At 59.0% G+C, this 114,865-nt stretch carries 110 protein-coding genes (2 of these 110 only partly in view); 80 read left to right on the forward strand and 30 right to left on the reverse strand.

The features are described 5' to 3' along the window. From BQ4436_RS09470 to BQ4436_RS09495, 6 genes are all read right to left on the reverse strand, one after another. Positions 1-785: the 5' portion of a GTP pyrophosphokinase gene (locus tag BQ4436_RS09470; protein ID WP_070362242.1), read on the reverse strand. Its footprint begins 253 nt before the window's first position; the window shows 785 of its 1,038 coding nt (coding positions 1-785); the start codon lies at positions 783-785; its stop codon lies beyond the left edge, outside the window. A 25-nt stretch (positions 786-810) separates the two neighbouring features. Then, positions 811-3,318, reverse strand: a complete 2,508-nt coding sequence (treY, locus tag BQ4436_RS09475) for a malto-oligosyltrehalose synthase (protein WP_070977135.1) — start codon at positions 3,316-3,318, stop codon at positions 811-813. Between the two features lie 47 nt (positions 3,319-3,365). Then, the gene (locus BQ4436_RS09480; protein ID WP_070976599.1) at positions 3,366-3,818 is read right to left on the reverse strand and encodes a hypothetical protein; all 453 of its coding nucleotides are present in this window, start codon (positions 3,816-3,818) and stop codon (positions 3,366-3,368) included. A gap of 188 nt (positions 3,819-4,006) precedes the next feature. Continuing rightward, complete coding sequence (locus BQ4436_RS09485; protein WP_070976602.1) at positions 4,007-5,410, reverse strand: exonuclease domain-containing protein; 1,404 nt, start codon at positions 5,408-5,410, stop codon at positions 4,007-4,009. A 93-nt stretch (positions 5,411-5,503) separates the two neighbouring features. Further along, positions 5,504-7,687: a glycogen debranching protein GlgX gene (gene glgX, locus BQ4436_RS09490; protein ID WP_070976605.1), complete on the reverse strand. Its 2,184-nt coding sequence runs from the start codon at positions 7,685-7,687 to the stop codon at positions 5,504-5,506. A gap of 64 nt (positions 7,688-7,751) precedes the next feature. Next, entirely contained in the window at positions 7,752-8,321 is a 570-nt protein-coding gene (locus BQ4436_RS09495; RefSeq protein ID WP_218117855.1) for a TetR family transcriptional regulator, read from the reverse strand. 194 nt (positions 8,322-8,515) lie between these two features. On the opposite strand from BQ4436_RS09495, the gene BQ4436_RS09500 reads away from it, so the two are divergent. The 16 genes from BQ4436_RS09500 to pyk all read left to right on the forward strand — a co-directional run bounded on the left by BQ4436_RS09500 (position 8,516) and on the right by pyk (position 21,889). Next, the gene (locus tag BQ4436_RS09500) at positions 8,516-9,205 is read left to right on the forward strand and encodes a hypothetical protein (RefSeq protein ID WP_070362246.1); all 690 of its coding nucleotides are present in this window, start codon (positions 8,516-8,518) and stop codon (positions 9,203-9,205) included. After that, the gene (locus BQ4436_RS09505; RefSeq protein WP_070976611.1) at positions 9,196-9,729 is read left to right on the forward strand and encodes a hypothetical protein; all 534 of its coding nucleotides are present in this window, start codon (positions 9,196-9,198) and stop codon (positions 9,727-9,729) included. Before BQ4436_RS09500 ends, BQ4436_RS09505 begins: the two co-directional genes overlap by 10 nt. Positions 9,730-9,861: 132 nt before the next feature. Next, positions 9,862-11,175, forward strand: a complete 1,314-nt coding sequence (gene hisD, locus BQ4436_RS09510; protein WP_070976614.1) for a histidinol dehydrogenase — start codon at positions 9,862-9,864, stop codon at positions 11,173-11,175. Between the two features lie 2 nt (positions 11,176-11,177). After that, positions 11,178-12,308, forward strand: coding sequence for a histidinol-phosphate transaminase (locus BQ4436_RS09515; protein WP_070362249.1), 1,131 nt, complete (start codon positions 11,178-11,180; stop codon positions 12,306-12,308). Beyond that, complete coding sequence (hisB, locus tag BQ4436_RS09520) at positions 12,298-12,900, forward strand: imidazoleglycerol-phosphate dehydratase HisB (RefSeq protein WP_070478835.1); 603 nt, start codon at positions 12,298-12,300, stop codon at positions 12,898-12,900. Before BQ4436_RS09515 ends, hisB begins: the two co-directional genes overlap by 11 nt. Further along, positions 12,901-13,077 carry a hypothetical protein gene (locus BQ4436_RS12290; RefSeq protein WP_168156151.1) on the forward strand — a complete coding sequence of 59 codons (177 nt, stop codon included), beginning with the start codon at positions 12,901-12,903 and terminating at the stop codon, positions 13,075-13,077. Between the two features lie 76 nt (positions 13,078-13,153). Beyond that, positions 13,154-14,380, forward strand: a complete 1,227-nt coding sequence (locus BQ4436_RS09525) for an MFS transporter (protein ID WP_083290931.1) — start codon at positions 13,154-13,156, stop codon at positions 14,378-14,380. Between the two features lie 11 nt (positions 14,381-14,391). Beyond that, a complete protein-coding gene (gene hisH, locus BQ4436_RS09530; RefSeq protein ID WP_143000865.1) occupies positions 14,392-15,045 on the forward strand; it encodes an imidazole glycerol phosphate synthase subunit HisH in 654 nt (217 codons plus the stop codon). A gap of 44 nt (positions 15,046-15,089) precedes the next feature. Further along, positions 15,090-15,839, forward strand: a complete 750-nt coding sequence (gene priA / locus BQ4436_RS09535; RefSeq protein ID WP_070363477.1) for a bifunctional 1-(5-phosphoribosyl)-5-((5-phosphoribosylamino)methylideneamino)imidazole-4-carboxamide isomerase/phosphoribosylanthranilate isomerase PriA — start codon at positions 15,090-15,092, stop codon at positions 15,837-15,839. A 5-nt stretch (positions 15,840-15,844) separates the two neighbouring features. Then, on the forward strand, positions 15,845-16,669 hold the full coding sequence (locus BQ4436_RS09540) for an inositol monophosphatase family protein (protein WP_070976617.1): 825 nt from the start codon (positions 15,845-15,847) through the stop codon (positions 16,667-16,669). Between the two features lie 70 nt (positions 16,670-16,739). Further along, the gene (gene hisF / locus BQ4436_RS09545; RefSeq protein ID WP_070976618.1) at positions 16,740-17,513 is read left to right on the forward strand and encodes an imidazole glycerol phosphate synthase subunit HisF; all 774 of its coding nucleotides are present in this window, start codon (positions 16,740-16,742) and stop codon (positions 17,511-17,513) included. Continuing rightward, a complete protein-coding gene (gene hisI, locus BQ4436_RS09550; protein ID WP_070362254.1) occupies positions 17,513-17,881 on the forward strand; it encodes a phosphoribosyl-AMP cyclohydrolase in 369 nt (122 codons plus the stop codon). The genes hisF and hisI overlap by 1 nt, the downstream gene beginning before the upstream one ends. Further along, positions 17,882-18,526, forward strand: coding sequence for a TIGR02234 family membrane protein (locus BQ4436_RS09555; protein ID WP_070362255.1), 645 nt, complete (start codon positions 17,882-17,884; stop codon positions 18,524-18,526). It begins immediately after the preceding gene. A 103-nt stretch (positions 18,527-18,629) separates the two neighbouring features. Continuing rightward, positions 18,630-19,424, forward strand: coding sequence for a hypothetical protein (locus BQ4436_RS09560; RefSeq protein WP_070362256.1), 795 nt, complete (start codon positions 18,630-18,632; stop codon positions 19,422-19,424). An 18-nt stretch (positions 19,425-19,442) separates the two neighbouring features. Next, on the forward strand, positions 19,443-20,333 hold the full coding sequence (gene lgt / locus BQ4436_RS09565; RefSeq protein ID WP_070976621.1) for a prolipoprotein diacylglyceryl transferase: 891 nt from the start codon (positions 19,443-19,445) through the stop codon (positions 20,331-20,333). Between the two features lie 110 nt (positions 20,334-20,443). Further along, positions 20,444-21,889 carry a pyruvate kinase gene (gene pyk, locus BQ4436_RS09570; protein WP_070478976.1) on the forward strand — a complete coding sequence of 482 codons (1,446 nt, stop codon included), beginning with the start codon at positions 20,444-20,446 and terminating at the stop codon, positions 21,887-21,889. A gap of 139 nt (positions 21,890-22,028) precedes the next feature. On the opposite strand, the gene BQ4436_RS09575 is transcribed toward pyk, so the two are convergent. From BQ4436_RS09575 to BQ4436_RS09585, 3 genes are all read right to left on the reverse strand, one after another. Next, the gene (locus BQ4436_RS09575) at positions 22,029-24,425 is read right to left on the reverse strand and encodes a glycogen/starch/alpha-glucan phosphorylase (protein WP_070976623.1); all 2,397 of its coding nucleotides are present in this window, start codon (positions 24,423-24,425) and stop codon (positions 22,029-22,031) included. A 65-nt stretch (positions 24,426-24,490) separates the two neighbouring features. Then, on the reverse strand, positions 24,491-25,747 hold the full coding sequence (locus tag BQ4436_RS09580; RefSeq protein WP_070976626.1) for an amidohydrolase: 1,257 nt from the start codon (positions 25,745-25,747) through the stop codon (positions 24,491-24,493). 97 nt (positions 25,748-25,844) lie between these two features. Next, entirely contained in the window at positions 25,845-27,167 is a 1,323-nt protein-coding gene (locus BQ4436_RS09585; RefSeq protein WP_176754849.1) for a DUF4921 family protein, read from the reverse strand. A gap of 39 nt (positions 27,168-27,206) precedes the next feature. Between BQ4436_RS09585 and BQ4436_RS09590 the strand changes: the two genes are divergently transcribed. Then, positions 27,207-27,605 (forward strand): hypothetical protein, encoded by a 399-nt coding sequence (locus BQ4436_RS09590; protein WP_070362260.1) that lies wholly within the window; start codon positions 27,207-27,209, stop codon positions 27,603-27,605. On the opposite strand, the gene BQ4436_RS09595 is transcribed toward BQ4436_RS09590, so the two are convergent. Beyond that, positions 27,575-28,699 (reverse strand): glycerate kinase family protein, encoded by a 1,125-nt coding sequence (locus BQ4436_RS09595; protein WP_176754850.1) that lies wholly within the window; start codon positions 28,697-28,699, stop codon positions 27,575-27,577. The genes BQ4436_RS09590 and BQ4436_RS09595 overlap by 31 nt on opposite strands. 74 nt (positions 28,700-28,773) lie before the next feature. Between BQ4436_RS09595 and BQ4436_RS09600 the strand changes: the two genes are divergently transcribed. The 7 genes from BQ4436_RS09600 (at position 28,774) to smc (ending at position 37,054) form a co-directional block, all read left to right on the forward strand. Continuing rightward, positions 28,774-29,505: a DivIVA domain-containing protein gene (locus BQ4436_RS09600; protein ID WP_070363481.1), complete on the forward strand. Its 732-nt coding sequence runs from the start codon at positions 28,774-28,776 to the stop codon at positions 29,503-29,505. A gap of 63 nt (positions 29,506-29,568) precedes the next feature. After that, positions 29,569-30,105 carry a YceD family protein gene (locus BQ4436_RS09605; RefSeq protein ID WP_070976628.1) on the forward strand — a complete coding sequence of 179 codons (537 nt, stop codon included), beginning with the start codon at positions 29,569-29,571 and terminating at the stop codon, positions 30,103-30,105. Beyond that, positions 30,102-30,887 (forward strand): ribonuclease III, encoded by a 786-nt coding sequence (gene rnc, locus BQ4436_RS09610; protein ID WP_070976630.1) that lies wholly within the window; start codon positions 30,102-30,104, stop codon positions 30,885-30,887. The genes BQ4436_RS09605 and rnc overlap by 4 nt, the downstream gene beginning before the upstream one ends. A gap of 3 nt (positions 30,888-30,890) precedes the next feature. After that, a complete protein-coding gene (gene mutM, locus BQ4436_RS09615) occupies positions 30,891-31,727 on the forward strand; it encodes a bifunctional DNA-formamidopyrimidine glycosylase/DNA-(apurinic or apyrimidinic site) lyase (RefSeq protein WP_070976632.1) in 837 nt (278 codons plus the stop codon). Positions 31,728-31,755: 28 nt separating this feature from the next. Then, positions 31,756-33,291, forward strand: coding sequence for an alanine/glycine:cation symporter family protein (locus BQ4436_RS09620; protein WP_070362264.1), 1,536 nt, complete (start codon positions 31,756-31,758; stop codon positions 33,289-33,291). Positions 33,292-33,294: 3 nt separating this feature from the next. Beyond that, on the forward strand, positions 33,295-33,579 hold the full coding sequence (locus BQ4436_RS09625) for an acylphosphatase (protein WP_070976635.1): 285 nt from the start codon (positions 33,295-33,297) through the stop codon (positions 33,577-33,579). A 10-nt stretch (positions 33,580-33,589) separates the two neighbouring features. Next, the gene (smc, locus tag BQ4436_RS09630) at positions 33,590-37,054 is read left to right on the forward strand and encodes a chromosome segregation protein SMC (protein ID WP_070976636.1); all 3,465 of its coding nucleotides are present in this window, start codon (positions 33,590-33,592) and stop codon (positions 37,052-37,054) included. Positions 37,055-37,069: 15 nt separating this feature from the next. On the opposite strand, the gene BQ4436_RS09635 is transcribed toward smc, so the two are convergent. Further along, positions 37,070-37,594, reverse strand: coding sequence for an META domain-containing protein (locus tag BQ4436_RS09635; protein ID WP_070362267.1), 525 nt, complete (start codon positions 37,592-37,594; stop codon positions 37,070-37,072). A gap of 78 nt (positions 37,595-37,672) precedes the next feature. Here BQ4436_RS09635 and ftsY point away from each other — a divergent pair, with 78 nt between their 5' ends. Next, a complete protein-coding gene (gene ftsY, locus BQ4436_RS09640) occupies positions 37,673-39,256 on the forward strand; it encodes a signal recognition particle-docking protein FtsY (protein ID WP_070977140.1) in 1,584 nt (527 codons plus the stop codon). A gap of 95 nt (positions 39,257-39,351) precedes the next feature. Continuing rightward, positions 39,352-40,953 carry a signal recognition particle protein gene (gene ffh, locus BQ4436_RS09645; protein ID WP_070478854.1) on the forward strand — a complete coding sequence of 534 codons (1,602 nt, stop codon included), beginning with the start codon at positions 39,352-39,354 and terminating at the stop codon, positions 40,951-40,953. A 64-nt stretch (positions 40,954-41,017) separates the two neighbouring features. Here the strand turns inward: ffh and BQ4436_RS09650 are convergent, their stop codons facing one another. Then, positions 41,018-43,183: an acyltransferase family protein gene (locus BQ4436_RS09650; protein WP_070976638.1), complete on the reverse strand. Its 2,166-nt coding sequence runs from the start codon at positions 43,181-43,183 to the stop codon at positions 41,018-41,020. Positions 43,184-43,541: 358 nt separating this feature from the next. On the opposite strand from BQ4436_RS09650, the gene rpsP reads away from it, so the two are divergent. The 12 genes from rpsP (at position 43,542) to BQ4436_RS09710 (ending at position 54,553) form a co-directional block, all read left to right on the forward strand. Then, positions 43,542-44,036 carry a 30S ribosomal protein S16 gene (rpsP, locus tag BQ4436_RS09655; RefSeq protein ID WP_070362270.1) on the forward strand — a complete coding sequence of 165 codons (495 nt, stop codon included), beginning with the start codon at positions 43,542-43,544 and terminating at the stop codon, positions 44,034-44,036. Positions 44,037-44,126: 90 nt separating this feature from the next. Continuing rightward, entirely contained in the window at positions 44,127-44,639 is a 513-nt protein-coding gene (rimM, locus tag BQ4436_RS09660) for a ribosome maturation factor RimM (RefSeq protein WP_320072716.1), read from the forward strand. Continuing rightward, entirely contained in the window at positions 44,632-45,819 is a 1,188-nt protein-coding gene (gene trmD / locus BQ4436_RS09665; RefSeq protein ID WP_070976642.1) for a tRNA (guanosine(37)-N1)-methyltransferase TrmD, read from the forward strand. Before rimM ends, trmD begins: the two co-directional genes overlap by 8 nt. A 17-nt stretch (positions 45,820-45,836) precedes the next feature. Further along, a complete protein-coding gene (locus BQ4436_RS09670) occupies positions 45,837-48,137 on the forward strand; it encodes a Tex family protein (protein ID WP_070976646.1) in 2,301 nt (766 codons plus the stop codon). 114 nt (positions 48,138-48,251) lie between these two features. After that, positions 48,252-48,599 carry a 50S ribosomal protein L19 gene (gene rplS, locus BQ4436_RS09675; protein ID WP_070362274.1) on the forward strand — a complete coding sequence of 116 codons (348 nt, stop codon included), beginning with the start codon at positions 48,252-48,254 and terminating at the stop codon, positions 48,597-48,599. Positions 48,600-48,718: 119 nt separating this feature from the next. Next, the gene (lepB, locus tag BQ4436_RS09680; protein ID WP_083290932.1) at positions 48,719-49,408 is read left to right on the forward strand and encodes a signal peptidase I; all 690 of its coding nucleotides are present in this window, start codon (positions 48,719-48,721) and stop codon (positions 49,406-49,408) included. Between the two features lie 25 nt (positions 49,409-49,433). Beyond that, positions 49,434-50,078 (forward strand): ribonuclease HII, encoded by a 645-nt coding sequence (locus tag BQ4436_RS09685; protein WP_070363483.1) that lies wholly within the window; start codon positions 49,434-49,436, stop codon positions 50,076-50,078. Further along, complete coding sequence (locus BQ4436_RS09690; protein WP_070362276.1) at positions 50,075-50,383, forward strand: DUF2469 domain-containing protein; 309 nt, start codon at positions 50,075-50,077, stop codon at positions 50,381-50,383. Before BQ4436_RS09685 ends, BQ4436_RS09690 begins: the two co-directional genes overlap by 4 nt. 144 nt (positions 50,384-50,527) lie before the next feature. Further along, positions 50,528-50,902 carry a YraN family protein gene (locus BQ4436_RS09695; protein WP_083329535.1) on the forward strand — a complete coding sequence of 125 codons (375 nt, stop codon included), beginning with the start codon at positions 50,528-50,530 and terminating at the stop codon, positions 50,900-50,902. Then, a complete protein-coding gene (locus BQ4436_RS09700) occupies positions 50,889-52,445 on the forward strand; it encodes a YifB family Mg chelatase-like AAA ATPase (protein WP_070976652.1) in 1,557 nt (518 codons plus the stop codon). Before BQ4436_RS09695 ends, BQ4436_RS09700 begins: the two co-directional genes overlap by 14 nt. Next, positions 52,442-53,626 (forward strand): DNA-processing protein DprA, encoded by a 1,185-nt coding sequence (locus BQ4436_RS09705; protein ID WP_070976655.1) that lies wholly within the window; start codon positions 52,442-52,444, stop codon positions 53,624-53,626. Before BQ4436_RS09700 ends, BQ4436_RS09705 begins: the two co-directional genes overlap by 4 nt. A 21-nt stretch (positions 53,627-53,647) precedes the next feature. Beyond that, positions 53,648-54,553: a tyrosine recombinase XerC gene (locus tag BQ4436_RS09710; protein ID WP_070976658.1), complete on the forward strand. Its 906-nt coding sequence runs from the start codon at positions 53,648-53,650 to the stop codon at positions 54,551-54,553. Positions 54,554-54,557: 4 nt separating this feature from the next. On the opposite strand, the gene BQ4436_RS09715 is transcribed toward BQ4436_RS09710, so the two are convergent. Beyond that, positions 54,558-55,049, reverse strand: coding sequence for a M23 family metallopeptidase (locus BQ4436_RS09715; RefSeq protein WP_070977143.1), 492 nt, complete (start codon positions 55,047-55,049; stop codon positions 54,558-54,560). A gap of 308 nt (positions 55,050-55,357) precedes the next feature. On the opposite strand from BQ4436_RS09715, the gene rpsB reads away from it, so the two are divergent. From rpsB to pyrH, 3 genes are all read left to right on the forward strand, one after another. Then, positions 55,358-56,272 carry a 30S ribosomal protein S2 gene (rpsB, locus tag BQ4436_RS09720; RefSeq protein ID WP_070362281.1) on the forward strand — a complete coding sequence of 305 codons (915 nt, stop codon included), beginning with the start codon at positions 55,358-55,360 and terminating at the stop codon, positions 56,270-56,272. 167 nt (positions 56,273-56,439) lie between these two features. Further along, positions 56,440-57,258 (forward strand): translation elongation factor Ts, encoded by an 819-nt coding sequence (gene tsf, locus BQ4436_RS09725; protein ID WP_070976661.1) that lies wholly within the window; start codon positions 56,440-56,442, stop codon positions 57,256-57,258. Positions 57,259-57,458: 200 nt separating this feature from the next. After that, on the forward strand, positions 57,459-58,142 hold the full coding sequence (gene pyrH, locus BQ4436_RS09730) for a UMP kinase (protein ID WP_070362283.1): 684 nt from the start codon (positions 57,459-57,461) through the stop codon (positions 58,140-58,142). A 3-nt stretch (positions 58,143-58,145) separates the two neighbouring features. Here pyrH and BQ4436_RS09735 read toward each other — a convergent pair whose 3' ends face one another. Beyond that, complete coding sequence (locus BQ4436_RS09735; RefSeq protein WP_255366185.1) at positions 58,146-59,237, reverse strand: amidase family protein; 1,092 nt, start codon at positions 59,235-59,237, stop codon at positions 58,146-58,148. A gap of 138 nt (positions 59,238-59,375) precedes the next feature. Between BQ4436_RS09735 and frr the strand changes: the two genes are divergently transcribed. Genes frr through rlmN form a run of 3 tightly spaced genes read left to right on the forward strand, consistent with a single transcriptional unit; the run spans position 59,376 to position 61,993 of the window. Then, on the forward strand, positions 59,376-59,933 hold the full coding sequence (frr, locus tag BQ4436_RS09740) for a ribosome recycling factor (protein WP_070362284.1): 558 nt from the start codon (positions 59,376-59,378) through the stop codon (positions 59,931-59,933). A gap of 12 nt (positions 59,934-59,945) precedes the next feature. Continuing rightward, positions 59,946-60,875: a phosphatidate cytidylyltransferase gene (locus tag BQ4436_RS09745; protein ID WP_083329536.1), complete on the forward strand. Its 930-nt coding sequence runs from the start codon at positions 59,946-59,948 to the stop codon at positions 60,873-60,875. A 20-nt stretch (positions 60,876-60,895) separates the two neighbouring features. Beyond that, entirely contained in the window at positions 60,896-61,993 is a 1,098-nt protein-coding gene (gene rlmN, locus BQ4436_RS09750; protein ID WP_070976663.1) for a dual-specificity RNA methyltransferase RlmN, read from the forward strand. A 93-nt stretch (positions 61,994-62,086) separates the two neighbouring features. On the opposite strand, the gene BQ4436_RS09755 is transcribed toward rlmN, so the two are convergent. After that, positions 62,087-62,527, reverse strand: coding sequence for a DUF2631 domain-containing protein (locus tag BQ4436_RS09755; RefSeq protein WP_070976666.1), 441 nt, complete (start codon positions 62,525-62,527; stop codon positions 62,087-62,089). Between the two features lie 327 nt (positions 62,528-62,854). Between BQ4436_RS09755 and dxr the strand changes: the two genes are divergently transcribed. The 5 genes from dxr (at position 62,855) to map (ending at position 69,269) form a co-directional block, all read left to right on the forward strand. After that, complete coding sequence (dxr, locus tag BQ4436_RS09760) at positions 62,855-64,018, forward strand: 1-deoxy-D-xylulose-5-phosphate reductoisomerase (RefSeq protein ID WP_070976667.1); 1,164 nt, start codon at positions 62,855-62,857, stop codon at positions 64,016-64,018. 10 nt (positions 64,019-64,028) lie between these two features. Beyond that, the gene (locus tag BQ4436_RS09765; protein ID WP_070976669.1) at positions 64,029-65,264 is read left to right on the forward strand and encodes a M50 family metallopeptidase; all 1,236 of its coding nucleotides are present in this window, start codon (positions 64,029-64,031) and stop codon (positions 65,262-65,264) included. Between the two features lie 20 nt (positions 65,265-65,284). Beyond that, positions 65,285-66,448, forward strand: coding sequence for a flavodoxin-dependent (E)-4-hydroxy-3-methylbut-2-enyl-diphosphate synthase (gene ispG, locus BQ4436_RS09770; protein ID WP_070362289.1), 1,164 nt, complete (start codon positions 65,285-65,287; stop codon positions 66,446-66,448). A 62-nt stretch (positions 66,449-66,510) separates the two neighbouring features. After that, positions 66,511-68,334, forward strand: a complete 1,824-nt coding sequence (locus BQ4436_RS09775; RefSeq protein ID WP_070976671.1) for a penicillin-binding transpeptidase domain-containing protein — start codon at positions 66,511-66,513, stop codon at positions 68,332-68,334. Positions 68,335-68,369: 35 nt separating this feature from the next. Next, positions 68,370-69,269: a type I methionyl aminopeptidase gene (gene map / locus BQ4436_RS09780; RefSeq protein ID WP_070977149.1), complete on the forward strand. Its 900-nt coding sequence runs from the start codon at positions 68,370-68,372 to the stop codon at positions 69,267-69,269. A 131-nt stretch (positions 69,270-69,400) separates the two neighbouring features. On the opposite strand, the gene BQ4436_RS09785 is transcribed toward map, so the two are convergent. From BQ4436_RS09785 to BQ4436_RS09800, 4 genes are all read right to left on the reverse strand, one after another. Then, the gene (locus tag BQ4436_RS09785; RefSeq protein WP_070976674.1) at positions 69,401-69,847 is read right to left on the reverse strand and encodes a hypothetical protein; all 447 of its coding nucleotides are present in this window, start codon (positions 69,845-69,847) and stop codon (positions 69,401-69,403) included. A 53-nt stretch (positions 69,848-69,900) separates the two neighbouring features. Then, positions 69,901-70,308: a hypothetical protein gene (locus BQ4436_RS09790; RefSeq protein ID WP_070976677.1), complete on the reverse strand. Its 408-nt coding sequence runs from the start codon at positions 70,306-70,308 to the stop codon at positions 69,901-69,903. Between the two features lie 343 nt (positions 70,309-70,651). Next, positions 70,652-72,064 carry a mycothione reductase gene (mtr, locus tag BQ4436_RS09795; protein ID WP_070976680.1) on the reverse strand — a complete coding sequence of 471 codons (1,413 nt, stop codon included), beginning with the start codon at positions 72,062-72,064 and terminating at the stop codon, positions 70,652-70,654. 3 nt (positions 72,065-72,067) lie between these two features. Beyond that, positions 72,068-73,072, reverse strand: a complete 1,005-nt coding sequence (locus BQ4436_RS09800) for an alpha/beta hydrolase (protein WP_070976684.1) — start codon at positions 73,070-73,072, stop codon at positions 72,068-72,070. A 258-nt stretch (positions 73,073-73,330) separates the two neighbouring features. On the opposite strand from BQ4436_RS09800, the gene mqo reads away from it, so the two are divergent. Further along, a complete protein-coding gene (mqo, locus tag BQ4436_RS09805) occupies positions 73,331-74,827 on the forward strand; it encodes a malate dehydrogenase (quinone) (protein ID WP_070976687.1) in 1,497 nt (498 codons plus the stop codon). A 58-nt stretch (positions 74,828-74,885) separates the two neighbouring features. Here the strand turns inward: mqo and BQ4436_RS09810 are convergent, their stop codons facing one another. Next, on the reverse strand, positions 74,886-76,094 hold the full coding sequence (locus BQ4436_RS09810; RefSeq protein WP_070976690.1) for a protein adenylyltransferase SelO family protein: 1,209 nt from the start codon (positions 76,092-76,094) through the stop codon (positions 74,886-74,888). An 87-nt stretch (positions 76,095-76,181) separates the two neighbouring features. Here BQ4436_RS09810 and BQ4436_RS09815 point away from each other — a divergent pair, with 87 nt between their 5' ends. Next, complete coding sequence (locus BQ4436_RS09815) at positions 76,182-77,150, forward strand: class I SAM-dependent methyltransferase (RefSeq protein ID WP_070977152.1); 969 nt, start codon at positions 76,182-76,184, stop codon at positions 77,148-77,150. Here BQ4436_RS09815 and BQ4436_RS09820 read toward each other — a convergent pair. The 3 genes from BQ4436_RS09820 to BQ4436_RS09830 are packed head-to-tail and all read right to left on the reverse strand — an operon-like array spanning position 77,125 to position 79,265. Then, entirely contained in the window at positions 77,125-77,820 is a 696-nt protein-coding gene (locus BQ4436_RS09820) for a thermonuclease family protein (RefSeq protein WP_070976693.1), read from the reverse strand. The two genes, BQ4436_RS09815 and BQ4436_RS09820, sit on opposite strands and share 26 nt — an antisense overlap. Continuing rightward, positions 77,817-78,542: a DUF1648 domain-containing protein gene (locus tag BQ4436_RS09825; protein WP_070976697.1), complete on the reverse strand. Its 726-nt coding sequence runs from the start codon at positions 78,540-78,542 to the stop codon at positions 77,817-77,819. The genes BQ4436_RS09820 and BQ4436_RS09825 overlap by 4 nt, the downstream gene beginning before the upstream one ends. Continuing rightward, positions 78,543-79,265, reverse strand: a complete 723-nt coding sequence (locus BQ4436_RS09830) for a YaaA family protein (RefSeq protein WP_070976698.1) — start codon at positions 79,263-79,265, stop codon at positions 78,543-78,545. 30 nt (positions 79,266-79,295) lie between these two features. Between BQ4436_RS09830 and BQ4436_RS09835 the strand changes: the two genes are divergently transcribed. Then, the gene (locus BQ4436_RS09835; RefSeq protein WP_070976700.1) at positions 79,296-81,077 is read left to right on the forward strand and encodes a proline--tRNA ligase; all 1,782 of its coding nucleotides are present in this window, start codon (positions 79,296-79,298) and stop codon (positions 81,075-81,077) included. A 20-nt stretch (positions 81,078-81,097) separates the two neighbouring features. Here the strand turns inward: BQ4436_RS09835 and BQ4436_RS09840 are convergent, their stop codons facing one another. Continuing rightward, the gene (locus BQ4436_RS09840) at positions 81,098-81,913 is read right to left on the reverse strand and encodes a DUF4439 domain-containing protein (RefSeq protein WP_176754851.1); all 816 of its coding nucleotides are present in this window, start codon (positions 81,911-81,913) and stop codon (positions 81,098-81,100) included. Between the two features lie 42 nt (positions 81,914-81,955). On the opposite strand from BQ4436_RS09840, the gene rimP reads away from it, so the two are divergent. From rimP to BQ4436_RS09880, 9 genes are all read left to right on the forward strand, one after another. Next, positions 81,956-82,507 carry a ribosome maturation factor RimP gene (gene rimP / locus BQ4436_RS09845; protein WP_070362302.1) on the forward strand — a complete coding sequence of 184 codons (552 nt, stop codon included), beginning with the start codon at positions 81,956-81,958 and terminating at the stop codon, positions 82,505-82,507. 19 nt (positions 82,508-82,526) lie between these two features. After that, a complete protein-coding gene (gene nusA, locus BQ4436_RS09850; protein ID WP_070478894.1) occupies positions 82,527-83,531 on the forward strand; it encodes a transcription termination factor NusA in 1,005 nt (334 codons plus the stop codon). A 155-nt stretch (positions 83,532-83,686) separates the two neighbouring features. Continuing rightward, positions 83,687-84,001 carry a YlxR family protein gene (locus BQ4436_RS11750; RefSeq protein WP_071572529.1) on the forward strand — a complete coding sequence of 105 codons (315 nt, stop codon included), beginning with the start codon at positions 83,687-83,689 and terminating at the stop codon, positions 83,999-84,001. A gap of 106 nt (positions 84,002-84,107) precedes the next feature. Further along, positions 84,108-86,867: a translation initiation factor IF-2 gene (infB, locus tag BQ4436_RS09855; protein ID WP_070976706.1), complete on the forward strand. Its 2,760-nt coding sequence runs from the start codon at positions 84,108-84,110 to the stop codon at positions 86,865-86,867. A gap of 136 nt (positions 86,868-87,003) precedes the next feature. After that, the gene (gene rbfA / locus BQ4436_RS09860; RefSeq protein ID WP_070362305.1) at positions 87,004-87,438 is read left to right on the forward strand and encodes a 30S ribosome-binding factor RbfA; all 435 of its coding nucleotides are present in this window, start codon (positions 87,004-87,006) and stop codon (positions 87,436-87,438) included. Between the two features lie 5 nt (positions 87,439-87,443). After that, positions 87,444-88,430: a DHH family phosphoesterase gene (locus BQ4436_RS09865; protein WP_070976709.1), complete on the forward strand. Its 987-nt coding sequence runs from the start codon at positions 87,444-87,446 to the stop codon at positions 88,428-88,430. 12 nt (positions 88,431-88,442) lie between these two features. Continuing rightward, positions 88,443-89,756, forward strand: coding sequence for an MATE family efflux transporter (locus BQ4436_RS09870; protein ID WP_070976712.1), 1,314 nt, complete (start codon positions 88,443-88,445; stop codon positions 89,754-89,756). A gap of 7 nt (positions 89,757-89,763) precedes the next feature. Further along, positions 89,764-90,567 (forward strand): metallophosphoesterase family protein, encoded by an 804-nt coding sequence (locus tag BQ4436_RS09875; RefSeq protein ID WP_070976715.1) that lies wholly within the window; start codon positions 89,764-89,766, stop codon positions 90,565-90,567. Next, positions 90,567-91,220, forward strand: coding sequence for a 4'-phosphopantetheinyl transferase family protein (locus BQ4436_RS09880; RefSeq protein WP_070976718.1), 654 nt, complete (start codon positions 90,567-90,569; stop codon positions 91,218-91,220). Before BQ4436_RS09875 ends, BQ4436_RS09880 begins: the two co-directional genes overlap by 1 nt. A gap of 31 nt (positions 91,221-91,251) precedes the next feature. On the opposite strand, the gene truB is transcribed toward BQ4436_RS09880, so the two are convergent. Next, a complete protein-coding gene (gene truB / locus BQ4436_RS09885) occupies positions 91,252-92,145 on the reverse strand; it encodes a tRNA pseudouridine(55) synthase TruB (RefSeq protein ID WP_070976721.1) in 894 nt (297 codons plus the stop codon). 30 nt (positions 92,146-92,175) lie between these two features. Here truB and BQ4436_RS09890 point away from each other — a divergent pair, with 30 nt between their 5' ends. The 4 genes from BQ4436_RS09890 (at position 92,176) to BQ4436_RS09905 (ending at position 96,985) form a co-directional block, all read left to right on the forward strand. Then, positions 92,176-93,168: a bifunctional riboflavin kinase/FAD synthetase gene (locus BQ4436_RS09890; protein WP_070976723.1), complete on the forward strand. Its 993-nt coding sequence runs from the start codon at positions 92,176-92,178 to the stop codon at positions 93,166-93,168. Positions 93,169-93,206: 38 nt separating this feature from the next. Beyond that, complete coding sequence (locus BQ4436_RS09895; RefSeq protein WP_218117856.1) at positions 93,207-94,160, forward strand: nucleoside hydrolase; 954 nt, start codon at positions 93,207-93,209, stop codon at positions 94,158-94,160. Positions 94,161-94,259: 99 nt separating this feature from the next. Then, positions 94,260-94,529 carry a 30S ribosomal protein S15 gene (rpsO, locus tag BQ4436_RS09900; protein ID WP_070362312.1) on the forward strand — a complete coding sequence of 90 codons (270 nt, stop codon included), beginning with the start codon at positions 94,260-94,262 and terminating at the stop codon, positions 94,527-94,529. A 137-nt stretch (positions 94,530-94,666) separates the two neighbouring features. Further along, entirely contained in the window at positions 94,667-96,985 is a 2,319-nt protein-coding gene (locus BQ4436_RS09905) for a polyribonucleotide nucleotidyltransferase (RefSeq protein ID WP_070362313.1), read from the forward strand. Between the two features lie 60 nt (positions 96,986-97,045). Here the strand turns inward: BQ4436_RS09905 and BQ4436_RS09910 are convergent, their stop codons facing one another. After that, positions 97,046-97,660, reverse strand: coding sequence for an AMIN-like domain-containing (lipo)protein (locus BQ4436_RS09910; RefSeq protein ID WP_070976726.1), 615 nt, complete (start codon positions 97,658-97,660; stop codon positions 97,046-97,048). A 97-nt stretch (positions 97,661-97,757) separates the two neighbouring features. On the opposite strand from BQ4436_RS09910, the gene dapB reads away from it, so the two are divergent. The 7 genes from dapB to BQ4436_RS09945 all read left to right on the forward strand — a co-directional run bounded on the left by dapB (position 97,758) and on the right by BQ4436_RS09945 (position 107,356). Beyond that, a complete protein-coding gene (dapB, locus tag BQ4436_RS09915) occupies positions 97,758-98,504 on the forward strand; it encodes a 4-hydroxy-tetrahydrodipicolinate reductase (RefSeq protein WP_070977160.1) in 747 nt (248 codons plus the stop codon). A 3-nt stretch (positions 98,505-98,507) separates the two neighbouring features. Then, positions 98,508-99,260, forward strand: a complete 753-nt coding sequence (gene thyX, locus BQ4436_RS09920; protein WP_070976730.1) for an FAD-dependent thymidylate synthase — start codon at positions 98,508-98,510, stop codon at positions 99,258-99,260. A 45-nt stretch (positions 99,261-99,305) separates the two neighbouring features. Then, positions 99,306-100,214: a 4-hydroxy-tetrahydrodipicolinate synthase gene (gene dapA, locus BQ4436_RS09925; protein WP_070362316.1), complete on the forward strand. Its 909-nt coding sequence runs from the start codon at positions 99,306-99,308 to the stop codon at positions 100,212-100,214. 2 nt (positions 100,215-100,216) lie between these two features. Further along, positions 100,217-102,229 carry a ribonuclease J gene (locus BQ4436_RS09930; protein WP_070976733.1) on the forward strand — a complete coding sequence of 671 codons (2,013 nt, stop codon included), beginning with the start codon at positions 100,217-100,219 and terminating at the stop codon, positions 102,227-102,229. 53 nt (positions 102,230-102,282) lie between these two features. Next, on the forward strand, positions 102,283-102,909 hold the full coding sequence (locus tag BQ4436_RS09935; RefSeq protein WP_083290919.1) for a TIGR03085 family metal-binding protein: 627 nt from the start codon (positions 102,283-102,285) through the stop codon (positions 102,907-102,909). An 86-nt stretch (positions 102,910-102,995) separates the two neighbouring features. Continuing rightward, a complete protein-coding gene (locus BQ4436_RS09940) occupies positions 102,996-106,007 on the forward strand; it encodes a DNA translocase FtsK (RefSeq protein ID WP_070478915.1) in 3,012 nt (1,003 codons plus the stop codon). Between the two features lie 179 nt (positions 106,008-106,186). Continuing rightward, complete coding sequence (locus tag BQ4436_RS09945) at positions 106,187-107,356, forward strand: TerC family protein (protein ID WP_070977164.1); 1,170 nt, start codon at positions 106,187-106,189, stop codon at positions 107,354-107,356. A gap of 12 nt (positions 107,357-107,368) precedes the next feature. On the opposite strand, the gene BQ4436_RS09950 is transcribed toward BQ4436_RS09945, so the two are convergent. Further along, on the reverse strand, positions 107,369-107,656 hold the full coding sequence (locus BQ4436_RS09950) for a YciI family protein (RefSeq protein WP_070478919.1): 288 nt from the start codon (positions 107,654-107,656) through the stop codon (positions 107,369-107,371). A 45-nt stretch (positions 107,657-107,701) separates the two neighbouring features. Here BQ4436_RS09950 and pgsA point away from each other — a divergent pair, with 45 nt between their 5' ends. From pgsA to BQ4436_RS09970, 4 genes are all read left to right on the forward strand, one after another. Beyond that, positions 107,702-108,238 carry a CDP-diacylglycerol--glycerol-3-phosphate 3-phosphatidyltransferase gene (pgsA, locus tag BQ4436_RS09955; RefSeq protein ID WP_255366188.1) on the forward strand — a complete coding sequence of 179 codons (537 nt, stop codon included), beginning with the start codon at positions 107,702-107,704 and terminating at the stop codon, positions 108,236-108,238. Further along, a complete protein-coding gene (locus tag BQ4436_RS09960; RefSeq protein ID WP_070976737.1) occupies positions 108,238-108,804 on the forward strand; it encodes a CinA family protein in 567 nt (188 codons plus the stop codon). Before pgsA ends, BQ4436_RS09960 begins: the two co-directional genes overlap by 1 nt. Then, on the forward strand, positions 108,804-109,178 hold the full coding sequence (locus BQ4436_RS09965; RefSeq protein WP_083290921.1) for a helix-turn-helix domain-containing protein: 375 nt from the start codon (positions 108,804-108,806) through the stop codon (positions 109,176-109,178). Before BQ4436_RS09960 ends, BQ4436_RS09965 begins: the two co-directional genes overlap by 1 nt. A 90-nt stretch (positions 109,179-109,268) precedes the next feature. Beyond that, positions 109,269-110,096: a PspA/IM30 family protein gene (locus BQ4436_RS09970; RefSeq protein ID WP_070977168.1), complete on the forward strand. Its 828-nt coding sequence runs from the start codon at positions 109,269-109,271 to the stop codon at positions 110,094-110,096. Between the two features lie 76 nt (positions 110,097-110,172). On the opposite strand, the gene BQ4436_RS09975 is transcribed toward BQ4436_RS09970, so the two are convergent. From BQ4436_RS09975 to BQ4436_RS09985, 3 genes are read right to left on the reverse strand one after another with little or no spacing between them, the layout of a single operon-like run. After that, positions 110,173-110,790, reverse strand: a complete 618-nt coding sequence (locus BQ4436_RS09975; protein WP_369822076.1) for an energy-coupling factor transporter transmembrane component T family protein — start codon at positions 110,788-110,790, stop codon at positions 110,173-110,175. Further along, on the reverse strand, positions 110,780-111,475 hold the full coding sequence (locus BQ4436_RS09980) for an energy-coupling factor ABC transporter ATP-binding protein (protein WP_070478922.1): 696 nt from the start codon (positions 111,473-111,475) through the stop codon (positions 110,780-110,782). Before BQ4436_RS09980 ends, BQ4436_RS09975 begins: the two co-directional genes overlap by 11 nt. A 14-nt stretch (positions 111,476-111,489) precedes the next feature. Then, on the reverse strand, positions 111,490-112,062 hold the full coding sequence (locus tag BQ4436_RS09985) for a biotin transporter BioY (RefSeq protein WP_070362325.1): 573 nt from the start codon (positions 112,060-112,062) through the stop codon (positions 111,490-111,492). Between the two features lie 75 nt (positions 112,063-112,137). Between BQ4436_RS09985 and BQ4436_RS11755 the strand changes: the two genes are divergently transcribed. The 4 genes from BQ4436_RS11755 to miaB form a co-directional block, all read left to right on the forward strand. Beyond that, positions 112,138-112,353, forward strand: coding sequence for a DUF3046 domain-containing protein (locus tag BQ4436_RS11755; RefSeq protein ID WP_083329538.1), 216 nt, complete (start codon positions 112,138-112,140; stop codon positions 112,351-112,353). Between the two features lie 210 nt (positions 112,354-112,563). Further along, positions 112,564-113,673 (forward strand): recombinase RecA, encoded by a 1,110-nt coding sequence (gene recA, locus BQ4436_RS09990; RefSeq protein WP_070976740.1) that lies wholly within the window; start codon positions 112,564-112,566, stop codon positions 113,671-113,673. Between the two features lie 3 nt (positions 113,674-113,676). Continuing rightward, positions 113,677-114,279, forward strand: coding sequence for a recombination regulator RecX (recX, locus tag BQ4436_RS11760; RefSeq protein ID WP_071572548.1), 603 nt, complete (start codon positions 113,677-113,679; stop codon positions 114,277-114,279). A 99-nt stretch (positions 114,280-114,378) separates the two neighbouring features. Then, on the forward strand, positions 114,379-114,865 hold the beginning of the coding sequence (gene miaB, locus BQ4436_RS09995; RefSeq protein WP_070362327.1) for a tRNA (N6-isopentenyl adenosine(37)-C2)-methylthiotransferase MiaB. It continues 1,040 nt past the right edge of the window; the window shows 487 of its 1,527 coding nt (coding positions 1-487); its start codon is at positions 114,379-114,381; the stop codon falls past the right edge of the window.

The raw sequence follows: 114,865 nt of genomic DNA on the forward strand, positions 1-114,865 counted from the left end.
GTCTCGATGCCGTCGGCGCTGAGTAGCTCGTGCAAGAATCTGTAATCGTCAACGCGGGACAGGGGAAACGACGCCCCAAGGATCACGGTGAGCACGCCGGGGAGCGTCTCTGGTGCCAATGCCGCTGCGGTATCGGGAGCGCTCGGGCTCTGTTTTTGCGGGTTGGACAGCTCTGCGATTTGGTCGAACTGCTGATCCGCAAGTTCGATAAGCCCGGCTGCGAGCGTGAACGCGCGATCAATTTGTGGGTCCAGCTCGCCGTGAGAGCGCTTATATCGCACATCGTGCTCGAACTCCGCCCACGCGTGCTGTAGCACCGTCCGTACTTGCACCTCGAAGACTTGCCCGCGGTAGTGTTCGAGCTCCTCGTTATGCTCACCTACCTGGAGCACCAGGTGGTGCGAGCCGTATCCGAACGTGCCCGACACCCTCGTCTCCTGAGCCTTGTCCACGCTACGAAGCACGTCGAACTGATCCGCAAGCAAGCGAAGCACTGCTGGTATTTCGGTGGAATGCATCACGGTGATACGGGCCCCGATGAGGTCACGGATGTCGTTCCACGGGTCCGGGTACACAATCTTTCCACCACGACGCTTCTTAGCTTTCTCTTTCAGCGAAGGCCAGCTTTTGATACGCACATCGACGCGGTCAAAGTTGATACCGGCGTCGATCATAAGCTCGTGGAGCGCATGACGAAACTCCTCGGCAACCCCTTCGTGTTGCCGTAGCCACGCGAAGTAGGTGTTGCCGAGTTGCGCGATTGTGTCATTGTGCTTCGTGTTCATCGGCACAACAGTGTACCCACCGTTGCTATTCGACGGCCTCTCGACGCTCCAACAGCGCAGTAGGAAGGTACTCGAGCAGGACTCCGACCGGGACTGTGCCGTGAAACTCTCTACCGGTGAACCGCTCGAACCAGGAGCCCTGCGGCAGCGTCAGTGTGGTGTCCTCCCAGCCACCCCGGCGCGCAAGTTCAAGGGGCTTTCGGGTTGCAACCGCAATCACACCAATCTCGGCCGTATCCCGGTGCTCACGAGCGAATCCGACAAAGTGCTGCTGGGATGGGCCGACCGCAAACACCGCGCGGTGCTTCCCCTCGGTAAACAAGGTCGGCGTGGTCTTTCGTGCCGTAAGGCATTCACGGATAACCAGCTGCTTGGCGGCGTCAACAGACTCGGATAGGCCGGGCCAGGACCGGCCCGGCGAACCGTCTTGCTCGCAGCCCAAGAAGTCACCCAGATTGAACTGCGGTTGCTGCCGTGCATCGAGATACCGGTGCAGCGTTTGCGTGCGTGCGGTGTAGTCGATGAAGCTTCGGTTGTCCGGGTCTACGAGTGTGGGTTCGAAAAACTCCATGCCCTGGTAGGTATCAGGAATGCCAGCGCCGGCAAGCTGGAGAACTTTACGCCCCAGCGTTACTGCGACCGCCCCCTCATGGATGGTTGACACGAAGTCCGTGATCAGTGACGTTGCAGGCCCCGCCAGCACTGCGTTTACCCAATCGAGCACCTGCTGCTCATACGCCTCATCAGCGTCGAACCAGCTCGTATGCAGCGCTGCCTCACGCACTGCTTTGATCGCGTAATCATGCAGCCGCTGCGAAAGCGACTCCGTAACAATCCCATCCGCAGGCCAAACCCCCACGATATTCTGCAGTAAGAAATGCGCCGTGGCGTGGTCTGGCGGAGGCAACAGCGCTGTCGTCGTGTTCACTAACTCCGCAAACGCGTTTGGTACTTCGGCGATCTCCAGCATCCGCGCGCGCGTATCCTCGGAACGCTTCGTGTCGTGGGTGCTTAACGTCGTCATCGTCTGCGGCCACAGCTCAGCACGCTCTTGCTGTAGCAGGTGAAACTCCGCCGCGCCCACTCCGAAGCGGCCAGGAGCGCCGCCTACTTCCTGCAGCGCCACCAACCGGTTCGCCCTATAGAACAACGTGTCTTCGACCCCCTTCGCCATGACCGCACCACACACCTGCGCAAAGCGGGTGCTTGCCTCACCTTCAGCGAGCAGGGCAGCCGCGATGAGGTCGAGGGCGTCGCGCCGGGAAGGGAAGCGTTGTGCCATATCGGCCACCACGGTGGCCGTGATCCTCGACAGTGATCGGTAATCGGCGCGGTAGACGGGGATGGCTGCGACTAATGCAATGACGGTGTCAACGAGGATTTCGTCAGAGACGGCGGAGCCGGCCGTCGAAAAGTTATCGCGCCGAATAGCGCGCGTGAGACGGCGAACCTCCGCCTGAAGCTCGTGCGTTGCCACCTCACGCTTGAGCTGTAGCGCCGCGGCATCAAGCGCCGCCTGATCCCACGTGGAGCCCGATTGGCGCAGTGCGAGCATACTGAGTGTATCCTCGGCCGTCTGGTTGACGAAGATGCCGTCGAGCTCGCGAAGCGCGTCGTAGCCAGTTGTGCCGTTGACGCGCAGGCGTGGGTCGAGCGGCTCGTCGGCCTCCAAGATCTTCTCGACGACCAGCCAGCGATCGGGACCAACAACATCACGAAGCCGTGACAAGTACCCGAAAGGATCCGTGAGTCCATCCGGGTGGTCGACGCGGACGCCGTCAATCAGATCCTCAGCCACAAGCTGGCGGATGATCGCATGCGTGTGTTCAAAGACCGCGGGGTCCTCTTGTCGGATGCCCGCAAGCCCGTTGACAGAGAAGAATCGGCGATAAGAAATGATGCCGTCGCGCCAAAACATCAGCTTGTAGGACTGACGCTCGTAGACCTCCTTCGGATCGTCGTCGAGGGAAGAGCAGGTGCCTGGCTTGAGTGGGAATACGTTGTCGTAGTAGGCCAGCACGATGCCGCTTTCGGGGTTGTCCTGATCTAAATAGCGCAGCGTGAGAGCATCTTCGTCGTGTTCCTTCCCGAAGATCGGCAGGCCGAGCTTCCCGCCCGCCCCGTTGTCAGCGTGCCAATCGATATCGAAGTAGCGCTCGTACTCAGAGTCGCGACCATGCTTGAGAACGTCCCACCACCAGCTATTGAGCTGCGGGGAAGCGACACCCAGGTGGTTCGGCACGATATCGATGATCACGCCAAGGTTGAGTTTTCTGGCTGCCTCCACGAAGCGCCGGAAGCCTGCTAGTCCACCCAGTTCCGGGTTGACCACAGTCGGGTCAGTGACGTCATAGTTGTGATTCGATGTCGGCAGTGCCTGCAAGATAGGAGAGAGGTACACATGGGAAATACCGAGTGACTCCAAATAGGGCAGACACTGCGCTGCCTGGTCGAAGCCGAACGCGCGACCCGACGGATCGGCTTGTGGGCCACGCAGCTGGAGACGGTAGGTTGATGTAATTGGGGCTTGCAATACGTCCTCCTTGAAGTTACCAGCCACCCTAGTAGCTCAAGACGCACTTAGCTGCGGACGCGAGAATCACAAGAGAGAGGGAAGCCAACCGAATAGCGCATGACGTGCTCCGGATTGGCGAACGCCAGAGCTTCCTCCAAGGTGGCGTCGAAGACGAAGAGTTCTTGCTGATCGCGGGAATAGAACAGCAATTCGTTGTGCGGCATGAGTACGCGATCAACGTGAGCATAGAGCGTCGAGAAGAGTTGCGGGTGAGCGAGCCAAGACGCCGCATACCCAGCAGAGCTTTGCACCTGAACTCCCTTCGGTGCTCCGAACCCTAGCGATTTTTCCGCTGGCAGGTAGTCCAAGATCACTCGGCCCTCGAGAAGATCGGTGCTCAGCATGCGCGCAGCTGAGTTCCATGCCTGGTGGACCGTCAAGCCCATCGCGCCAATGGACTGGTGCGTCAGGCCCTCCACCGAATCTGAGTCAAAGACGCACACCAACCCGGGTGCCAAACTGATGTAAGCGGTCGAAGCCCCGAAACCTGGCGTGAGCCACGCACGCGAAGAACTCGACGTGACTTCACAACGTCGGGCCAGACGGGGGAAAATGGGTACAAGCATTGAAGGGGCGCACGGAGCGGGCATATGAGTAGTCATATGTACTTAGACCGTTCAAACCCGCCGATGGTTCCCAAAAAGTTTTAAAACGGTGGTTGCTCGTTCAATCCTAGGGCATCCAGTAATTGATCGGCCTTCCAGATTGCTATGTCTTGGCCCTGCTCAATAAGCTGCCGAGCCCGCTTTTCCTTCGAGGTCATTGACCCCCATTCGCCAACAACGAGGATGGTGGTCTTCTTCGTCACGTTCTTGCCCACCTGGCCGCCCTGAGCAGCAATGCCTTGCCACAGCGCACCCTTATCAAATGGAGAAAACTCACCGGTCAGCGTGACGTGCTGCCCAAACAATGGCGAGGAAGCATCAGCATCGAGCGCCGGTTCTGGCACCGTGTCCGGGGTTGCCACCGCTTGCCACGGAGCTGGCTTGCGACCCTTGCTCTGCTTCTGTGTGCTCTTTCTAGAGGGGCCCGCTTGGTTGCTTCCAGCAGGTGCAGGAACTGCAGCGGCAGCTGCCTGCATGCCTCCCTTGGCGATGCTTTCTGCTTGCAGTGCACGGCCCGCGCCGGATCGGTCCCTGAGCACTGGAGTCACCCGATGGGAATCGATCGAGCCCAAAGTGAAGCCTGCGTCATGGACAAACCCAACAAGTGAACCCTGGTAGTGCGCCCGACGGGCCAGGCCAACCATGATGCCCGCACAGGCTGCAGCATCCGCGCAGGCGTCGTGGTGCTGCTCCAGCGGCACGCCGAAGTGAGATGCCAAGGTGGGCAACTTGTGGTTCTCAACATCAAGGTCGCACGAGCGTGCCTGCGCCAACGAGCATGCGAAGAGCACCTGTGGCGCATCCATCCCGACTGCACCAGCAGCTTGAAACAGCGCAGTGCTATCAAAATGCGCATTGTGAGCCACAAGGGGGAGGGAACCAGCGAACTCGACAAGTTGCGCAATACAGTCAGCCACACTTGGTGCGTCTGCCACGTCCTCCCGACGAATCCTATGAATAGCGACGTTGTGGGGGTCAAACTCGGCCCACTGCTCCGGAGGCATACACAACCAAGAAACGCGGTCAGTTTCTACACCATCAATGACTTTCACTGCACCGATCTGACAGATAGAACCCCACCTCTGGTTGGCAGTTTCCACATCAAACGCAACGAAATCAAAGCCAGGCAAACCGCTTGAACCGCTTCGCTGCGCGTCCTGCGTCGGGGCGTCGCCACGCTGCGCAGCAGAAATAGCATCCTCGAGCTCGCGCATCGCAGCGCCCGCGCCAGGCGCAAAAACAACGTTTACAACGATGTCGCTACACGTGATACTGACGGTGCCCGTGCTCCAGTCATCGCCTTCGGTCAAGTCAACCTTTGTGATTGCCTCTATCGGAATGCGCGTGGGCTCGCTGGAGCCAGCCAGCGCCGCCTCCAAGGGGGTTGGGGTGACGACCAGCTCCGTATTCGAAACACTCAACGTCGCACGGCTAGCAGTAATCACAGCGTATGGCTCCAATCAAAAATCCGGTAGGCGGGTAGCACACATACTACTCACCCACCGGACATGAAACTGACGGCGGTCAAGCCCCTGGAGTTAGGCGTCCTCGCGAACCGGGGCACCTACCTGTTTCAGCACAACTGTGGACCGCGCCGGGACGACTGTGGTCTCCGAGGCGCCGATTGTCAGCGTGCTCGCCGGGTAGCCAAGTTGCTCAGTTGTATCGATGAGCACCTCCCAGCTTGATCCGAACTCCTGTGGCAGAAGCGTGAATTCGATGTCTTCGTAGTGGGCGTTGAACATCAGAATGAACGAATCATCTCGCACACGCTGACCGCGAGCATCCGGCTCCGCGATAGCGTCGCCGTTGAAGTACACCATCAAGGCCTTGCCGAAGGCGAAGTCCCAGTCGGACTGCGTCATGAGTTCGCCGGAAGGAACTAGCCAAGCAATCTCGCGGTCGACCACATCCGCGCCAAGCGCACCACCTTCCAAGAACCGACGCCTGCGGAAGACCGGGTGAGCCTTGCGGATCGCGATCAGGCGCTTTGTGAATTCGTGCAGCTGCTCGCTGTCGTCGAGCTGTGTCCAGTCCATCCACGCGATTTCATTGTCCTGGCAGTACACATTGTTGTTACCGCCCTGGGTGCGGGCAAGCTCGTCGCCGTGGGAGATCATCGGTGTGCCCTGGGAGAGCAGGAGCGTCGTCAAGAAGTTGCGACGCTGCTGCGCACGCAACTGATTCACCTCGGCATCATCCGTCGGGCCCTCGACGCCACAGTTCCAGGAGCGGTTGTGGCTTTCGCCGTCGCGGTTGTCCTCACCGTTGGCCTCGTTGTGCTTGTGGTTGTAGGAAACCAAGTCATTCAACGTGAAACCGTCGTGGGCCGTAATGAAGTTAATCGAGGCAGTAGGGCGACGTCCGTTGTGTTGGTACAAGTCAGAGGAGCCGGTCAGACGGGATGCGAACTCACCAAGCGTAGCGGGTTCACCGCGCCAGAAGTCGCGCATCGTGTCGCGGTACTTACCATTCCATTCGCTCCACAGCGCAGGGAAGTTGCCAACTTGGTAGCCTCCCTCACCGACATCCCATGGCTCGGCGATCAACTTGACCTGCGAGACTACCGGGTCCTGTTGGACCAGGTCGAAGAATGTTGCCAGACGATCGACGTCAGAGAACTCGCGTGCAAGGGTCGAAGCTAGATCGAAACGGAAACCATCGACGTGCATCTCAGTGACCCAGTAACGCAAAGAGTCCATGATGAGCTGCAGTGAGTGAGGGTCGCGCACATTGAATGAGTTTCCGGTGCCTGTGTAGTCCATGTAGTGGAACTTGTCGTTGTTCACCAGGCGGTAGTAGGCCTCATTGTCGATGCCGCGGAAAGCAATGGTGGGGCCGAGGTGGTTGCCTTCAGCAGTGTGGTTGTACACGACGTCAAGGATGACCTCCATGCCTGCCTCGTGGTACGCCCGCACCATGCCCTTGAACTCGGCGACGGCGTCGCTCGGCTGCGCAGTAGCTGCGTAGTTGTTCTCGGGTGCGAAGAATCCAAAGGTGTTGTAGCCCCAGTAGTTACGCAGCCCGAGATCACGCAGTCGGTCGTCCTGTAGGAACTGGTGGACCGGCAGGAGCTCGACAGACGTCACACCCAGATCCTTGAGATAATTGACCACTGCTGGGTGTGCCATGCCTGCGTAGGTGCCGCGGAGGTTTTCGGGTACGTCAGGGTGCGTCTGGGTCATGCCTTTGACATGGCATTCGTAGATGACTGTTTCCTCATCTGGGATGCGTGGTGCACGGTCATCGCCCCAGTCAAAGAACGGGTTGATGACGACAGAAAGCATCGTATGGCCCAGCGAGTCTTCTTCGTTGCGGCCCGTTCCGCGGACCTCTGCATTGATGTCATAGGAAAACAGCGAAGAATGCTGTGAGAACTCGCCGTCGAAAGCGCGCGCGTAGGGGTCGACGAGCAACTTGTTCGCGTCGCAGCGCTTGCCGTTCGCTGGATCCCACGGACCATGGACGCGGTAGCCGTAGCGCTGTCCAGGTGTAATTCCTGGAAGGTAGGCGTGCCACACGTGGTTGTCTACCTCTTCAAGTTCGATGCGAGTTTCGGCGCCTTCGTCGTCGATAAGGCAAAGTTCAACCTTCTCCGCAACTCCTGAAAAGAGCGTGAAGTTTGTTCCGGCACCGTCATAGGTAGAACCTAGCGGGTATGGGGAACCAGGCCACACGACGATATCGTTCGCGGGCTTTGGGGAAGTAGAGCTTTGAATCATAAGGAATCACCATAGTGCACCCCCCGGGGGTTCCCGCATTGCGAAACCCTCACCAGCCTGGCAATCAGCAGCCCGCTTGCAGCCCCCGAATGATGAGATCGACGGAAAATGCGAACGAGTCGTCCCTCTCAATGGTCTGTGATTGTGGCAACGTTTCGCTTGCATTCGTAGCCGCTACCAGCTGGGATTCAGTTTGCTGGACGAGGGCACTGCCAAGGATTAGGTGTAGGAGAGCATCGGCGGTTGCGCTGAGCTGAGGTGTCGACGCCCCTTCGACTTCCATAGCCAATGATGTGATGAAAAAGCGCTGGAGTTGGGAGTGTATCGGAGACTCTGGATTGCCTACCGCTGTGACCGTCACCTCAGCGCCATCTCGAATGCTGAGCAGGCAGTTACGGAGCATTCTGGCTGCTTCACTCGTGGATGCGGCTGGTGAGGAGGGGGTTGTGAGCGGCGCAACGATGTGCTCTGCCAGGCGAGCCACAAGGTCCTGTTTGCTTGCCACATGCCAATACAGCGCTGACGGTGCGACGTCGAGCTCCTTGGCGATCCTGCGCATTGACACATCGGCTAAGCCATATGACCTGAGTAAATCCATCGCAGTGATCGTGATCTGATCCACGGACAGGTGCATGTGTGCCCATGTTACCTGTCTCATGGTGGAGAGGGGGTGGACGTTTACAACGAGTTCACAGAGAGTGTTCAGATACTTTGTACCGGAGCGTAATTGGGCCAGCAGAAACGAGTGGTTAAAATTGGCATCAACGATTTTTAACGTAACAGGCCGGGTACAACCGTTGTGCTGGTCGCTGTAAGGAGAGATACGTCGTGAGGATTTCCACCACTGGTTCCAAGGTTGCTGCAGCTGCAGTAGTTGCGTTGGCGATGTCATTGACTGCGTGTGGCTCTGATGACGAGACCGCGGGCGGCGGACTGTCCACCGCTGCCAGCGCTCCGAATTCGGCGGCTTCCGAGAAAGATAAGGCCGAGAATTCGGCGAAGGAAGAGCCGAAGAAGGACGAAAAGGGCGAGAAGAAGTCCGACGACAAAAAGCAGACGGAGGCACAAGGGGAGCCCGGTGCGATCCCAACGATTGCGAATCCGTTTGAGGACGGAGAGTTCGCTGTTCCAACCTTCGAGCCAATCGAGGGCGGTAAAGAAGGCACTGAAGAGCAGCGCAAGGAAATGGAGGAAGTGGTTCGCAAGGTGACGAACCCGGAGTCCTTCGAAAAGTGGACGCGCGTCATCTTGGATAACTCCTGTAAGAAGATCACCGAACCCGCACTGGAAGAGATGGAGCGCCAAGGCGTTTCTCTCGAGGTGATTGAGCAGGCTGCCCGTATGCAGGAAGAGGCCGGTCAGGCGATTGAGATCCCGAAGACCGAAATTTCCCTGAGCGACGTCCGCGTTGATGGCAACCATGCTTCGGCGACAGTGAAGTCGAATAACTCCGAGGGCGAAAAGACCCAGACCCAGCTCTTCACGCACGAAGACGGTCGCTGGAAGCTGTGCAACTAGCACAGCAGCTCGACTCCAGGCCGCGCGCCACGATCCACGCTGGCGCCGGCCTCCTTTTCGCTGGGCTTGTCAGCGGTGTAATCGGTGGGGCAGCGTGGGCGTGGTTGCGTCCCCCGATAGTGACCGTTGTGTCGGATGGATCGTTCATGATCGATGAAACGGAAACGATCCAGAATGCGCAGTTTGCTGGACTCGGCTGGCTAACGGTGGTGTTGTTGGTAGTCGGGTTGGTTGTCGGTGCTGCGGGTCGAGCGCGTCGAGGCGGGGGCCAGCTCGCATGGTTTGTCTGGCAGCTCATCGTTGCCGCGCTCGCCGGATACGTTGTATTGGCGGTTGGCGGAATGGTCTCGGGTTGGCTCACAGCTTTGCCTGAGCATGCAGACGGCTTCCAGGACGGTCAACGCTTAAGCGTGTTTCCGATAGTTGCCCCGGGAGTGGCGTTGTGCCTTGCGCCATTCGCCACAGGGCTCGTCGCGTGGTCGAGGATGGTGATCCGCGCAGTCGACACCCCCGAAATAGTGTGAACTACCTTATTCCCTTGGTGAAAGCTCTGGGGTGACGCCTTTTTTGGCCTGAACAGCTTTTTCGCGCCTGTCGGAGAATACAATGGCTGCGGTACGTATTGTGCTCATTTGTTGAATCTGGGAGACACGAAAATGCTGAGAGTTACCGACCTCCGGGGGACAACCCCAACGACCGCCGAACTTCGCAGGGCACTGCCACGTGGTGGCGTTGATGTCCATGCCGTGCTTCCCGCAGTTACGCCGATCGTTGAAGAGGTTCGCGTAGGCGGTGCCGAAAAGGCACTCGAATACGGAGAGAAGTTCGACGGGATCCGTCCAGCATCCGTGCGGGTGCCGTCGGAGGTGATCAAAGAGGCCGTCGACAAGCTTGATCCTGCGCTGCGCTCCGCGCTTGAAGTCGCGATCGAGCGGATTCGCAAGGTACACGCTGAACAGAAGCCGCAGCCACACACTACGACGCTTGCGAATGGCGCAACTGTCACCGAGACATTTATTCCTGTTTCGCGCGTGGGACTTTATGTTCCAGGTGGAAAGGCGGTGTACCCCTCGAGCGTGCTCATGAACGTGATTCCTGCGCAGGAGGCGGGGACGGACAGCATGGTGGTCTGCACTCCTCCTCAGGAGGAGTTCGGCGGCTGGCCGCACCCAACGACGCTCGCCGCGTGCGCGCTGCTCGGCGTCGATGAAGTGTGGGCAGTCGGTGGAGCCCAGGCGATTGCATTGCTGGCGTACGGCGATGATGCCCACGGCCTGGAACCAGTTGATATGGTGACCGGACCGGGGAACATCTACGTTGCTGCCGCGAAGCGTGTAGTCAACGGCACGGTGGGCATTGACGCGGAGGCCGGCCCGAGCGAGATCGCGGTTATCGCCGATGACAGCGCGAATGCGGAATACGTGGCGCTCGATCTGATTTCGCAGGCAGAGCACGACGAGCAAGCAGCTAGTGTGCTTATCACCGACTCAGAGGCCCTGGCTCAGGAAGTCGGCCAACTCGTTGAGCAGCGCTCGAAGCAAACGCTCAACGCTGAGCGTGCCTCTACTGCGCTGGGCGGTAAGCAGTCCGGCATCATCCTGGTCGACGATATTGAGAAGGCTGTCGCAGTCGCAGACGTTTACGCAGCAGAGCACCTGGAGGTGCACACGCGCGATGCTCGCGCGGTTGCGGAGCGAGTTCGAAACGCGGGCGCAATTTTCGTCGGGCCATACTCACCGGTCCCACTCGGTGACTATGCGGCTGGCTCGAACCACGTTTTGCCGACATCCGGGACGGCGCGGTTCAACCCCGGCCTGTCCACCTTGACGTTCCTGAAGCCTGTCAATCTCATCGAGTACGACAAGGCCGCGTTGGCGGAGATTGCTGAGGACATCATGGTGTTGGCAGCGGAAGAGCAGCTTCCTGCACACGGTGAATCCATTAAGGCACGAGGAAACGGAGCTAAGTAAGTATGTCTACTGATCCTTCGACGATCGCGAAGGGCGTCACGCTCGAATCGCTACCACTTCGCGACGAGCTGCAAGGAAAGAACCCATACGGCGCCCCACAGTTGAAAGTGCCTGTCGCGCTGAACACCAACGAGAATCCGTACCCGCCCTCTGAGGCGTTGATTCAGGACCTGGTTGCCGAGGTTGAAGCAGCGGCACGGTCGCTCAACCGCTACCCAGAGCGCGACGCCGTGTTGCTTCGGGAAGACTTGGCCGCATACGTGTCGAAGCAGACGGGCGTCCAGGTCAGCAAAGACAACATTTGGGCCGCAAACGGTTCGAACGAGATTTTGCAGCAGCTGTTGCAAGCTTTCGGTGGCCCCGGACGCAGTGCCATGGGGTTCGTGCCTAGCTACTCGATGCACCCAATCCTTGCGGCGGGCACGCAAACCGAGTTTATCCCGATTGATCGCAACGAATCTTTCGATATCGATGTGCAGCAGGCCGTGCAGGCCGTCGAAAAGCACGCGCCGGACGTCATCTTTATCACTACGCCGAACAATCCAACTGGCGGTGAGACTGTACTCGAAGACATCGAAAAGATTGTTCAGGCTGCACCTGGCATCGTGATTATTGACGAGGCGTACGCTGAGTTTTCGGATTCCCCGTCCGCAACGACGCTGCTAGCAACGTATCCAGAGAAGCTCGTTGTGTCGCGCACGATGTCGAAGGCGTTCGATTTCGCAGGCGCGCGCCTAGGGTACTTCGTTGCAGCACCGGCGTTTATCGACGCCGTCATGCTGGTTCGCTTGCCGTACCACCTCTCGGTGCTCTCCCAGGTCGCTGCACGCGTGGCGCTGAAGCACGCCGGGGACACGCTCGCGACGGTTGACAAGTTGGCGCAGGAGCGCGTGCGCGTGCAAGCAGCGCTGGAAGAGATGGGCTACAAGGTTGTGCCGAGCTCGTCGAATTTCATCTTCTTCGGCCCGTTTGGCGACGCCACTTCGACCCATGCAGCGTGGCAGCAGTTCCTCGACTGTGGCGTACTCATTCGTGACGTTGGCGTCGCAGGTCACCTGCGAGTGACGGTTGGACTTGATAGCGAAAACGATGCCTTCCTAGAGGCAGCAAGAAAGGTACTTCATGGCGAATAGGGTAGGGACCGCACACAGGAAGACGTCTGAATCCGACATCACTGTGTCCATCGATCTCGACGGCACAGGCGTGACTGACATTGACACCGGATTGCCGTTTTTCGATCACATGCTCACCGCATTCGGAGCCCACGGTGCTTTCGACCTCACGGTGAAGGCGAAAGGCGACACGGAGATCGATGCCCACCACACGGTGGAAGACACCGCCATCACGCTCGGGTGGGCGCTACTGGATGCGATCGGGGACAAGCGTGGCATCCGCCGCTTTGGCTCGATGCTGTTGCCGATGGACGAAACGCTCGTTGAGGCAGTTGTAGATCTGTCTGGGCGTCCGTACTTTGTGATGAACGGTGAGCCGGAGCATATGGATTGGCAGGTCATCGGCGGACACTACGCCACGGTGATAAACCGTCATTTCTTTGAGACGCTTGCGTATAACTCCCGAATGACCTTGCACGTGAATGTGCGCTATGGTCGCGATCCGCACCACATTACGGAAGCCGAATTCAAGGCTGTGGCCCGCAGTTTGCGAGCTGCAGTGGATGCAGACCCAAAGATTACGGGTGTGCCGTCGACAAAGGGTGCGTTATAGGTGGGAGGCATTCCAGCAAGTATGGGGGTGCTTGGCCTCTTCGTGTTGGCGGGTGTGCTCGCAGGCGGAGTGTGGTCAACGTACCAGCGTGGATTGAGGGTGCCGACTGCAGTGTTAGCCTTGGCTACTGCGCTGGCGCTCGCATTCGCGATTATGGCAATGATGGAGGTTATGTAGTTTGAAGTTCTTCCCACCAACACCGCTTACTGTTGAGGAAATCAACTCGGTCTCGAGTGTTTGGAAGGCACGCGGCATGAAGCCCGTCCTGCTCGCGGTGATGGCAGCGTTCGCCGCATGGGCGGTGCTGCTACCGGTGATTCCTACGGCGGTGCTCGATGCAGGAGGAACCGAAACGCTGGCCGGGCTTACCACCGGTGTGTTCATGCTCGCTACAGTGCTTACACAGATGGCGACACCTGCGCTGCTGCGCAAGTTCGGGTTTGGCCTGATTATGGGGCTGTCTTCTTTGCTCTTGGGTGTTCCGGCGTTCGCCTACGCGTTGGGAATGGAAGCCGGAACAGTGCTGACTGTGAGCGCGATCCGCGGTGTTGGGTTTGGCGCGCTGACGGTAGCGGAGGCAGCCGTCGTCGCTGAGTTGGTACCGCGTCGCTTGTTGGGGCGGGCGACCGGCACGCTGGGCATCATGGTGGGCTTGTCTCAGATGGTCGGCTTGCCGACGGGCCTCGCCCTGGTCAACGTCATTGGGTATAACGCGGTGTATTACATTGCAGCGGGCGTAGGCCTCATTTCGTTGGTGGCATGCATGTTCATCCCAGCTGTGCCACAAGCGGACCGCGACGAGTTGAGCGTGGCGCACGTGCACGTACCGATGTGGCGGCTTGTGTTTGTTCCGGGCATGGCCTTGATGTTCGTCACCTCAGCGTATGGTGCAATTACTAACTTCCTTCCCGCGGCGATGCGCGATCTCGATCCGGCCAAGGGAGCGGCGCTTGGCGGTGTGATGCTGGGCGTGATGAACTTCGCTTCTATGTTGTCGCGGTACGCAGCGGGTCAGGTCATGGACCGCAAGGGATACCCAGGCAGCATTCTCATTCCGTGCCAGTTCATTGCTGCAGGTGGTGTCTTTCTCATCGCGCTCATTCTGCTTCTTGATCTGCCGGTGTGGTGGATGGCGTTGGCAGCGTTGATCTACGGTGTTGGATTCGGCGCGGTACAGAACGAGGCGCTCACCTTGATGTTCTATCGCTTGCCCCGTTCGAAGAGCTCTGAGGCCTCTGCGATTTGGAATATCGCATTCGACGGAGGAACAGGTCTGGGGTCGACGATGTACGGCATGTTGCTGACAATGATGATGTTTACCCCGATGTTTGGTCTGGCGGCGGCCGTGATCCTTATTGGCGTAGTTATTACGTTGCTGGATAGGCAGCTGGGCAAGCACCGCGTCGTCGAAGTTAATAACTTGTCCGTGCGGCTGAAAAATGTTCAGCCCCCGCGCCTTTATCGGCGGAACGGGCGCTAGAATTAATCTTCATGACTGCTAACGACATGCCACAACCCCATGTTGCGCTGCTCGACTACGGGGCAGGAAATATCCGATCCGCTCAGCGTGCGCTAGAACAAGTTGGCGCGCGCGTCAGCGTTACTGCCGATCCGTCGATCGCGGTGGAGGCTGACGGCCTGTTAGTGCCGGGGGTTGGCGCGTTTGATGCATGCATGCGTGGGTTGCAGGCAATGCAAGGGGGGCGCATCATCGGACAGCGCCTTGCAGGTGGTCGTCCTGTGCTGGGTATCTGCGTTGGTATGCAAATCCTTTTTGAGCACGGAGTCGAGCATGGCATTGATACTGCTGGATTAGCAGAGTGGCCGGGGACCGTTGAAAAGCTCCAGGCTCCTGTGCTTCCACACATGGGGTGGAACACCGTCGACATAGTTGGCGGCTCGCGCATGTTCGATGGCATTAATGTAGACGAGCGCTTCTACTTCGTGCATTCGTACGGCGTTCGCGAATGGACGCTGAAAGCGGATGAGTTCATTGCGCCGCCACTTGTGCACTGGTCGGAGCACGGTGGAGATAAGTTTGTGGCTGCCGTCGAAAATGGCCCGCTCTGGGCGACGCAGTTCCACCCCGAGAAGTCTGGTGACGCAGGACTTCATCTCTTGGAAAACTGGGTGAAGACTCTGTAGCGGGCGCCGAACCTGGCTGAGTTAGATTGGATAAGATGAGCACCATGACTTTTACCTTGTTGCCTGCTGTTGATGTTGTTGAAGGTCAGGCCGTGCGGCTGGACCAGGGGGAAGCTGGGACGGAGAAGAGCTACGGGGATCCCCTGGAGGCTGCTCGTCGCTGGGAAGAGCAGGGGGCGCAGTGGCTGCACTTCGTGGATTTGGACGCCGCGTTTGGGCGTGGCTCGAACCATGAGTTGATGGCGGATATCACTGCGAAGCTGAGTATCGCTGTCGAGCTCACGGGTGGTATTCGTGACGACGCCACGTTGGAGCGGGCCCTTGCCACCGGAGCGAAGCGCGTCAATATTGGTACCGCGGCGCTACAGGATCCGGAGTGGACCTGTAAGGCAATTGAGCGCTACGGCGACAAGATCGCGATTGATATCGCGGTGCGTGAAACTGATGGTGAGTGGCGTACGAAGGGGAACGGCTGGACGTCCGACGGCGGTGATCTGTGGGAGGTTCTGGAGCGGTTCGATGCCGCTGGTTGCAGCCGTTTCGTGGTGACCGACGTGAGCAAGGACGGCACGCTAGCGGGGCCGAATGTTGCACTGTTGCGGGAGGTCGCCGCAGCGACGGACGCTCAGATTACTGCCTCGGGCGGAATCGCGACTCTCGACGACGTCGTAGAAGTGGCCCGGTATACCGATGAAGGGATCGACTCCGTCATTATCGGCAAGGCTCTCTACGAGAAGCGCTTCACGCTGAGTGAGGCGCTGGAGGCCGTCGCAAAGGTATCGAAGGGCGAGTAAACAGCGTGCGGGATCTGCAGGCATACCGAGCTATTGCGTTAGAGGCGGTCGATGAAGCCGCCGAGCTGTTTCGAACACATATCGGTGCAGCTCCAGCGCTCTTTAAGGGCGAAGGTGACTTTGCCACGGAAGCGGATCTCGCCATTGAAACGTTGCTGAGGAAACGCTTGACGGAAGCGACCGGTATCCCCGTGTTCGGGGAGGAACACGGCGGGGACCTCAACGCTGAGGCGTGCTGGGTGCTCGATCCTGTCGACGGCACCTCGAACTACTCGTGTGGCAACCCGATGTGCGCGATCTTGGTAGCGCTCCTTATCGACGGCCAACCGGTCGTCGCGGTGACCGACATGCCATTGCTGGGGCACCGCATGCATGCGATCTCGGGTGAGCCCGTTGTGCTTGACGGCGCCCCATTGCCTGCGCTCCCACAGGGCGTTGATCCTTCGACGACGGCCGCTCAGGTAGGCGTTGCAACCGTTGGTTCGGATGATCGCGCTGCGTTTCCAGCGGAAGGCCGCTTGGCCTTCGTCGGTGAATTGGCTGCCACCTCACTGCGACCACGCATGACTGGCTCAGTGGGCGTGGACTTGGCGTTTGTGGCGTCGGGTGTGTTCCAGGCCAGCGTGAGTTTCTCCCCGCACGTGTGGGATAACGCGGCCGGTGTCTTGTTCGGTCGCTGCGCGGGCGCGACGGTGACTGACGTGTACGGGCAGCCATGGGAGATGTCGTCGATGGGGGCTGTCATTGGTACGAATGCTGCCCATGCGACTGCGCTCGCGACGGTCCAACGGTGCTTTGAAAGCCCTGATAGGCAGAGTGCTTCGCGGTAGTATGTAGTTTCCGGAACGTATTTGCGGGCTGGAGTAGCGTGGCACAAAACATGTATGGAGGGTAATTACCTTGTCTGTTGCAATCCGTGTGATTCCTTGCCTCGACGTGGACGACGGGCGGGTAGTAAAAGGCGTAAATTTTGAAAACCTGCGGGACGCTGGTGATCCCGTAGAACTTGCTCAGCGGTATGGACTGGAAGGCGCTGATGAGCTTACGTTTTTGGACGTAAGCGCGTCGCGTGAGGGCCGTGGAACGATGCTTGAGGTCGTCCGTAAGACCGCAGAGCAGGTATTTATCCCGCTGACCGTTGGCGGAGGCGTTCGAAGCGTCGAAGACGTCTCTGAGTTGCTGCGTGCTGGCGCGGACAAAGTCAGTGTGAATACAGCGGCGATTCACCGGCCAGAGCTACTGCGTGAGCTCAGCGAGAAGTTTGGAGCGCAGTGCATTGTCTTGTCTGTCGACGCGCGTCGCGTGCCGAATGGTGGGCTTCCGCAGCCGTCTGGGTTTGAAGTGACCACGCACGGTGGTACGCGTTCGGCTGGTCTCGACGCGGTGGAGTGGGCTCGCACTGGACAAGACCTGGGTGTGGGGGAAATCTTGCTGAACTCGATGGACGGAGATGGGACCAAGGAAGGGTTCGATCTCGAGCTGTTGGAGAAGGTTCGAGCAGCGGTAAGCATCCCGGTGATTGCTTCCGGTGGCGCTGGCAAGGCTGCAGACTTCCCGCCAGCAGTAAAAGCGGGCGCAGACGCAGTACTTGCGGCGTCGATCTTCCACTTCGGCGAAGTGAGCATCGCGGAAGTAAAGGATGCGCTTCGGAATGAGGGCTTTGAGGTTCGCTGATGACTGAACTACGACCAGAAGATGCCGTATTGGATCCTGCAATTGCTGCTCGGCTGAAGAAGAACGACCGCGGCCTGGTTCCCGCCGTGGTGCAGGCTGCTGACACCGGTGAGGTCCTCATGATGGCCTGGATGGATGAGCGGGCGCTGGCGTACACGCTGGAAACGCGACGAGGGACGTACTTCTCTCGCTCCCGTAACGAATACTGGGTAAAAGGACTCACCAGTGGCGCTGTGCAAGAGGTCCGCGAGGTGCGCCTCGACTGCGACGGCGACACCTTGCTGGTGAAGGTGATCCAGACGGATGGTGCCTGCCATACGGGGGACCGTACGTGCTTCGATGCAGATCTGCTGTTGGAGGATATCTAGGTGAATACGGCGAACCGCGTCGGCGCACTGCTGGTGGGCGTCGGTGGCGCGCTGGCGTGGGTGGGGTCCAGGATGGACTGGTTTACTGTCGAAGTTTTCGACGACCGCGCTGGAGCCAGTACCACTACCGTCGATGGTTCAATGTGGTCTACGGAGATCGCGGCAGTGGCGCTCATTCTGATCGTTGCAATGATTGCGATATTCGCGCTGCGGCGAGTTGGGCGTCGAATAGTAGGTGTGGTGGCCGCACTAGGCGCCGTGGGCGCCGGCGTATCGGGCTTGCGAACCTTATTAGCCGAGCCTGACTTGGAGCGTTTGCACACACTGCTGAGTGCCGGAAGCGGGGAGCAGGGAGGAGCAGCCAGTGACGGGGCGATTGCCGCGTGGGCGGAGATCACACAGGTGCAGCAGCATAGCGCTGGCATTTACCTGGTCATCTTGGGGGCGCTCCTGGGGCTTATTGGAGCGCTCACGGTTGTAATGCGGCCCGGTGTAGATTCCGCGAAGCTCAACAAGTATGAGACAGAGGCTGTGCGCCGTGAAAAGCTAGGTGAAGATCTCGAAGCTCGACCGGACTCTGGGCGCGTGATGTGGGACGCCTTGGACTCCGGAATTGACCCTACGGATGATGAGGCACGCCGATAAATATTCGGTATACCCCCGTGAAATTTCATGAACTAAATACGCGCGGGCTACGCTGGCAACTGCAACAATAGGCTTTCACCTCGGAGTCACGCGGGAGGCGAGTATGTGTGCCACGGATGTACACAGTGATCTCTTCGCTGCAGTGCAGCGGCAGGTCGCGCGCCGTGAGTCCTTGGTGTCGTTCCAAGAGGTGAAGGATCGCTCGCGGGCAGCTGCATCTGCGCGCGACGCATACGCGGCCGTTGACTCAGACGGATGCGCAATTATTGCCCAGGTACAGTACAACCAGCACGGCGTCCGGACTACGCAGCAACGGATTCACCGAGCGGCACTTGCCGCAGTGGAGCTTGAGATGCAGGGGGCGCAGCTGCTCGCGTGTTCGGGTGCGCTGTTTGGCCGTGAGGTCGCGAACATTGAGATGGACGCAGCGAGGGCAGCAGTGCATATACCGGTGGTGAGCTTGGATACGATTGTTGATCCGTACCAAGTGCACGAGGCTCGCTGCTATGGAGCCGATGCGCTTGTGCTTCGTGCAGATATTCTTGAGCAGCCGCGACTGGAGGCGTTGCTAGATAGAGCGGAGACGCTTGGCATGTCGGCCTTCGTACAAGTCGGAGACGCTGAGGAGGCGGCACGTGCGCTTCGGGCGGGCGCATCGGTGCTGGCTGTTGTGCCACCGAAACGTCCATCGGGGGAGACTGATCACTTCGCGCTGGGTGAGCTTGTTGCAGGCCTTCCGAGCAAGATCCGCGTGGTGATGATGGCGGATGTGTTGACTCCGCGTGATCTGTTTAACGTCGCTGCCGCAGGAGCAGACGCCATTTTGGCGAATGCCGAAGCGGCTATTCCTTCACTTGCTACCGCCGGGCGACACCCCGCGTGCGCTTCCCGCCGATAATCAGGCACACTAGGGGGCGTGCAAACTACGATTCTGGCAAACATTCCCTCGCCACCACAGGGTGTGTGGCACATTGGCTGGTTCCCAGTGAGGGCGTACGCGCTGTGCATCATCACCGGCATCCTGCTTGCAATGTGGGTGGGCACGCGGCGCTATCGTGCGCGTGGTGGTGATCCCGACGTGATTTGGGACGCGGCGATCGTCGCTATCCCAATGGGCATTGTTGGTGGTCGGCTCTACCATGTGCTGACGGACCACGAGAAGTATTTCGGCCCCGGGAAAGATCCCCTACAAGCTCTGAACATTACTGCTGGAGGACTGGGCATTTGGGGCGCAGTCGCACTGGGCGCGGCGAGCGTGTGGTTGCTGCTGCGGTGGAAGAAGATTGCTGTTGGGCCTGTTGCGGATGCGCTGGCGCCAGGCATCGTGTTGGCCCAGGCGGTGGGGCGCCTTGGGAACTGGTTCAATCAGGAACTCTATGGTGCTGAAACGACGGTACCGTGGGCGTTGGATATCTACTACCGCGTTGACGAGCAAGGGGCGTTCGCTCCGCTGACAGGGCGTTCTACCGGTGAGGTCATAGCGAGCGTTCACCCGACGTTCCTCTACGAGTTGGTGTGGAATCTGCTTGTGTTTGCTTTCCTGCTTTGGGCAGATAAGCACTTCAGGCTCGGACATGGCAGGGTATTTTGGCTATACGTTGCTGGTTACACGATGGGCCGATTCGCAATCGAGTTGATGCGTACTGACGCCGCAACACTAATTTTGGGGTTGCGTGTGAACACGTGGGTTTCAGGCCTGCTTTTTGTTGTTTCACTTGGGATTTTCTTCCTATTGCCACGTGGGAGAGAAGCCGAGAAGGAACTCGCTCACAACGATAATGATGATACGAATCGTGATTCGGGGTAGGGTGGTATCCGAAGTGGAAGATAGGCCACACGATACGGCAGTGGAGAATTCACACACTATCTGGCCTTGAAACCACCGGTAATTGTTGAATCGCTACTAGGTTGGATCTCGTGGATAGAAGAACAAAGATCGTATGTACGCTTGGCCCTGCTGTGGCCAGCAAAGAAGCAATCCTCGGACTTGTGCGCGACGGCATGGATGTCGCCCGCCTCAACTTCTCCCACGGCGACTATCCGGACCACGAGCAGAACTACCGCTGGGTCCGCGAAGCCACCGATGAAACGGGACACGCAGTTGGCATCCTCGCCGACCTTCAGGGTCCGAAAATCCGTCTTGGGCGCTTTGAAGAAGGCGCCACCGTCTGGGAGACGGGCGAAACGGTCCGCATCACAGTCGATGACGTGCCAGGCACGCACGACCGAGTCTCGACGACTTACAAGAACCTCGCCAAGGACGCGAAGCCGGGCGATCGCCTGCTCGTCGACGACGGCAAGGTCGGTCTGGTCTGTGTCGAAGTCGACGGCAACGACGTTGTCTGCCGCGTGACCGAAGGTGGCCCTGTTTCCAACAACAAGGGTGTTTCCCTGCCGGGGATGGACATCTCCGTCCCGGCGTTGTCTGAGAAGGACAAGGCGGACCTGCGGTTCGCACTCAAGATGGGTGTCGACGTCGTCGCGCTGTCCTTCGTGCGCTCGCCGGCAGATGTTGACCTGGTTCATGAGATCATGGACGAAGTTGGCCGTCGTGTCCCAGTCATCGCGAAGCTGGAGAAGCCAGAAGCAGTCGACGCCCTGGAGTCAATCATCCTGGCATTCGACGCCGTGATGGTTGCCCGTGGCGACCTCGGCGTTGAAATTCCGCTTGAACTTGTTCCAGGTGTGCAGAAGCGCGTCATCCAGATCGCTCGTGAAAACGCGAAGCCGGTCATCGTCGCTACGCAGATGCTGGATTCGATGATTGATAACTCGCGTCCGACGCGCGCTGAGGCTTCCGACGTTGCGAACGCCGTGCTCGACGGTGCAGACGCCGTCATGCTCTCCGGTGAGACCTCCGTTGGCGTTGACCCGCACAACGTGGTCCGCACGATGAGCCGCATTGTCCGTTCCGCTGAGGCAATGGACAAGGTGCCGCCTCTGAACCACATCCCGCGTACTCGCCGTGGTGTGATCTCCTACTCGGCGAACGATGTGGCAAACCGTCTGCACGCACGCGCAATCGTGGCGTTCACCGCGACCGGCGACACCGCTCGACGCGTTGCGCGCCTGCGCCCAGACCTGCCGCTGCTCGTGTTTACTCCGAAGCAGGAGGTTCGCTCGCAGCTCGCACTGACCTGGGGCGTGGAGACCTTCCTGTGCCCGCCGGTGCACAGCACGGATGACATGATCGCCACCGTTGACAAGTACCTGCTGGCGATGGATGAGTACCAGGAGAATGACACCATGGTGATGGTTGCAGGTACCCCTCCAGGAGTTGCAGGCTCGACCAACACGGTCCACGTCCACCAGCTGGGCGAGGAGGCTTACTGGTCGAAGAAGAAGGAAGAGGAACAAGACTAAGTTCCAAATCGGAGAACACCCCGGGCAGCTGCTCCGGGGTGTTTTTCATCTCGGCTTGTAGCTCGCTAAATCCATGGGGACATATAAAAGGCCTGCCGCGAAGCAACAGCGGCAGGCCTTTTGTAGTAGGAGCTACAGGCTAGTTAATCGGCGTCGGCTCGATCTTCCAGACCTCGTTCGCGTAATCGCGGATCGTGCGGTCAGAGGAGAAGCGACCGGATTCGCAGATGTTGATCCAGCACTTGCGTGCCCATGCATCTGGGTCCTCGTAGTACTCCTTGGCCATGCGGTCGCGGGTTGCGCGGTAGTCCGCGAAGTCGCCCAGCACGTAGTAGACGTCGGCTTCGTCGAAGCCGAAGCCCTCGAGCAGGGAAGCACGGATGTTGTGGAACGCGCCGGTGCCGCAGTCGTCCAGGGTGCCGTCGACCAGTGCGTTGAGCACACGGTGCAGGCCTGGGGTCTGCTCGGCGGTAGCCTTCGGGTCATAGGAGCGCTGCAGCTCAGGCAGATCCTCCTCGAGAGCGCCGAAGATGTAGGCGTTCTCTTCGCCGACAGCGTCGACGATTTCCACGTTTGCGCCGTCCATCGTGCCCAAGGTCAGCGCACCGTTCATCATGAACTTCATGTTCGAGGTGCCCGACGCCTCCTTGCCGGCCGTCGAGATCTGCTCGGAAACATCCGTTGCCGGGATGATGTGCTCAGCAGGGGAGACGTTGTAGTTCTCCACGAAGACCACGTGCAGGTACTTCGAGACGACTGGGTCGTTGTTCACCAGCTCGCCGATGGCGTTGATGAGCTTGATGATCCCCTTTGCCATCGTGTAACCAGGTGCAGCCTTCGCGCCGAAGATAAAGGTGCGCTTCGGTACGTCGGTCTCGCCGTCTTCCTTGATGCGGAAGTACAAGTCGATGATGTACAGCGCGTTCATCAGCTGACGCTTGTACTCGTGCAGACGCTTGATCTGCGTATCGTAGACGGAGTCCGGGTCGATGACAGAACCCTGACGCTGCTCGATCCAGCGAGCGAAGTCTTGCTTGTTAGCAGCCTTGATCTCCCGCAGTTCCTTGAGCACTGCAGGATCATCAGCGTACTTGCGCAGCTCCTTCAGCTTGGACAGGTCCGTGGTCCACTCATCAGAACCAGACAGGCGGTCGAGCAGGGATGCGAGACGCGGGTTGCACATACGCAGCCAGCGACGTGGGGTGACACCGTTGGTCTTGTTGTTGAAGCGCTCTGGATACATGGAGTACCAGTAGTTGAGTGTGTCGCGCTTCAGGATCTCGGTGTGCAGCGCAGCCACGCCGTTCACGGAGTACGAAGCGTAGCAGGCGATCCACGCCATGTGCACCTTGCCGTCGTGGACTGGGGAGTAGTGGTGTGCGTCCTCCGGGCCAATGCCACGGGACTCCATGTCGAGGCGGTAGCGGCGGTCAATCTCCAGGACAATTTCCCAGATACGCCAGAACAGCTGCTTGAAGATGGACTCGTCCCAAGTCTCCAGAGCCTCCTGGAGCACGGTGTGGTTCGTGTACGCGAAGGTCTGGGTGGTGACGTTCCACGCCTCATCCCAGCCCAGGCCGTGCTCATCCATGAGCAGGCGCATGAGTTCCGGAACCGCCAGCACCGGGTGGGTGTCGTTGAGCTGCACTGAGTTGTACTCGTGGAACTTGCTCAGATCCTCGCCGTGGTGCTCGATGTAGTTGTCGATCATCTCCTGCAGCGAAGCAGAGACGAAGAAGTACTGCTGGCGTACGCGGAGCACCTTGCCAGCGTACGTGGTGTCGTTCGGGTAGAGCACGCGGGTGATGTCGTGGACAGCCTCGCGCTCCAGGATGGCGTCGGAGAAACGCTGCGAGTTGAACGCATCGTAGTCGAACTCGTGGATTGGGGATGCGTCCCACAGACGAAGGGTACCAACGTTATCGGTGCCGTAGCCGGTAATCGGCATGTCGAACGGTACTGCTCGAACCGTCATGTCGTCGAACTTCACGATGCGCTGCTGGGAGGTGCGCTCAACAACGAACGGGTAGAACGATTCCTTCCAGGAATCTGGGTGCTCCTTCTGGAAGCCATCGACGAACTCCTGGCGGAACAGGCCGTAGCGGTAGAGCAGGCCGTAGCCGGTGACCGGGTAGTCCTGCGTCACTGCGGAGTCCAGGAAGCACGCCGCGAGGCGGCCAAGGCCACCGTTGCCCAGCGCGGCATCGTGCTCTGCCTCGAGGACATCGGTCAGGTTGTGGCCGAGCTCTGCTGCTGCAGCCTCAGCCTCTTCCACCATGCCCAGGTTCGTGAGGTTGTTCAGCAGTGCGCGGCCTTGGAGGAACTCTGCGGAGAAGTACGCCTGCTGACGAGTAGCCGAGTAGGCCTTTTGGGTTGCATCCCACTTGTCGGCAATCTGCTCCACAACGGCGGCCGAGAGGCCAGTCCAAAACTTGTTATTGGTGGATGCCTGCGGGCTGCGTCCAGAGAAACCACGAACATGGCCGGCGACAGTGTCCTGCAGTGCCGGTACCGATGTTCCTACAGTGTTCTTCATAAAAACCTCAGATCTCTTGATGTGTCGAATTGGAATGCGTCGTGCTCAGCCGGAACGGCGTTGCGCTATGGCTGAGCAAGATACGTCAGAACTGCCGTGAGTCCGGCATTGGTAGCTGCTTTCACCGTGGGTGCGTAGTCCGGCAAGAAGGTCGGCATGTGGTTGACTGGAATGTCTTCCGCGACTCTATTTGCCGCAACGGCTTCATCCCACTGTGCCTTCGGGGTGCACCCGATAAGCCAGTAGAAGTACGGCACGTCAAACGCCAGGGGGATGACTGGGAAGTCCTCAGACACTGTCTTTCGGTCGGCTTCAGCAGACTCATGCTTGAAAACCTCGTCGAAAGACTGGCGGACCTTTGCGTACACCTCGGCGTCATTGCTCATAAGTTCTCCGTGAGCGAAGTACTCGAACGTAGGCGCATCGGTGGCACCCGATGCTTGCACCTCTGCACGAACAACCCGCTCGATGGAGGCGTACATCTGCTCTTTTGTCTTGTTTTGATAAAAGCGGCAGTTGAGTACGAGTTCCGCGGAGTCGGGGATAATGTTGTTCGTCGTTCCAGCGTGCAAACTAGCAACGGTGACGACTGCGAAGTCAGAAGGATCGACTTCCCGGCCCACGAGCCCTTGCAGGCGGGCAATGATCATTGCTGCCGTAAACGTTGGGTCTATGGCGTTGTGTGGCATAGAGCCGTGCGCACTTCGCCCCGGGATCGTAATCCTGATGGAGTCACATGCCGCGAACTGGGGACCCGCTTTTGACATCACGGTTCCCGCAGGTCCGGGCATCACATGCTGGCCAAAGCAGACGTCAGGACGTGGGATGCGTTCCAGAAGTCCGTCATTGACCATCGCTTCTGCCCCTACCCCCAGCTCTTCTCCTGGTTGAAACAGTGCAATGAACGTCCCACGCCAGGCGTGGCGGGTGTTGTCCATAAAACTGCACATACTGAGAAGTGCCGTGGTGTGCATGTCATGGCCGCAAGCATGCATAGTGCCGACGCTCGTGCCGTCCTCAAGACGCACCTTCTTCTTTGAAGCGTATGGAACTTCGGTAGATTCCGTAACTGGGAGCCCATCGAAGTCGGCACGGAACAGTACAGTTGGCCCGTCACCGTTGTGGAAGACCGCACAGATTCCGTAGCCCCCAATCGGTGCAATTACTTCGCAGTCGAACTGGGTAAGTTCGGCGAGGAGCCGTTGGTGCGTCTCCTCTTCTTGCATCGATAGCTCGGGCGTGGTGTGCATGAATTCGTAGAATGCACGCTGCCACGATTCGTCAACGACGTAACTGTTGAGAATATCGTTGATGTTGATCATGTACGTCCCTCTGTGCGTCACTCCGCACGTGCTTGCTTAACTACCATCACATTAAGTAATACCAGTCTTTTGGGAGGAAGGTATAAACAACTTTGGTCTAAAGGACTGGGTTGTAGAGGAGAGAGTTGCGTGACGGGGCACATTCTGTGGCAATACGCAGCGACTTTGTCACATTCCCGGCATCGCGGAGTCGGTAGAGTTTGTCCACCATTTTGTCACGAACATCAAACGGGGAAAGCGTATTGACGTAGATTTTAGTGCCGCCTTCGAACCCCGCGAGTGTAGAAATACGCCACTTAATGTTCACCCTCCATGGCATCGGAAGGTCCAGATCCACAGGCCGGTAGTGCCACTCCTCGTTGCACGCGACCTCGGGTCCCATCGCTGCGTGGATCGCGTGCACGAGGTCCGACAGACCGCGCACTTCCTGCTCCGACTGCTCCCATGGTGCACAGGTTGCGGACTTGGAATAGATGGAGACAGTGGGGTAGCGGTGCCCGATGCCTGCGATGGCGATTGCGAAGTCGTTCTCCGCGATCACCAGGTTGTGGTAGAACGCGTAGTTCACTCCCCATTCGTTGTACATGTTGATGTTCTGACGCAGCTTTGCAATCTCCATCTCGGCCTGCACGCCACGCGCGTCGACGGTGACGAGCTGCTTGTGCAGGTGGTCGAAGGAGGCGCCGGCAGGCGCAAGCCAGTTTTGGAAGACTACGACGTACGGGGAGTAGGGATTCTTTACGACGAGGTCGTGGAGGGAATCAACTGTGAACTTGAAGAAAGCCCCGTGCTCGTCTTCGGTGAGTGTCCCGGAGCTTGCTAGCTGTGTGTCGTCGGTGGCGCCGTCGACGAAGTGGCGTCGAGCAATAATGACGTCGTGACCGCCGCCGAAATACGCGGGCGCGATCTCCAAAAGTGACGCCTCGTCGCGGTCGGGATTCTCTCCGGAGGCCTTGAGGCGGGTGCGAACGATGTCGAGGACGTGGGCCTTGCCAGCGGGGTCCGCGAGGTAGCGGTCCATGTGTTCCTGCTGGGACTGGGGCATGCTGTAGCCGTAGTTCTTTGCCCAGTAGTCGTAGGAGACTATCTCGAAGAGGTTCGGTACGCGGCGGAACTCGGCGGTGGTGGCGTCGAGCTCTTCGGGCATCGCGTTGCGGACGATCTCCCAACCATCCCGGGTGCGCACCATGCGCGACTTCTCCGGCGGGGTGCGCAACTGGTGGGCGTCGCAGAAGTTGCAGTGCTCGTGAAAGTCGGAATCGCTGAGCGGGTGCGGGGTCCCTGAGGGGTGGGAAAGGGGCCGGTTTCCTCTGCCTGGGACCGTCCAAACCTCGGTGCCGGAAAATGGGTTGACTTGCTTGATCGTGCCGTCAGCCATGGTCGTCAGGGCGTCACGATACGAGTGCACTGGAAAAGTCATACCTGCTACGTTACTCCCCGGTGTATTAGCCTGTTCGTCATGGCGATCATTCAGTTCCATGTGCTGGCCCCCGATGCGTCGGCAGAAAAGTTGGCGGAGGCGTACCAGCGCGCAATCGATATTTTGGTGCGGCGCGAAAAACTCACTGCCGGAAATGTTGTGTACACCCCGCATGTAGCGTTGCCTAGCGAGGTCACCGAGGAACTGGAAGCAACATACGTGCAGGACAGGCAGGTCTCGGCTGAAGAAGAGGGTGCCGCCCTCCAGCGCTACGACATCGAGGTTGAAGGCGCGAGGAGCCTGAACAGCCTGGCGATGGGCCTGTCGCGGATTCTGACCCCGCGAGCGCAGCTTCCATCAGACCCCGTCGCGTTGGAGCAGCAAGACCAGTTTGAGACGCCTGCGCTTTACCCCTGGACCGTCGAGGTGTTCAGGTAACGAATCGCCGCCTCGCGGCCTGCGCGGCGGAGTTGCTCACTGGTGTCAGCGATGTTTTCAAGGGGGACTGCGATTGCTTCACCAGCGGGTTCGGCGTCGAAGCTACCCGCCACAATTACGCAGACAGCACCTGCATCAGCGGCAAGGTCGCTTACCGTGCTGGCAACCTTGCCAGCGGCGGTTTGGGCGTCATAGCGTCCCTCGCCGGTGATGACGAGTCCGGACTGTGCGATAAGATCTGCGAGCCCGCTGGCGTTCGCGATGACGGGCGCACCGGGGGAGATGGAGACGTGGCTGGCATCGCCGTGCAGGAGCGTTGATAACCAGGTGATGCCGATCGCGATTCCACCCGCAGCCCCGAAGGCCGGAGTAGTGGGGTCGAGACCTGCTACTTCGCACAGCCTGGCCAGCCCGCGGTCGAGCTTGGCCACGTCTTCTACGGAAGCGCCCTTCTGAGGTCCAAATACAGCGGCGGAGCCTTCCGGTCCCGTAGCGGGCGAATCCACATCGGTGAGTAGTACCCAGTCGAGCGCGCCTGCGGGAATGTTGACCTTTGCGGTATCAAGGTCCGCGAGGCGCTCGAGGTCGCCGCCGCCAGGCTTGAGTTGATAGCCCTCAGCGTCGACGGGGTTGGCGCCAAGGGCTACGAGGATGCCGGTGCCACCATCGGTGGTTGCCGAGCCGCCCAAGCCGAGCACGATCCGTGTTGCGCCACGGGTTTGTGCGTCGGCGATGAGCACTCCGGTGCCGTAGGTATCGCCGGTCAACGGAACTGGTGAATCTGCGACGGCGGGTAGCCCAGAGGCGGCAGCGACGTCGATAAACGCTGTGGTTGAAGCGGCATCATAGGTGTAGGTAGCCTCCGTGAGGCGCCCCGCGGCGTCCGTGGTGGGCAGGGTGATGCGCTCGCCCTTGAACAGTTCGGAGGTGCCTTCGCCGCCGTCGGCCATTGGGGCGAGTTTGATGGTTGCGTCCTTTAATATCTCGCGGACGCCTTCTCCGATCCACGTTGCGGCCTGCTCAGCCGACGCCGTGCCTTTGAATGCGTCTGGGGCGATGGTGACTGTGGTTGGGGTACGCAATGCTTCATCCATGAGGGCAAAGTGTAGTGCATACCTTCCGTTGTGTTGCACACTCAGCGCAGTGGTTCTCGGGTACGATGACCGACATGTATCGCGTTTTTGAAGCACTTGATGAACTCGTCCAAATCGTCGAGCAGGCCTACGGCGTGCCAATATCAAGCTCTTGCCTCGTGCCGCGCAACGAAGTGCTTGCGCTGTTAGACGATATTCGTGACGCAATCCCGAATGAGATGGACGACGCTCAAGATGTCCTCGACCGGCAGGACGCTATCTTGCATGGTGCACAGGAACGCGCGGACGATTTGGTGGCTCAAGCCAATGCAGACGCGAAGCACATTATGGATGAGGCAAACGAGCAGTCTCAAGAAATGATTGACGACGCCCAGTCCCACGCGACCATGCTGGTGACCAACGCTGAAGAGGACTCCCGCGATATGGTCAGCCGCGCACGCGAAGACGCGGAAGCCACCGTGGCGCGAGCACAGGAAGAAGCTCAGCGCCTGGTTGAAAACGGTCAGAAAGAATACCAGCGCTCAATTGATGAGGGCTTGGCGCAGCAGGAACACCTTGTTTCCGAGGCAGAGGTCATGCGTCGCGCAGACGAGGAGGCGCACCGCCTGGTCGAGCAGGCGCACGCGGAGTCCTCGCGTTTGCGCGGGGAATGCGACGAGTTTGTGGACTCCAAGCTTGCGGAGTTTGAGGAGTCACTTTCCGCAGTGCTTCGCACAGTATCTAAGGACCGTTCCGCGCTCCGGCGCGGCGCCGGCGTCTCAGGCGGCAGCCAACGCGCGGAGCGTTACGACTACGGCGAGCATTAGGAACGCACAAGAGAAAACCAGGTAGCACTTCCGGAAGAAAACCGATGTAGAGTTTGGGTTGCTATGGCTAAAAATCCTTTCATTATTCAAGTAGCTGACGCTCTGCACAGCGACGGCATGCCGGTAGTTGTCCACAACGTGGGCCCAGCTCCTTCCCGCATCGGGCCAGAGATGATCGCAATTCCGGAAGGCCAGGAAGTGGCCGTCGACGCTACCGTGACCCCGCTTGGTTCTGGCGTGATGGTCGACGCCACCGTGACCGCGGTACTGGAAGGGCAGTGCGTACGTTGCCTGCGCACCCTGCAGCCGACGGAAACGCTGCGTGTCTCCCAGGTGTTTTCTAACGGCGACGACTTCATCCAGGGTGATGAAGAAGTAGAGGAAGACGCAGGATCCGGGGATGAGATCATGCGCATCGTGGAAGAAACGGTTGATCTCGAGCAGGCCTTCGTCGACGAAGCTGGCCTCACACTGCCGTTTAACCCGACCTGCCAGCCTGCATGCCCCGAAGACAGCGACGTTCCGGCACCAGACGGCATCAGCGGCGAAGCAACCGACGCGGTGGATCCGCGCTGGGCTGGATTGGAGAAGTTCCTATGAGCCGGCGTTCAAAGAAGAATCGCGTCAGCGGCGAAGAAGCGTGGAACAGCGCGTTCTCCGAAGTAGACCATGCGCCTCTGCTCGAGTGGCTGGGTGTGGATCTGGACGACGAACTGTTGCGACTCGCCTTGACGCATCGCTCCTTTGCCAACGAGCACGACTACCTGCCAAATAACGAGCGGCTTGAGTTTCTCGGAGACGCAGTGCTCGGTCTGACCGTAGCCACGAAGCTCTTCGAGATCTACCCTTCGAGCTCCGAGTCGGTGCTCTCCCCGATGCGGGCCTCAATTGTGTCACGCTACGGGTTGGCGGATGTCGCCCGTGGCATCGAGCTTGGTAAGTACGTGCTGCTTGGAAAAGGCGAGTTGCATACCGGTGGCAGGGACAAAGAGTCCATCCTCGCCGATACGACGGAGGCGCTCTTTGGCGCGATCTATCGGCAGCACGGATTCGAAGCAGCCCGCGACGTAATTCTTAAGCTCTTCCACGAGAAGCTCCACAACGCGACGGCACACGGCCACAGGCAAGACTGGAAGACTGTGCTGCAGGAACGCCTCGCGGAACGTGGCATCCCAATGGTCGAGTACGAAACGACGTCTGAAGGCCCCGAGCACGACCTCGAATTCACGTCCTACGCCATGATCCTTGGGAAGAACCGTGGGCGCGGGGTAGCGCGGAATAAGAAGCTCGCCGAGCAAGAGGCCGCCAGGGAAGCCGTCACGTTCTTCCAAGAGCACCCAGAGGCGCTTGTCCTCGAGCAGCAAAACCGCGACAAGGCGTAGCCAATGCCTGAACTGCCCGAAGTTGAGGTCGTTCGCCGAGGCCTCGACGCGCATATCGTTGGCAGGACCTTCGACAGCATCGACGTCGCGCATCCCCGAGCAGTCAGGGACAGCACCGTCGACCTCACAACGATCCTGCCTGGGCTTCGCGTCACTGGTACCGGACGTCGCGGCAAATTCCTCTGGCTCACCCTCTCCGACGGGGGCTGCCTCCTGGTACACCTCAGGATGAGCGGACAGATGCTGGTCGGCGCGCCGGGCAGCGTGGACAGTCCACACGCGCGGATTCGCGCCAGGATGGGCGACGTGGAACTGGTCTTCGTGGATCAGCGCACGTTCGGCTCGTGGCAGTACTGCGAGCTTGACGATGGCATCCCAGAACGTGCAAGCCACATTGCGATGGACCCGTTCGAGGAAGGCTTCGACGTTGATACAACTGCAGAGTTGATGCGGCACAAGCGATCTGCGGTCAAAACGGTGTTGTTGAATCAGGCCGTAGTCAGCGGTATTGGATCCATCTACGCTGACGAGGCAATGTGGGCGGCACGCGTCGCGCCGTGGCAACGGGCAGATACACTCGCTCAGGAGAGTGCGGTCGAGCTTCTCGACGCATCACGTGACGTCATGGAGCGTGCACTCGCCCAAGGCGGAACGAGCTTCGACTCCTTGTACGTGAACGTCAATGGTGCCTCGGGGTATTTTGCCCGCTCGCTGAATGCCTACGGGCGCGCGGGTGAACCTTGCGCCCGCTGCGGGGACGCCATTGTGAAGACGGTCGTGAACCAGCGGTCGAGTTATTACTGCCCAACATGCCAGGATCCTGAGCAAAATCGCGAATAATCCTGTCATTGCGACTAGGATTCTCCGCATGGAAAAAGCAACCGAGTTCATTGACGGAACTCTCAACGGCATCATCTGGGACATTGTCCCGTGGCTCCTGCTTGCTGCGGGTGTCTACTTCGGGCTACGTACCTTGTTCGTACAGGTCCGACTGCTTCCGGAAATGTTCAAGGCGGTCACTGAGACCCCGAAGGGCAAAGACCGCGACGGGCGCGATTTGGACGAAGAATACGGCGGTATTTCTGCGTTCAAGGCGTTTACCATTTCCGCTGCTTCCCGCGTGGGCACGGGCAACATCGCTGGTGTCGCTCTCGCGATCTCGGTTGGCGGGCCTGGCGCAGTGTTCTGGATGTGGATGATCGCCATTGTGGGTGGCGCTACCGCGTTCGTTGAGTCCACGCTCGCACAGCTGTGGAAGACGAAAGACGAAAGCGGCAACTACCACGGTGGTCCCGCCTACTACATGACGCGCGGACTCGGGTGGCGCCCGCTCGCCGTGATCTTCGCTGTTGCGCTCTCGTTCACCTATGGCTTTGTGTACAACGCAATTCAGACGAACTCCATCGTTGAGGCCGTCGGCGGTTCTGTTGGCTCCGACTCGATGACGCTGAAGCTGATTGTGGCAGTGATCCTTGCTGCCCTGACTTCTGCCATCATCTTCGGCGGTGTGACCCGTATCGCGAACTTCACGCAGGTCGTCGTTCCGTTCATGGCGGTCGCCTACATCCTGGTTGGCCTGCTGGTAGTCATTCTGAACATTCAGGAAGTTCCAGGGATGATCGCGCTGATCGTCGGCCACGCCCTGGGGCTGAAGCAGGTTGGTGGTGCGACGCTGGGTATGGCGTTTGTCTGGGGTATGCGCCGTGGTCTGTTCTCGAACGAGGCCGGCCAGGGGTCCGCTCCGAACGCAGCGGCTACTGCGACGGTATCGCACCCGGTGAAGCAGGGACTGGTGCAGACGCTCGGCGTGTACTTCGACACCCTCGTTGTGTGCTCGATTACGGCGTTCGTCGTGCTGCTCGGCCCTGAGATCAACTACGGCTTGGATGATGTACAGGGTGCATCGCTGACACAGTCCGCCTTGGCGGCAACGGTGGGTGCGTGGGGCACGCACTTCATCACGTTCATTCTCTTCTTCCTGGCGTTCTCGTCAGTGATCGGTAACTACTACCTTGCGCAGGCGAATATTGAGTACCTCTCGGACTCGAAGACGGTGCTGAACGTTTTCCGCTGCGGTGTCATCGTCTTTGTGTTCTTCGGAGCGTTCGGCTCGATTCCGCTGGTGTGGTCGCTTGGCGACACGATGGCGGGCACGATGGCCATCATCAACATCATCGCGATCGTCCCGCTTGCGGGTGTCGCCATCAAGCTGCTCAAGAACTACAACGAGCAGCGCGTCCAGGGCATCGACCCGGTGTTCCACCGCGACATGATGCCTGAGGTCAAGAACGTAGAGTTTTGGGACGGCTCCGACCCGGTCACGCGCCGCAGCCTGGAGGACCGCATCACGGCTTCCGAGGCCCGCGCCGTAGGTGAAGACAACGAGCAGGGCGGTTTGAAGTAGCCGATGGCCACCATTCGTATGACCGCGTTTGTGCACGGGCACGTTCAAGGCGTCGGGTTCCGCTGGTGGATCCGCTGCCGGGCCTTGGAGCTCGGCCTACAGGGGTATGCGAAGAATCTTGTCGACGGCCGCGTTGAAGTGGTCGCGGAAGGCGACGAGGGGGACGTCGATACGCTGAAGCGACTACTGGAAGAACAGCCCTCCTCAACGCAACGACCGGGCCACGTGGACATAGTAGTCGCGCAGTACGGTGAGCCTCGTGGGGCGGAAGGCTTCCACGAACGGTAAACTCACCACAATGCATTTGAAATCGTTGACGCTGAAGGGCTTTAAGTCCTTCGCTTCTTCGACGACGATGAAGTTCGAGCCCGGCATCTGCGCTGTTGTCGGACCGAACGGCTCAGGTAAATCGAACGTCGTCGACGCGCTTGCCTGGGTGATGGGGGAGCAGGGTGCGAAGAATCTACGCGGTGGGAAGATGCAGGATGTCATCTTCGCGGGAGCGGGGGATCGCAAGCCACTAGGGCGCGCAGAGGTAACACTCACCTTCGACAACAGCGATAAGCACCTTCCAGTGGACTTCACGGAGGTTGCGATCACGCGACGTATGTTCCGTGATGGAGCCTCCGAGTACGAAATTAACGGCTCGAAAGCCCGGCTGATGGACATTCAGGAGCTGTTGTCGGACTCCGGTATTGGCCGCGAGATGCACATCATCGTCGGGCAGGGCAAGCTGTCTGAGATTTTGGAGTCGCGCCCTGAGGAGCGCCGAGCGTTCATCGAGGAAGCCGCCGGCGTGCTGAAGCATCGGCGTCGCAAGGAAAAGGCGCAACGCAAGCTTCAATCGATGCAAGGCAACGTCGACAGGCTGCAGGATCTGACAGATGAGCTTGGCAAGCAGCTCAAACCGCTGGAGCGCCAGGCCGAAGCCGCGAAGCGCGCCGCGACTGTGCAAGCCACGCTTCGCGACGCCCGGCTCCGCCTCGCCGGCCACCAGATGGTCACGCTGCAGGCAGCGCATGCACAAAGTGACGAGAGTGCGAAGCTGCTCGAAGAACAGGTCGAGACCGTGACCGCGTCGCTCGAGAGCGCTGAGGAGCAGTACGCGCAGCTCGAGGAAGAACAACGGGAGGTACAGCCGCGTGCCCAGGAGTCACAGGAAACTTGGTTTGCACTGTCATCTCTCGAGGAACGGGCGAACGCGACGTTGCGCATCGCACAGGAACGCGCGCACAACCTGAACACGCAGACTGAGTACCACGGGCAAGACCCAGAGGAGCTGCTCGCTCGGGCAGCAGCAGCGGACGAAGAATATGAGGTGGCCATTGAGGCTGCCGAGGAAGCCGCGGAGCGACTTGAGGTTGTTCGGGAAGACGTTGCCGAATACCAGGCTGCGTTCGATGAAGCTGAACGCGAACACGTGGCGCAGATTCAGGCGGTAGCGGATCGCCGTGAGGGCGTTGTGCGGCTGGTGGCGCAAGAGGAGGCGCACCAGCAGGCCGTGCTCGGAGGTGAGCAAGAGGCAACCCGGCTTGAAGAGCAGCTTTCACTCAGCAGCGAGCGGGCCCACAGCGCCCGCGGCGAAGCCGAGGAGGTAGCTGAGAAGATCGCTGAGCTCGAAGCCCGGCGAGGGCCACTCGTCCATGAGTACGAGCAAGCAAGCTCAGAGCTCACTGCCGCCGAGCAGCGCTTTCAGGAGCTACAGACGCAGCAGCGCGAGCATGAGCGGGCGGTGTTTACGCTGCAGTCGAAGATAGAGACGCTGCAGCACCAAATGCCAACACGTACCGCGGAGGAGATGCTCGGAGGCTATCCCGCGCTTGCATCACTGGTGAAGGCTCCTGCTGACCTGGCAGGAGCGCTGGCTGCCGCGCTTGGTGGCTTCAGTGAGGCATTGGTGGGCGAGCGCGACTTGGACGTTGTGGAGCAGCTGCAATCCGCAGATCGTGCCAGCATCGTTGAGGCAGTCGGCGGCGCGCTGTGGCGTGTTGAAACCGACGGGTGCTATGACTGGCTCCTCGACCACCTCGACGTCGACGTTTCGGTCGCGGGCCCCGTGGCGCGCCTGTTAGCAGACGTTGTTGTAGTGGAGACGCCGCAGGAGGGCGTGGACGTCGTGAAGGCAGACCCACGACTGCGTGCTGTGACGCGAGAGGGGGCACTATTCGGCGAAGGCTGGATGTCGGTAGGCATCGCGAGCGCGTCTACGGTCGAGGTGAGTGCGCAGGTTGAAGCCGCACAGCGAGACCTACGCACCGCAGAGCACGCGTTGGCGGAGCTCTCGGGCACGTTTGAGGGAGCGCAGCTCGCAGCCGAGGACACGCGGGTGAATGTTGCGGCGGCGAAGGCAGCGCTGCGCGAGCACGACACCGAGGTTGCTTCGTGGCAGCGTGAGCATCAGCGCTTGGCTGCGCAATCGGACACGGCCGAGCAAGAGCGCGTCCGTGCCGCGCAGCAGCTTGAGGAGGCAGAGCAGCGGCTCGCTCAGCGCCGTGAGCAACTGCTGGAAACCCAGGAGCGTCTTTCTCGCATCGACGACGCTCCTGCTGCGGAAGGCCCTTCGCCCGAGGCACGCGATGCTGCATCCCAGCAACTGACGCAGGCGAAGGCGCTCGAACTGGAAGCGGTTCTCGCTGCTCGTGAGACGCAACAGCGCGCTCAGGCGATTGCGGGGAAGGGCGATGCGTTGCGTCGCCAGGCGGAAAACGAGCGCCAGGCAAAAGCGCGTCATGACGCAGCCGTTGCACGACGGCGGTCCCAAGCCCTGCTCGCCGGAGCCGTGAAGGAACACACGGAGGTACTGATCTCGCGAGTCCAGGATGCATTACAGCGAGCCACCGCGCAGCGCGATGAGCTGCAGCGCACGCTTGCTGCGCTGCAGGGCAGGATTCAACAAGAGCGATCGCAGGTCAGCGCTGCTCGTCAGCAGCTGAATCGGTTGAGTGACCGCGCGCACGCCGCAGACATTGCAAGGTCGCAGGCGAAGGTGCGTCTTGAGGAAGCTCAGCAGAAGATCGTCGAGTCGCTCGGTATTTCGGTCGATGACTTGCTCGCGAACTTCGCGCCGGGAGAAGACTTTGACGAGTCCACTGAGACCCAGCGACTGCGCCAGGCCGAAAAAGACTTGCGCTCTTTGGGGAAGGTGAACCCGCTGGCTCTCGAAGAGTTTAAGGCGCTTGAGGAACGCTATACGTTCCTCTCTACCCAGCTTGCCGATGTGATTCAGGCTCGAAAGGACTTGCTCGACGTCATCGAGGATGTCGACGCCCACATCCTGCAGCTCTTCACGGATGCATGGCACGACGTGGAGGAGGAGTTTCCACGTGTGTTCCATACGCTGTTTCCCGGTGGGGAAGCCCGCCTGATACTCACGGAACCAGATGACATGCTGCTCACCGGCATCGAGATCGAGGCGCGCCCACCGGGCAAGCGCGTCAAGCGGCTGTCACTGCTTTCAGGTGGGGAGAAGTCGCTGACTGCTCTGGCGTTTCTGGTGGCGATTTTCCGAGCGCGCCCGAGCCCGTTCTACGTGCTGGACGAGGTGGAGGCAGCGCTCGATGACGTGAATCTGCGCCGATTGATCGCGCTGCTCGAGGAGCTGCGGCAGGACTCGCAGCTCATTGTGATCACGCACCAGAAGCCGACCATGAATGTGGCGAATGTGCTCTACGGTGTCACCATGCGCGGTGATGGTGTAACGAGGGTGCTCTCACAAAGAATGCGCCCGGCGGGGTCAGCTCCTGACTCCGATCCGGACGCGTAAATAGGGGTGCGGGGGTTAGTTCTTTACAACAAGCTCCAGTGTTCCCTCAGGACCAACTGCGAAGAGTTTATCCTGGCCGAGCACCTTCAGGCTCGTGGTCTGCTTCAGCAAGTCGCTGGTGGTGTTTTCCCAGATGGTGTCCTCAGACGGGCATGCCTTCCTCGTCGTCGGCGTCTTGAACGTGGAGACCGCACCAGTTGCTTCGTCAATGGTGAAGCCGACGCCGTAGCCGTTGCATGGACCGCCTACAAGCACGTAGCCCTTATCTTCCTTGACAAATTGGACAGTAGCGCCGTCATACAACGGCAGCGGTGCCCAGGTCGTGTTCAGCGCGGTGGTGAGCGCCTCACCAGTCGCTGGTACTGCCTCCTTCGGCGCGTCGGTGCCAACGCTCGGCACGTCTACCTTTGAGCTGCCAAGCTGGCCACTTGAGGCAATGATGCCAAGTCCGACGGCCAGCGAAATCAGTGTTGTGAGGACTGGCAGGATCCATTGGGCAACGTCTTGTGGCAGATTCTTCAAAAATGGGGGAGTATTCATAAACCTTATTCAACCACGTTGTTGGCATAAATGGGGTATTCCACACAGTTTTTGAGCGCCTTTGGCACTATGGAAGTCATGACTACGTACTCGTTATGGATTGCAATCGCAGCTGTGGTGCTCGTGATTCTCATTGTGGGCATCATCATTGTTGGCAATAAACGGAAATCGGCAAAGTCTGTTTCCTTTGAAAAGACCGAGGAGCCGAAAGAACTTACCCAGCAGGAAAAGTCCGGCAACTACCAGGCAAAGGGGGGGTTTAATTTCGCTCAAGCAGGAGTGAAGGAAAAGGAACCTATCCCGCGTGTCGACGCCCCCTCCGATCCGAAGCCCGCTCAGGCTGTGCCAATGCCAGAGCCTGAGCCGCTTGTAGAGGAGGAGCCGGCGCCTGAGCCTGAGCCTGAGCCGGAGCCGGTTGAGGAAACTCAGTCCGAAAAGCCTGAGCCGGTGGTTGTACCGGAACCGCAGGTCGACCCTGAACCTGCAGTAGAACCGAAACCTGAGGTTGAGAAGGAGCCGGAACCGACACTGGTCGCGGAAGAGCCAAAGGCGCCCGCGCCTGCAGAACCCGCCTCCGACGAAGCAGACGTCGAACACCAAGACATCGAAGAAGCACAAGAGGCAGCTGACGCAGCCGCAGCAACGGTCGACGGGGCGGAACGTGCCCTGGAAGACGGTGCCGAACCGACCGAGGACGCAATTGTCAGCGAACCAGTCTCCTCCGAGCCTGTCGAGGCAATCGCGCCAGCCGCAGGCCGGATGGGCAAGCTGCGCGGGCGCCTGTCGCGCTCGCAGAACGCGATTGGCCAAGGGCTGCTTGGCATTCTTACCGCGGGCGACCTCGACGAGGACGCGTGGGAAGAGATCGAAGACACCCTCATCATGGCGGATATCGGTGCGGATCTGACCATGCGCATTACCGATGCACTGCGTCAGAAGATTGCCGAGCGAGGCGTGGCATCTGAGGCTGAAGCACGCGCAATGCTGCGGGAAACCCTGATCGAAGCCGCGAAGCCAGAGCTCGATCGTTCGATTCACGCAATGCCGAACGAAGGCAAGCCCGCTGTGATCCTGGTAGTCGGCGTCAACGGCACGGGTAAGACCACCACGACGGGCAAGCTTGCACGTGTACTCGTAGCGATGGGCCACTCGGTGGTACTTGGCGCTGCGGATACATTCCGCGCTGCTGCGGCAGACCAGCTGGAGACGTGGGGGCGTCGGGTAGGTGCCTCTACGGTCCGCGGAGCAGAAGGCGCGGACCCTGCCTCTGTCGCGTTCGACGCCGTGGCGACCGGCGTGCAAGAGGGTGCGGATGTCGTGCTTGTCGACACAGCGGGCCGTCTGCACACCTCGACTGGCTTGATGGATCAGCTGGGTAAGGTGAAACGGGTCGTCGAAAAGAAATCCACTGTTGATGAGGTGCTCCTGGTACTGGATGCAACGGTTGGACAAAACGGCATTGCGCAGGCGCGAGTGTTCCGTGAGGTCGTCGATATCACCGGTGTGGTGCTGACGAAGCTGGACGGTACCGCGAAGGGCGGCATTGTGTTCCAGGTACAAGAGGAACTGGGCGTGCCGGTCAAACTTGTGGGTCTTGGCGAAGGCGCCGATGACCTCGCGCCGTTTGAAGTAGAGAGCTTTGTGGATGCTCTGCTGGGATAGCCTGGCGTGATGTGAACAGTTGGGCGGAAAGGCGCTAGGCTAGGTGCGTTCTGTCTCATTACCGAAGAATGAATTAGTTAAGGGAGCAACGCACTGTGTTCGAGTCACTGTCTGACCGCTTACAATCAGCGCTTGGAGGCTTGCGCGGCAAAGGCAAGCTCACCGAGGCTGACATTAACGCCACAGCACGTGAGATTCGGATCGCGCTGCTGGAGGCTGACGTCTCGTTGACTGTCGTACGCGCCTTCATTAAGCGCGTGAAAGAGCGCGCTTTGGGCTCTGACGTTTCAGAGGCGCTGAACCCGGCACAGCAAGTGGTCAAGATTGTTGACCAGGAGCTGACCGCCATTTTGGGCGGAGAGACTCGACGCCTCAACTTTGCAAAGACACCGCCGACCGTCATCATGCTGGCAGGTCTACAGGGTGCTGGTAAGACCACCCTGGCAGGTAAGCTGTCCCGCCACCTTGCAAAACAAGGGCACACACCGCTGCTGGTGGCCTGTGACCTCCAGCGCCCGGGCGCTGTGCAACAGCTCCAGATTGTGGGTGAGCGCGCCGAGGTTGCAACGTTCGCGCCGGATCCTGGCACGTCCATCGACTCGTTTGAGCACGAGATGGGCACTTCCCACGGCGACCCTGTCGCGGTGGCGCAGGCTGGTATTGAGCACGCGAAGCAGAACAAGCACGACGTGGTGATCATCGATACCGCGGGCCGTTTGGGTATTGACGAAACACTGATGACGCAGGCCCGTAACATCCGTGATGCAGTCCAGCCTGATGAAGTCCTGTTTGTGATCGATGCGATGATTGGTCAGGACGCGGTCACGACTGCGCAGGCCTTCGCAGACGGCGTGGACTTTACCGGCGTTGTGCTGACGAAGCTCGACGGTGACGCCCGCGGTGGTGCAGCCCTGTCCATCCGTGAAGTCACCGGCAAACCGATCCTATTCGCGTCCACAGGTGAGAAGCTCGATGACTTTGATGTCTTCCACCCGGAGCGCATGTCGAGTCGCATCCTCGGTATGGGCGACCTGCTCTCACTCATTGAGCACGCGGAGACCGTCTTCGACCAGAAGGAAGCTGAGGAGGCCGCGAGCCGACTCGGCACTGGGGAGCTCACGCTTGAAGACTTCCTGAACCAGATGCTGATGATCCGCCGCATGGGCCCGATCGGCAATCTGCTCAAGATGATGCCTGGCGGCAAGCAGATGAACCAGATGGCGGACATGGTTGATGAGAAGCAGCTGGACCGCATCCAGGCAATCATCCGCGGTATGACGCCTGAGGAACGCGCGAACCCGAAGATTCTCAATGCGTCGCGCAGGAAGCGCATCGCTGCTGGTTCCGGCGTGAAAGTCTCTGACGTCAACCAGCTCGTTGAACGCTTTTTTGAGGCGAAGAAGATGATGGGCGCGATGGCCAACCAGTTCGGCCTACCAGGAATGCCGGGCATGGGTGGCGGACGCTCCGCGACAAAGAAGAAGCCCAAGGGACGCAGGGGCAAGAACGGGAAGCGCAAACCGGCGAAGCGCCGTGGTGGAGGCCCGAAGATGCCGGGCATGCCACAGATGCCGGGAATGCCTGGCATGGAGGATCTGCAAAAGATGCAGGAACAACTTCCTCCGGGTATGGAGGGGCTTGACCTCAACAATCTTGACTTCGGCGCAGCGATGAAGCGCATGGGCAAGAAGAAGTAGTCAGCAAAACACTGAAGGGCCGGTACGGGCATCCGTACCGGCCCTTTGCTATGGTGCTCGCACGCTACTGCGTAGCGGGTGCGTCCATCTCCAAGCTCGGTGTGGGATCCGTGGCGGGCCCCGGGAGCAGGCCTAGCTCTTCGAAGACCGGCATCAGCTCAGCCCACAGAAGCGGAGCGAGCGTTGCTGCGTAGGCGTTCGAGATGTGGTTCTGGTCGCGGTAGATGTACACGTTGCCACGCTGTGGCGGGCAAAACTTGTCGTCGCAGAACCAGTCAGCGGTATCGATGGACCACTGGTGATTCTCGGGCAAGAGGTACGAGGTTGCTGGGTCCTCGGGCCCGTAGACTGTGCTGCGCAGTGCTGAGCAGTCGCGTTCGGAGGCACCAGCAACGATGCAGAGGTTCGGGTCCATAGGATCGCCTTCTGGGGTGAACATCCATGGGTTATCGCGCAAACCAACGAACGGGATGCCGTAGTAGGCGAAGTTCTGCCACAGGTTCGCGTAGGCGTCGGGGACCTTGTCCGTGGAAAACGCTGCACCGCCCGCGTGGCCCTCGGGGCGTGTGGAGTTTGAAATCACCAGGTCCGGGTTCATTTCGACGATGTTCTGGAACGCAAGCTCCGACCATTGAGCACATACATCGCTGACGAACTCGTCTCTGTCGGCACCGCCGATGACAATCGGGCACTCCTGCCGGACGTACGGAATGACCCGGAAGTGGTGCTCTTTCCCGAGCTTGTCGAGGGGCACGACGTACGGCTCGATGTGGGACCCGCCGGTCATCACTACAGTGACGTCGGACTCGAGGTCGCCGTACTGGCAGTCGGGACGAGGCATGTCCGTTGCCGGCTGGGGGATCATGATCATGCACTCGTCTACGCCGATAGGTGGGTAGATGCCCGCAATCAGGGCCGGATCGGGCTGTGGCTTGACGTCTGGGACTTCAGCACCAGCAATGGCGAGGGCGCCCGGGTAAAGGTCCTCCGGAAGATCGCGGTCTGCGTCCTCGATGCGCTGATTCCAAAGCGGTTGGATTGCAAAAATAGTGGCAACGAGCACGGAAACCAGCACGCCGCCGCCTGCGCGGACAACGCCGGTGCGGGTGCGCAGCGTCGAGCGGGCGTCGATAATCGGGGTATCGGTCGATTGCGGGCGCTTTCGGTGTTGACGCAGCGGGTCTTCTACCAGCAGGTGTGTGACGTGTGCGAGTCCGAGCGAAACCGCGATGACGAGGGTGCCAACCCACCACGGAGGAGTCCCGAACCCTCCAGCAAGAGTGACAATGATGAGCAACGGCCAGTGCCAAAGATAGAGGGAATAGGCGATGCTGCCTAGCCACGTCATCGGCTTCGACGCCAGAATGTTTGAGACCGAGTTCTGGTTGCCACTCATGACAATCAGCGCGGCGCCAGTGAGTGGCAGCAGCGTGACAGGGCCGGGGAACGCGAGTGAAGTGGTGACGACGATGCCGGTAATTGAAATCATCACAACGCCAAGGCCCGCAGTCCACGCGGCTGTGCGCTGTGGCAGGAAACGGCTGGTTGGCACGAAGGCAAGCAACCCACCGAGCGCGAGCTCCCACGCACGGGAGAACGTGGAGTAGTAGTTCTGGCCCGTACCGACGAAGCCGAAGCGCGCAGCGTATGCGAACGAAGCAACGGTGATAATGGCGAGCAGCGTGATCGCGCCTCGCTTGGCAATGACAGCCGGAACTTTGCACTTCCAGATCAAGAAGGCCAGCAGCGTCCCCAACAAAATGGCGAAAACGTAGAACTGGCCTTGCACACTCATTGACCACAGGTGTTGCAGCGGAGACGTGTCCTGGCTTGCCGCCGCATAATCCGCATCTTGGGCGATCAGCTCCCAGTTTTGGTAGTACAGCATGGAGGCGGTGAACTGCTTGGAGAGTTCCACGCCCATGAGTTCGGGGGCGAGCAGCATCACACCAAGCATGGTTGCCAGGACAGTGAGCGCAAGTGCTGGAACGAGGCGTCGAATAGTGCGCCACAGTGGCCACCAGGGGTTGAGGCTTGGGTTTGGGCGCATTCCGTAGCGGATCTGGCCACCGAGGAAGAAGTATCCAGACAGCAGCAAGAAGACATCGACGCCGCCTGAGACTCGGCCGACGTAGACGTGGAACAAGACGACTAGTGCGATAGCAAAGCCTCGAAGCCCGTCAAGGTCGACGCGGTATGCGGTTGAGCGTTTCGTGCTCGGTGCAGGCATGCTGAAAAACCTCGTGTACTCTCAGATTGTTTCGCGCCCTCATTACGCTTCATGCTATTTTTCGGCGGGCAACTGAAAAGACGATACCCGCAACAGGCAGGCAAATGGTAACTATCTGCCTAGATAACAAGTCCTGTTTGGGAATTGGTTCGCTATGGGGTAACCTCTTTCAGGTTGATTATCTGTGTATGCAGGTTTTGAACAGGACCAACCTGCGTTCGCGTTGGACCCGTCACGTGCAGAGATGCCCGATGTCGCCCAACCAGTCACGCGCAGGGTAAAGAAGAAGGGTTGAACCGGCCCGCCTATCGTGTTGGCGGGTGTCTGTACTGCCCGGTGACCGTAAAGGAAGATTTTCATGGCTGTAAAGATTAAGCTGCAGCGCGTCGGTAAGATCCGTAACGCGCAGTACCGTGTTGTTATCGCTGATGCGAAGGCTCGTCGTGATGGCAAGGTTGTCGAGAACATCGGTATCTACCACCCGAAGCAGGAGCCTTCCCTCATCAAGATCGACTCCGAGCGTGCTCAGTACTGGCTCGGCGTTGGTGCGCAGCCGACCGAGCCTGTGCTCGCTCTGCTGAAGATTACCGGCGACTGGCAGAAGCACAAGGGCCTCGACGGTGCTGAGGGCACCCTCAAGGTTGCTGAGGAGAAGCCATCCAAGCTTGACCTGTTCAACAAGGCTCTCGAGGAGGCCAACAACGGCCCGACCGCTGAAGCGATCACCGAGAAGCGCAAGAAGGCGAAGGAAGAGGCTGAGGCCAAGGCTGCCGCAGAGGCTGAGGCAGCTGCAGCTGCTGAGGCTGCGGAGTCCGCTGAAGAGGAGTCCCCGGCTGAGGAGTCCGAGGACTAATCCGAACCTCGCAACGGCACGTTCCCGATCCGTGTGGTCGGAGGGCGTGCCGTTTTTTGTTTGCGAAGTGGGCGTCGAAAAGTAGGGTAATTGAGCATGGAGCTACTGATTGGTCGGGTCGTGAAGACTCACGGTATTAAGGGCGAAGTCGCGGTGGAAGTGCACACGGACCAGCCCGAGGTTCGCTTCGCGGTGGGCAGCAAGCTGCGCGGTACGCAAACGGGGAAGGAAGTTGAACTCACCGTTGCGACGGCCCGCCCGCACAAAGGACGCCTGTTGCTCAGCTTCGAAGAGGTGCCGGACCGTACCGCCGCTGAGGGGCTGCGAGGGCTGAAGTTCTTCGCGGCGCCGCTTGAACGCGGGGAGGACGCGGACCCGGATGAGTTCTACGATCACGAATTGATTGGACTGAACGTGCGTCTTGATGGGGAGGCGATCGGGCAGGTCACAGGTGTGATGCATACGCCGGGGCGCCAGATTCTGGAGGTTGAGTACGACGGCCGTGAGGTCCTCGTGCCGTTCGTGAGCGATATTGTGCCCGAAGTAGATCTGGAGAAGGGCTTCCTGTCCATCACCCCGCCAGAGGGTTTACTCGATGTCTAGGCACACCTTGAGGCTCGACATTGTCACCATTTTCCCCGAATACCTTGAGCCGCTGCGCCACGCGTTGTTGGGCAAGGCGATTGAGCAGGGGATTGTGAGCGTCCGCGTGCATGATCTTCGACAGTGGGGGCTTGGTGTACATAAGTCTGTCGACGCCCCTCCGCTCGGCGGCGGGCCTGGTATGGTGATGCGCCCGGATGTGTGGGGTGAGGCGCTTGATGCCGTGGCAGCTGGCAACGAAGGCGAAGGGTTGCGTTCCGCCGCACCGCACCGCAATGACAAGGCCCGCCACGATGAGGTCCACGCCGTCGCGCCACGGCCGTATGAAGTTAGTGATGTCCGCGAAGGCGAGTCTGCTGAGCAACCACTGCTGATTGTGCCTACTCCGGCGGGATCTCCGTTTACGCAGCAGGATGCGCAGGCGTGGTCGCGCGAGTCCCACATCGTGTTTGCTTGTGGCCGCTACGAGGGTATTGACCAGCGAGTCTTTGTTGACGCCCAGCAGCGGTACCGGGTGCGCGAGGTCTCTGTCGGCGATTACGTGCTCATCGGCGGGGAGGTGGCTACGTTGGTGATCGCGGAGGCCGTCACCCGCCTGATCCCCGGGGTGCTGGGCAATACGCAAAGCCACGAGGACGATAGTTTTTCCGATGGGTTGCTTGAGGGGCCGAGCTACACAAAGCCACGAACGTGGCGCGGGATCGACGCCCCGGACGTGCTCTTTTCGGGTGATCACGCCAAGGTGGGGCGCTACCGGCGCGATGCATCGCTGCTGCGCACCCAGCAAGTCCGCCCGGAGCTATTGGACGCCGCCGAGCTCGATGAGGATGACGAGTTTGCGCTGTACGGCCGCGACGTCGTGACGGCAATGCAGGTGCTCGTCGACGAGAAGCGCTGGCCGAAGGCGCGCAAGTCTTTGGCCCGTGCGTTGCGCAAGGCTGGTTATCGCGAGCCCAAAATCTCACTGGAGCCGATCGGACCGCACTGCGAGGATGAGTCGATTCTTGAGACCGATTACCTGTTGAAGGAGGGGCATCCGCCTCTTGAGTCTTTGTGCAGGCTCGAGGTGCGCGGCCGCACCGCGCTCGAGCTGGACGCTGCGACGCAAGCGGTGGTCGCAGGCCTGCCCAGAGGCACCTACTGGTACGGATCGACCCGCCTCGTGGATGGGAACGCATAAGCATTAGAATGTCCGGAATGACGTTCATTGCTGAGACCATTGCATCGGAACTCCAGGTAGCGCCACGCCACGTTGAGGCTGCGCTGCAACTGTTGGCAGAGGGGAATACGGTCCCATTCATTTCTCGCTACCGGAAGGAAGCTACAGGTGGCTTGGATGACACACAGCTGCGCCACATTGAGCAGCGCAATGCGTATTTGATCGAGCTTGAGGAGCGCAAGGCTTCGGTCATTGAGGCGATCGAGGAGCAGGGCAAACTCACTGATGAGCTCAAGGCGCTCATCATGGGTGCGGATACGAAGGCGCGCGTCGAGGATCTCTACCTGCCGTATAAGAAGCGCAGGAAGACCAAGGCGGATATCGCGCGTGAGGCCGGTCTCGAGCCGCTCGTTGACTCGCTTATTGACGCCCCTTCGGCCGACGCCGAGACCGAGGCAGCAAGCTATGTCTGTGAGGGGTTCGCCGACACGAAAGCGGTGCTGGACGGTGCCCGCGCGATCTTGGTTGACAGGATCGCCACCGATGCGGATCTCGTCGGCGAGGTCCGCGACAAGGTGTACGAGTCCGGAACGATGCGTTCGAGCGTCGTCGAAGGCAAGGAGAACGAGGGTGCGAAGTTCCGCGACTATTTCGACTTCAGCGAGCCATTCACCTCGTTGCCGTCGCACCGCATTTTAGCGCTGCTGCGCGGAGAGCAGGAAGGCGTGCTTTCGCTGGATTTGGACGCCGGAGATGATGCGGCGTACGAGGGGATGATCGCGAACCGTTTCGACCTTAACTGTGAAAAGAGCCCGTGGCTGGCGAAGGCCGTGCGGTGGGCATGGAAGACAAAGCTGCAGGTCTCTTCTAATTTGGATACGCGGATGCGTCTTAAGGAGCGTGCCGATGAGGCGGCTCTGGACGTCTTCAGCACGAATCTTCGCGATGTGCTGCTGGCCGCTCCTGCCGGTCAACGCGCGACCCTGGCGTTGGATCCGGGTTACAGGAACGGTGTAAAAACAGCGACCGTAGATGGCACGGGGAAGGTGCTCGCAACCGCGATCGTCTACCCACACCAACCGCAGAACCAATGGCAGCAGGCGGTGCAGGTGCTCGCGAACACCGTGGCGGAACACGGCGTGGAGCTCATCGCGATTGGTAACGGCACGGCGTCGCGGGAGACGGAGAAGCTTGCACGAGAGGTCGCGGACATGATCGCAGCAGCGGGCGGGCGCAGGCCTGTTCCGGTGGTGGTGTCGGAATCGGGTGCGTCGGTGTACTCGGCTTCTGAGATCGCGGCTCAGGAGTTTCCGGACATGGATGTGTCACTGCGTTCCGCGGTCTCGATTGGGCGGCGCCTCCAGGACCCGCTTGCGGAGCTGGTCAAGGTCGACCCGAAGTCAATTGGCGTGGGGCAGTACCAGCACGATGTGAATCAGGCGGCGCTCGCGCAGTCGTTGGACGCCGTGGTGGAGGACGCGGTGAACTCAGTCGGGGTGGACGTCAATACGGCGTCGGTACCGCTGCTGGAACGAGTCGCTGGCGTGACGCCGACGATCGCAAAGAACATCGTTGCCTACCGCGATGAACATGGTGTGTTTGCTTCGCGCAAGGAGCTGAAGAAGGTGCCGCGACTTGGGCCGAAGGCCTTCGAGCAGTCGGCCGGCTTCCTACGCATCCAAGGCGGAGAGAATCCGCTTGATGGCTCCGCTGTGCACCCGGAGGCCTACCCCGTTGTGGAGCGCATCGCTCAGCAATCTGGGGTGGACACTGCGGCACTCGTTGGTAACAGCAGAGTGCTGTCGGGTCTACGTCCGCAGGACTTTGCCGACGACACCTTCGGCGTCCCAACCATCACGGATATCTTTGCCGAGTTGGAAAAACCAGGACGGGATCCGCGTCCGGAGTTTAAGACGGCCACTTTTAAAGAAGGCGTACACAAGGTGTCTGACCTCCAGCCGGGCATGATTCTGGAAGGGACGGTCACCAACGTCGCCGCGTTCGGCGCGTTTGTGGACGTCGGCGTGCACCAGGATGGCCTCGTGCACGTGTCTGCGATGAGCCATTCTTTTGTGAAGGACCCGCACGAGGTCGTGCGCTCGGGTGAAGTGGTGAAGGTGAAGGTCCTCGAGGTGGACGTGCAGCGCCAGCGAATTAGCCTCACGCTGCGCCTGGATGATGAGCCGGGGAGCGAACAGAAGCGTGAGTCTTCACGCGGGAAGAAGCCGCAGCAGAAGCCGAGCCGTCAGGGTGGGAAGCGCCAGCGAGGTCGCGCTGGAGGTGCGCCGCAGGGCGGTTCGATGGCGGATGCACTCAAGCGTGCCGGATTTGGGAAGTGACGTGCTCGCATGTAAAATCGTGCGGGTTATTGTAAGCGACATGAACCAGCCGAGCGTCCACCTGTGGAAAAAGCCGCTAGGGTCCTCTGTCCAGAAACGTAAAGGATTGCTTCAATGAGCAACGGCATTATTGATCTTGTAGACGCAGGCCAGCTGCGCGACGATATCCCTGACTTCCGTCCGGGCGATACCCTCGACGTACACGTCAAGGTTATCGAGGGTTCGGTCACCCGTACCCAGGTCTTCACTGGCTTCGTCGTTCGTCGTCAGGGTGACGGCATCCGTGAGACGTTCACGGTCCGCAAGGTTTCCTTCGGTATCGGTGTTGAGCGTACCTTCCCGGTACATTCCCCGAACCTGGAGAAGATTGAGGTCGTCCGCAAGGGTGACGTACGTCGCGCAAAGCTGTACTACATGCGCGACCTGCGCGGCAAGGCTGCCCGCATCAAGGAGCGCCGCTAAGCGCATACCCGTTTCTTGCGCAGCACCCCGCACACTTACGCTTCGTAAGGTGCGGGGTGTTTTGTTGCGCTGCTAGAGTGTTGCGGGTGAACGAAAAGAGCGCATCTGAAGAAGAATCCATGCCGTGGTACATCGAAATCCCGATGGTCGTTGTACTCACCTTGGTGTTCATCTTCATTATTCAGACATTCATTGGCCGCCTCTATGTGATTCCTTCTGCGTCGATGGAGCCGACGTTGCATGGGCAGGACGGCAAGGGTGATCGCATCTTCGTGGAGAAGGTGTCCTACTACTTCTCTGATCCGGAGCCGGGTGACGTCGTCGTGTTTAAGGGGACTGACTCGTGGAATACCGGCTTCGTCACTAACCGCTCCGACAACCCGGCCATTGCCGGTCTGCAGGAGGTGTCCTCCTGGGTGGGGCTGGTGCCGAAGGATGAGAACACGTTGGTCAAGCGCATCATCGCGAAGGGTGGCCAGACGGTGTCCTGCCAGGAGGGGGATCCGGCGGTGATGGTGGACGGCAAGCCGATCGACCAGTCGTATACGCTGCAGCCGAACTACTACCCGGTGGATCCTGAGACTGGGTCCGACGCTTGCGGTGGGAACTACTTCGGCCCGGTAACTGTCCCTGATGGGAACTACTTCATGATGGGTGATAACCGCACGAATTCCGCTGATTCGCGCTACCACCTTGGTGATGAGTACCAGGGCACGATCCCGGAGGAGAACCTTCGCGGAAAAGTTCTTGCGATTGTGTTCCCACTCCAGCGTTTTGGTGGCGTCGACGACCCTGCGATCCAGCAGTAGCCCTACGCTTGGTGTGTGAGCTGTGGTGCGTCGTTTGAAGCAGCTTCGGACGTACGAGGTGGCGCTCGAAAAAGCAGGGCTCGGACCAGTCGTCGGGGTTGACGAGGCCGGCCGGGGCGCCTGCTTCGGGCCACTGACAGTCGCCGCGTGCGTGCTACCACCGCAGCCGATACGGCAACTTGAGGGGTTGACGGATTCCAAGCAGTTGACGGCGAAGCGTCGAGAAGCACTCTTTGACATCATTTGCCAGCACGCGCTCGCATACTCCATCGTGCACGTGCCCGCCAGCGAGATTGATCACCGCGGGGTGCAGCATGCCAACATTGACGGGGCCCGGCGCGCAGTTGCGCAGCTAGAGACGGAGGCGCGGTACGCGCTTGTCGACGCCTTCCATATCGCGGGTTTGCCCGTACCACAACTGCCGATTATCGGCGGTGACGCGAGTGCCCGGTGCATCGCCGCCGCCAGTGTGCTAGCCAAAGTGAGCCGCGACCATCTCCTCGATGGCTACGCGGAGCAGTACCCGGGGTATGGGTTGGAGCGCCACAAGGGGTATGGCACGAAGGCACACATGGATGCGGTGCGCCGCCACGGGGCGACGCCGCAACATCGTTATAGTTATGCCAACGTGAGAACTGCCGTTGAGATTTACGAAGGGGGCACCGCATGAGTGCTGAGGATCTGGACAATTACGAGGCCGACGTCGAGCTGTCGCTGTATCGCGAGTATCGAGACGTCGCGAGCCAGTTCTCGTTTGTCGTGGAGACGGAGCGTCGTTTCTACCTTGCGAATGCTGTCGAGTTGATCCCGCACAAAGACGGCAACGATGTGTACTACGAGGTCCGTATGTCGGATTGTTGGGTGTGGGACATGTACCGTGCGGTGCGTTTTGTGCGCTACGTCCGCGTAATTACGTACAAGGATGTCAATATCGAGGAGCTAGACAAGCCGGACATCACGTTCCCTAATTCGTAGTCTGCGTTTCGACGTCCCCTCCGCCCCTCCCGCGTGTTGCCTGTAAGGAACCGCGGGAGGGGTTTTTGCGTCTAAACACTTACGCCTCTGGTGCGTCTGGAGGTGTGTGCAAACGAACAAGGATGTGAAGAAGGGAACGAAGTTATGCAGAAACCGTGCATGGACCAGTATCAGCTTGGCCGTCTAGGGGAAGATGCCGTACTGGAGGAGTATTTAGCGTTGGGCTACACGTGCCTTGGTAGGCGGGTGCGATTACGGCATGGCGAGATTGACCTGATTATGCAGGACTCTTACGGCACCGTGGTGTTCGTAGAGGTGAAAACTCGTCGTTTACCGGGGTTTGGTTCGGTTGAGGCGGTGCACGCGAAGAAGATGATGGCAATGCGTAACGCGGCTGCTGAGTGGTTGCGCAGCACTGAGGGGTTCTACGAAGTCCGGTTCGACGTCGTGGAGGCGATGTATCACGAGGACGGCTTCGAGTTTGAGTTCATCATGGGGGTCGAAGATGCCGCTTGCTAGTACGTTGAGTGCCACGGTTGAGGGCATTCGGGCGCGCATCGTACGCGTGGAGGCCAACGTCGGGCCGGGGTTACCAGGAATGCATATTGTTGGGCTCGCCGATGCTGCCGTGAAAGAATCCCGCGAGCGAATCCGTACCGCCTGCCGTAATAGTTCACTGCCGTGGCCGAAGACGAAGGCGATGGTGTCGCTGTCGCCGGCGCACCTGCCGAAGGCTGGTTCGCAGTTTGACTTGCCGATTGCGTTGGCGGTGATGGGGAGCCTAGATCCACGCGCTCAACGGGCACTATCGCGAACATTTTTTGTAGGAGAGTTGGCGCTGGATGGCAGCTTGCGGCCTGTACCGGAAGTGCTGCCGATGCTGCTGGCGGCCCAGGAGCTGCTTGTTCAGGAGGGTGGAATTGACCGCATTGTGGTTCCGCGCGCGAACGAGCACCAGGCACAGCTCGTGTCACGCGGAGACATCGTGCTGGCGGACTCGCTGGCGCAGGTGTGGGCGTGGCTGGTCGGGGAAGAGGTGCTTGAAGTAGCTTCTGTGGGTGCGCCAAGCATTGAGCAAGGACGACAGCCGGACTTCGCAGACATCGCAGGGCAAGGCCCCGAGCGAAGGATTATGGAAGTCGCCGCGGCCGGTGCGCATCACATGCTAATGATCGGACCACCCGGCTCAGGCAAGTCCATGCTTGCAGAGCGTCTCCCATCCATCCTCCCCGCAATGGACGTCGAAGAAATGGTCACGTCCACAGCGATTCACGCAGCTGCCGGGATCGCCGGGGGAGAGCTGATTGCGCACCGCCCGTTCATCGCGCCGGACCCGTCGCTTTCCAAGGCGCAACTCATCGGGGGAGGCAGCGGGATTCCTCGCCCCGGCGCGGTCAGTCAAGCCCATAACGGTGTGCTGTTTCTCGACGAAGCCTCTGAGATCGCGTCCGCTACCCTCGATGCGTTGCGCATTCCCCTGGAGAAAGGCGAGGTGCGCCTGCGACGCAGCAACCGCGACGTCGTCTTTCCAGCCGACTTCCAGCTCATCCTCGCGATGAATCCATGCCCGTGTGGAAAACCAGCAAACCGCTGCCGCTGCTCCGGGGCGCAGCGTGCGCGGTATGCGCGAAGTATTTCGGGTCCGCTGAGGGACCGCCTGGACATTGTTTGCAGGACTTCGCTGGATAACGCCGTGCTAAACCCAAACGGGGCAGAGTCTTCCACGGCCATCGCCCAGCGTGTGGCAGAGGCACGGGACCGTGCGGCACATCGGTGGCGGACGTGCGAGGAACACACGAACGGGGCGTTGACGAATGCGCGCGTGCCGGGGCCGTGGCTGCGTCGATACTTCCCGGCGGAAGATTCCGCGATGATGTTCCTCTCCTCGATGCTTGCGCGCGGGGAGGTCAGCCAGCGCGGTATCGACCGCATCCTGAAATTGTCGTGGACCTTGGCGGATCTCACTGGCGCACAATGCCCCCACCTCGGGCACGTCGCTGAGGCCGTCGACCTTCGAGACGACCAGACCTTGCTTTCAGCACGTCAGGAGGCATCGGCATGAGCGCGCTTGAATCATGGGCCTACCTCAACCGTGTCATCGAGGGGCCGTCGACGGCGCTATGGGCACTGCGAAACGAAGGCTATACCGCTGACGAAATCGCCGAAGGCGTGCGCACACGAGCGCCCTGGCTCGGTGACCTCGCCGCCGACACCGATGCGAGATACACCTGGGACCAGCCAGCAGAAGACCTAGCCACTGCAGCGGAGCATGGGTACACACTCATCACACCGGAATCGCCCGAGTGGCCTCGCGAACGGATTTATGACTCCTTCAATCTCGGCGCAAAGATGAGTCGGGATGGCGAAGGTGCTCCGATACGTGCAGACGGGGTTCCGCCACACGCCCTCTGGGTTCGAGGCAATACCAACCTGCCGGAGCTATTGGAAAACTCGATCGCGATCGTCGGCACTCGAGCGCTGAGCGCATATGGGCATTCAGCCACCCGTGACATCGTGCACGGACTGAAGCGCTGGGGATACACCATCGTCTCCGGCGGTGCACTCGGTATTGATGCGGCAGCCCACGATGCGGCCCTCGAGGCGGGACTGCCAACTGTGGTGTTCGCCGCATGTGGGCCGGGTGTCACCTACCCGAGACGCCACAAACAGCTATTTGATCGCATCGTGGCGGCAGGGGGAGCGATCATCACCGAATACAGCCCTGGCATGGCCCCTGAGAGACACCGCTTCCTTACCCGGAACCGACTCGTCGCTGGGTTCACACAGGCCACGCTAGTAATAGAAGCCGCCTACCGCTCCGGGGCGCTTAGCACGTTGCGCTGGGCGCAGTACTACCAACGCGGGACGCTTGCGGTACCTGGGCCGATAACCACCGCCGGATCTGTCGGCACCAACCTCGCTATCTATAAGGGGGAGGCCACGATGGTGCTCAACGCGACCTACGTCCACGAGGCGATCCGCCTCGAGAACGGACTGGATGCAGAACAAGAACTTGCGGACAACAATGTAGCTTCGCCCCTACAACTCCTGACCCGCACCGAGATGCGCATCTACGATGCCGCGCCAAAACATCATCGCGACGGGCTTGTAGCGGAGGAGATTGCAGGTGCCGCCGCGCTATCCCTCCAAGTCACCATCAACACGCTCATTGAGCTGCAAGGAAAGGGACTGATCCAGCGGGAAGGCCAGCTGTGGCGACGAAGCGACACAGCCAAACCCTAAGCTACCGATACAATACGGGACATGAGTAGCAGCCACGATCAGTCGTCCACCCAGTTTCTCACCGCGGTGGACGACTTCATCGATTACTGCCAACACGTCAAAAACCGCGCCGCGGCGACCTGCAAGAGCTACAAATCGGATCTCACCACACTCGCGCCGTACACACCAGATCTCAACGCATTCACCATCGACGCTCTACGCCACTGGCTCGCCGACGCAGTCCAAGCCGGCAAAGCACGCTCCACCATCTCACGACGCACCGCATCCGCGCGCGCCTTCTCCACCTGGGCTTACCAACACGGCTACATCGCAAAGGACGAAGCAGCCCGCCTGCGCACCCCGAAAGAACAGCGCAAACTACCCACCGTGCTCAGCGCCCCCGCTACCGAGGAACTCATCCGCCCCCACGGCGACACACCAGAAGACATCCGCGACACCGCCATCCTCGAACTGCTCTACGCCAGCGCAATCCGAGTCGGCGAACTCGTCGCCCTCAACATCGAAGACCTTGACCTGCACACCAACACCGCAAAAGTCACAGGCAAAGGCAACAAACAACGCATCGTTCCATTCGGAACCAACGCACACAACGCACTGACCACATGGCTTCACGACGCCCGACCAGCCCTCACCAATAGTGCTGACGCAGGGACCGAACCGCTGTTCGTCGGCACCCAGGGAAAGCGCATCGACCAACGCCAAGTTCGCCGAATCGTCGAGCGCGCCGGGCTGCAGGCGGGGCAGGCGAGTATCACGCCACACTCGTTGCGGCACACAGCGGCCACGCAAATGCTTGAAGGCGGCGCCGACCTACGAATGGTGCAAGAAATGCTCGGGCACTCTAGCCTGCAAACCACGCAGATATACACGCACGTCTCCTCACAGCGGCTCACGCAGATTTACAACCAAGCGCACCCCAGGGCATGAGCCTTTAACGGGTTGGCTTCAACCGAATGGTGGGCGTCGATAAGAGGGAAAGCGGATTGATGTAGGTGTCTTTCGCAATGAGTGCGCCCCAGTGCAGCCCGTCCTGGAGATGTGCCTGCGGCCCCGTCGGCCGTGCCAGCGTCCCAATCGCATCGCCGAGTTTTACTTCGTCGCCTTGCTGCACACGCGCGTGTACAGGCTGGTACGTCGTACGGATGCCATCTGGGTGATCAATACTGATAATGGGTGTGCCTGCTACCTTGCCCACGAAAGCGACTGTCCCGTTGTCTGCTGCTAGAACAGTGGCTCCGACGCGTAGCGCAAGATCAACCCCGCGATGCCCCGGCATCCAGTTCTTCTCCGGGATCTCTGCGGGCCGTGTAATCCGGGTTGCGTAGGGCAGCCCCGTGGTGGGGTCGACGTACGCAAGAGCCTGAGGCGCCAAGCACCACGTGCAAAGTAGGGGAGTAATGGCCGCGAGTAAGCGTGTGAACATGTGCATGTTGCCATTGAGCCCTGCAACCGCGGTAGTAGACAAGGCTGCGGGCGTGCAGCCTGTGGATAAAAACTGGCCTGTGGATAAGGCTCAGGGTTTGTGCAGGTCAAATTAGGTAATCGTGGGATAGTCGACTATGCTTGGCAAGGCAACTTTTCGAAGTTGACTACGCGCGCCGAATAACGCCAGCTCAGCGTAGGTCCCACAGTATGAGGGTGTTGAGCGGGTGCGGTGCTAGGGCGAGGGATAAAAACCCTTGCAGTACATGAACATTAACCGAACGAGATTACTCCAAAGGAGAAATTCCCATGGCAGTTGTAACCATGCGCGAACTCCTCGACGCAGGTGTCCACTTTGGCCACCAGACGCGTCGTTGGAACCCGAAGATGCGTCGCTTCATCTTCACCGACCGCAACGGCATTTACATCATCGACTTGCAGCAGACGCTGACCTACATTGACGAGGCTTTCGAGTTCGTCAAGGAGACCGTTGCACACGGCGGCACGATCCTGTTTGTTGGTACGAAGAAGCAGGCGCAGGAGCCTATTCAGGAAGAGGCTCAGCGCGTTGGTATGCCATACGTAACGCACCGCTGGCTCGGTGGCATGCTCACCAACTTCCAGACCGTTTCCAAGCGTATCGCCCGTATGAAGGAGCTCCAGGCTATGGACGCTGCTGAGAACGGCTACGCAGGTCGCGGCAAGAAGGAAGTTCTGATGCTGACCCGCGAGCGCCAGAAGCTCGAGCGTGTCCTCGGTGGCATCGCTGACATGACCAAGGCACCTTCTGCTCTGTGGGTTGTTGACACGAACAAGGAGCACATCGCGGTCAACGAGGCAGAGAAGCTGCGTATCCCGGTTGTTGCTGTTCTTGACACCAACTGCGATCCAGACGACGTCAACTTCCCAATCCCGGGTAACGACGACGCCATCGGCGCGGTCAAGATCCTGACCCACATCATCGGCGAGGCAGTCATCGCTGGTAAGCAGCAGCGCGAAGAGCGTCAGCTGGCTTCCGCACGTGAGGCTGCAGGCGACACCGACGCTAAGCACCAGGCAGAGGTTGCAGAGGCCGCTGCTCAGGCAGCCGCATCCGCTGAGGTTTCCGCTGCAGACGCTGCGAAGGCAGCCGCTGAGGCTGAAGCTGCTGCGCCACAGGAGGTTGCACCAGTCGAGCAGCCACACGCTGTTCGCGCTGCAGAGCAAGCTCAGCAGGCTAAGTAACTCCGCTCGCAGGACGCGCGAAACGTGTATCCTGCATAAGCGAGTGTGACACCCCGCGTCCTGTTCACGTCCTGGATTATGGGCGCGAATTGGGCGTGGGGTGTTTTGCTTGAAGCATAATTTTACGACGTATTTATCCACTACTGTACGAGGAGGATCGCCCGAATATGGCGAACTACACTGCTGCTGACGTAAAGAAGCTGCGCGAAACCACCGGCTCCGGCATGCTCGACTGCAAGAAGGCGCTGGAGGAGACCAGCGGCGACTTCGAGAAGGCTGTTGAGCTGCTCCGCATCAAGGGTGCAAAGGACGTGGGCAAGCGCGCAGAGCGCAATGCTCTCGAGGGCCTCGTCGCTGTCTCCGGCAACACCATCGTCGAGATCAACTCGGAGACGGACTTCGTTGCTAAGAACGACGAGTTCAAGACCATCGCTGGCAAGATTGCTGACGCTGCTGCAGCAGCGAAGGCAAACAGCCAGGAGGAGCTGGCAAACGCTGATGTCGACGGCGAGACCGCACACGACGTTCTTGAGCGCCTCTCCGCAAAGATTGGCGAGAAGCTGGAGCTGCGCCGTGCTGCCACCATCGAGGGTGAGCAGCTGGCGAAGTACCTGCACCAGCGTTCCGCTGACCTGCCACCAGCTGTCGGCGTTTTGGTTGCTTACAAGGGCGACAACGCTGAGGCTGCACACCAGGTTGCGCTGCAGATCGCCGCGATGAAGGCTCGCTACCTCAAGGAAGAGGACATTCCGGCCGAGGTCGTCGAGAAGGAGCGCGCTGTTCAGGAAGAGATCACCCGCAACGAGGGTAAGCCTGAGGCAGCTATCGAAAAGATCGTCCAGGGCCGCATGGGCGGCTTCTTCAAGGACGTTGTTCTTCTGGACCAGCCGTCGCTTGCTGACTCCAAGAAGACCGTGAAGCAGTTCACGGAGGAAAGCGGCATTGAGGTCACCGACTTCGTTCGCTTCGAGGTTGGCCAGGCATAAGCCTGATGTTTTTTACCGTCGGCGTTGAGGGGTTACCCTCCGCCGGCGGTTTCTTTATGCCCGGTTGCTACAAACCGGACTGAGATCGCTAAGATCGGTCGAGAACAGAATTGTCCTCTACGGCTCGAATTGGCCAACTCTCAAGGAGTGTCCTCACAGTGTCAGAACTTGCGTCTACCCGCACAGGATTCAAACGCGTCATGCTCAAGCTGGGCGGTGAAATGTTCGGCGGTGGAAAGGTTGGTATCGATCCGGACGTCGTCGAAAGCGTTGCTGCACAGATTGCCGAAGTCGCCCAGTCCGGAACCGAAGTAGCGGTAGTGATTGGCGGCGGCAACTTCTTCCGCGGTGCAGAGCTGCAAAAGCGTGGCCTTGACCGTGCACGCTCCGACTACATGGGCATGCTCGGCACGGTGATGAACTGCCTGGCGCTCCAGGACTTCCTGCAGCAGAAGGGCGTCGACTGCCGCGTTCAGACCTCCATCAACATGGCGCAGATCGCTGAGCCCTATTTGCCGCTTCGTGCAGTGCGGCACCTGGAGAAGGGGCGCGTCGTCATCTTCGGTGCTGGCATGGGAATGCCGTACTTCTCTACGGATACCACCGCCGCGCAACGCGCGCTGGAAATTGGTTGCGAGGTGCTCCTGATGGCGAAGGGGGTTGACGGTGTCTACGACGACGACCCTCGAACCAACCCAGACGCACAGCTCTACAGCGAGGTTTCTCCCCGCGAGGTGCTCGAAAAGGAACTCAAGGTTGCCGATGCCACCGCGTTTTCGCTGTGTATGGACAACAACATGCCGATCCTGGTGTTCAACCTGCTCAAGGAAGGCAACATTGCCCGCGCGGTATCCGGCGAGCAGATCGGTACCCTTGTTTCCTAAGAGTTAATCGGGCAGCCCAAAATGTTCGACGGTGCGCGCTACCGAAAGTAGCGCGCGTCCGCCAACTGTGACTGACCCAAGGTGGAGCGCCCCGACTGCGACAGCGGGGCTGCCCATCACATTGAACAGCGTGCACCAGGGCGTCCACACTGTTTGTTGGTAAAAGCTCTCATCCGGGGTGAGGGAGGAGAAGTAGCCAATTGGTGGGGGATCAAACGCAATCGTGGGGGTGAGCACGATATCAACGTCCCACTCGTGTTGTACGTGTCTAAGTAGGTGCGCGAAGTGGTCATTCGCCGCAAATAGTTCTTCTGGAGTTACCGCGCAACCTTGTGTGTGCATCCATGCGAGGTAGTGATTGTCGAGCGGCTCTACGTTGCGGAAGCTGCTCGTGATGCGGTGTCTGAAGTGCTCGAACGTTGATTGTGCGTCCGCATAGGGGCGAAGTGACACTACATCGTGGTGTTTCCCGAGCTCACGTGCAGCGGCCTCAAGGGCATCACCGCGGCTCGTTGAAACAGTGGTGTTGGCGAAGAGGCCGTCGATAAGTACTCCGATGCGCAGTTTGCGTACCGCGGTGGGGTGATGCCCGTACAACTCAAACTGGTCTGCGACGCTGCGCGTGATAAAACCATTCGCGACTGCCCCGCGTGTTCCAGGCTTGTAACCAACGGCACCGCAGGCTGCAGCCGGGACCCGCAAGGACCCTCCAGCGTCCGTGCCGTGTGCAGCACGGTACAGCCCACTGCCCACGAGCACTCCGGCGCCTGCTGAAGAACCACCGGGCGTGCACCCAGGGAACAAGGGGGACTCTAAAAGCGGAGAGTGGGCTTCTTCGGCGTAGCACGTCGCCCCTAGCTCGGCTGTCAGTGACTTTCCAGGGATGGCTGCCCCAGACTCAAGGAGTGCTGCGACGATTGGGCTGTGCTCTTCCGCGATGACGCTGCGTGACGGGTTGCCGTGCGTGGTGGGCATTCCAGCGACATCCGTTCCGTCTTTGATGGGGATTTGCCACGATGAAAGTCGGCCCTCAGCAGTGCGCAATGGAGTCGGGTGTGTATAGACCATCGCGGTACTGGCGGGGGAGTAAAGCATGGGGACAGTCTAGGCGTAACTTGCCTTGAATTCTGCCATTCCCCGTCAAGCCACGACACGGCTGGGAGTGAAACGCTGGTAGATTGGTGTGCGACTTATTTGTCCCGAACGCTTTTGTATAGAAGAAGTGGAGTAAAAATGATTGATGACGTGTTGCTTGATGCCGAAGAGCGTATGAGTGCTTCTGTTGATTTCACCCGCGATGACCTCGTAACGATTCGGACTGGTCGCGCTAACCCTGCCATGTTTAATGGCGTCATGGCTGATTTTTACGGTGCCCCAACCCCGATCAACCAGATGGCGACGATCTCTGTTCCGGAGCCACGCATGCTGCTGATCAAGCCGTACGACATGTCAACGCTCAAGGAAATTGAGACTGCCATCCGCAACTCTGATCTCGGCGTCAATCCGACCGATGACGGGCAAGTCATTCGCGTCACGATCCCACAGCTGACGGAAGATCGTCGCCGTGACCTGGTCAAGCAGGCCAAGCAGAAAGGTGAGGACGGCAAGATCGCTATCCGTAACGTCCGCCGCCACGGTATGGAAGCACTGAAGAAGATCCAGAAAGACGGCGACGCCGGCGAGGACGAAGTGCAGACCGCAGAAAAGGCACTGGACAAGACCACCCAGGGCTACGTGGCACAGATTGATGAGCTAGTTCAGCGCAAGGAAGCCGAGCTGATGGAGGTCTAAGCAGACCTTTCGATGAATAGAAAGCACCGCTACGTGAGACACTCGACAGATCAGTCAGGACCATCGGGCTGGCCCCGCATCGCGCCGCCCAAGCCGAAAAATGATGCGGGTCGCGACCTGCCAGCCGCCATCACGACCGGGGTCATCCTCGGTGCTGTGGTGATCGCTGCTGTGTGGGTTGGCCCTATGGCCTGGTATCCGCTTGTTGCTATCGCTGTAGCAGGTGGGATGTGGGAGGTGCTTACCCGTTTGCGGGAAGCGGGCTACCAGCAGCCGCGCACGCTGCTGATCATCCTCGGTCAGATCATGGTGTGGTCCTCTGCCGCCTACAAAACCGCTGGCGTAGTTGGCGCATTCGCGTTCACAGTGCTGTTCCTGATGTTTTGGCGGTTGTTCGACCACGGCAGGCACCAGACACCGACCAACTATCTCCGCGACACCGCCGTGGGAGTGTTCGTCCTGGCGTGGATTCCACTGTTTGGAAGCTTCGCTGCGATGGTTTCGCTTATCGACGAAGGCTCCGTCAGTGGTTCAGCGTTCATTGTCGCGTTCATGTGCTGCGTGGTGGCGTCTGACGTTGGGGGATACGCTGCTGGTGTGATGTTTGGTGCGCACCCGATGGCGCCGGCTGTAAGCCCGAAGAAGTCCTGGGAAGGATTTGCGGGCTCGATGATATTCGGGATCATTGCAGGCGTCGCGGTGGTCACGCTACTGATCAAGGGCCCGTGGTGGATGGGGATCCTTTTGGGTGCCGCACTGGTTATGTGCGCCACGATGGGCGATCTCGTTGAAAGTCAATTCAAGCGTGAACTCGGTATCAAGGATATGTCCCAGATACTGCCTGGACACGGCGGAATCATGGATCGCTTAGATGGTATGTTGCCAGCAGCGTGCGCAACGTACATTCTGCTCAGCGCTTCCGCATTGATGAATCCGTTCTAACGTGCAAAGATGGGGCAATTATGACTGAGACCCCAACACTGCCACTTCTGACCCCAAAGTTTGGTATGCCGCCGAAACACTTCGCTGATTTGTCGAGCGAAGAGCGCATCGAGGCCGTGAAGTCCCTCGGCCTGCCGAAGTTCCGTGCGGACCAGATTGCGCGCCACTACTACGGCAAGTTTGAAGCAGATCCCCTCACAATGACGGATCTGCCTGCCGCACAGCGCGAGAAGGTAAAAGAGGCTCTTTTTCCGACGCTGCTGACCCCAGTACGTCGGGTAGAGACCGATGAGGGAGACACCACCAAGACGTTGTGGCGGCTGCATGACGGCATTCTCCTGGAGTCTGTGCTGATGCGGTACAAGGACCGCGCGACGCTGTGTATCTCCTCACAGGCGGGTTGCGGAATGGCTTGTCCGTTCTGTGCGACCGGTCAGGGCGGTCTCGACAGAAACTTGTCAACTGCGGAGATCGTCGATCAGGTGCGAGCTGCAGCAGCCATGATGCAGGAGGAAGGCTCCCGTCTTTCCAACATCGTCTTTATGGGGATGGGAGAGCCGCTGGCGAACTACAAGCGCGTGGTCAGCGCAGTACGCCAGATCACGAGTCCAGCGCCGCAGGGATTCGGGATTTCTCAGCGCAACGTCACTGTGTCAACGGTTGGTCTCGCGCCGCAGATTCGAATGCTTGCCGACGAAGGCCTCTCCTGCACGCTCGCGGTTTCCTTGCACACCCCTGATGACGAGCTGCGCGACACACTGGTGCCGATGAACAACAGGTTTTCCGTGCAGGATGTGCTGGATGCAGCCCGCTACTACGCGGATACAACAGGGCGCCGCGTATCGATTGAGTACGCGTTGATTCGTGACATCAACGATCACGATTTCCGCGCCGACATGCTTGGCAGGAAGCTGCATCAGGCGTTGGGGCCGCTGGTACACGTCAACCTCATTCCGCTGAACCCAACTCCGGGTTCGAAGTGGGACGCGTCCCCGAAGGCGCGCCAGGATGAGTTTGTTCGTCGTGTGATTGCGCAGGGTGTGACGTGCACTGTCCGTGACACGAAGGGTCAGGAGATCGCTGCGGCTTGCGGGCAGCTCGCGGCGGAAGGCGAGTGACGTTGCGCCGAGTTTAGGTGCGCGAAAACGGCGCCACCCTCAACCTGTGAGTGGGGTGGCGCCGTTTATTGCTATTCGGTGTAAAGCGTGAAACTAGTGAATGCTCTGCTGCTGTGCACCGCGCAGTGTATTGAAACGCGCCGGATCGATGTTGAGGGCGCGCAGCTCGCGCTCATCGAGCTCGGCGTATGGGCCGGTCATCGTCTGCTGTGCGTAAATCCAGTCCGGCTCCTTGTGGCCAGCAGGCTTGTTGTGGGAGGTGACCGTGCGCACCTGGCTGAGCTTCGGCTGCAGTCCGTGGAAAATCAGTGCAACTGCAATCAAAACTGCAAATGCGAGCAGCCAAATCGTTTCTACGTGGCCGTGGTGGTTACCGAAGTTGTACGCGAGCAAGAAGATCACCGAGATCCACCCTGCGAGTTGAATCGTGCGCGGCTTGAACGCGCTCCACCCGAAGCGGGCGGAAGGGACGTCAGCTTCAGAAACGCCGTTATATACCTGTGGAGCTTTGTCCTGAGGGTGAGCCACTGCCATTCTCCTTGAGCTGTAGTCGTCCGCATCGGTTCGCATTATTGTGTATGCGCCCGACGGCGGACATGCTAAATCTGTGTGTACTGTGCATTATCTTTTCATATTGCAGGGCGCGATGGCACTGTGTAGCCCCCAATGAGTTCAAACTTTCGCATCATGTGCGTGAGGGGCAGCGGGGGAGGTGCGCTCGTGGGTGCGATGCGTGGTGGTGGGAATGACAGAGTATCCCCACGGTCGTATGTGCACATCTTGTGTATGCACCACGACGAGCGGTGGTCAAAAATACTTTAAGGAGAAACTAATTATCTATTTTTGCCGTGACGTGCCACAATGGAGGTTGTGAAAAAGGTTCTGATTCTTGGATCGACAGGCTCTATCGGCACACAGGCTCTCGATATCATTCGGAAGCACCCTGAAGACTTTGAGGTTGTCGGCATCGCGGCAGCAGGGCACAACCCTGAGCTTGTTATCCAACAGGCACAGGAGTTCAATCTGCGCCCAGAACAAATTGCAGTGCAGCAGCTCGACCCTGCGAAAGACGTTTCTCGCGCTGTGGGTGATGTCATTATCACAGGTGAGGACGCCGCTGCGGTTCTCGTTGAGATGCAAGACGCAGACATCGTGTTGAATGCACTTGTCGGTTCCGCCGGTCTTGAGTCGACGCTTGCGACGCTTCGCAAGGATGGCGTGCTAGCTCTGGCGAACAAGGAATCACTGGTTGCTGGCGGTCAATTCGTCATGGAGAAGGTGAAGCCTGGACAGCTCGTGCCGGTCGATTCTGAGCACTCTGCGATGGCCCAGTGCCTGCGCGCAGGGAGCCGTGCTGACGTTTCACGGTTCGTCCTTACTGCTTCGGGAGGCCCGTTCCGGGGGTGGACCCGCGAGCAGATGATGGAGGCAACTCCGCAGCAGGCTGGACAGCACCCGACGTGGTCGATGGGCACTATGAACACCTTGAACTCCGCCACGATGGTGAACAAGGGACTGGAGCTAATCGAGGCGACGCTGCTGTTTGGTATTGCGCCCGACATTATTGATGTCGTGGTGCACCCACAGTCGATTGTGCACTCGGCTATCACGTTTGCCGATGGTGCGACGATTGCACAGGCTTCGCCGCCGTCGATGATGTTGCCGATCTCCCACGCGCTCGCCTGGCCAGAGCGCATTCCTGGGGCACAACCAGCTTTGGACTTTTCACAGGCCAGCGATTGGACGTTTGCGCCGCTTGACGACGAAGCGTTCCCAGCTGTGCGTCTCGCTAGAGAAGCAGCCGCGATGGGGGATCCCTACCCGGCGGTGTATAACGCAGCGAATGAAGTCGCGGTGGAGGCGTTTCTCGCCGGGAAGATTCGGTTCCCACACATCGTGGACGTCGTAGGTTATGTTCTCGACGCAGCTGGGGCGTTTGCATTTGCGCCGACATCTATCGAAGATATTCTTCACGTGGATGCTGGTGCACGCCGGGCAGCAAAGGAAGTTATCGCCCAGCTGTAAGCCAGCCTGAATGGCCCGAAATGGCAAGGAGCAGCGAGTGGGCATTGTAGGAATCATACTTTTTGCCCTCGGCATTACGGTTTCCATCGCGCTCCATGAAGCGGGGCATATGTTCACCGCGCGCGCGTTTGGGATGCGAGTGCGCCGGTACTTCGTGGGGTTTGGGCCGAAGGTGTGGTCCGTGAAGAAAGGGGAGACGGAGTACGGCATTGCGGCTCTTCCCCTGGGCGGATTTTGCGATATCGCGGGGATGACCGCACAGGATCCTGTCACCGCTGACGAAGCGCCTGTTGCGATGTACCGTAAGCCGTGGTGGCAGCGTGTGGCGGTGCTCAGCGGTGGAATTGCGATGAACCTGCTGATTGGCGTTGTGGTGTTGTACTTTGTCGCGGTGTTCGCAGCGATCCCGAACCCGTATGCAGATCGAACCCCAACTGTGGGAGAACTGCAGTGCGCACCCGACCAAATTAGCGAGCGTGAGCTGGGTGAATGCACTGGCAATGGCCCCGGCTATGACGCAGGGCTGCGCGCAGGCGATAAGCTGCTCGCAGTTGATGGGGAAGCGCTCAAGACATTCCCGGAGCTGCGGGATTACGTGATTCGCCGCCCAGGTGAGATTGTGACGCTGACCGTGATGCGCGACGATGCGCAGCTCGACATCGACGTTCCACTCGCCACGGTGACCAGGATTGACCCAGCAACCGGTGCTTCTTTTGACGCTGGCGCAATTGGTGTGACGAGCGCTCCCGTGGAAGATGCGATGTGCCAGTTCGGGCCACTTGAGGCCGTACCGGCTACGGCAGCATTTACGGGGCAGATGCTCAGTGCGACGGTGCAGGGGCTTATCGCGTTCCCGTCGAAGATTCCTGGAGTTGTTGCCTCAATTTTTGGTGCTGAGCGTGAGCTCGACGGCCCAGTGAGTGTCATCGGTGCTTCCCGTGCGGGCGGTGAGCTAGCACAGCAAAGCATGTGGTCGATGTTTTGGATGATGTTGGCCAGTCTCAACTTCTTCCTCGCGCTGTTCAACCTGATCCCGCTCCCGCCCCTGGATGGTGGGCACATCGCAGTGGTGCTGTATGAGAAAATCCGTGATGCGCTACGCAAGTTGCGCGGGCTTGGGCCTGGTGGCCCTGCGGACTACCGCAAGCTGATGCCGCTGACGTATGCGATGGCTGCGGCATTGCTGACAATCGGTGTGTTTGTCATGCTTGCGGATGTGGTGAACCCAATCAAGCTGTTTGGGTAGCAGTGCTAGAGTAGGCAACTATGAATCTTCCCATCGGTTTAGGCATTCCTGAAGGCCCAGCGCCAACGCTCGCACCTCGTCGAAAGACCCGTCAGTTGATGGTTGGCGGAGTGGGGGTCGGGTCGGATCACCCGATCACGGTCCAGTCGATGACGACCACGAAGACGCATGACATTAATGCAACGCTGCAGCAGATCGCCCAGCTGGCGACGGCTGGTTGCGACATTGTGCGTATTGCCTGCCCGAAGACGGTTGACGCCGATGCGCTGCCAGCGATTGCGGCGAAGTCGCCTATCCCGGTGATTGCGGATATTCACTTCCAGCCGAAGTACATCTTCGCGGCGATTGACGCTGGGTGCGCCGCTGTACGCGTGAACCCGGGCAACATTAAAGAGTTTGACGGTCGCGTGAAGGAAGTCGCGAAGGCTGCGGGGGACGCTGGTATCCCGATTCGTATCGGCGTCAACGGTGGTTCGCTGGATAAGCGTCTGCTGGAGAAGTACGGTCGCGCTACCCCTGAAGCTCTCGTCGAGTCTGCGATCTACGAGGCTGGCTTGTTCGAGGAGTACGGCTACGGCGATATTGCGATCTCCGTGAAGCACTCTGACCCGGTGCTCATGGTGGAGGCATACCGCCAGCTGGCGGAGAAGACTGATTATCCGCTGCACCTAGGCGTGACTGAGGCCGGCCCGAAGTTCATGGGCACCATTAAGTCCTCCGTTGCATTCGGCGCGTTGCTCTCGCAGGGCATCGGCGACACGATTCGCGTTTCGCTCTCTGCTGACCCTGTGGAGGAGATCAAGGTTGGCGACCAGATTCTGCAGTCGCTGAACCTGCGTCCGCGCAAGCTTGAGATCGTCTCCTGCCCGTCCTGTGGTCGTGCACAGGTCGATGTGTACAAGCTCGCCGAGGAGGTTACCGCTGGTCTTGAGGGGATGGAGTATCCGCTGCGCGTCGCCGTCATGGGCTGTGTTGTTAACGGACCTGGTGAGGCTCGTGACGCCGACCTAGGTGTGGCTTCTGGTAACGGCAAGGGTCAGATCTTCGTGAAGGGCGAGGTCGTTGAGACTGTTCCAGAGTCGAAGATCGTTGAGACACTCATTGCCCATGCTCAGCGCATTGCTGAGGAAGAGGGCCTCGAAGAGGTTGAGGGCGCACGCGCGGAAGTCAAGGTCACGCGCTAGATAATCCGTCTGTGGGAGTGGCGCAGGCGACGTTTGTTTGGTGACCTTGGTATTTTAGGTCCATGCAACGTCTCCTCGCTTTGCTCCTGAGCGTAGTTTTCACGGGCGCGCTGGCCACAGCATGCACACCGCGCCCGAATGATGTTGAGCCCGTCGCACGCGAGTTTCTCGATAGCCTTGTCAGCCTTGACGGGACTCAATTTAGCGAACTTGTCGACGTCCCCTCGGACGCCGAGGCGTCATTTGCGGAGACAGTCGAAGGACTCCAGGCGGAATCGCTTGAGGCGACGATCACCGATGTTCATCAAAGTGACAACCTTGCGACTGTCTCGTACCACTTGAAGTGGGGCCTGCCGAAAGAACGCACGGTCGAGTACGACTCCCACATGACGTTGACCCAGATCGGCGAGAAGTGGACCGTACGTTGGCAGCCGAGCGTCTTGCACCCGCGCTTGGGTGCGCAGCAGCACCTGGAACTGCGCTCGGTAGCGGCATCGAAGGCGAGTGTTGTTTCTTCCGATGGGGTAGAGCTGCTGCGGCCGGGGACAGCGTTCCGCATCCTGGTGGAAAAGCACGCGGTGCGTGACATCCCGGACACCGCTCATAGGATTTCTGCCTTCCTCCAAGATGCCCGTGGCAAGTCATCCGCGGTGCCCGAGATTCCCGCGGATGAACTAGAGAACAGCCTCCTTCAGGCTCAGGGCACGTACTCAGTTGCGATGGTGCCGGCCGAATTCGGTGATGCCGCCAAGGCTGCGTTTAGTTCCGTGCCGGGAGTGCGTATCAACGAGGAAGCGGCGATGGTGAATATCGAGCCGGATTTCGCGCCGGATATGCTCGCTCGCGTTGGTGAGCTTGTTCGCGATGACCTCATCGGCGACGACGGCTGGAGCGTGAGCGTGGTCAACGAGCACGGCGCGGTGCTGGAGGATATTGAACGCCACGCCCCGGCTCCTGCACCTGCAATAGAGGTGAGCCTGGACCACAGCGTGCAGCTGGCTGCAGAGCGGGCACTCGAGCCGTATGCCGGACGACAGGCGATGATTGTTGCTATCCGCCCATCCAATGGTGCGGTGCTTGCTGTTGCACAGACGCGCGAGGCCGACCGTGAGGGCAACCTCGCGACGATGGGCCAGTACCCACCAGGCTCAACGTTTAAGATCATCACAGCTGCGGCGGGCCTCGAGCGCCAGGCTCTTACTCCGGGTAGTACCGTGCCCTGCCCGGGAACCATGAACCTGTACGGCAGGACCGTGACGAACTACGCTGGGTTCTCTCTCGGCAACGTCTCACTACAGTCGGCATTTGCGCACTCGTGCAACACGACATTCGCCGACATTTCCACGAAGCTTGCCCCTGGTGAGCTTCGGGATATCGGCAAGCAGTTCGGGTTGGGCCTTGATATGAAGATCCCTGGCCTGGAGACCATCACCGGCTCCATCCCGGTAGGCGAGGAGCCACTCGACCGAACAGAGGCCGGGTACGGGCAGGGCCATGACCTTGCGAGCCCGTTCGGTATGGCGCTCGTGGCTGCGTCTGCCGCGAATGGCTCAATGCCGATCCCTTACCTGATTAAGGGAGCGGAGACTGAGCTGAGCGAGTCTGCGCCTCGTATGCCGGATGAGGCATGGCACCAGCTGCAGGAAATGATGGCGGCGGTGACCGCCCCGGGTGGTACCGCGGCGGGCATGACCGCCGGTGGTGATATCCGCGGCAAGACCGGTGAGGCGGAAATCAACCAGGGGTCGCATTCGTGGTTCACCGGCTACCGTGTCGACGATGACATAGCATTCGCTGCCTTGGTCGTGCTTGGCGGTGGATCGGAGGCTGCAGTCGCGTTGACGAATTCGATGCTGGTGAATCTTGACCAGTCGCGCGGGGGTTAGTTCGACCTCAGTAGGCAGGTACTACTATGGGGCGCATGAGCAAACGAGGAAAACTAAAGCAAGAAGCGTCCACCCCAATCCGGAAGGTTCCGAAGGACATTGAGCGTCCCGAGTACGCCTGGAAGGACGACGTACAGGAAAACATCGGCGAGCCGTACGTGCAGGACCCCGAGACGATCGAGAAGATGCGCGAGAGCTCCAAGATCGCCGCGAATGCACTGGCGGTTGCGGGTGCAGCTGTGAAGCCTGGCGTGACGACTGACGAGATCGACCGCGTGGCCCACGAGTACATGCTTGACCACGGAGCGTACCCGTCCACGCTTGGCTACCGTGGCTTCCCGAAGTCGTGCTGTGTGTCTCTCAACGAGATTGTGTGCCATGGTATCCCGGATAGCACTGTGATTGAGGACGGCGACATCGTCAACATCGACGTCACCGCATACAAGAACGGTGTGCACGGTGACACGAATGCGACGTTCCTAGCTGGCGATGTCGCCCAGGAGCATAAGGATCTGGTCCAGCGCACGTACGAGGCGATGATGCGTGGTATCAAGGTCGCGAAGCCTGGCCGTGAGATCAACGTGATCGGCAGGGTCATCGAGTCCTATGCGAAGCGCTTCGGCTACAACGTGGTCACTGACTTCACTGGCCATGGTGTTGGCCCAACGTTCCACAACGGACTCGTGGTGCTCCACTACGACTCCGATGCCTACCGGGACATCCTGGAGCCAGGCATGACATTGACGATCGAACCGATGATCAATCTCGGCGCGCTGCCGTACGACATTTGGGATAACGGCTGGACAGTGCAAAACCGCGACGGTAAGTTCACCGCCCAGTTCGAGCACACCTTGGTAATTACCGAGGACGGCAACGAGATCCTCACCATTCCGGATAAGGACGTTGCTGAGGGCCAGCTGATGTTGGGCGCGTAAACAGCTCCTAAAGGCGCTGAATCGCTGTTGGTGTTTGTCCTAAGACGCCAGCAGCGATTGTTTTTACCGAAAAGAAAACTGCCCTGCCGCGTGTTGCGACAGGGCAGAACCCGTTTCCTGAGAAGCAGATCTTAGAGCTTGATCAGGCCGTTGTAGGAAGCGAAGTTGAAGCCAGCGATGATCAGGCCAACCAGTGCGCCGATGCCAGCGATGACGGTGCCGTCAATCCAAGCGCGTGCCCACTGAGGGACAGCCGCAGCGTCAGTCTCTTTACCGAACGCATCGGTGGCGTAGAAAGGCTTGTCGGTGTCATCGTAGTAGTGGGAGGAACCAGCGCCAGAGAACAGGCCCTTGGTGCCCTCGGAGATGACCTTGCCGGCTTCCTTGTCGCCTTCCTGCTTGCCCGTGAAGATTACCTGGCGGTCAGCCTTAGGCTTAGGCGTCTCGGTGGCGGTTGGGACGGTCTCTGGCTTTGCAGGAGTATCGGTCTTCTCTGTTGCGGAAGCGGTGGCAATGCCGCCAAGAGCGACAGTCAGTGCGGTTGCGGAAGCAACAGCTGCGGTGCGGAAGTTACGCATTGAGTTTCCTTCTTTCGAAATTTATTGATTCAGTTGCGGAAATCCGCGATTACTTACTTGGCTGCTGGCAGACCGTGAACAACGAAGTTGTATGCAGGTCCAACGATCAGGCCGACTGCTGCAGCGACGGAGGTGAATACGGTGAGGACGTAGCCGATCTGCGCCCACACTGGCTGGTCCCCAAAGCCCTCCTTCTTGATGCCGAACAGAGCCTTAGCGTTAGCGCCCTTGGCCTGAACCTTGCCGTTCTCGTCCTTCTCCCAAGCGCCCAGCTTGTGGCCGATCTTGGTGGAAGAGCCACCGAGGTTCTTGTTCTTGTCGATCTGCTTGTCCGGAGCGACGTTGACGGTCGGGGTTGGGGTAGCGGTAGTGGACTCTTCCGCGATAGCGACGGAAGCGGAGCCGAATGCTACAGCGACTGCGGTAGCGCCTGCGAGGGCTGCCTTACGGAAATTACGCATGAAACGAAATCCTTCTCTGATAGATACTTACAAGACGTCCGGGTGGAAGTTCGGAGAAATCCAGAACCTGTGAAGGCCCTAGGACCGATAGCAAGCCCCATGTGGACTCTGCCCGGTGTCGGTGACCTACTTTAGACCAACGCGGGCAAGATTGCACAAGTTATCCCAAAAATCCGTGAGAGAACTTTCAGTAAGCCCGCGTATGGCCTGCTGCACCAACAGGAGAATCGTCGCGCGCGTCACATGCGTTACACGTGGTCAAGTCACCTGGGGAAATGCGTGCAGCTATTAGGGGTGCCTTGCCTGGGTTCAATGCCACCCCGTTTTGGGGTGGTGGTAAGTTTTAATCGCCGATAAATACAAGGTCAAGACCAAGAATTGCGTTTTCGATGACCTCCGGCAGGGCAGGGTGGATCCAGTATTGCTTGCGCACAACCTCTCGAAGGTCCATGTCGAACGCCATGATGGTGATCAGCTGCTGGACGAGCGTGGAGGCTTGTGGACCAATAAGGTGGGCTCCCAGGAGTCTCCCAGTTTTCTTGTCGGCGACAAGCTTTACGATGCCTGAGGTGTCCTCGAGTGCCCACCCGTAGGCGACGTCGCCGTAGTTCTGTTGCTTCACGGTGACGTCGTAGCCTTCGTCTTGTGCCTCTTTCTCCGTGAGGCCAACTGTGGCGATCTGTGGCTCGGTGAAGACGGCGAAGGGGACGTGCTCGTGCGGCATGGAGCGGTAATCGGACTCGGGGGCGCCATTCATCGCCGCCAGTAGGTTGTAGCGCACGGCACGCATCTCCGCGTTAGCTACATGCTTGAGCTGATACGGGGAGGAGACGTCGCCGAGTGCCCACACGCCAGGGCACGTGGTGCGCCCGTAACTATCGACGGCCACGCGACCGTCATCTTCCATATCGATGCCCGATGCCTCGAGCGACATCTGGTCGCCGTTCGGGATACGGCCCATGCCGATCAGGAGGTGCTCGCTGGTGATGGCTGTGCCATCGTCGAGCATGATCGTGACCCCGTCCTCGTTGTGTTGGGCGTTGCGGACGGTGCCGAAGTGGACGTCGAAACGCTCCTGGGCGAGTTCATTGAAGCGCTGGGTGATGTCCTCATCTAAGGTGCGCAGGAACGGTGAGCGGTTCACCACCGTGACTTTGGTGCCGAGGGCATCAAAGACGTGGGCGAACTCCATTGCGATGAAACCGCCGCCCACGATCGTCAGTGATTTGGGGAGCTCCGGCAGGCGCATGATGTCCTCGTTCGTGTGGAACGGAACTGCCTTTGCCCACTCTGGGATGAAGGGGCGCGATCCTGCGGCGATCACGACCTGATCTGCGGAGATCGTGCGTGCGTCGTCGCCGATGCCGGTGGAAATTGTCTTCGGGGCGACGAATCTTGCGTGCTGGTCGAAGACGGTGACGTTGGGGCACTCGTCGCCACGGCGGTAGGCTTCGCCACCCTCAGCAATCTTGTCGATGCGCTCGGTGAAGACACGGTCGACGATTGAGGGCCAATCAACGCCCCGGTATTCCAAGTCGACGCCGAGCTTCTTAGACGTGCGGGCCTGGTAAGCGGCGTCGGCTGCGAGCACATACATCTTTGTCGGAATACAGCCGACGTTGAGGCATGTCCCGCCGAAGGTGCCTTTCTCCACGATGGCAACCTTCTTGTCGTCGAACTCCGGGGTAAGGATTGAGTTGCCGGACCCGGTGCCAATAATAATGAGGTCAAAATGCTCGTCTACGTGAATGCTCATTGGTTACTCCTTAGGTGTTGTGAGGGTCTGCAGCCACTGGATGGAGGCGCGGTAAGCGGCTGTGCGCGAGTAAGGCTCGGAAAGAAAGACGTCGTGGCGGGCGCCATCGATGGCGACGGTGGTGGTGCCGTCAGCAACGTGGGGCGCCCAGTAGCTGATCTGGTCGACGTCCAGGATGGTGTCCGCGGTATCGGCTGCAGGGGTGTATTCGTTTTTCAAAAAAGAATGCGAGGAATGCAGGACCAGCGTTGGAACACCAGCGTTTATCGACCCCGAGTGAATCTTTGCCTGCGCCTGAAGTACAGCGCGCATCCAGCCGAAATATTTCCGATGCCCGGAGATCGGTTTCCACTGCTTGTTGAAGGACCATGAACCATGATCCTCGTAGTGGAGAGATTTACCGTAGGCCGTAAGACTTCCGCCGGGGAGCGGGAGCAGTGGGACCACGCGGCCAAGAATATTAATGACTGGTTTGAATGCCGTCGTCAGCGCTTTCGGAAACTGCAAGTCTAGCCAGGGGCTGTTCAGAATGATGCCCGCTATTAGATCGTGGACTTCGGGGTTGTTACGGCGCATCTCATCGGCCCATAGAGGCGCGATAAGACCACCCGTAGAGTGTGCGAGGAGTACCACCTGGCCGTGTTCCTGGGCTACGTACTGCACCGCCTTCGTAATCTCGGGGAAGTAGTGGGACATATCTCGGGTGTAGTGCCAGCGCTCACCTCGCTGCCGTGAGCGCCCGCAGCGACGAAGGTCGAGTGCATAAAATGGATAACCCTGTTCGTGGAAGTGTTCGGCCACATGATCCTGGAAAAAGTAATCGGACATGCCGTGAATCCATAGTAAGGCTGGTTGTCCAGGATTGGACGGTGGCGTTGGGCTCATTCTTACGAGTGTCGCGACGACTGGTTGGTGGGTATCCGGGTCCTCTCCAAGGGGGAGAGTTAGTTGCTCAAAGCCTTCCCCCAAGACGTCCGGTTGCCAGTGGTTGTTGCTAGTTTTGGCCATGTAGGAATGGTAACCGACTGGCCAAAAGCTTGCTTGGGTGCGCTGGTGTGGCGTCATTGACTATTTGGTCTAGGGGTGGGGGCGGGTGTAGGGGGTGGGGTGACTACACGCATGAAGCAAAAACAAAATGTGGGCACAAGGGGTAACGTAAGGTGGAAACTGTTCAGCTAATAAGCGTATGGTTACAGAGGTTACGCACCTGCCTGAAATGTGCGTTGCACTCGTACAACGATATGGATCGAAGAGGGAATAATACGAATGTCTGAGACGGGCAACATCCAGTACGTTGATGAGGTTGACGTACTGCATATCGGCGCCGGAATTATGAGTGCCACGCTGGGAGCAATGATCCGGGAGCTTGAGCCGGAGTGGACCCAAGCGGTGTATGAACGACTTGAGGGGCCAGCGCAGGAATCTTCCTACCCGCTGAACAATGCGGGAACCGGGCACTCTGCGCTTTGCGAACTGAACTACACGCCTGAAAAGAATGGGCAGATTCAGATCACGAAAGCGCTTGCGATTAATGAGAAGTTCCAGACTGCGCGCCAGTTCTGGTCTCATCAGATTGAGAACGGCAAGCTGGGGGATCCGAGCGAGTTCATTCACCCAGTGCCACATGTTTCGTTCGCACAAGGTCAGGATCAGATTGATTACCTGCGCCGCCGCTATGAGGCGCTGTCGGCGAATCACATGTTCCCGGGCATGGAGTTTTCGGCGGAGGAAGACAAGTTTGCTGAAAAGCTTCCGCTGATGGCCAAGGGCCGCGACTTCGGTGCTGAGCCGGTCGCGATCTCCTGGATGGACGCAGGCACTGACATTAACTATGGGGCGCTGACCCGTCAGTTTTTCGACGCCTCCGTGAAGGCTGGCACCCAGATCCACTATGGGCACGAGGTGCTCAACCTGAAGCGTGAGGGCAAGCTGTGGAATGTCACCGTCCGCAACGTTCGCACTGGCGATAAGCATGTTGCACGTGCGCGCTTCGTGTTCGTAGGTGCAGGCGGCTACGCCCTCGACCTGCTGCGTAAGGCAGGCGTGCCGGAAGTGCACGGATACGCCGGATTCCCGATTTCAGGTATGTGGCTGCGGACCAACAACCAGGAGCTCGTCGCGCAGCACCAGGCCAAGGTATACGGCAAGGCAAAGGTGGGTGCGCCTCCGATGTCTGTCCCACACCTCGACCTTCGCGTCATTGACGGCGAGCAATCCCTGCTGTTCGGTCCGTACGGTGGTTGGAGCCCGAAGTTCTTGAAGAAGGGTTCCTACCTGGACCTGTTCAAGTCGATCCGCCCTGACAACATTCCTTCTTATCTCGGTGTTGCGGCCTCAAACATCGGCCTGGTGAAGTACCTGGTGGAGGAAGTCTTCCGCGACTTCGACGGCAAGATTGACGTGCTGCGCCAGTACTACCCGGAGGTCAACCCGGCTGACTGGGACGTTGCAGTCGCAGGCCAGCGTGTGCAGGTGATCAAGCCAGCACGTGCGCCGAAGTTCGGTTCCCTCGAATTCGGTACCGCGCTGGTCAACGACCAGGACGGCACGATCGCGGGCATCCTGGGTGCGTCGCCGGGTGCGTCGATTACCCCGGCTGCGATGATTGAGCTGCTGGAGCGCTGCTTCGGCGAGCGTATGGTCTCTTGGGGCGACAAGCTGCACGAAATGTTCCCGACCTATGGCGTATCGCTGCGCGACGACAAGGCAGCGTACGAGAAGCAGTGGGAGTGGACGCAAAAGACGCTTGGTCTGCAGGCGTAGTAACCGCTTGAAAGTATTCGCCACACGGTTTCCGGTTGTACCGGCGCCGTGTGGCTTTTTACGTTCCGCAGAACGTCGTGAATGCGCCGTCAGGTTCCCTCTCGAGCATCCACGGCTCCCCGGCATCCGCGTCGTATGGGTGGGTGACTGCCTGGAGCAAAGCGGTGAACAGTCTGTAGTCGCCGTCGTGCTCGACCGCGTCGAGTGCGTCTTGTAGCGCGAAGTTTTTCGGCACATACAACGGGCCTGGGCGTCCGTTGACGCCGTGTTTACGGTTGTAGGCGGCGAGGTCGTCGGCACCTACTACTGCATCGAGGCCGTTCGGCCCGAACCAGCGCTTGGTGGCGCCCTCCCAGCGCTCAGGGATAGTGGCAAGGATGTTGTTAGTGCTTGACTCCGGCATCAGCGGGAGCAGTGCTTCCGCGAGGCGGACCAGGTTCCATGCGATCACATTGGGCTGGGCTCCGAAGCAGTAGCGTCCATGCCGATCGATGGATGAGAAGCATGAGTGCGGGTTAAACCCTTGGGTGAAGGCGCAGGGCCCGTAGTCGATGGTTTCGCCACTGAGCGCGGTGTTGTCCGTGTTCATGACGCCGTGCACGAACCCGTAGCGCATCCACTGCGCTACCAGTTCGAGCTGCTTGTCGACGACCACCTCCAGCAGCCTTTCCGCAGCATCGAAGCCTGCGGCGTGCACAACTGCTTCCAAGAGCTCATGGGACTGAGTTGCTGCGTACTGCACCGAGCCAACGCGTAGGTGGGAGCGCGCGACGCGGACCATGATGCCCGCTGGAACGGGGCCGCTGGTGCGCATGATCGTCTCCCCGGTGCTGATGACGGCCAGCGCGCGTGTGGTTGGAACACCGATTGCGTGCATATGTTCCGAGACCAGGTACTCGCGCAGCATTGCGGTCAGTGGGCCCTTCCCGTCGGAGCCCGGGCGGGAGAAAGGGGTGCGCCCGCTTCCCTTGAGCTGGATCTCGTACCCGCTGCGGTCGCCGAGGAGGGTTGCGCGGCCGTCGCCAAGCAGGGGCACGAACGAGCCGAATTGGTGGCCGGCGTAGGCAGTTGCCACCCCGCCTGTGGCACCGCACATCCAGGCGATGCCCTCATCACTGCGAAGCCACTCCGTGTCGAGGTCGAGCTCGGACGCGACTGACTCGTTGAGGTAGCTCACCTGGGCGTTGGGGAAGTGCGTGGGCGCCACCGTGTCGGCCATGCCTGGGAGTGTTTCCGCAAAGTGTTGGTGGAGCTCGGGGTAATGCATGCCAACAGCCTAAACTGTCTGGGCAAGGAGCAAAAGGAGAGAACATGCAGCAGTACCTGGTGTTGACGCAGTGGGAGGTAAGTGGCCGTGCGCGCGCTTGACCGGCTGATCTGGGAGCAGGCGAGTGAACTCGAGGGGTTCGAGTCAGCCGACATCCTCAACGTGTGCAACGACCCGACCGGGGCGCTTGTGCGTGCCGGGGTGGAAAGCGGGAAGCGTGTCGTCGTCGCGGACACGGACTACTCCCGCTGCCGGCAAGCAGCAGCGTTGGGCGCAGAGGTCGTCGGTGATCAGCGCCTCGATGAGTACCTGGCGGGGTTGTCCGGTTCGTGCGTTGCGTTGGGAGAGATGCCGAAGTCGCTCGCGCGCCTTGACTACCTCGCGCGCAGTATCGCGGGTGCAGGGTTTACGCAGGCGGACGTCGTGTTGGGGGCGAACAACAAGCACCTGAGTCGGACCATGAACAGCGTGTTGGAGCAGTCCTTCGTTGAGGTGCACGCCACGCGGGGGAGAGGTAAATTCCGCTGCCTCGCGGCGCGTGGCCCAAAGCCTGTGTCCTACACGCCGGTAGAAGAAAACGGGTTCGTTGCCATCGGAGGCGTCTTCGCGGGGGCGCGGGCGGACTACGGCGGGCAGCTGCTGCGGTCGTGTCTTCCGGACGCCCCCGGCGCGCTATTGGACCTCGGTTGCGGCAATGGGGCTGTTTCAAAGGGGCTTGAGGGGGAGGTGTGTGCCACGGATGCTGATGCGGACGCGGTGCTTTCCGCCCGCGCGATCGGTATTGACGCGACCTGGGATGATGCCGGAAGCAAGTTTGCCGACGCCTCCTTCGACACCGTGGCGCTCAACCCTCCATTTCACGCGGGCACGACCGTGGATACGACGCTGGTGGAGCATCTGCTGGACGCATCGCATCGCCTGTTGAAACCGGGCGGTCAGCTCTTCATAGTGTTCAACTCGCACCTGCCGTACCGTGCCCAGGTCACGAAGCGTTTTGCACAGGTGGAGCAGGTGGCGAGGAACTCGAAGTTTACGGTTTTGACAGCTCGTCGATAAGGCGTTGCTGTTCGTCGAGGTACTCCATGGCGGGCTCGCGGAACGTGAAGTTTCGCGTGCGCTTCACGCTGTCGCGCAGTGCGTCGACGTAGTGCTGGCAGCGGCCGACAAGCCCGCGGTCACCGGGGGAGCGCTCGAGCTCCTCGATGCCGGTGGTGAGCATTTCTAACGTCACTTGTTGCGTTGGTTCTGTGAACCAGCACTCGGGCCCCAGCCCGTAGATGCCGAGGGAATCGCGCACCGCAGGTGCGGCCTCTGCCTCGAGGCGCTGCGTGAACTTCGTGTTCGGCGCGTACTCGACGACTCGGGCAAGCCCCTCGGATACCATCACAGCGTTGACGAATTGGCCGTCGTGAAACACACCGGCAAGCGTGCGCCCGTAGCGGTCGGTGCGCTCCTGGTCGTATTCGAGGCGTGCACCCGCGCCTTCGGGGAGGAGCTCCTCGAGTCGCCGGGTTGCGTCGTCAGCTAAGCACTCGCCGCGCTCCGGAGTATCAATCCCGAGCAGGCGAACGCGCTCTTGCCCAGCGGGGCCGTCGACAACGATCGTGTCGCCGTCAACAACCTGTGCGACGTGAAACTCAGCCTCCGGGGCGTCGACCTGCTGCCAGACCCAGCTACCGGCAGCGAGCAGCACAATGGCGGCGAGGAGCCCAAACACCTTTTTCATAGCATGGCCACCAGCACCGTGAAGAGCGTGTACACCACGACAGCGGCCAGCATCCGTACCAAGTACCGTTTGCCCAGCTGCTGCCCACGGTTGATGATGAGGCGAGTCGGCCGGGACGGAACTGAAATTGCGGCCATCGGATCGCTCGGGGCGTTGTAGACGCCTAAGAAGAATTCGTCATCAGCTCGGGCAATCTCCTCCGCATCGGGCTCGACCTTCTTCGAGGACGTCAGCCGCACCATCAGCACGAGACTGCCGACGACAACCAGGATGGTGAACGCCACCCAAACAGCGGGGGCCAACCACTGCATGTGGGCAAACGCTGGAAGGCGCGTTGTCACGTCGCTGACGAGAAACGCGACAGCAACCGCTACCGCGAACCACCCCAAGAAGCGCCACGTCAGGTGCACAACCTGTTCTACCCGCTGCGCAACACTCACCGAGTACGGTACGGAGGGACTCCCAGGGACCGGCTGTGGCTGTGCAAGTCCACGTGGAGGAAGGCACGCCAACATTAGCAGGGCAGTTCCTGCTGAATACAGCGGCATCATCAGCACGTGCCGTGGCGTCTTCGGCTCCCAACTGTCTGCCTGTCCCGCCGCGTCAAAATGCACCGCAATAGGGTCAGGAATACTGTCCCAGTACAGCAGCAACAGCGCCACGTGCGCTAGCAGCACAATGGCGGCAACACCCCACGGTTTCCAGTTCACCGGCGCACCCATCTACGTCCCTTCCACCACAAGCGTCAGCACCAAACCATTCACCTCGACAGCATAACCCGCGGCCTCGGCAACCTCGGCGACCTCACGTATCGACGCCACCTCCGGCCCACACGCCAGCGCCCTGGCCAGCAGCCCCTTGTAGTGCTTATTAAAGTGGCTGACCACCTTGCGCGACCCATCCGGGGCAACGGACTCCACCCGTACCGTCACCGCGCCATCGACAGGCCCAAGCTTCTCGTACGCGCCAGAGCGCATATCCACCACGAACGGCTCCTTCGAAAGCGCCTCCGAAACCGCTGACCCCCAGCGTGCCCGCATCGTCGGCAGCGACCCATCCGCAGCAGGCACCTTCGACGAGGCAGAGACCCGGTAGCGCGGAATCATGTCATCAGCACGCACAACACCAAACAGCGCCGAGCCAACCGCCAAACGGCGAATCGCATCATCCGGCAACGTCTCAGGAACCAGCGCGTCATACAGCACCCCCGTATAGCGATAAATCGCAGGCATCACCGGGCCAGTGCGCAGCGACTGATTCTCCACCGCCTCCTCCCGCTTCGTCTTCGGGATCTTGAGCAGCCCCATCATCTCGTCTACGTCCATTGCGGAGAGGTCGTCGAAAAGTGAAGCACGCACCGAATCAAGGGCAGGGAAGGAGACAGACATGGCGTCGCGCTCGCCGCCGGGCGCCTTCGTCTCGGAAGGAGGGAGCAGGATCAACATGCAACTCACCCTAGCGCTAAGATATGCCCCATGATTACACGCCTGTCAGAGCTATTCCTGCGCACACTGCGCGAGGACCCCGCCGATGCCGAAGTCCCTAGCCACAAACTGCTCGTCCGAGCAGGCTACGTCCGTCGCGCCGCGCCGGGCGTCTACAGCTGGCTGCCCCTCGGGCTTCGCACGCTGCGCAAGATCGAGGGCATCGTCCGTGAAGAAATGAACAGCATGGGCGCACAAGAGCTGTTGTTCCCGGCGCTTCTTCCACGCGAACCATACGAGCTGACCAATCGCTGGACCGAATACGGCGACGACCTCTTCCGCTTGCAGGATCGCAAGGGCGCCGACATGCTGCTTGGCCCAACCCACGAAGAGATGTTCACTGCAGCAGTTAAGGACATGTATTCCTCCTACAAGGACTTCCCGGTCACGCTCTACCAAATCCAGACCAAGTACCGCGACGAAGCACGCCCACGCGCCGGGATTCTCCGCGGCCGCGAGTTCGTGATGAAGGACTCATACTCCTTCGATATGTCGGACGAAGGCTTGGACAACTCGTACGCCAAGCATCGCGAGACCTACCAGCGCATCTTTAACCGCGTTGGCATCCGCTACGAGATCTGCAAAGCAACCTCCGGAGCGATGGGTGGCTCCGCATCCGAGGAGTTCCTTGCGTACTCCGAGAACGGTGAGGACACCTTTGCTGTGTCGACCGCGGGAGATTACGCCGCCAACGTTGAGGCAGTGACCACGGTTGCACCTGAACCACGCCCGATTGAAGGGCTGCCGGAGGCCGTCGAGCACGCCACCCCAGCTTCCGAGACCATCGCGGCACTCGTGGAGTGGGCACAGGAGGCAGGAGTGCTTATCGACGGCCGCCCTGCCGAAGCCTCCGACACCCTGAAGTGCATGATGATCAAGGTCGACGACCCACGCGTGCTCGACGACAACGGTAAGCCGGTCGGCCCGCAGCTCGTCGGCGTTGTGATCCCGGGCGATCGCGAGCTCGACGAAAAGCGCCTGGAAGCTTCCCTGGAACCAGCGACGTTTGAGCTGGCCAGCGACGAGGACTTCACCAAGAGCGACTTCCTGGTGAAGGGCTACGTCGGGCCACGCGCACTGCAAGCCAACGGTGTACGCGTCCTCGCGGACCCGCGCGTGGTGGAAGGTTCCGCGTGGATCACCGGTGCAGACGCTCCTCAGAAGCACGTCGTCGGCCTCGTTGCCGGCCGCGACTTCACCGTCGACGGGTTTATCGAAGCCGCCGAGATCAAGGAAGGCGACCCCTCACCGTCCGGCAACGGCACAGTGAAGCTTGCCCGTGGCATCGAACTGGGCCATATCTTCCAACTCGGACGCAAGTACACCGAGGCAATGGATGTGCAGATCCTGGACGAGAACGGCAAGCGTGCTGTCCCTACCATGGGTTCCTACGGCATCGGCATCTCGCGCATGATGGCCGTCGTCGCGGAGCAGAAGCACGACGAGAAGGGCCTCGTGTGGCCAGTTGCAGTCGCGCCGTACCAGGTACACGTTGCCGTCGCGAACAAGGACAAGGCAGCCATGGAGGCTGGAGACGCTCTCGTACAGGAACTCAGCGACAAGGGCATCGAAGTGCTTTACGACGACCGCCCAAAGGTTTCTCCAGGCGTCAAGTTCAAGGATGCCGAATTGCTCGGCATGCCGTTCGTTGTGATCCTCGGTCGCTCGTTCGCCGACGGCATCGTTGAGCTTCGCATCCGCGGCGGCGAGACCCTTGAGGTCCCAGCTGGTGAGGTTGTGGCGAAGCTGCAGCAGCTCATCGCCGAAAGCTAATTCGGCAGTAGCAAGGAGCCTTATGCTTGCTGCGCGTGCGCGGCAAGCATAAGGCTTTGTTGTTTCCACTCGGAAGAGCTGGCTTGGGATACGGTTCCCCTCCAGGTATTGGTGAGCTGGGCGGAGAGGGCGTCGACAAGCGCTTCGGCATCTGCTGCATCATCGAGCGCATCATCGTGGGCGAGTTGATACCCAGCTGCTGCGACTGGAATCGAGTCAGCGTCGCGCAGTGCGGTGCGCAGGAACGCGACGCGCTCATCGGAGGCGTCCTCCAACGCGGCGATACGCGCGTGCAGCGGCGCATCCGCATATGCCTTTGCCAGCCCCAGCCCATAGAGGAACTCGTACTCTGTTTTGAGCGCCGCACTGGCAAGCTCGATATCGCCCTTGTTTTGCAGTGCGGCGACGTCCTCAGCGTCGAGTTCGGGGCCGATTGCCGCGATGATGTCGACGGCCTGCGCCGCAACTAAGTCTCGCGACTGCGCTGGAACCTTCTCCAAAGAAGCTGTCACGGACTGCTCGACGAACTCTTGCAGTCCTGCATCATCGCTGACACCCACGGCTTCACCAGGGCCCGTGGAAAATTCGCAGCTGCGCGGCAACTCCGCGTCAATGTTGCCGCAGAGTCGCGCAACCTCTCCAAAAAGTTCGTCCGCCTGCTTGCCACGAAGCTCAGCGAGTGCTGGATCCGAAAGACTGCGCGCATCCGCAGTCGCCTGTTGCGCAAGGACAAGCACTGCTTTGTCGGGGCGGGGACCAACAATACCGAGAAGGTCGCACGACGAAAGCGTCAGCGACAACGGCACCGCAAGAACAGCAACCAGCAATTTTTTCACGGGGAAAACGCTAGCACGTTTGCGTCGCGCTATGGTGGGCACATGGCTTTTCCAACTCCCCAAGAACTAGAGACACTCATTGAGCCGCTGGCCCAGCGCCACAACATGGATATCGAACACGTCAAGGCAGTGAAAGCTGGCAAGAAATCCCAGATTGTCATCGCGCTTGATGCCGATGCGCGTCCAACGCTCGACGAGCTCGAAGTAGTGTCCAACGAAATCGGGGAGTTCCTCGACGAGCAGGAAGAAGTCGGAGCGTTCTCATTCGGTGCTGGCTACACGCTGGAAGTTACGACCCCAGGCGTCGACTTACCGCTCACAGCACCGCGCCACTGGCGTCGTAACCGCGGGCGGCTAGTGAAGCTCAACGACACCAACGGTCAGAGTTCTATCTGGCGCATTGGTGCGATGAACTCCGAGGAAACGAAGGTTGCGCTGATCGAGGCAGGGAAGAAGACCCCGGCGGTGCAAATCTTGGAAGTTTCCGAAATGCCGAAATCGGTGGTAGAAATTGAGTTCAACACGCCGCCCGCTGCTGAGCGAGAACTCAGCGAGGCGACGTTTGAAGAAGCAGAAGTAGCAGCAACCCTGTAAGGGATCCGGAGGAAGACAAGTGAATATTGACGTCCAAGTCTTGAAGAACATCGAAGCACAGCAAGGAATTGGGTTCGACGAACTGCTCGAGACCATCGCCTCGGCGCTGCTCTTCGCGTACACGGACAACCTGGAGCACCCCCAGGATGAACACCACAAGGCGCGCGTCGACATCGACTCCGAAACCGGTGACGTTGCCGTCATGGTTTCTGAGCTCGACGCTGAGGGCGAAATTATCTCGGAGTACGACGCCACCCCGGTCAACTTTTCTCGAATCGGTGCGAGGGCCGTGCGCGACGCCATCAAGGGCAAGCTGTTGGCCGTCGAAGCTGGTCGCGTGTACGAGGAGTACTCCGGCGCTGAAGGTACTGTTGTCTCAGGCATCGTGCAGCGGGACGCGCAAGCGGAAGCACGCGGAATCTCCGTGGTGCAGCTTGGAACCGAAGCCGATCCACAGGATGGCCTGCTCATCCCGGCAGAAAAGATCCCTTCCGAAACGCTCAAGCACGGTGACCGCATTAAGGCGTACGTAGTTGGCGTCAATAAGTCTGACCGTCGTGTGCAGGTAAGTTTGTCGCGCACGCACCCTGAGCTCGTGCGCGGGTTGTTCGCGCTTGAGGTCCCGGAAATCGCAGATGGCACCGTTGAGATCGTGGGCATTGCCCGTGAGGCGGGGCACCGCTCCAAGATCGCTGTACGGGCGACGGTGAAGGGTGTCAACGCGAAAGGCGCATGCATCGGCCCGCGCGGTTCGCGTGTCTCAAACGTGATGAAGGAGCTCGGCGGGGAAAAGATCGACATCATCGATTGGGCAGAGGATCCGGCTACGTATGTTGGTAACTCACTGGCGCCATCGAAGGTTGTCAAGGTCGAGGTCGTCGACCCAGTGGCGCAAGTAGCGCGCGTTACCGTGCCTGACTACCAGCTGTCACTTGCGATTGGCAAGGAGGGGCAGAACGCACGTCTGGCTGCTCGCCTTACCGGTTGGAAGATTGACATCCACTCCGACGCAGCCGCAGATTAACGACGCCAGATCCTGGCCTCTGTGTTGGGAATTCGCACAACGCTTATAAAAACTTGGCAAAGTGGCGTAGGCTGGTCCGTGGCTAATTTTCCCATCGTGGTGTTGGCCACGCGATAGCCGTTCAGCAATGTCGAGTATGTGGAAGAAGGGTGTGGATGACTTCAGCGAGCGAACGCTCAATCCGTCGTCGCACCTGTATAGCCACAGGCCGGAAACTTCCAGATAGGGAATTGCTCCGGGTTGTTGCTGACGGTACTGTTCCAGGTGTTGTTCTTGCAGATCCGACCCGATCATTACCAGGGCGGGGAGCGTGGATAACCCCTACATGGGATGCATTAAAGCTGGCGGAAGAGCGTAGAGCTTTCTCTCGCGCCCTCCGTCTGTCCGCTCCGGCGGACGTAGGTCATGTACACAAGTACCTCGCTGAAAAGGCGAAAGACCCAACAGAAGTAAGGAAGACCGAACACTGATGAGAACGCAACAATGAAGCAGCATCAGCGATGAAAGTCATAATCAACGTCTAGAGGCCGGTCGCCGTTTCCGGTGCCGCCCTCTAGCCCAACTAAGAGGAGACACGTGCCCGGAAAGCTACGCGTACACGAGCTCGCAAAACGACTCGGCGTAACAAGCAAGGAACTACTCGCCACTCTGAAGGAAGAGGGCGAATTCGTAAAGACAGCTTCCTCCACCATTGAGCCTCCCGTCGTCAAGAAGATGACGGCACTGTACGAGCAAAAGAATGGTGGCGGAGAAGAAGCATCCGCGAAGGATAAGGATGCAGCGAAGCCCGCTGGTAAGGCGTCGAAGCCTGTCGCAGCAAAGCCAGCAGCACCAAAGCCAAGTGCTGCAAAACCTGCAGCACCAAAGCCCGTCGCTGCCACACCAGCCGCTCCAAAGCCCGGCGCTGCTAAGCCAGCTGCCCCGAAGCCTGCAGCAGCAAAGCCTGCGGCACCAAAGCCAAGTGCTGCAAAACCTGCAGCACCAAAGCCTGCCGCAGCGAAACCTGCAGCACCAAAGCCGTCGGGTATGCCGCGGCCGATGCCGAAGCCGGGTGGCCGCCCACGGGTAGCCAACAATCCATTTTCTTCCAACACTGGTGGGGCACGACCAGCTCCACGTCCGGGTGGTCGCGGTGCACAGGGTGGCCGTGGTGGTCAGCCTGGTCGCGGTGGCCAAGGTGGCCCACGCCCAGGGCAGAACCAGGGCCAGGGTCGCGGGACTGGCGCGCAGCGTCAAGGTAGCCGTCGTCCGTCCCCAGCAGATATGGCAGCGGCACCGTCGCCAACCCAAATGCCACGCAAGGCGGCTGGGTCGGACAACCGTGGTGGTCGTGGGCACGGCCGCGGCCGTGGTGGACACGGCCCGGGTGGCCCACAGGGCGGCGGTTTCCGCGGTCGCGGTGGACGTCGTGGCGGAACCGCTGGTGCATTCGGCCGTCCAGGTGGCGCACCAGGGCGTCGTCGTAAGTCGAAGGGCCAGAAGAGGGCCGAGTACGAAGAGATGCACGCACCAAACGTCATCGGTGGCGTACGCCTTCCCGATGGCGGTGGCAAGACTGTGCGTCTGCGTCAGGGCGCGACCTTGGCTGACTTCGCTGACAAGATCGGTACCGAAGCATCGAACCTGGTGCAGGCGCTGTTCAACCTTGGTGAAATGGTAACGGCAACGCAGTCGGTTCCTGAGGAGACGCTGCAGCTACTCGGTGCCGAAATTAACTACGAGGTTAAGATCGTCTCTCCTGAGGACGAGGACCGCGAACTTCTCGAGTCCTTCGACCTCCAGTTCGGTGAGGATGAAGGCACCGAAGAGGACCTTGAACAGCGCCCACCAGTGGTGTCTGTCATGGGTCACGTGGACCACGGTAAGACCCGCTTGCTGGATACAATTCGTCGCGCCAACGTTGGGCGCGGCGAGGCCGGCGGTATTACCCAGGGCATCGGTGCGTACCAGACCACCGTTGAGCTGGAGGGCGTTGAGCGTAAGATCACCTTCCTCGATACCCCAGGTCACGAGGCGTTCACGGCAATGCGTGCCCGCGGTGCGAAGTCGACCGACCTCGCTATCCTCGTTGTCGCTGCTGACGACGGCGTGATGCCACAGACGGTTGAGGCTATCAACCACGCCAAGGCTGCAGACCTGCCTATCGTGGTTGCAGTGAACAAGGTGGATAAGCCGGAGGCTTCGCCGGAGAAGATCCGTGGTCAGCTGACCGAATACGGACTGGTTCCGGAGGAGTACGGCGGTGACACCATGTTCATCGACATCTCCGCGAAGCAGAGCACCGGCATCGACGAACTGCTCGAGGCAGTCTTGCTGACCGCCGACGCAGCTCTCGAGCTGCAGGCGAACCCGGACATGGATGCACAGGGCGTGGCTATCGAGTCGCACCTCGACCGTGGCCGTGGCCCAGTCTCCACCGTTATCGTGCAGCGCGGTACGTTGCGCGTCGGCGACTCCATCGTTGTGGGCGGCAACTTCGGCCGTGTCCGCCGAATGGTCGACGAGTGGGGCAACGACGTTGAAGAGGCTGGCCCGTCCCGCCCGGTACAGGTACAAGGCCTCAATGGCGTTCCTGGTCCAGGCGACAACCTCCTGGTAGTCGAGGACGACCGTGTTGCCCGCCAGATCGCTGCGCAGCGCGACGCTCGTCATCGCGCTGCTATGCAGGCACGCAACAAGAAGCGCGTCTCTCTGGAGAACCTGGATCAGGCGCTCAAGGAGACCAGCCAGCTCAACCTCATCCTCAAGGGCGACAACGCCGGTTCGGTGGAAGCTCTGGAGGAGGCGCTGCTCAAGATCGAGGTCGACGACGAAGTCGAGGTAAACATCATCGACCGTGGCGTCGGTGCTGTTACCCAGACCAACGTCGTGCTCGCGGCCGCTTCCGACGCTGTCATCGTGGCATTCAATGTCCGTGCTGAGGGCAAGGCTACGGAAGAAGCCAACAACGAGGGCGTCGAGATCCGTTACTACTCGGTGATCTACAAGGCGATCGAGGAAGTCGAGGCAGCCCTGAAGGGCATGCTGAAGCCGATCTACGAAGAGAAGGACCTGGGCAAGGCCGAGATCCGTCAGATCTTCAAGGCATCTTCTGTCGGCCTCATCGCAGGCTGCATGGTTACCGAAGGCAAGGTCAAGCGTGGAGCGAAGATTCGCCTCGTGCGCGACGGCAATGTTGTTACCTCGGACGCGACCATCGACTCGCTGCGACGCGAGAAGGACGACGCAACAGAGGTTGCAAAGGGCTACGAGTGCGGCATGGTGCTGTCCTACCCGGACATCCAGGTCGACGACATCATCGAGGCATACGAGATGGTGGAAGTCCCCCGCGACTAGTCGGTAGAGAGAAAACGGCCCTGCTCTTTCGCAAACGCGAAGTGAGCAGGGCCGTTTCTTTTCTTGAAGTAGTGGGCTGCGTCGTAGCAGGGTAGACTGTTCGGAGGTTTAGTGCCAATGAAGTAAAGGAGACGAAATGTCAGAGAACCCTCGCGCGCAGCGCCTGGCGAAGCAGATCCAAATGATCGTCGCTTCGGCGATAGAGCGTGAAGTGAAAGACCGTCGCCTCGAATTGGTGACTATTACGGACGTCCGGATGACCGGCGACCTACATGATGCGACTGTCTACTACACGGTCCGCGGAAAGAATATCGACGACGAGCCGGACTACGATCAGGCTGCAGAGGCGCTGCACCGTCACCGAGGGCAGATCCGCAAGATTGTTGGCGACCAGTTGAGCGTCCGCTTTACTCCTACGATTGAGTTCAAGCTTGATACGGTTCCGGAGTCCTCGGCGCGGATGGAAGAGCTGCTGGAAAAAGCTCGTCGTCGCGATGAGGAGCTGGCGCGACTGCGAGAGAACGCCCAGCCAGCAGGTGAGGAAAACCCGTATAAGACGATTGAAGAGTAGGCACTATGGCGTTGTTATTTCCCCAAGCAGAGGCCGAATTTAGCAAAGTTGCTGGCGCCATCAAGAGCGCATCGAATGTTGCGGTGCTGGCCCATATCAAGCCCGATGCTGATGCGATTGGATCGGCGTGCGCTCTTGTTCGCGGATTGCGGCAGATCGGAATTGAAGCCAGTGCTTACATCGGCCAGCCATTCCCGCACGCAAATAACCTGCGCTCTATTCCGGGGGTTGATGAGGTCGTCTATGGGGAAGCGTTACCAGCGGATGGGCTGATCGTCACGGTTGATTGTGCCTCGGTAGACCGAACGGGATGCTACCAATCTGAGCTTATGGCGCAGCAAGAGCGGGTGATCGTGCTTGACCATCACCGTTCGAATGACGGGTTCGGAGCGCGGAACCTCATTATCGATTCTGAATCGACGACGACTATCATCCGGGAGCTGTTCACGTACCTCGGCGTCGAGTTAGATGCTGAACTGGCCTACTGCCTGTATTCCGGGCTTGTCACCGACACAGGTAACTTCCGTTGGGGTTCCCCGAGAATGCATACGCTTGCTGGAGAGTTGTTGGAATTCGGGCTCAATCCAAGGAACATATCCCTGCAGCTTTCGGACGAGATGACGGCCGATGACCTACGTTTGATGGGTAGTGCATTAGCAAGCTTGGAATCACGCCAAGTCGATGATCTCACAGTTTCGTTCATGTGTATTGATGAAGCTGCGATGCAAGCGATGAGCCAAACTGCCGTTGAAGCCGTAATTGATTACGCGCGTGTCCTCGTTGGCAGTGACGTCGGGGTTGTACTCAAGCAGTTCCACCCGGAGCGGTGGGGGATTTCCTTGCGCTCGACAAAGGTAGATGTCTCCGTCGTTGCAAGTGCGCTCGGCGGGGGTGGTCACCGCCCGGCTGCGGGGTACTCAGCGCAAGGAACGAAAGAGCAGGTACAAGATCAGCTTCTGGCTGCATTGCATGACGCATACGTTGCGGAGTAAGGCTGCTCCTGTATGACGAATACGCATGGTGTGCGGGCGCGTGACATTTTTGCCCTGGCGCTACCGGCCCTCGGCGTGCTTGCGGCGAATCCTCTGTATTTGCTGCTGGATACTGCTGTGGTTGGAAGGCTGGGCACGGTTGAGCTTGCGGCGCTCGCTGCTGGTACTGCGGTGCAATCTACGGTGACCACGCAGCTGACGTTTCTTTCCTACGGCACTACCGCGCGTAGCTCGCGTCTTTACGGCGCAGGTCGGCGTGCTGATGCGGTCGCGGAAGGCGTCCAGGCTTCGTGGGTGGCAATACTCGTGGGCCTCGGATTGGCGTCGATTATTTGGCTGTTCGCCGAACCCATCGCGTTTGCGTTGACTCAGAATGCGGAAACGTCTGCTGACGCGGCGCAGTGGATGCATGTCGCGGCGGTCGCTATTCCGCTGACGCTGCTGATTATGGCAGGTAATGGTTGGATGCGAGGAGTGCAAAACACCAGGCTACCGTTTGTGTTGACGCTGTGCGGTCTTGTACCCGGGGCGGTTCTATTGCCTTTGCTTGTTGACCACTTTGGGCTGGTGGGCTCTGCTGTGGCCAACGTAATAGGAATGGGAATTACCGCTTCACTATTCGTTGGGGCGCTTGTAAAGGAACATCGAGGAGAGGGCGCTGTTTGGCGCCCACAGTGCAATGTCATTGCCCATCAGTTGGTGCTTGGACGTGACTTGATTTTGCGCTCCGCCTCCTTTCAGATTTCGTTGCTCGCCGCTACTGCAGTCGCTGGTCGTTTTGGTGTCTTCGCATTGGCCGCGCACCAGGTATTGCTGCAGTTGTGGAACTTCCTGAGCCTCGTGCTGGACTCGCTCGCAATTGCAGCTCAGACGCTTACAGGGGCTGCACTTGGGCAGGGAAACGTGGAGCGCGCAAGAGGGACAGGTGCAGCTGTTACGCGCTACGCTACGGTGTTTGCGGTTGTGCTCGCTGCGGTTTTTCTTGTGTTCGATGGGCCAATCCAGTCGATTTTTACGCATGATCCTGGCATGGCAGACGCGCTGGCTGTCCCTTGGCGGTGGTTGGTGGCGATGATCGTTGTGGGGGGTGCGGTGTTTGCGCTCGACGGGGTGCTGCTTGGAGCGAGTGACGCTGTCTTCCTGCGCAACCTTTCGATTGGCGCAATGCTCGGTGGATTTTTGCCTTTGACGTTGTTGTCCATGTGGCTTGGGTGGGGTCTCGCGGGTGTGTGGGCCGGCTATTTTGTCTCAGTCGTGTTGCGTCTGGTGGGAGTGCTGTGGCGGTTCCGTTCGATGAAGTGGGCGCGCACCGGGGTAGAGGAGTGAGTACGTCATGCTAGGTCCGACACTGTGGGCGGTCAGCGACCTGCATGCTGCAGTAAAGACGAATCAGGCCAAGATCGACCTCATTCAACCGCGGCATGAGGGGGATTGGCTGATTGTCGCGGGTGATGTTGCAGAGAAATTTGAGCTGATAGTCAACGTGATGGGTGTACTTGCTCAACGGTTTGAGAAAGTCATCTGGGCCCCTGGAAACCACGAGCTGTTCTCTAGCGAGCGATCACGCTACAGAGGCCGTGATAAGTACGTTGCGCTAGTCCAGGCAATGCGAGAACTCGGCGTTGTAACGCCTGAGGACCCGTACCCGGTATTCCACGGCATTACGGTGGCGCCACTGTTTACTCTGTACGACTACTCGTTTCGCCCTCAGCATTTAAGTGTCGACGCCGCGCTGAAGAAAGCTCGCGACAACAACATTCTGATGACGGACGAGTTTGCTATCCGCCCATTTGTAGATACTCGTGCGTGGTGCTGGGAGCGCTTGGCGTACACAACGAAGCGCCTTTCTCGCGTGCACGGTAAGACGATCTTGGTCAACCACTGGCCACTGGTAAAGGAGCCAACGCACCGCCTGTTCTACGGGGACATTGCCATGTGGTGCGGGACCCGGCACACGCGCAGTTGGCCTAAGCGGTTCCACGCACAGGCCGTAGTCTACGGACACCTTCATATCCCGGGGACCGTACATGTAGACGGCATTCCGCATATTGAAGTGTCGTTGGGGTACCCCAGGGAGTGGCAGCGCTGGCCAGAGGAACATCGTTGGCCGTACCCAGTCTGGGAGGTGAACCGCTAGTGCGCGATCTGTCATTATTCCCTCCCTCTGCGCGGTTCGTCTCTCTTCGAACCGACGACGGCCATAATCTCCGCAATTACGATAACCTCGACGAGCAGGAGAAACGCGTTGTCCGCGGAGCCGTCGATATCCGGAAAGGGGAGTTCGGCGATGCCCGTTGGTGTGCGCACCGCGCCCTCGACGAACTAGGGGTCGAAGGTCCTCACCGCATCATGCGGGGCGAGGCTGGGATGCCGTTGTGGCCCGAGGGCGTGTGCGGCTCCTTGACGCATACGGATGGTTTTCGTGCGGCGGTCGTTGCGCCACTCAACAAGGTGCGCTCTATCGGTATTGATGCTGAGCTGGCTGAGCCGCTTCCGGAAGGCGTATTGCCCCAAATCGCGTGCCCAACCGAGCTTGAGATGTTGGACGCACTTCGGGCTGAGGGGTGCTTCTGGGCTGATCGGCTGCTGTTCTGCGCGAAAGAGGCCACATATAAATGTTGGTTCCCGTTGGCGCGAAAGATGTTGGAATTCGATCAGGCGGAAATCTATATCCGGCCGAACGGAACATTTGTTTCGTACATTCTCGAGCGGCCGACGCCCGCTCCGTTCTTTGAGGGGCGCTGGGTGCACCGGGCTGGCTACGTCATCACTTCTGCGTTTCTGTTGTAGCGACAAACGTGAAAAGCGGCGTTAGCGCTGACTACAGCGTGGATGGGCGCGCGACAAACACCGTGGCAAGACGCTTCTTGGATTCTTTCACAAGGGCGACGACGCGGCCGTCGTCACGTTGTGCAGCGTGTACACCCGAAAGTCCGCGAGGTTCGAGCCATTTGCCCATAGCGAGGGCGTCGTATTCATCGTTGGTGACGGGCAGTACCGGCCAACAGGTAGCGCAGGCTTCGTCGAGGGTGAGGCTGAAGCGCGGGTGAGCCTGAATGTCTTCCAGCTCCAATGCGTGCTCGAGGTTAAAAGGCCCGACTGTGGTTCGGCGAAGCGCAGTCAGGTGCCCGCCGGTGTGTAGGGCCTCACCTAGATCGCGTGCGAGCGCGCGAATGTACGTCCCCGAGGAGCAGTGCACACGGACATCGACGTCAATCCAGGTATCGACGCGAGCGATGCCCAAAATGCTGTACTCGTGAATTGTTACTGGTCGGGCTGGGATCTCGACATCGTGTCCTTCGCGGACGAGCTGATGTGCGCGCTTGCCGTCGATTTTGATTGCGGACACGCTTGAGGGGCGCTGCATGATATCGCCGCGGAAGCTGTCGATGGCGTCGATAATGTCGGCGTCAGTGACTGCATCGGTGGGGGAGGTGCTGACGACCTCGCCCTCGGCGTCATCCGTCGTGGTGGTGGCGCCGAGTCGAATGGTTGCCTCGTACGTTTTGGTTTCCGCGACGAGGTGGGCGAGGAGCTTTGTGCCGCGCTCGATACCGACAACCAGTACTCCAGTCGCCATCGGATCCAAGGTGCCGGCATGACCAACTTTGCGGGTCCCGAAAGCACGGCGAAGGCGTGCGACCACGTCGTGGCTTGTGAGGCCTTGGGGCTTATCGATGACAACAATTCCAGATGTAGCGAGGGGATCACTCATAGCTCTTTAGTATGCCGTACGCTATTGCACGTGGATATTTTGCACGGTCTTAATGCTGTACCGGAATCGTTTGGTGCCCTCGACGGCACCGTGCTGACGATAGGGGTCTTTGACGGAGTCCACCGCGGTCACCAGATGCTGATCAAAGCAGCTGTTGATGAGGCGAAGCGTCTCCAGGTGCCATGCGTGGTGATGACATTTGAGCCGCACCCGGTAGCAGTATTTCGTCCGGAAGCCGCACCCACGGCGCTGATGCCACTCGAGGAGCGGGCGCGGCTGATCGCTGAGCTTGGCGTGGACGCGCTGATCGTTATCGATTTCCGCAAAGAGCTTGCGGGGGAGAGTGCACAAGACTATTTCGACAAAGTGGTGATGGGCACCTTGCATGCTCGTCACGTCTTTGTGGGCGAGAATTTCACGTTCGGACGTAACGCTTCCGGCACGTCGCAGACGATGGTGCAGCTCGGTGAGCAGAATGGTGTTGATGTGACAGTAGTCCGCCTGCTGAAAGAGGGCGCGACAAGAATTTGTTCAACGGCGATTCGGGACGAGCTTGCACAAGGCAACATCAGCGTGGCTAAGGACTACATGGGCAGGCCGTTCTCCGTCGTGGGTCCGATCAAGCGGGGTGCTGGGCGAGGAGGTCGCGAGCTCGGTTACCCGACCGCGAATCAGTATGTTGCTGACGTTTCTGCCCTCCCGAAAGATGGGGTGTACGCGGGGTGGCTCACAATTATCGACGATGCCCCCATCGGCGGGAACATGGTTCCGGGAAAGCGCTACCCGGCTGCGATTTCAGTCGGCACTAATCCGACGTTCGGTGACAAGCGGCGCAGTGTCGAGTCCTACGTGCTTGATAGCGATGCTGACCTCTACGATCGGATGGCCCGCGTCGAATTCGTGGCGAAGGTTCGCGACATGGTCAAGTTCGATTCCGTTGACGAGCTTCTGGAGCACATGGCTCGGGACGTTTCCCGGACCCGCGAGCTCTTAAGCGAGCCTGTTGCTGATTCCGTAGAATAAAGCCGTTGCTGATCTGTGTTGCTTGAAAGGTTTTTGCTGTGACCATCAAGATGATTCTCGACGTAGACACCGGTATCGACGACGCGTTGGCGTTGGCATATGCTATGGCTTCACCTGAAGTGAAACTTGTCGGCGTGACATCGACATATGGAAACGTCACGGTGGCTGATAGTGTTCGCAACAGTCTCGCGATTCTCGAGCTATTCGGGCGCACCGATATTCCCGTGTTCGCTGGCCCGACGCATGCTCGTGCCAAGGATAGCTTTGAAGTTCTGGAGATTTCGCAGTTCATTCACGGCGTAAACGGTATAGGGGAGGCGCAACTTCCGGATGCCCATCGCGCTGTCGAAGAAGCCTCCGCGGTGGACTTCATGGTCGACGCGTTCCACCGCTACGGCGACGAATTAGTGATTGTTCCTGTCGGGCCTCTGACGACGGTCGCAGCTGCCATGGAAGCCGATAAAGACTTTGCAGACAGTGCCAGGATTGTGATGATGGGCGGTGCGCTGACCGTGCCGGGAAACGTCAATACGTGCACTGAGGCGAACATCAATCAGGACCCCGAAGCTGCTGATTTTGTGATGCGCAGGGCGCAGAACCTCACCGTGATCGGGCTCGATGTCACTTTGCAGACGCTGTTGACGTCGAAAGAAACCGCGGTGTGGAAGGAGTTGGGCACGTCTCAAGGCGACTTCTTGGCAGAGGCGACTGACTTTTACATCAAGGCATATGAAACAACTTCGCCGCATCTTGGTGGGTGCGGGCTGCATGACCCGTTGGCGGTAGCAGTTGCGATAGATCCCAGCCTGGTTGACTGCATTGGTATAAACCTGCGCACGGACCTCGAAGAGCCAACTCGTGGACGAACGATCGGGGACCCGGAGCGCTTGAATGACCCGAAGAAGACGAGTCAGGTTGCAGTTGGTGTCGACGTTGATCGATTCCTCGATGAGTTCATGACACGTTTGACCAACCTGGCGCGCAGCAGCTAAAGTAGTCCAGGCTTTGTGCGAGTTGAGACTGTGGTTCGCAGCAGTTGCAGCACGAAGTGGTCAAAGTATATGCGGACTGAAACAAATGAGGAGTTTTTCATGGCGCTGAACGCTGAGAAAAAGGCAGAGATTCTGAAGACCTACGGTGTGCACGAGACTGACACCGGTTCCCCGGAGGCACAGGTTGCGCTGCTCACCGAGCGCATCAACAACCTGACTGAGCACCTGAAGTTCCACCAGCACGACCACCACTCCCGTCGTGGCCTGCTGCTGCTGGTTGGTCGCCGTCGTGGTCTGCTGAAGTACCTGCGTGAGAACAACGTGGAGCGCTACCGTGACCTGATTGCTCGTCTCGGCCTGCGTCGTTAAGACGATCACGTCATAAGGCTTCAAACCCCCGCTCTGGCTTTCAGGGCGGGGGTTTAGCTGTGTCTGGAGCGTGGTGAAATCCCTGGCAGGGTGGTAGAGTGTGCTTCGTTCTAAATGACACAAAAACGGCGACATCGATGATCGCCCGGAGATCCAAGGAGAGGGATCAATTGAGCAGTTTTAAGCCGAGAAATTCGTACGAAATCCACGTTGATGAAGAGTATGGGGTTACCGAAGCAGTAGCGTCGCTCGACAATGGTGATTTCGGTTCTCGCACCATTCGTTTTGAGACGGGCCAGTTGGCTCGCCAGGCAGATGGGTCGGTGACGACCTACCTGGACGATGACACCATGATGCTTGCGACGACGACGGCGTCGAATAACCCCCGCGAAGGCTTTGATTTCTTCCCTCTGACCGTTGATGTCGAGGAGCGGATGTATGCCGCGGGCCGTATCCCGGGCTCGTTCTTCCGCCGCGAAGGCCGCCCATCCACCGAGGCGATCCTGGCTTGCCGTCTCATCGACCGCCCACTGCGCCCAACCTTCGTGAAGGGGCTGCGCAACGAGGTTCAGGTCGTGATTACCGTCCTGTCGATCGCCCCGGAAGAATACTACGACGTTGTCGCTATCAACGGAGCTTCCGCGGCAACGCAGCTTTCTGGCCTGCCGGTTTCCGGCCCTGTTGGTGGTGTGCGTATGGCATTGATCGCTGACGATAAACACCCAGAAGGCCAGTGGGTTGCATTCCCGAATCACGAGCAGCACCAGCGTGCCATCTTCGAGATGGTTGTTGCGGGCCGCATTGTTGAGCGCAAGCGTGGCCGTAAGACGGAAGCGGATGTTGCAATCATGATGGTTGAGGCAGGAGCTGGCGCGAACGTCGTCAAGCTGATCGCTGACGGCGCACCTGCACCTACCGAGGAAACTGTCGCAGACGGTCTGGAGGCTGCGAAACCGTACATCAAGACGCTGTGTGAGGCGCAGCGCGACCTTGCAGCTCAGTTCGACAAGGAACGCAAGGAGTTTCCGCTATTCCCGGCATACACCGATGAGGTGTTTGAAGCAGTGGAGAAGAAGGCATCGAAGAAGCTCGCTTCCTTCCTGACCATCGCTGGCAAGCAGGAGCGCGAAGAGAAGATCAACGCGTACATCGAGGACATCGAAGAAGATGTGCTTGACCGCCTCGACGTCGACGAAGATGACGACGATGTTGCTGCTGTGGTGAAGGAGATTCGCGCGGCGTACAACGCACTGCAGAAGGAGATTGTTCGAGGCAAGATCCTGAAGGATGGCTACCGTATCGACGGTCGCAGCGTGACCGCGATCCGTGACCTCGGCGTGGAAGTCGAACTGGTCCCGCGTGCGCATGGTTCGGCACTGTTCGAGCGCGGTGAGACCCAGATCCTTGGTGTGACGACGCTTGACATGCTGAAGATGGAACAGCCAATCGATTCGCTGAGCCCTGAGACTTCGAAGCGTTACATTCACCACTACAACTTCCCACCGTATTCGACTGGTGAAACAGGTCGTGTTGGCTCCCCGAAGCGCCGCGAAATCGGTCACGGTGCGCTTGCAGAGCGCGCGTTGTTGCCAGTGATACCTTCGCGCGAAGACTTCCCGTACACGATTCGCCAGGTTTCTGAGGCGCTGAGCTCCAACGGTTCGACGTCGATGGGCTCCGTGTGCGCATCGACGTTGTCGCTGTACAACGCTGGTGTGCCACTGGCTGCTCCGGTCGCGGGTATTGCGATGGGCCTTGTGTCGGGTGACGTCGATGGTGAGACGAAGTACGTCGCTCTGACGGACATTCTGGGTGCGGAAGATGCGTTCGGCGATATGGACTTCAAGGTGGCAGGCACCCGCGAGTTCATCACCGCCCTGCAGCTTGATACCAAGCTGGACGGCATTCCTTCTGACGTGCTCGCTTCGGCTCTGAAGCAGGCGCATGATGCTCGGGAGACCATCCTGGACACGATGGCAGAGGTCATTGATTCGCCGGATGACATGAGCTCGTTGGCGCCGAAAATCACCACGGTGAAGGTTCCTGTTTCCAAGATTGGTGAGGTCATTGGCCCGAAGGGCAAGATGATCAACTCGATTACCGAGGAAACCGGCGCGGACATCTCGATTGAAGAGGACGGAACCGTGTACGTCTCGGCAACCAGTGGCGAAGCAGCAGACGCCGCGATCGACAAGATCAACGCAATTGCTAACCCACAGTTGCCGAAGGTAGGCGAGCACTACCTGGGTACCGTGGTCAAAACCGTTGCATTCGGCGCGTTCGTTTCGATCGTCCCGGGAACCGACGGCCTGATTCATATCTCGAACTTGGGTGGCAACAAGCGCATCGAGAAGGTCGAGGACGTTGTCAACGTCGGTGACAAGATCGAGGTCGAGATTCGTGATATTGATAATCGCGGCAAGATCTCCCTTGTTCCTGTTGAGCAGGACAAGTAGTCTCACCGCTTAAAGAAGTGGCCAGGGCATTTACGCCCTGGCCACTACGCGTTTGCCGAGCTAACGGTGGACGTCAATAACTAGCCGTGTTGGACTTTCCAACACCGTAGCCTCAAACGAACGCTGCCGGTCGAGTCCGATGAAGAACTGCGACTGGTTCTCAAACGTGCCGCCGTTGGTGATCCCAGCGACGTTGCCGGTTGCCAGCTGATACGGGCCAGCGGAGATAAGATCAGGGTTGCTCGGGAGTCGATCCATCGGTGTGCCTTCGATGAGCACCTCCAAGATGTCGTTACCGGAGACCGCGAGCTCGTGGCCGGAGGCCTGCTGGAGTGCCTTATCGGTGTACTGAATTCGGTATCCAGGTAGGCCATCGCCTGAGAACTCGAAGACGACGCGGTCATACGTCTCATGGGTACCGACTCGAACATCCTGGAGCGTTAGCTCAGGGGCACCTTCGGGCGGAGCGAAGGCGTTGAGAGCGACTGTGGCTGCGGGAGATGCGGCAGCCGACACCGTTGACTCCGTAGCAGATGCGTCTTGCGTAGTGGCAGCTGTAGCGCTTTCAGGGGACGCGGTTGCTGTGGACGGCTCTGTCACTTCGGAGCCCGTGCCGCACGCGGTGAGCAGTGCAGCCACGGTGAGGACACCGGGGAGGATCAAGCTACTCTTCATGCTTTTCGAGTGTACCGAACCACACCTGCCGCACGGCGCGCTACAGTGACAGCAGTAGAACGAACGCAACTCGCAAAGACAGAATTGAGGAATGGATATGACAATCAAAGTCGGTGTTTTGGGAGCGCATGGACGCGTTGGTACCGCAGTTGTAGCGGGCGTGCGCGCTGCTGATGATCTTGAACTTGTGGCCGAGATCGATAAAGACGACAGCTTAGAAAAACTGTTGGACGCTGGTGCCGAAGTTATCGTCGACTTCACCACTCCAGATTCGGTAATGAGCAATCTCGAGTTCTGTATCAAGCACAGCATCCACTGTGTAGTGGGCACAACAGGATTTGACGACGATCGCTACGACCAAGTACGCAGCTGGTGTGCTGCTTCGCAGGGCACTGGCGTTCTCATTGCGCCTAACTTCGCCATCTCAGCTGTATTGACGATGTCCTTTGCTCGCCAGGCGGCTAAGTTCTTCGAGTCAGCCGAGGTAGTTGAGTACCACCATCCGAACAAGCTGGATGCACCGTCCGGCACTGCGGTAAAGACAGCGCAAGGGATTGCAGAGGCCCGAAAGGCCGCCGGAATGCAACCTTGTCCGGATGCCACTGTGCAGGAACTCGATGGAGCGCGCGGCACAGATATCGATGGTGTCCGAGTCCACGCTGTGCGTATGACCGGAATGGTTGCGCATGAGGAAGTTATCTTCGGCACCGTCGATCAGTCGTTGACTATCCGCCAAGATTCCTATGGGCGTGATTCGTTCGTACCGGGTGTATTGCTCGGCGTGCGAAACGTCATGGATCATCCAGGCCTCACGATTGGCCTTGACAAGTTCCTCGGGCTGTAACAGATGCAGCCGCAGCGCCAACTCAGCATCCAGCTCGTGGCAGCATCAACGTTCGAACCGCCAGCCGGATTGGGCTGGTGGCCTTCATCTGGTGCAGCGACGGCGGATGCTGTCGTCGAATTTGCAGGCAGGGCAAGCTATGACTCCTTCGGTGACAATGAGTCTCACACTTCGAGCACGGACGCCTTCCTGCATCACGTCATTGATACCGGCAACCTCTCGCTGCTCGAGCACGCAAGCGTGACGCTGTATATTCAGGGAATCTCAATGGCCACCAGCCATGAGATATTGCGACACCGAGACTTTTCAATCAGCGAGCTTTCACAGTACTCCTTACCTGAAGAGCAAAGAGGAGTCGTGGTTCCTAGCGTTGTACAGCGCGACGAGCAACTTCAACGGTTTTTCGAGCACGCGATTGAAGACGCTGCGTTTGTGCACGACGAATTGCATAACGCGGTGGAAGCAAGTCTGACGGATGAGAAGAATGTGTTACTGCGCAAGCAACAGGTACGCGAGGCAGCTATGGCACTTGCTCCGGCTGCGAGAGAAACCCGACTTGTTGTCAGCGGCAACCTCCGGACTTGGCGGAATTTTGTTGCGACCAGGGCAGCTGAGCACAGTGGGGAGGAGCTACGAGCGGTCGCCGTGAGGTGTCTGGAACTTTTGAGTGAGTGCGCACCCGTCTTGTTCGAGGACTTCGTTGTCACAACGCTGCCGGACGGGACTAAGAAGGCAACAACCCAGTACAAAACGTAGCGGTGGAGTTACATTCAGCCAGCAAAAAGGGTACGCTCTTTTGGCATGGGCACTTCTATGAAAGCTAATATCGGTGCTGACGTTTTCGGCACAGTCTGCGTCGCAATGGTCACGCCGTTCGATAAGCATGGCGAGCTAGACGTTAAGGCAGGACGAGCATTAGCTGCCCACCTTGTCGGCAATGGCATTGATGCCCTCGTGCTTGCGGGCACGACGGGCGAATCGCCAACGACAACCAGTGAAGAGAAAGTCGCGTTACTGAAAGCGGTGCGTGAAGAAGTTGGCGATAGCGCCAAACTTATCGCCGGCGTAGGCACGAACGACACCCGAAAGTCCGTCGCATTGGCGAAGGAAGCTGCTGAGGCAGGGGCTGATGGCCTCTTGGTTGTCACGCCGTATTACTCGAAGCCGTCTCAAGACGGCGTGTTTGCGCACTTCCGGGAGATCGCTTCTGCAACTTCGTTGCCGATCTGCCTCTACGACATTCCAGGACGCTCCGCGATTCCGATTGCCTCGGACACCATTGCGAAGTTGGCGGAATTGCCAACCGTAGTCGCGATGAAAGATGCGAAAGGCGACTTCTTCCAGGCAGCACCGTTGATCCAATCAACAGGTCTGGCATGGTATTCCGGGGATGACCCGCTGAACCTGCCGTGGCTGGCCATGGGGGCAACCGGTGTGATCTCGGTTGTAGGCCACGCAGCACCGCAAGCGTTGCGCGAGCTCATCACAAGCTTCGAGGAAGGCGACCTCGTCCGTGCGCGGGAAATTAACGCCAATGTCATCGACGTTCTCGCACATCAACAAGCGATTCTCGGTGGCACAACATTTGCAAAGGCTGCTCTGCGTCTGCAGGGCATTGAAGTAGGCGAACCACGCCTGCCAGTGGTCGGAGCGACCTCTGAGCAGGTAGAGGTTCTCAGAGAAGATTTGAAGAAGGCTGGAGTCCTTTAAGTATGAACGAACCCCGTACACGCTCACGCAAAGTGACGCGTAAAGCAGGGCCACCTGAGGCCACTGAACAGAAGCCGGTGTTTCAGGCACCGAAGCAGGCCGCAGGAACCACAAGTAATGAAGATGACAAGGGCCCTGAGAAGTCACAGCGGGATAGCAAGTCCCGGAACTCGAACGGAAATGGCGGTAACGGCAGGAATCGCCGACGCGGCCGTGGGCGCGGTAACAACGGCGGTGGCCGTCGCAACCCGGTGAAGTCGATGCAGGGCGCAGACTTGACGAAGCGCCTCCCGGCTCCTCCGAAGGCACCGAAGGGAACCCTGCGTATTTACGCTTTGGGTGGTATTTCCGAAATCGGTCGTAATATGACGGTGTTTGAATACAACGGACGCCTGCTCATTGTTGACTGTGGTGTGCTGTTCCCGAACTCCGGTGAACCAGGCGTTGATCTTGTGCTGCCTGACTTTGGTCCGATTGAAAAGAAGTTGGACAAGGTCGAGGCCCTGGTTGTCACACATGGTCATGAAGACCACATTGGCGCAATCCCGTGGCTGTTGAAGCTGCGCCCGGATATCCCGATTTACTCGTCGCGTTTCACCAATGCGCTGATTGCTGCGAAGACGAAGGAGCACCGTCAGCGTCCGAAGTTGCATGAGGTGAACAAGGATTCTTCCGTCAACTTGGGCCCATTCCACGTGCGTTTCTGGCACGTGAATCACTCCATTCCGCAGTGTCTCGGCCTGTCTATTAAGACCGGCGCGGGTCATGTTGTGATGACCGGTGACGTCAAGGTGGACCAGACTCCGTACGACGGAATGCCGACGGACCTGCCGGCGCTGTCGCGTTACGGTGACGAAGGCGTCGATCTGTTTATGTGCGACTCCACGAACGCTACGGTGCCGGGTATTTCTGCATCCGAGGCCGGTATCGAGGAGACACTGACGCGTTTGGTGAGCCAGGCGAAGCAACGTGTTGTGATTGCTTCGTTTGCTTCCAACGTCGCTCGCGTCCAAATGGCAGTCAACGCGGCTGTAGCGAATGGTCGCAAGGTTGCCTTCAACGGCCGCTCCATGTTGAGAAATATGGAAATCGCCGAGAAGATGAGCCTGCTGAAGGCTCCGAAGAACACGATTATCCCTATCGAAGAAGCTGCCAAGATGGCGCCGCATAAGGTTGTGCTGATCACAACGGGTACGCAGGGCGAGCCGATGGCTGCGCTTTCGCGTATGTCGCGCCGTGAACACCGCCAGATCACCATCCGCGACGGTGACATGATCATCCTGTCGTCTTCCCTGATCCCAGGTAATGAGGAAGCTGTGTTCGCGGCGATCAACAACCTCGCACAAATCGGTGCGACTGTGGTGACGAACTCCGAAGCTCATGTCCACGCTTCTGGCCACGGCTACGCCGGTGAGCTTCTCTTCCTGTACAACGCAGCACGCCCGACTTGCGCTATGCCTGTGCACGGTGAGTGGCGCCACATGCGCGCGAACAAGGAGCTCGCTATTGCGACCGGTGTGAAGCCGGAGAATACCGCACTTGCTCAAAATGGTGTTGTGGTTGACATGACGAAGGGCAAGATCAAGGTTGTTGGCCAGTACCAGGTCGGACAGCTTTATGTTGATGGCGCGACGATGGGCGACGTAGACCCGGACGTGCTGGCAGACCGCAGCTCGCTTGCCTCAGGTGGCGTTGTCTCGATTACCTGCGTGATCGACGACCGCACGAGTAGCCTCATTGAGGTACCGCGCGTCTCCACCACTGGTTTCTCTGAAGACGACCGTGACTTCAATAAGAAGGTCGTCGAGCGTGTCCAGGAAGTTATGGGTGATTTGGCTGCAGAAGGGGAGAATGACCCGTACCGCATGGTGCAGCAGCTTCGTCGTCAGCTCTCGCGAACGATTGAGCAGAAGTACAAGCGTGAGCCAGTCATTCTTCCAACCGTGGTTCCAACCGCGGCGGATATTGGACCGGCAGAAGACGCTGATGTTCAAGCAACACGAGAGTCGCTTTAATACCTGACACTTTTGTGAGCAGAACTATGGGCCCTGGCACTATGCTAGGGCCCATGTCATTTGCAAAGACTGAACGAAATCAACTCGCTGAACTGTTACTCGAAGTCGGGCCTGAAGCACCGACGCTGTGCGAGGGCTGGAACACTCGCGATTTGGCGACGCACCTCTATATCCGTGAACGAAGGCCATTAGCTGCCATCGGAATATTCGTAAAGCGAGCGAGGAAGTTTTTGGAGGCGGAGGAAGCCCGACTTGCATCATGGTCGTACGAGGATCTTGTGCGTCTCTGGGCCATCGGTCCGCCTTCGCTTTTCAAACCGAGTGACGACACGTTAAATACAGCCGAGCACTTTATTCACCACGAAGACGTTCGTCGAGGTAGAGGTAAGGTCGAGCCTCGGCAGTTTAGTGCCGTCACCAACAAAGAACTTTTGAAGCTTGCGAAGCGGTTTGGTTCAGTCACGCTGAAAGGTGTTGCGGTACCTGTGATTTTGACGCCCCCGGACTTGCCTCCTGCGGTCATTGGCGAAGGCGTCGGCGTTTCAAAGCAGGGCGATAACGTCGTCCGCGTATATGGCGAACCCGGGGAACTATTGTTGTGGGCCGCCGGTCGCAGCGCGGTCGAAGTGGATGTAACCGGTGCGGTTGAAGCTCTTGCTGGAGTAGATATCAAGTTGTAGTACTTGATTCATTCGCCTGTAACAATATCTGTGGTTTTAGAGTGGCGGATGGTAATAATGGTGCGCAAGGTACTAATGTGTAGCACATGTCTGCCAGGAAACCAGCGCCACGAAATACGCGAGCTTCGACAGGCCCGCGGGACCGTGCACGTTCAACGACGAGCCGTTACGGTGCCCCAGCGTCGATGACGCATCCACCGACCTCGTCCATGGTCGCGGCAGAGACTGCCGATGAACGGGTCGGATCCGCGACGAGAGTCGTCGGAAGCTCAATTGGCAGTGCAGTTCGCGGAGCTGGTTCGTTGCTTACCAAACTTCGACCACGCCGTAAGGAGAGTTTTGACAGCGTGCCCGACGCAAACGGATACGATGACGAGGACGACAACTTCGATTTTCTTGACGACGGCCCCTCTGCTGAGGCGCCGCAACGTGAAGAGCACTCACGAAAGTCCAGTCGCTCGTTGGGCATCTCGCGTGGCAACGTTGACGCGTACGGTTTAGTGCTCATTGGCCTTGCCGCGATCCTGGGCGCCTCCGTGTGGATGGATATCGCTGGCCCGATAGGCAACGTCATTGCGCAGGGTGTTCACTGGGCAATTGGTGCTGGTGCGCTCCTGCTTCCTGTGATTTTGGTCTGCATCGCTATCGCTCTCATGCTGAACGTGAAGGCAGAACCGGCAGTACGTGCCAGGGTGGCGTCGGGCCTGTTGATTATTGGTATTGCGATGCTTGGCATGATTCATGTCTTCGCTGGCAACCCTGCCGATTGGGAATCTCGCAAGATCGCCGGTGGGGTAGTGGGCACGTTCACCGGTGGCTTGCTCGCCGCTGGATTCTCCTCATATGTGGCAGTTCCGCTGCTGGGACTTGTCATTGTTTATGGTGCGCTTCGTACAACCGGTATTACTGTGCGTGAGGCGTATGATTTTTTCACTGCGTGGCTTAGCTCGGTATTCCAGCGGCCCGAGACTGACGATGAGTCGGATCCTTACAGTGATGTAGGCCGGGACATTGACGCTATCGCAGAGGGGTGCCCGCGCACGTCGGCAAAGCGCTCGCGGGTTGAGCCTGAATCGAGGAGCCCACGTACCGGTCTTTCTCCACGTACAGCGGCAAAGAAACCAAGGGTTTCTGGGTTTTCGTCTTTCTCGGAGAAGTTGCGAAAGGCCTCCACGCCACTGGATAACTACCCGGCGAAGCCAGCGTCAGCGCCTCAAACATCGGGTGATGAGACAGAGGTTATCGATTTCGGTGAAGACTTCGACACGCAGGAAGGCAGCGACGCCACTGCGGTCATTGAACGTCCTGCGACGAAGGCGGCGTCGAAACGTCAGCCTGCGCAACCCGAGGAGACGAAGATTCTGCCTCGACCTACGCTCGAGGAGGCTCAAAGGGATGCCGTCGATCAGTCGCGAGACGCAGTTCGCCAGGCGGTCGTAGCGCGTTCAGGGAAGGACCCAAGCACAACTCCACCTGAGGCGCCGAAGGATGGCCACGCGAAGAAGATCGACAGGAATTCCACCTACGTCGTTCCAACAACCGATTTGCTGCTCGCTGGCCAAGCGCCGAAGACACGCACCGAAGCTAACGATCGCATGATCGAAGCCATCACAGAGGTCTTCGAGGAGTTCAAGGTCAATGCTATGGTGACGGGCTTCTCCCGTGGTCCGACCGTGACCCGCTACGAAGTAGAGCTTGGGCCCGGCGTCAAGGTGTCGAAGATTACCAACTTGCAGTCCAATCTTGCCTATGCAGTCGCGACCGATAACGTTCGTTTGTTGACGCCAATTCCCGGCAAATCTGCCGTCGGCATTGAGGTGCCGAATCAGGACCGTGAGATGGTTCGTCTGCGCGATGTCCTCGAAGCGCCGAATGTTGCTGCGGACGATGACCCTATGCTCATCGGCTTAGGCAAGGACATCGAGGGCGACTTTATTGCATCTTCGGTGCAGAAGATGCCGCACTTGCTTGTTGCGGGTTCTACGGGCTCCGGTAAGTCGGCGTTCGTGAACTCGATGTTGGTTTCCTTGCTGACGCGCGCAACACCTGAAGAAGTACGCCTGATCCTCATCGACCCAAAGATGGTGGAGCTCACTCCGTACGAGGGGATTCCACATCTGATCACGCCAATTATCACGCAGCCGAAGAAGGCATCAGCGGCACTGCAGTGGCTGGTGGAGGAGATGGAGCAGCGGTACATGGACATGAAGACCGCTCGTGTCCGCCACATCAAGGACTTCAACAAGAAGGTGAAGAGCGGTGAAATCACTGCTCCTGCAGGCTCTCAGCGCGAGATGCGACCCTACCCGTTCATCGTCTGTGTCGTCGACGAGCTTGCCGACCTCATGATGACCGCGCCGAAGGAGATCGAGGACTCGATCGTCCGCATTACGCAGAAGGCCCGCGCAGCAGGTATCCACCTTGTCTTGGCTACGCAGCGACCTTCGGTGGACGTCGTCACGGGCTTGATCAAGACGAACGTGCCGTCCAGGCTCGCGTTTGCAACATCCTCGCTTACTGACTCACGCGTCATCCTCGACCAGGGTGGCGCGGAGAAGCTCATTGGCATGGGCGACGGTCTCTTCATCCCGCAGGGCGCCGGCAAGCCGCAACGCATGCAAGGTGCGTTTGTGTCTGACGCTGAAATCCAAGCCGTCGTGGACGCTGCCAAGAGCCAGGACGAACCACAGTACGTCGAGGGCGTTACGGAAGAGAAGGAGTCCGAGAAGAAAGTTATCGACGACGACATCGGCAAGGACCTGGACGACTTGCTGGAAGCCGTTGAACTCGTTGTTACGGCGCAGCTCGGATCGACCTCCATGCTGCAGCGCAAGCTGCGTATCGGTTTTGCAAAGGCCGGCCGACTGATGGATTTGATGGAGTCCCGTGGCATCGTTGGGCCATCGGAAGGCTCCAAGGCCCGTGAAGTGCTGGTGAAGCCAGAAGAGCTCGAGACCATTCTTTGGATGCTCAAGGGTGCGGATCCCGCGGACGCACCGAAGGACGTCGACGCGCAACTTGGTGATGACGCCACTGCAGATGAAGATGACGTGAAGACGGTCGAAGCAACCTACAATCCCACCGGTGGAGCCGTATAACTGGTAGCGACTCCCCCTGATGGTGTAGCCTGGCATTCGCATTGGAGGGGAGTACCCCGCAAGTGCCTCAGATCGTCAACACGGAACAAACGTATCCCGGTTGAGGCAGCCGCGTAGCTACGTGGTGGGGGAGACCTCCGGTCTTTCTTTGTCCTATGCAACGACCGGAGGTAACCACGTTGAGTGTCCCCCTATGGATATGGCTGCTCACTGCAGCAATCATTCTGGGCTTTTTCGCCTTTGACTTTCTTACTCACGTTCGCCAGGCCCACGAGCCAACTATCAAAGAATCGGGCTTTTGGACGCTGTTCTACATGACGATGGCAGCGATCTGTGGCGGTGCGATCTGGTGGGAGTGGGACGGCGAGCACGGCGTCCAGTTCTTCACTGGCTACATCACTGAGCTTGCGCTGTCCGTGGACAACTTGTTCGTCTTTGCGCTGATCATGGGTGCGTTCAAGATTCCAAGGAAGTACCAGCAAAAGGTGCTGCTCTTGGGCATTGTTATCGCGTTGGTATGCCGCCTGCTGTTTATTCTGCTCGGCGCAGCACTTATCGAGGCGTGGAGCGACGTCTTCTACATCTTCGCAGCGTTCTTGATCTACACGGCTGTCAAACTCGTTTACGACGAGGCGACTGATGCACCTGAAACAGATCCGAACGATATGGCTGTCGTGAAGGCACTCCGTAAAGTCGTCCCTGTCACGAGCTCCTACCACGGTGACAAGCTGTGGTCGAAGACGAAGGAAGGTAAGACCGCAGCGACCCCGCTGTTCGTCGCACTGCTCTCCATCGGGTTTATCGACGTAATGTTTGCGTTTGATTCGATCCCAGCAATCTACGGTATTACCTCTGAGGCGTACATTGTGTTTACCGCGAATGCGTTCGCGCTCATGGGCCTTCGCCAGATGTTCTTCCTGCTTTCTGGCTTGTTGGACCGTGTGGTGTATCTGCCGTACGGGTTGGGCGTGATTCTTGGCTTTATCGGCATCAAACTGTTGCTTCACGCGCTACACGAGAACAACCTGCCGTTTGTCAATGGCGGTGAGAATGTGAGCGTACCGGAGGTTGGCACCGTTGCATCGCTCGGCTTCATTGTGGCAGTACTGGTGATTACCGTGCTGTGCTCCTTGGTGAAGGACCGAGCGGATATCAAGGCAGGGCGGCGGGACCCAAACGGTCCGAGCTGGCACATCGACTACGACGACCACGGGAACCGTCGCAAGGTCGATAACCAGGGCCACCACATCGAGTGGATTGATGACCCTGCAACGTCGGGCAAGGGCGACCACACCGCCACTGGTTCCCGCGAGACGGATCACCTCCATGTGCAGCGCGGGAGGAAGTAGAACTTCCGCGGTTTAAGGGAACACCCGGGAGACCGGGTTCCACTCGTGGACCTCGCGGCTGAGTAGGGCGTTGTTCTGCCAGTAGGGGTCCTGGTTCATGAGTGATACTGCCTCCGCAGCGTCGGCAGTATCTGGTAATTGCACGATGATGAGGGCCTTGCCGGCGTCGACTAGCGGGCCAGATCCGACAATCCTTCCGAGCTCTAGCTGCTTCGCGATGAACTCGCGGTGTGCGGGGCGCGTAGCATCTACGACGTCCGTATTATCTGAGTACGTGTAATGGAATGCAAAATATTTCATAACACGCAGTCTAAGGGAAAGCATGGGATAGGTAGGGTAGAGGGCGTGACTGAAAAACCATCGAACTGGAACGTACCCAACGTCTTGACGTCGTTGCGAATCATTTTTATCCCCGTCTTCGCATGGTTGGCACTGGACCAGCGATGGGGTGCGGCGTTCGGTGTGTTCGTTGCGCTGATGCTCACGGACAAGCTAGACGGAACAATCGCCCGTACCTACAACCTGATTACCGACTTCGGGAAAATTGCGGACCCGATCGCGGACAAGGCCCTGATGATTACGGCACTTGTAGTACTCAACGTGGCGTCCAACCTTCCTGTGTGGATGACTATCGTCATCGTGGTCCGCGAGCTCGGCATCACCATGTGGAGAATGTGGATGCTGCGCAACGACCATGTCGTTCCCGCGTCCAAGGGTGGCAAGGTGAAGACGGTGCTCCAGACCGTCGGCGTTGCTCTCTACCTGTGCCCGCTGCCTTCCTGGATGGACGCGCCTTCCTACGTTGTAATGGTGTTGGCCGTAGTCGTCACCGTGGTGACCGGCGTGCAATACCTTGTCGATGCTCGCAAGGTGAATAACTAATGCGAGGTACTGCATCCGATGTGATTGCGGAACTTACTAAGAGGGGTGCAACAGTTGGGCTTTGTGAATCGCTCACTGCCGGTTTGGCAAGTGCCGCACTCGCAGGCGTTCCGGGTGCCTCCGCAGCGCTACGAGGCGCGATGGTGACTTACGCGACTGAGTGCAAAGTTACCTTGGCCGGCGTTCCCCAGGACGTCATCGATGAGTTTGGACCTGTTTCTCCGGTGACCGCGAAAGAGATGGCGAAGGCGGCAAAGCGGAAGCTCGATGCGGACTGGGGCCTTTCGCTCACTGGTGTGGCCGGGCCCAGTGAACAGGATGGCCACCCTGTTGGTGAGGTCTGGGTAGGGATCGCCTCAAGTGATGGTTGTGAAGCAGTTCTCGCAGGCGACATACTTTCCGACGCCCCTCTCGTACGCGGAACCATTCCAGGATTCAGACAGGCCCGAAACTTGCTACAGGCGCCGCGCAACGAGGTACGCGAGTGGGCTGTTGAAGCAGCGCTTCGCGTCCTGTTGCATGCCGTGCGGGAACAAAAACACGTTGAGGGGAGTTATACCAAGTGATGACTACGACACTTCTAATCGATACGCCGCTTGAGCCCTCGTTCGATGCACAGGATGAGGTCGCTTTTCCATTTCGCGAGTCTGGAACCCGCCAGAAAGAACCGCTGCTGAGAGAGGCGCTAGGAATGTCACTGCGAGCTTTCCGGGCGGATAAAGGCGTGACGTTGCGATCTCTTGCTGCTCAAGCCCGCGTTTCTTCTGGTTACCTCTCTGAGCTGGAGCGTGGGCGCAAGGAAGTTTCCTCAGAGCTGCTCGCATCGATTTGCGAAGCACTGGACACAACGGTTTCAGAAGTTGTTCTCGAGGCTGTTGCGAACCTTTCACTGCAATCGATGAACGATGAATTCGCTACGGCTGATGCGATTCACGCATAGCGGAGCAGCGCTGTAACAGATAGAATACGAAACAGTTTGGCCGTGGACACGGCCAATTTCAATGCTCAGCGAAAGGTAAAACGCAACACTATGGCAAACCCGTTTTCAAAATTCTGGAACTACCTGATGGCACTTTTCGACAACAAGATCGAGGAGAATGCTGATCCAAAGATCCAGATTGAGCAAGCAATTTCCGAGGCTCAGCGCCAGCACCAGGCGCTTTCGCAGCAGGCAGCCGCCGTTATCGGTAACCAGCGTCAGCTGGAAATGCAGCTGAATCGTCGCTTGGAGGAAGTCGAGAAACTTCAAGCGAACGCTCGCCAGGCGCTCCAATTAGCAGATAAGTCCCGCTCCAACGGTGACGCACAGAAGGCGACCGAGTATGAGAACGCTGCTGAGGCGTTCGCGGCGCAGCTTGTTACCGCAGAGCAGGGCGTTGAAGACACGAAGGCGCTGCACGACCAGGCACTCCAGCAGGCAGCACAGGCAAAGCAAGCTGTGGAGCGCAACGCGGCACACCTGCAACAGCAGGTCGCTGAGCGCTCGAAGTTGCTGTCGCAGCTTGAGCAGGCCAAGATGCAGGAGAAGGTTTCCGAGACCATGCGCTCGATGAACTCGTTGACCGCCTCCGGCCCGAACTTGGACCAGGTTCGCGACAAGATTGAGCGCCGCTACGCGAACGCACTGGGTGCTGCAGAGCTCGCGGAGAACTCGATCCAAGGCCGCATGGCTGAGGTGGAGCAGGCTGGAATCCAGATGGCAGGCCACAGTCGGCTCGAGCAGATTCGCGCAGAGATGTCTGGCGAGTTGACCTCGGGAAAGGAACAGCAGTCGATTGAGCAGGGCAAGACCGGCGCCCCGCAAGCAAGTGAGGACGCCGTCGCACGTCGGATGCGTGAGCTCCGCGGCGAAGCCTAAAGCGTGGTAAAAAAGCTCCAGGATTTCTATAGAAACCTGGAGCTTTTTGCTTTGCCCTGCGAAGGATTGAACGCGGTTAGTCGAGCGCGCCACGAGCGACAAGTGCATCGCCGATCTGTTCCGCCCTTCGGATACTTCGCACGATGAGCGGTACGCCAAACGCGAGGGGAGAAAATCCCAGTCCTCGGGCCTTGCGGGCGTCGAGAACTTCCTGCGACGTCTGCAAGATGAGCGGAATGAGACGGAGCGTGAGGGCGATGGCGAGGCTGATTTTCTCAGTTGATACTCCGAAACGGCCGAGCGGTTTGAGGCCCTCCTCGAGCGATACAAGGAGCGCTTCAACTGTTGTGGTCAGAGTAAGAAGGTTTGCGGCGAGAATCGTTGCGAACAACGTAATCAGCGTGACGCCAGCAAGTCCGATGCCATTTTGCCAAACAAGGAAAGCGCCCAGCATTGCGAGCAAGGGAAGAATTGGCACGAGCTGATTGGCAACGATTCGGATCGGAATTCTTGCCACGATGTACAGAACGAAGATCAAGCCTAGCAACGCGAGCGCGATTGGGAACGTACGCCCGAAGTTGGTCGCTATGAGGATATACAGTATGAGCAGTACGAATTTCTTCTTTGGGCTCATACGGTGGAGCAGCGTTTTGCCTGGGATGTACACGCCCATTGGTAGCGAGTCAATCTTCACTGTTCGGCTCCATTAGCTGAGTGTAGAACTGAATCGTGTCTGCTGGTGTGCCGTCGTATGCAATGACGCCGTCGTTGACACAAATTACTCGGTCGAAGTCACTGAGTAGCTCTAGATCATGGGTCACCACGATTGTTTGTTGATCAAGCGAGTTCAATTCAGCGATTATTCGCCGACGGTTTCGCAGGTCAAGCAATGTTGTTGGCTCGTCTGCGATGATGGTGGTCGGTTCAGTCACCAGTACCGCGGCCAGCGCGAGAAGCTGTTTTTCACCGCCAGAGAGCGTATGAGGTGATTGTTCTGCCTTGTGCAAGAGTTTGAAGCGTTCCAGTACCTCATCGACGCGTTGCTCTTTCTCTGCCTTAGAGAGCTTGAACTTCTTCAATGAAAACGCCACGTCATCGTGGACTTGGGGCATGACAATCTGGCTTTCTGCGTCGGAGAACACGAACCCGACACGTCGGCGGACTTCAGAGCTACGAGTTGCAAGCGAAATCCCGTCGTAGAATACCTCGCCTGTGCTCGGCTCTTCGAGCCCATTGATAAGCCGGACGAGCGTTGACTTACCAGAACCGTTCGAGCCAATGATGCCGATCCGATGTTCCTGCAACGTAAGTGAAAATGGTTGGAGCAGTGTGTTGTCATTACGTACGACGCTCACGTCGTTGAAGCTGATCTGCGGCATGGAAATAATCCAGTTTATGCGCGACGGAGTGAGGGGAGTGCAGCGCGAACTGCGAATGCGATGAACACAATCACTAGCACCTTGGCGGTGTCAGGGATGACAAACGGTAGCTGTGCTGCCCATGCAGCGCCAAAGGTCATGTTTGCGCGTGCCATCAATCCAAACACCCCAAAGAAGTACTGCAGGAACAGGCCAGCGAACCCGGCTCCAAGAAGGAGGGCGATATTCACGAAAGAGCTCTTGCTGGAAGCGCGGTAGGCGATGAGACCTGCAACAAATGCGCTTGCGATGTAGCCAACCAGATATCCGATTGTAGGGCTTCCCAGGGCATAGACGACGGTGCGTCCACCTGCGAGAACGGGAAGAGCAAGTCCGATGAGGAGGAACAATAGCACTGTGTAGGTTCCCCGTTTAGGGCCGAGCACGAGCGCCGCGAGAATACAAGCAGCGTTCTGCATGACGATTGGAACGCCGGCAGCGCCGACTGGAATAGAGACAAACCCGAGTACGATGATCACCGCCGCGAACACGGCGATATATGCGAGGTCTTGGGCTTCAATCTTTGATTGCGGAATGCTTTTTGACATAGCGAGAATAGTACTTGAACAGTGTTCAGTTCGCTATGAAATCGTATTGATTTTTCTGCGCGTATATTTGAGGCCATGCGATTAACGGAGTTTCACCAACTCGTCCAGGATGAATTTGGGTCTGATCGGGCGTCATGGATTATTGAGGCGCAACTTTTGCCTCGTCATGGGTGTACCGCCGAAGAGGTTATCGAAAATGGAGGCGATTTGCGTCAAGCCTGGGACGAACTTTGTGACGCCTTTGATGTTCCAGAGGCGCGTCGCCTTGGCGTAGATCGGCCGGGTTTCTAGCTGCTCTCGCCGTTTTGCACTTTTAATTCGAACATGTATGCGTGTACACTCTGGTGATGTCTCGGCACTTGCCTATAGTCAGATCCAGATTTAGAAGTCATCGGGAACCGTAACCCTCGAAGGTGAGTCTAAACATGTGTGTGGGCGATGGCGTATGCAAAAACGCCGCCGCCGAACTCGAACAGAATGAACATTAAGGAGAACATGTAAATGGCTGCGAAAAAGAAAACCGCATCAGCCGCGAAAGATCGCCAGAATGCGCTAGATGCTGCACTCGCAATGATCGAGAAGGATTATGGCAAGGGGGCTGTGATGCGTCTCGGTGATGAGAACAGGCCTCCAATTCAGTCGATTTCATCTGGGAATACGGCTATTGACGTCGCTCTGGGGATCGGTGGGTGGCCACGCGGCCGCATCGTTGAGATTTACGGACCTGAGTCTTCCGGTAAGACAACTGTTGCGCTTCACGCCATCGCTTCCGCGCAGCGGGCCGGCGGAATCGCAGCTTTTATCGACGCCGAGCATGCTCTGGACCCGGATTATGCCCGCAAGCTGGGCGTCGATACTGATAACTTGCTCGTTTCTCAGCCAGATACAGGGGAGCAAGCACTGGAGATCGCGGACATGCTTGTCCGATCTGGCGCGATTGACATCATCGTCATTGACTCGGTTGCCGCACTGACGCCTAAGGCTGAAATTGAAGGTGAGATGGGTGACTCTCACGTTGGCCTCCAGGCTCGGTTGATGTCGCAGGCACTGCGGAAGATGACAGGTGCGCTGTACAACTCCGGCACTACAGCGGTTTTTATTAACCAGCTGCGTGAGAAGATCGGCGTCATGTTCGGTTCACCCGAGACAACTACGGGCGGTAAAGCGCTGAAGTTCTACTCCTCGGTTCGTTGTGATGTCCGACGTATCCAGACGTTGAAGGACGGACAGGATTCCATCGGAAACCGAACCCGCCTCAAAGTAGTGAAGAACAAGGTTTCGCCACCATTCAAGATCGCAGAGTTTGACATTATGTACGGAGAGGGCATCTCTCGGGAATCGTCCATTATTGACATGGGCGTAGAGAACGGCTTCGTGAAGAAGTCAGGTTCCTGGTTTACCTACGAAGGCGATCAACTTGGACAGGGCAAGGAAAAGGCGCGCAATTTCCTGAAGGAGAACCCGGACCTTGCGGACGAGATCGAGCAAAAGATTTTCCGTGCATTGGGGGTTGGCGAATTTGCCGATGATGATGCGCTGACTGATGACCCAGTAGACATGGTGCCAAACATTGACTTCGACGACGAGGAAGAGCCAGCGAAGGCGAAGTAATACGTGGCAACACCAGATCCGGAAAAGATTCAACGCCTGCAGGACGCACTTGCCGAATGGGAAGCTACCGGTGGGAATGGAGAACTCTTCAACTACGAACGTGAAGAAGCCCTCGCTCCAGTACGGCGGCGTGCATTAAGGTTGCTGGATCAGCGACCGCGATCAGAGCATGAACTCAGGGAGCGTCTTGTCAAGGCTGAGTTCCCAGCGCCTCTCGTTGATGAGGTACTGGCGTCTCTTCGCGCGTCCTCGCTTCTCGACGATCGGCGCTTCGCCCATGAATGGGTTCGACAGCGGGCGAAACGTCGAGGAAAGTCGAGAAGCTTTCTGGACCGCGAGCTCAGGGAAAAAGGAGTCTCAGAAACAGATCGGCGCGCCGCGCTCGCACAAATCAGTGACGAGGACCAACACGCAATTGCTGAAGCCCTCGCGGAAAAGAAGGCGCGAGAAGTGAAAACACCACCAGCGGGGCACGCGGAGTACACCCGCGCGCTGCGCAGGGTTGTCGGAGTGCTGGCGCGTCGAGGCTTTCCACAAGGTATGTGCATGTCTATCGCAAGAACTGCACTAGATACAAGGGTTGAATCACTTCGAGAGACTTCCTAGGGAGCAATTTGCGGCGTTTGGGCGGGGTAGTTGGCAGTGGCTAGAATGTTCAGCCGTGCCTGCGTAGGCCCGCGTAATCAACCAGGAAAGGCGAACCAGATGGCTGCATCAAGGACATACGAAGTACGAACCTTCGGATGCCAAATGAACGTTCATGATTCGGAGCGGTTGTCGGGTCTGCTGGAAGATTCGGGGTACGTGGCAGTTGAAGATGGGCAGGCCCCAGACCTCATCGTTTTCAACACCTGTGCCGTGCGTGAAAACGCAGACAAGCGTTTGTACGGAACGCTTGGACATTTGAAAAAGGTTAAGGAATCGCAGCCTGATTTGCAGATTGCGGTTGGTGGATGTCTGGCGCAGAAAGACAAAGACCACGTTATCCAGAGAGCACCGTGGGTAGACGCGGTCTTCGGGACCCACAATATGGGCTCACTGCCGGTACTGCTGGAACGTGCACGAGTACAGGGCGAGGCGCAAGTTGAAATTGCAGAAGCGCTCGAAGTATTTCCTTCTGTTCTTCCAGCGAAACGTGAAAGTAGCTATGCGGGCTGGGTTTCGGTGTCTGTCGGGTGCAATAATACGTGTA

The organism is Corynebacterium sp. MC3 (assembly GCF_900099485.1).
Classification (GTDB): domain Bacteria; phylum Actinomycetota; class Actinomycetes; order Mycobacteriales; family Mycobacteriaceae; genus Corynebacterium; species Corynebacterium pseudogenitalium.

Excerpts from the sequence above, each read along its gene's own strand:
- rbfA (WP_070362305.1), top strand. The coding sequence starts at position 87,004 with ATGTCAGAGAACCCTCGCGCGCAGCGCCTGGCGAAGCAGATCCAAATG.
- mqo (WP_070976687.1), top strand. The coding sequence starts at position 73,331 with ATGTCTGAGACGGGCAACATCCAGTACGTTGATGAGGTTGACGTACTG.
- glgX (WP_070976605.1), bottom strand. The coding sequence starts at position 7,687 with ATGATTCAAAGCTCTACTTCCCCAAAGCCCGCGAACGATATCGTCGTG.
- BQ4436_RS09525 (WP_083290931.1), top strand. The coding sequence starts at position 13,154 with ATGAAGCCCGTCCTGCTCGCGGTGATGGCAGCGTTCGCCGCATGGGCG.
- hisH (WP_143000865.1), top strand. The coding sequence starts at position 14,392 with ATGACTGCTAACGACATGCCACAACCCCATGTTGCGCTGCTCGACTAC.
- dapA (WP_070362316.1), top strand. The coding sequence starts at position 99,306 with ATGGGCACTTCTATGAAAGCTAATATCGGTGCTGACGTTTTCGGCACA.
- hisD (WP_070976614.1), top strand. The coding sequence starts at position 9,862 with ATGCTGAGAGTTACCGACCTCCGGGGGACAACCCCAACGACCGCCGAA.
- rpsO (WP_070362312.1), top strand. The coding sequence starts at position 94,260 with ATGGCGCTGAACGCTGAGAAAAAGGCAGAGATTCTGAAGACCTACGGT.
- BQ4436_RS09940 (WP_070478915.1), top strand. The coding sequence starts at position 102,996 with ATGTCTGCCAGGAAACCAGCGCCACGAAATACGCGAGCTTCGACAGGC.
- BQ4436_RS09695 (WP_083329535.1), top strand. The coding sequence starts at position 50,528 with ATGCAGAAACCGTGCATGGACCAGTATCAGCTTGGCCGTCTAGGGGAA.
- truB (WP_070976721.1), bottom strand. The coding sequence starts at position 92,145 with ATGAGTGATCCCCTCGCTACATCTGGAATTGTTGTCATCGATAAGCCC.
- BQ4436_RS09865 (WP_070976709.1), top strand. The coding sequence starts at position 87,444 with ATGGCGTTGTTATTTCCCCAAGCAGAGGCCGAATTTAGCAAAGTTGCT.
- mtr (WP_070976680.1), bottom strand. The coding sequence starts at position 72,064 with ATGAGCATTCACGTAGACGAGCATTTTGACCTCATTATTATTGGCACC.
- BQ4436_RS09820 (WP_070976693.1), bottom strand. The coding sequence starts at position 77,820 with ATGAAAAAGGTGTTTGGGCTCCTCGCCGCCATTGTGCTGCTCGCTGCC.
- BQ4436_RS09605 (WP_070976628.1), top strand. The coding sequence starts at position 29,569 with ATGGCTAAAAATCCTTTCATTATTCAAGTAGCTGACGCTCTGCACAGC.
- BQ4436_RS09580 (WP_070976626.1), bottom strand. The coding sequence starts at position 25,747 with ATGATCAACATCAACGATATTCTCAACAGTTACGTCGTTGACGAATCG.
- BQ4436_RS11750 (WP_071572529.1), top strand. The coding sequence starts at position 83,687 with ATGACTTCAGCGAGCGAACGCTCAATCCGTCGTCGCACCTGTATAGCC.
- dapB (WP_070977160.1), top strand. The coding sequence starts at position 97,758 with ATGACAATCAAAGTCGGTGTTTTGGGAGCGCATGGACGCGTTGGTACC.
- tsf (WP_070976661.1), top strand. The coding sequence starts at position 56,440 with ATGGCGAACTACACTGCTGCTGACGTAAAGAAGCTGCGCGAAACCACC.
- lepB (WP_083290932.1), top strand. The coding sequence starts at position 48,719 with ATGCCGTGGTACATCGAAATCCCGATGGTCGTTGTACTCACCTTGGTG.
- BQ4436_RS09600 (WP_070363481.1), top strand. The coding sequence starts at position 28,774 with ATGTATCGCGTTTTTGAAGCACTTGATGAACTCGTCCAAATCGTCGAG.
- rlmN (WP_070976663.1), top strand. The coding sequence starts at position 60,896 with ATGACTGAGACCCCAACACTGCCACTTCTGACCCCAAAGTTTGGTATG.
- rplS (WP_070362274.1), top strand. The coding sequence starts at position 48,252 with ATGAGCAACGGCATTATTGATCTTGTAGACGCAGGCCAGCTGCGCGAC.
- BQ4436_RS09595 (WP_176754850.1), bottom strand. The coding sequence starts at position 28,699 with ATGGATGAAGCATTGCGTACCCCAACCACAGTCACCATCGCCCCAGAC.
- BQ4436_RS09785 (WP_070976674.1), bottom strand. The coding sequence starts at position 69,847 with ATGCGTAACTTCCGCACCGCAGCTGTTGCTTCCGCAACCGCACTGACT.
- thyX (WP_070976730.1), top strand. The coding sequence starts at position 98,508 with ATGCAGCCGCAGCGCCAACTCAGCATCCAGCTCGTGGCAGCATCAACG.
- BQ4436_RS09875 (WP_070976715.1), top strand. The coding sequence starts at position 89,764 with ATGCTAGGTCCGACACTGTGGGCGGTCAGCGACCTGCATGCTGCAGTA.
- BQ4436_RS09690 (WP_070362276.1), top strand. The coding sequence starts at position 50,075 with ATGAGTGCTGAGGATCTGGACAATTACGAGGCCGACGTCGAGCTGTCG.
- BQ4436_RS09620 (WP_070362264.1), top strand. The coding sequence starts at position 31,756 with ATGGAAAAAGCAACCGAGTTCATTGACGGAACTCTCAACGGCATCATC.
- recA (WP_070976740.1), top strand. The coding sequence starts at position 112,564 with ATGGCTGCGAAAAAGAAAACCGCATCAGCCGCGAAAGATCGCCAGAAT.
- map (WP_070977149.1), top strand. The coding sequence starts at position 68,370 with ATGAGCAAACGAGGAAAACTAAAGCAAGAAGCGTCCACCCCAATCCGG.
- ispG (WP_070362289.1), top strand. The coding sequence starts at position 65,285 with ATGAATCTTCCCATCGGTTTAGGCATTCCTGAAGGCCCAGCGCCAACG.
- BQ4436_RS09650 (WP_070976638.1), bottom strand. The coding sequence starts at position 43,183 with ATGCCTGCACCGAGCACGAAACGCTCAACCGCATACCGCGTCGACCTT.
- dxr (WP_070976667.1), top strand. The coding sequence starts at position 62,855 with ATGGAGGTTGTGAAAAAGGTTCTGATTCTTGGATCGACAGGCTCTATC.
- frr (WP_070362284.1), top strand. The coding sequence starts at position 59,376 with ATGATTGATGACGTGTTGCTTGATGCCGAAGAGCGTATGAGTGCTTCT.
- BQ4436_RS09960 (WP_070976737.1), top strand. The coding sequence starts at position 108,238 with ATGCGAGGTACTGCATCCGATGTGATTGCGGAACTTACTAAGAGGGGT.
- BQ4436_RS09830 (WP_070976698.1), bottom strand. The coding sequence starts at position 79,265 with ATGTTGATCCTGCTCCCTCCTTCCGAGACGAAGGCGCCCGGCGGCGAG.
- BQ4436_RS09755 (WP_070976666.1), bottom strand. The coding sequence starts at position 62,527 with ATGGCAGTGGCTCACCCTCAGGACAAAGCTCCACAGGTATATAACGGC.
- BQ4436_RS09560 (WP_070362256.1), top strand. The coding sequence starts at position 18,630 with ATGTGTGCCACGGATGTACACAGTGATCTCTTCGCTGCAGTGCAGCGG.
- ftsY (WP_070977140.1), top strand. The coding sequence starts at position 37,673 with ATGACTACGTACTCGTTATGGATTGCAATCGCAGCTGTGGTGCTCGTG.
- BQ4436_RS09735 (WP_255366185.1), bottom strand. The coding sequence starts at position 59,237 with ATGCTTTACTCCCCCGCCAGTACCGCGATGGTCTATACACACCCGACT.
- BQ4436_RS09980 (WP_070478922.1), bottom strand. The coding sequence starts at position 111,475 with ATGCCGCAGATCAGCTTCAACGACGTGAGCGTCGTACGTAATGACAAC.
- BQ4436_RS09935 (WP_083290919.1), top strand. The coding sequence starts at position 102,283 with ATGTCATTTGCAAAGACTGAACGAAATCAACTCGCTGAACTGTTACTC.
- BQ4436_RS09715 (WP_070977143.1), bottom strand. The coding sequence starts at position 55,049 with ATGTTCACACGCTTACTCGCGGCCATTACTCCCCTACTTTGCACGTGG.
- BQ4436_RS09930 (WP_070976733.1), top strand. The coding sequence starts at position 100,217 with ATGAACGAACCCCGTACACGCTCACGCAAAGTGACGCGTAAAGCAGGG.
- BQ4436_RS09585 (WP_176754849.1), bottom strand. The coding sequence starts at position 27,167 with ATGACTTTTCCAGTGCACTCGTATCGTGACGCCCTGACGACCATGGCT.
- BQ4436_RS09800 (WP_070976684.1), bottom strand. The coding sequence starts at position 73,072 with ATGGCCAAAACTAGCAACAACCACTGGCAACCGGACGTCTTGGGGGAA.
- BQ4436_RS09590 (WP_070362260.1), top strand. The coding sequence starts at position 27,207 with ATGGCGATCATTCAGTTCCATGTGCTGGCCCCCGATGCGTCGGCAGAA.
- mutM (WP_070976632.1), top strand. The coding sequence starts at position 30,891 with ATGCCTGAACTGCCCGAAGTTGAGGTCGTTCGCCGAGGCCTCGACGCG.
- hisI (WP_070362254.1), top strand. The coding sequence starts at position 17,513 with ATGACTGAACTACGACCAGAAGATGCCGTATTGGATCCTGCAATTGCT.
- rnc (WP_070976630.1), top strand. The coding sequence starts at position 30,102 with ATGAGCCGGCGTTCAAAGAAGAATCGCGTCAGCGGCGAAGAAGCGTGG.
- rpsP (WP_070362270.1), top strand. The coding sequence starts at position 43,542 with ATGGCTGTAAAGATTAAGCTGCAGCGCGTCGGTAAGATCCGTAACGCG.
- smc (WP_070976636.1), top strand. The coding sequence starts at position 33,590 with ATGCATTTGAAATCGTTGACGCTGAAGGGCTTTAAGTCCTTCGCTTCT.
- BQ4436_RS09950 (WP_070478919.1), bottom strand. The coding sequence starts at position 107,656 with ATGAAATATTTTGCATTCCATTACACGTACTCAGATAATACGGACGTC.
- rimP (WP_070362302.1), top strand. The coding sequence starts at position 81,956 with ATGGCTTTTCCAACTCCCCAAGAACTAGAGACACTCATTGAGCCGCTG.
- BQ4436_RS09790 (WP_070976677.1), bottom strand. The coding sequence starts at position 70,308 with ATGCGTAATTTCCGTAAGGCAGCCCTCGCAGGCGCTACCGCAGTCGCT.
- BQ4436_RS09515 (WP_070362249.1), top strand. The coding sequence starts at position 11,178 with ATGTCTACTGATCCTTCGACGATCGCGAAGGGCGTCACGCTCGAATCG.
- priA (WP_070363477.1), top strand. The coding sequence starts at position 15,090 with ATGACTTTTACCTTGTTGCCTGCTGTTGATGTTGTTGAAGGTCAGGCC.
- trmD (WP_070976642.1), top strand. The coding sequence starts at position 44,632 with ATGTCTAGGCACACCTTGAGGCTCGACATTGTCACCATTTTCCCCGAA.
- BQ4436_RS11755 (WP_083329538.1), top strand. The coding sequence starts at position 112,138 with ATGCGATTAACGGAGTTTCACCAACTCGTCCAGGATGAATTTGGGTCT.
- BQ4436_RS09625 (WP_070976635.1), top strand. The coding sequence starts at position 33,295 with ATGGCCACCATTCGTATGACCGCGTTTGTGCACGGGCACGTTCAAGGC.
- BQ4436_RS09670 (WP_070976646.1), top strand. The coding sequence starts at position 45,837 with ATGACGTTCATTGCTGAGACCATTGCATCGGAACTCCAGGTAGCGCCA.
- BQ4436_RS09710 (WP_070976658.1), top strand. The coding sequence starts at position 53,648 with ATGAGTAGCAGCCACGATCAGTCGTCCACCCAGTTTCTCACCGCGGTG.
- BQ4436_RS09700 (WP_070976652.1), top strand. The coding sequence starts at position 50,889 with ATGCCGCTTGCTAGTACGTTGAGTGCCACGGTTGAGGGCATTCGGGCG.
- BQ4436_RS09775 (WP_070976671.1), top strand. The coding sequence starts at position 66,511 with ATGCAACGTCTCCTCGCTTTGCTCCTGAGCGTAGTTTTCACGGGCGCG.
- BQ4436_RS09745 (WP_083329536.1), top strand. The coding sequence starts at position 59,946 with ATGAATAGAAAGCACCGCTACGTGAGACACTCGACAGATCAGTCAGGA.
- hisB (WP_070478835.1), top strand. The coding sequence starts at position 12,298 with ATGGCGAATAGGGTAGGGACCGCACACAGGAAGACGTCTGAATCCGAC.
- BQ4436_RS09910 (WP_070976726.1), bottom strand. The coding sequence starts at position 97,660 with ATGAAGAGTAGCTTGATCCTCCCCGGTGTCCTCACCGTGGCTGCACTG.
- BQ4436_RS09705 (WP_070976655.1), top strand. The coding sequence starts at position 52,442 with ATGAGCGCGCTTGAATCATGGGCCTACCTCAACCGTGTCATCGAGGGG.
- rpsB (WP_070362281.1), top strand. The coding sequence starts at position 55,358 with ATGGCAGTTGTAACCATGCGCGAACTCCTCGACGCAGGTGTCCACTTT.
- BQ4436_RS09495 (WP_218117855.1), bottom strand. The coding sequence starts at position 8,321 with ATGCACCTGTCCGTGGATCAGATCACGATCACTGCGATGGATTTACTC.
- BQ4436_RS09575 (WP_070976623.1), bottom strand. The coding sequence starts at position 24,425 with ATGAAGAACACTGTAGGAACATCGGTACCGGCACTGCAGGACACTGTC.
- BQ4436_RS09835 (WP_070976700.1), top strand. The coding sequence starts at position 79,296 with ATGATTACACGCCTGTCAGAGCTATTCCTGCGCACACTGCGCGAGGAC.
- BQ4436_RS09985 (WP_070362325.1), bottom strand. The coding sequence starts at position 112,062 with ATGTCAAAAAGCATTCCGCAATCAAAGATTGAAGCCCAAGACCTCGCA.
- BQ4436_RS09905 (WP_070362313.1), top strand. The coding sequence starts at position 94,667 with ATGATCGCCCGGAGATCCAAGGAGAGGGATCAATTGAGCAGTTTTAAG.
- BQ4436_RS09970 (WP_070977168.1), top strand. The coding sequence starts at position 109,269 with ATGGCAAACCCGTTTTCAAAATTCTGGAACTACCTGATGGCACTTTTC.
- BQ4436_RS09810 (WP_070976690.1), bottom strand. The coding sequence starts at position 76,094 with ATGCATTACCCCGAGCTCCACCAACACTTTGCGGAAACACTCCCAGGC.
- pyrH (WP_070362283.1), top strand. The coding sequence starts at position 57,459 with ATGCTCAAGCTGGGCGGTGAAATGTTCGGCGGTGGAAAGGTTGGTATC.
- BQ4436_RS09635 (WP_070362267.1), bottom strand. The coding sequence starts at position 37,594 with ATGAATACTCCCCCATTTTTGAAGAATCTGCCACAAGACGTTGCCCAA.
- BQ4436_RS09765 (WP_070976669.1), top strand. The coding sequence starts at position 64,029 with ATGGCCCGAAATGGCAAGGAGCAGCGAGTGGGCATTGTAGGAATCATA.
- BQ4436_RS09870 (WP_070976712.1), top strand. The coding sequence starts at position 88,443 with ATGACGAATACGCATGGTGTGCGGGCGCGTGACATTTTTGCCCTGGCG.
- BQ4436_RS09825 (WP_070976697.1), bottom strand. The coding sequence starts at position 78,542 with ATGGGTGCGCCGGTGAACTGGAAACCGTGGGGTGTTGCCGCCATTGTG.
- BQ4436_RS09965 (WP_083290921.1), top strand. The coding sequence starts at position 108,804 with ATGACTACGACACTTCTAATCGATACGCCGCTTGAGCCCTCGTTCGAT.